This window comes from Marinobacter sp. C1S70 (assembly GCF_000475355.1).
GTDB lineage: Bacteria > Pseudomonadota > Gammaproteobacteria > Pseudomonadales > Oleiphilaceae > Marinobacter > Marinobacter nauticus.
Window position 1 is genome coordinate 1 of record NZ_AXBW01000084.1, and the last position, 115,343, is coordinate 115,343.

A 115,343-nucleotide genomic window follows, 5' to 3' on the forward strand; every position below is an offset into this window, starting at 1 on the left:
AATTATCCTGACAGAGGGGGCAGGAGGGGCGAAGATACCGGTGGCGCATTACAGTTGCCTCAGCACGGCACCGAGCAACTCCACATTGCCGGCGTGCAGGCCGGTGATCGAGACGCCACCGGGCAACGACACCGTTAATCCTTCCGACGAGTTCGGGCCAGGTACCGCCGCCACTTTGGCAAAGCCAGGTGACGCCGCCGGGCGCTCCGGAACCACTACCTCTGACTCAGCCAGCTTTTTACGCCAGTAAACAAAGCGGCAATAAGTCAGCGATTGCTGTTGGCAGTAGGCCATGCCGGACAAACCGGATGCCTGCCAGTCGTCGATATGTTGCTGCCAGAGACGTTTGCGTTCGGCGTGTGTCATGATGATTCCTCCTGGTGTTTACGAGGAAATCAGTGTGGGCAATCTTGGTAACCGAATGTAGGTGCGGGTTTATTGGCGCTTACAATGAACTTCACCAGCAGGGCCAGAATGGCCCAGCTGTGGCGGCTGTCGCTTCGGTTGCTGGTGCGCAGGTAGCTCACCAGCAGATGGCGACCGCAGAACACGTACAGCGGGAAGTAACAATGGTGATCGTAGTAGGCGTTAAAGAACTTGCCGGGCTGGTCGCCATGCACCGGAACGTCGGTGCCATCAAAATCCAGCACAATTTCCTTGGGTGGAGTCTCGTGCTGTTCAATGAAGTGATGCCACAGCAGTTCGTGGGCTTTGACCACCGCCTGCCGGTCCACGCGCTGTTCCATCCGGCACAAGGTCGATTTGCCCGCCAGAATGGCATCTTCACCGGTCGCGGTCTGAAGTGCCTGATCAGCGCGTAGCGCCTCATGATCGTTCAGGTCTTCGTACCCGGCGGCCACGCCAAAGACCCGCTGCCGGATCATGGCCTGAAGCTTGTGGCGAACCAGTACCGGATTACGGGCATCGTCCAGAACCGTAGCCAGGCGCTGAGTGAGCTGGTGTTGTTTGTCGACTTCGCGAAGCAGGAGCAATCCGGCATCGGAGGTGATATGACCACCGGAAAAATCGGCTTCAATTTGGCGGCGAGAGAGTGGCGAGAAGGTCAGTTTTTCAGGTACCATTTTGGATAGCGGCTGTTGGTTCAGTGGTGATGGTGTAAGGTCCTGAAACCATAGCACTTTCAGCCGCTCCCTTCCTCCTTACGCTACCTTCTCATGAGAAATCCGGGCTAGCAGCGCAACATCGTCTGAACTCAAAATACCAGCCTCTGACGTAGTGAGGCTGTGATCAAACCCTTCTCCAACGGACTCTGCAGATGAGCCAGGCTCGACCCATTTGCCGTTGGCAAGAACCTTTACTCCGGATTGAGCTGTTAGCCAATTTTGAAACTGGTCAAATTGATCAGTTACAAACTGATCTACATCCTCAAACTCAAGTTCTTGAAAGTACATTTCTCGATTTTCGAGCACAAAATCCTGAAGAAAGTCTAACCCCTTGACCTTTTTATCTCTTTTTAATTCTCCAAGTAAACTTTCAAGGGCAGGTGAATACCATTCCTTCATTGCTGACCGCCCTCTTTCTCTAGCAGCTCTTCTAGCCTAGCCTTTAGCTCCTCAAACAATTCCAGCTCAGCACGCGAAATATCAGAAGTCTTTTTCACATGAGTAATAAATGACTTTATTTTATTAATTCGCTTTTCAGCATCGTAATCATAATCAATATCACGCAAAAGAGTCCCCGACTCCAACTGAACTCTTACTTCCTTTATCAGGACATTTTTAGAAAATTTTCTTAGGTCGGAAGGGTTTTTTACTTCAAGTTCGTTATCAGCTCTAGGTGTTATCGCATCATAAATTCTATATAGATTTTCTTTATTCTCGAACAAACCTTTCTCAGAATTCCATCCGAGCCATTCATTTTTGAAATATTTGTTACCACCTACCATTTCAGCGAAAAGCGAGAACAACTTAGAATCGGCACGTTCCGCGTATTCAGGATCGTTCTTCATCTGCATAAATGCTTGAAAACCCTGGTGACGCCTTTGCACCTCGGCCGGCCTCATTCCTAGCAAGGTGCTTATCTTTTTATAGTCCTGGCCTGATCTCACCATGTCGGTTATTAACTTGGCACTCTGATAGCCGCCCCACTGACGAGGGCCAGAAACATGCCGAATCCCCATCAGTCTGTAAGAGTAATCTTTAATCTCTTCTTCGGACCCTTCAACTAAAATAACATTTATTCTTTTATATTTTTCCTTCAACTGTTCAGGAAAGTCATCGAAGAACTTCTCCTCTCTATGATCATAATATTCCGATATAAGAGACTTGAAGGCAGCCACCCTTCTATTTCCTTCGATTACCAAAAACCTCTTCTCTTTCTTTTCACCTAAGTCATCATCCAATTCTTTTACAACGATCTTATCCACTTCCAAAAATCCATTTCTAAGAATGGAAGTTTCGAGATCAGAAATATTCTCTTTGATTAGCCTTTGCTGAGTTTCGACTTGTCTATGAACAATTTCCTTAGTCGTTAAATCAATATGATCAGCGCCATCATTAAGACGATAGTTATTAGGATCCAGCATCAGCTGACCCAACCCAACGGTTATCTCTTTAGTCTTAATGGTCATCAGCGAGTCTCACAAACTCGTTCCGGGCACAAAGCTCCCAGAACGCCAGATCTTTGATTTTACGAACTTTCTTCTTTCCATCGACACATAGGCTATAGTGTTTATCGAGCTTTCTGATTTGCCCCATAAAATATTCTTCGTCTTGCTTGCCCTGCGTGTTCAAGATGGCCTTAATTTCCTGCGACTTAATATTGGCGACCTGGTGGATCACCCAGGAGAGGATGAGCGTCGAATAGTCATTGTCTCCGGTTTTAAAGTGCGTCAGTTCCTGGGTCGAGAGGATGGTACCAACTCCAAATTCCCGTCCTTCTTTCAAAATTTTCTTCAAGCTCTCGAAGTCCTGGGACATAAAATTGTCAGCTTCGTCGACCAGAATCATTTTGGAGATCTGACGAAAATTACCATCAAGCTTCGAGCTACCCTGCTGATGCATCTGTGTGTAGAAAAGGTCTAGCGTCAACGCGACGACAAGGTTCTGGATGGTACGGTCGTATCCTGAGAGATTAATGACTGTAACACCATCAATTAGGTCATAAAGTGATTGAGTTTTACTCGTATCCGGTTCAAAAATTTCATAGGCAGATAGCACTTCGAGCGCCGCGTATAAAGAGTCGTGGTCGATCTTCTCCTGCTCCTGAAACGTTGCCCAGACATCCTCCAGAGTTGGAGCGGGCCTACTCCAAGTGCTTTCATCATTTGAGTAAATGCCGGCAGCTTCATAGGCGTCCCGGATCACCGTGCGCAATTTGCTTTGCTGCTTTACGCCAAGGTTATAAGACTTTGTCATCGACGAAATGAACTGACCAGCAACATGCACCGGTAGCTTCTTCTTGTCTCCAAACAAGGCAAATGGGTTGAAAGGCAAGCAGTCAAGTTCGAAAACCTTGGCATTAGTCGCCTGTACAAAATCGTCTTTAACGTAGTCAGCCTTGTAGTCGAAGATCAGCATCCCTATTGGGGCTCCGTCAACGTTATGATTTTGATTTCGAACAAGCTGAGTAATCAGTGACTTAGTGAATTGGGTCTTCCCTGTGCCCATCGTGCCAATAATTCCGGTATTCGTATTGAAGAGCTTTTCGGTATTCGTAGGCTCCCAATAGACTACCTCACCGCTTTGAACATCCTTGCCAAACTCTACCCTGAGCGGCTCGGCAGGTGCCACAGGTTCGGAATCGCCCACCTTTTCTTCAGAAGTATCATCAGCCGCAGCGGGGAAGACACCGCTATCATGTTTTGAAAATGGGTACACGACCGTTTCCGCCTTAGTGGGGGCAGGCTTCGTCGCTTCATCCTCTTTTGTGCCTGCAAGTTGTTGCTCAGTGAAAGGCTGCAGAAAATACTCTTTGGGCACATGAAGGAGTGACGAGTTGTCGATTTTCGCTCTAAGGTCTTGGTAAGGGGTCCTTACTAGCTCATCCAGTAACCCCATCGGTATTTCAGCCTGAAGAACTTCTTCAGCTATTTCATACTTCTCTTCAAAACAGGACTCATTGTTGATGTGAGCTACTACCATTGCACCGGGATAATTCGGGAGCTGACCGATCCCATACAGGCCTTCTAACCACTCTTCGCGATGGTTTAAGAAATCCTCGAAATGGTTATCCTCGAAAACTCGATACAGCTGATACTTCTCGATTTGCAGAAGCACTTGGCGAATGAATAGCCCGCGATAGAGACGCGACGCAAGCGTGTCCGGTCCCAAGAGATCTTCTTCCATGTATCGCTTCAACTCAACCGCCTGCTCTCTCGCCTTGGAGAAATCAGGGCGGCCCCCAGCTTTTACCTCCACAGGTAGGAGGTAGAGTTGTCCTTCCTTAAAACCTGCGAACAGGATATCGTCAGAGATTGCACCTTTTTTGATCTTGCGATTGTGGCGCGAGAAATCACTATCGGTCATCGCAAGTCCAATATTGCCGGCCACTCTGATCATTTCGGCGACAGAGATAGGAATCCAGGTGATATCTGACTGGGCCAAAAGGGTACTAACGATTTTATAGGCACCGATAATGCCTTCTTTCGCAATCTTTTCTTTCGAGTGGTCGGTAATCAGTCTGAGCAGCCATTCACCATTGAACGCATTGAACTCTCGAATCAATTCATTGCCAGCATTGCCCAAGACGTTCTTATAAAGGTCAACTTGCTTGGTGACGGTGATCGCGTCATAACCCGACGAGCTTGTGTATTGATCGGAGTAGTGAATCAGAATCACGCCTTCGGTGGCTTCAAAGAACTTCAGCGTGACCTTTGGATCTATGATGGTCGTCCAGACTGAACTATCGTATGAGCGCTCCAGCAAGGACATAAACTCCTGACTCACTGCGAGGCTCGTGGCCGAATGATCATGATAGACATCGTTCTTGGACTGAGAGGGGCGCCAAAGCGTTCCTATTAACTTAGCCAGCTTCAAGTGCGGTGAAGAGCCGTAATCGACACCTTTCAGGCCAAACGCCGTGAAGTATCGGTCGCCCTCGCTCCTCGAAGACTCACCTGACAACAGTCCAGCGCAGGCAACACCCGAAACGTGCTCATCAATGTTGTTGTCCACAGCCTCCACTTTCTGATCATTCTTGAAGAATGTCAGGTGAGCATAAGCTTGCTGTTCCACCTGGTTGTGCTGAAACTTGCTGAACGTTAGCCTGGTTCGCAGTAGATCGATTACCGCGTCGGCATTACGACGTGCAGCTCCCTTATCGAGCCCGTACCGTTCTTTGATTTCGTCATACATCCCCATCTCAGCGAAAATATCAAACTCCGTCTCGACCAACTTCTCGTCGTAGAGATTGACGTGTATGTGACGACCGCCGAGCAAGTTCGCCTGATAGTAGGACACCAGCCCTCTGAATAACTCTGAGTTTTCTGCGTTGTTGACAGAGTTTATTAACAGAGGGGCGTCATCGACCTGGCGGAATAGCTGCTCAAATGTAGACGTGAACTCCTCGATTTTGTGCTTTACAAGATTTATCACAAAATCAAAGCTTGTATCCTGATGTGGCACTATCTCCAACCAGAGGGGGTTCTCTGGCACAGCCTGTGTATAGCTGTAACGATTGTCTCTGTCGAAAAGGTGAGGGAGTAATCCCCGTGCGTTTAATCGTCCTTTCGTAACCTCTGGTAATTCGCGAAAGCTACGCGCTTCACCATCTTCAACGATTTCTTCGACCAAACTCAGATAGTAGGCCATGACCAGCGGATGGAACGGAGTAAAAAATCGACGCTCCTCCACTGTTGCCAGCCCAATGCGAATCACCAGCCTTTCAGAGCTATCGAGCGGCTTCCCCTTCTTAATTTTGTCCAAGTACTCAACGGAAGCCAGAACATACTCTTTACCTAGGGCAACAAGTTCAGGCCCCCAGCTAGCCAGCGAGGGCAACGTCTTACGCTCTTGAAAGTAAGAAACAAGGGCGGCATAGGCTTGATATATTCTGTCGTCGGCGAGCGAAAGGTTTGAAAGTGGAATTCCTTTGCGTCGATCATTGTCCCATTCGATGCACTCTTCGTTAACGAAGGCAGACTCTGCCTGGAGCAAGGATTTTCGGAAGAATACTGGCTCCGATTCTTGGCTATCGAAGACGACGGTCTCTTTCCCTGGCCGATACACACCATTGAAGTTATCGTCTTTAAAAAGCCTGGCAAACCGACTTGGATCAAAAATCACTGGTAGCCGCAGTGCTTCTTTGCTCGGTTCTCCTTCAACGAGTACAAAGAGAGACCTGTCCCCATTCCTCAGGGTGAAATTAACTTCGTCAGACTCATCGTAGAGCTGCTCGAAATCGATCTTTCCCACTGAATTTACGTCAATTGTTTCACCGCTGTCGGATAACACGGCCTCAGGGGTGACGTCAGGATTAACGTCAAGGCAATGTTGGTCTGCCTGGAGTACGAGTGCTCTTCTCTTTCTATCGATGAGAAAGCGATTCTCAAAGTCCGAAAGATAAAAGACCCCCTGTTGCACTACTAGGCAATGAAAGCTGTATTTTTCGTTCGAAGAATCTCGATTGAGTCTCAGACTAAAAAACTCTGGTTCACCACTACATGGTCCGGAGATAGTGAAGGTCGACTTGTCGCCTCTAAAAGAGAAATCAATGTCAATGACGTCAGACATAGCTCTTGGCGTAACCAAAAGCTCCTTTTTTTCTAATCGCTGACCAACGAACTTGATCTTGAAGCTGAACACGTCCTGACCACTCGGAACCTCAATAATCAGATGCTTATCTCGCCTACCCGCCGAGGTGTCTTTCTTATCTCTTACGTCGATTTCGCAGCCATTGACCTCGATTCCTTCATAGTCGAGAGTCAGCTTTTTCTGGAGTTCCTCTTCGTCTCGAAACTCTTGGTAGTTGAGCTCGGTCCAGGGAACCTCGGCTCCTTCTCCAAAATGTTCTTGTATGAATTTTGATCCGAACTTGGTCAGCTTGTCTTCCAAGTCATTCGGGAAATGCTCAACAGCAAACTCTATCTCTTCCCTTAGCTGTCGATTCGACTCCAGTCGGCGCGCTACCTGCTTTTCGTTCGAATTGCTTAACACCTGAGGGTCGTTGAACAGCCCTAGCTCCTGGAAACGCAAGTCTCCGTCTAGCAATGCATCATGGAGGTGTCGAAATCCGAATACACTGGAGCCTTCTTCTGTGATTATCCGGGCTTGGTGCTCTAAGAGGCATCGGGAAGCGACTTGATTCTGAAGCCCACCAGATATCATGAGATCCAGCTCATTTTTTGTTTGATTAGGCGACCAAACAGCGTCGCCCTGGGCCAGGTCGAACGCACTATTAATCAAAGTATCAAGAAGGCTGTTATGTACGATTAGCAAAGCGCACCCCTCGAAAGGGGGCATTTCAGCTGCCACAGTATCCCGAAGGTTTGATATGTAGTTTTCTGTGTAGCAACCATTCTGAATATCAGGCTGCTCCAAATGCCCGGTCACCAACAAACGCACATCATTAATCCGGAGATATGATAGTTCGTGCTCGCCATAACGTAGTCGACCATCACACTGTTCTAACAACTCCGAAACAAGACGTACCGTATTTTCCGGGTCTGGTGATTTGAACTGATACCGGGCGCCCGCCTCTATCCGGGACTGAAGCCAACCACGTAGATTACTTACCAAGAAGGCTTCAAAGTGTTTTTCGGACATAAACCGCATCTCCGCTATCGCTCATTCGCTCGACGTTACCAATTCGCTCCAAAAACCTGATGATCGCTTGCTCTGACTGTCTGTCGAACCAGACCCCACGTTTTCTAAACTCCTGAAGCAGCTCTTGGAACTGAATCTGCTTTCTGCTGCCGATAGCCAGGTTTGTGAGAAGGAGTAGATAATCTTGAGAAATTGTCAGCACTCTTCCTGAGCGCCCCCTCACCTGGACAAAGTGTGGTGCAATTTCATTCTCAAATGCGTTCACAAACTTATTGTTTACAGCGTGTTGGTTCGTACCTTTTGTCCCAAAAATTTCCTTGGCAGTTCTACTGAGGATCTCAATCAGTTCTTTCGTTGATTGAGGATATTCTTCAAGAGATGGAAATTTTCTTTTTTCTCGATACTTTTCGCAGAACCTTATCAGCGAGCTATTAATGCTGTTACGCTGTAACGTATCCATATCGTTTATATCTAAAAAAATCTTCCAAAGAGGAAATTTTATCGCTTTCTTATTCTTCGGTTGATTCAGATATTCAAGCATAGAAAGAACCGGGAATAGATCGAAAGTTTTCGTCCTCAGGTGACGAAAAGCTTCTCTAACCTGATTCCGCTCTAAGCTAGCCTTCTCGGTATCAAGAATGAAAAAAAGTGGTTTACTAGCAGGCTGGTCCGTCCAACCATTGATATTCAATGCCAACTGGGAGCTATATAAGAAGGTATAAATGCTAAAAAATGCTCTAAGGTTGTCTAAGAAATATCCGGGGTGCTCCAAAAGAAAGCCAAGATCCTGGGAAAAGAGCTCTGACATAAATGGCAAATAAGGACTCTCAACGGGATCCTCATTACAATCAGTCAATTGCTGTTGGAACGCTTCAACAAGCTCTTGCTCTAGGAAATTCACTTCACTGCTGAGTTTCGGAAATCTTCGATTCGAGTCACGAATGAAGCCAATAAAAACTTGCGCAACATGTTTATTAGTAGATGCCTCAGCCTGAGCGGCTTTGGCAATTAGAAATTCCGGAGAAACTTTAAACAAGCCTGCCGCTTCATTATCGAAATACATCTTTTCAATAAGAGGGAAAATTTCTTGGTCCGTTAGCTTATACTGTAAGCGACCATAAACTGAGGACTTAAAACTCTCTAACGTTGCGCCCTTCTCAAGCCGCTTTTGAAAAGCCACCGTCAAAATGCTTCCAGCTATTGCTTCGAAATCAAGACCAGACGACTGAGACCGAAATGGCAGAAAATGGTTAACGAAGTTTTTGTTCTGAATTTCTTGTTCATCCAGCGCAAACAAGTTATCGGGAATACTCACTCGACACCTCCGACAACGATCTCACTATCTTCAATTTCATTCGTAAGATAAACGTGTTGTCTACCATCCGAAAGCATCAGCTTGTTTGAACGAATGACGAGTTTTATTACGTCGTCGACGATCTCCTCCAAAATCACAATCGTATTCTTATCGTGCTTATTCGGCCTGTACCCATCGTTTATTTTAGAAACCAGCTCAAGAAAACTAAGGTTTACATTAAACGTTTGAAGTGGTTCATCACCAACCTTAAGGCAAACCGGAAACTCGTGGATATTTGCCATCTCTTCATTTTCAATTCTTTTGAGGTCAGGCTTAATATCGGCAACTGCCGAAATAAAGACGCCGTTTCTGGAGCACAAAAATAAATGCTGTTTTGCAGTTAATGACGGATCCAACCTGTTTCCAAATCGAACCAATGCATATACAAGCTCATCCTTGTAGAAACTTCTCAGCTTTTGACGCTCCTCAGCACTTCCATCATAGCTTTTATGTAAACGCCAAATCTCAATGTATCTGTCGTAAAGCGGCTGTTCAAAATCCTTTTTGAAACGTTGATGAAAGTTATTCCCAATGGCGATATCCTGAAACAGATAGAAAAATCGCAACCAACCAGCCGACTCAATGTCGACTATGCCAAGGGCTTCCTGCACTGAATTCTGGAACTCATCGAAAGCCTCTTCTCTGATACCTAGAGGATGCTGAATGAGGAACTGATCAATACTCCGAGACCTAATCGTGCATGGGTCAAAATGGCTGATAACATCACTCAAGTCATTGTGACCAGCCACAAATAGATTGTTGAAAAGCAAGCTGGGGCCGCAAATCAAATGGTGAACGAAATCGAGCAGAGCCCGCGCAGAAAGAAATTGATCAAATTTCAATCTAGCAGAGAGAAGCAAGTGGACTATCCGATCACGCACCTGCTCGTGTTTGAGTAACTCATAGTTCAGAGTCAGTGTGCTGGGATTCGTTCGCACCGCATCCAGATACGCCAGATGTAGCGGATTACTTTCAGTGGAGGCAACTACGCGCGAAAACAGTTCACTGATAAAGCTCGATCCGGTCTTTCCGTCCTCAATACTGAATTTCGGATACTGTTCAAAGTTAAGGAACTTGTATGAGACTGAAATTTCGTCCCCACTTTGGAGGTAGGATTCAATGGCACTCCTGATGTTTTCGTGGCGGGGATGTCCTTGAGATGCAAAGTTAAATAGCATCCCGACATTTATTCCAATGACCAGCGGCTTGTCCGACTCACGGTGCTCGTCAAAGAGCTGGTCTAACGCTTCAATTGCATCTTGGTCGGGTTTAAACGCATGAGTAGCATCTAGGTGAAACCTGATTCTGTCCGAGTAGGTCTCGTAATAGCGTTTTAGAATTTCAGACTTTCCGTCACCGGAAGAGCCACACAAGAAGATGACACTTTCTGACGAAAGGTTCGAATTCAGAAGATCTCTGAAGTCTTTCTCAATCCTCGTTTCGACGTAGAGGTAGTCTTTTAGCTCGTCTTGCTCTTTTTGTCCCGCCCCCAGCGTTGTAACCGCTTGAGCTGACGACCGAGCCAGGGTGTCAAGCAACCGTTTGAACTGCACGCTATGTCCTTAACCGTCCGGTGGTACCGCGAGTGATTATAATTTTTAGAAAAACGACCAAAGGTCATTGAGGCTACCATAGCGAGATTTCACGAGGGAAGCTAGAACCTCACCCCCTGGAGGGGAGGTATAGAAAGGTGGGAAAAGTTAATAAACTCAACAATTAAACGTTCGTTCCGATGTACCCGCAGCGTTGGCTGGCGTCGAACATCCAGCTCTTGGTGACTCTTGCACCAATGGTGAAATTTACGAGATTTCCTTCCGATGGTTCTCAATCACCATCTTCTGGCTCTTCAACGTGCTGTGCCACTTCCTGCAGCTCCACTCCAAAGTAGATGCAAAGCTTGTCCAGGATTTCTGTCGTCGTGTTGTAGCCACGCTGGTTCGCTATTTTGGACAGGGTCGTCCTATGAATCCCAGTCTCTTTCGAAACCTCATCCAGTGTAACCCTACGATTTTCTTGGAATCCTTTCTCGGCGATCAGCTCTTTTAGGCGGAATCTAATCATTGGGGCATCCTCAGCTAAGACCTCAATTCTACCGAATCAGCAGCCCACTTTCATCCAACGTTGAGCACGATCTACAAAAGATGCTTGACAGCGTCGATCATTCGCATATTATGTAGCTTGTACGCATCATAAAGCGCAAAGGAGCTACATATGAAAAGTACAGAATACCTTACAACCGAAGAGCTTGCGGAACGCATTCGTTACGACGCTCGGACCATCCGGGAGCGTCTGAAAGATGCGGTCTTGCTTGAGGGTGTGCACTACATCAGGCCGTTCGGCGGCCGGAAGATTTTGTATCTGTGGGAGCCGATTGAGAGGGACATGTTCGAACACTCTGGCCACCACTCCCTTGCAATTCCTATGGCTAACGGAGGGCGCATGAATGGGTAGCGTTCGAGTGCGTGAATCCACGCAAAAGTTGTTTTTCGATTTCAAGTACCGCGGAAAGCGTTGCCGAGAGCAGACCGCCCTCGACAACACACCTGCTAACCGGAAGAAGCTTCAAGCGATTCTGAAACGCATCGAAGCGGAAATCACTTTGGGAACTTTCGAGTACCACAAGTATTTCCCCGACAGCCCCAGGGCGCAGGAATTTACCCGGCAAGCTGAGTTGCAGCGCGCTCGGGCAGCTCATGACACGCCGCTGTTCAGTGAATTTTCACAAACATGGCTGGATGAAATGAGGATTCAGTGGCGCCGTTCCTACATCGCAACGATTGAGGGAACGCTGGAGAACTATCTGATTCCGGAATTTGGAGAGTCGGAGGTTGGCCACATCACCAGGCAGGAAATTCTTTCGTTCCGGGCGTCACTCGCCAAAGTAGAAACCCGGAGCAAAAAGCCACTTTCCGCCAGCCGTATCAACCGCATCATGACGCCATTGCGCATGATTCTGGGAGAGGCAGCCAACCGATATGAGTTTACCTCACCCTATCAGGGGATCAAATCACTGAAGGTGCCCCGCTCGGATGTGGAACCGTTCTCTCTGGAAGAAGTTCGGCTGATTCTGGACACGGTTCGAGAAGATTTCAGGAATTACTACACCGTTCGGTTCTTTACCGGTCTTCGGACCGGCGAGATCGATGGTTTGCCCTGGGATTGTGTCGATTTCAAGCGCCGGCAGATTCTGGTTCGCCAGGCCCTGGTGAAAGGCGAAATCGAACAGACAAAAACCGATGGTAGCTACCGTCACGTTGAAATGTCTCAACTGGTAGTCGAAGCGCTTGAGGACCAGAAAAAGGCAACTGGCGGAAATGAATTCGTCTTTTGTACGAGAACAGGTGGACCGCTTAACCATAACAACATCACGAAAAGGGTTTGGTACCCGCTGCTCCGCCATCTTGAGTTGCGTAAACGCCGGCCTTATCAGACCCGCCACACCGCAGCGACCCTATGGCTAGCCGCCGGTGAGAACCCGGAATGGATCGCAAGGCAAATGGGCCATACCACAACGGAAATGCTTTTTCGCGTCTATAGCCGCTACGTGCCAAATCTGACCCGCCGCGATGGCAGTGCGTTCGAGCGCCTGCTCATTAACGAATTCAACGCCAAAACTGATCTCAAGAAGGAAGGTGACTCATGAACCATTCTCAACTGTTTTCTATCAGCCGAAAGTCTTTCGCAAGTCGTTTGGCCAGTGCGCTCGCATTTTCGATGCAAATTCCTGACGGAACTCACCTCGTCGCCGTGCTTGGCGAAGGGGACGAAAGCTCGAATCTCGCTGCGCTCACTCACTGGGTGGAAAATGAGATGTGGCTGATGGACGACGAGGCCCTTCAGGACCCTCTGCCCCAACTGCTCAACAACCTGGAACGTCTTCTGCATTCTGCACAGGAGGACTTCGCATGAGCATTGTCGTCAACACCACCTGGAAGGCCGAGCCAGAAATCTTCATCGGGACCATTACCCACCTGACGGAAATCCCGAACGGGGAGGACCTGCCGGTGTTGGAACTGACCATCGAAAACTCTTTCGAGCAGTATCAGGTCGTGATGTTCCAACCTCACCGGGATCTCCAGCTCACACAAATCCCAGACTGTGCTGCTCAGATGGTGCTCTGGGAGGGTGAGCGGGGGAACGCCGTGTCGCGCTCAGACACTGTCATTCTGCTGGACACACCTGACACACTACTGCATCTGCCTGAGTCGAAACTGGTCGACCCAGATCTGGTGGTCGACATTGAACTGTTCATCGACGCGTGCCCGGTGCAACCGTTAGCTGATTTTGTTCGACGAGTACTGGGTCGACCATCAGTTGGGCTGCGCTTCTTGAATGGCGCGATGCAAGAAGCCGGCCTACAACAGCCAGGCAGCCTGGCAAGACACGGCCTTGATGTAGCCATACGATCATTCGATGCATGCCGCGGTTATAACGAAGCGGAACGCTGGCTGGCGGCTATTGCGGGACTTCTACATGGGGTAGGCCGGATTGAGTTATCTGACGCTAAACCAGTCGATTACCTAAAGGTTGTTTTGAAGAGCTTGGGCTTGCTGGCGGAAGACCTAAAACGACTAGAGCAAAAACTTCCTGAGTCGGCGCGAACCATTCAATTTATTATCGCCTCGATGTACCGCATCGGAAGCCCTACACAGCCAGATCCACAGGCTATGGTTGTGCAGTCATCCCACCTGCTTGCCGCGCAACTCCAGTCAGAACTGATGCACACAGCATCAACGCATCTGGTGAGCGCTTCTACCCGCCTCATTTCACCTTAAAAAAGGGCTATATTCAGCGGCCATGGATGGCCCTCTCCTTTTGAATTTCATCATCAACATACACTCGCCCGGTGAATCCAATCAGAGCTACGAATGCCACAAATCGAACCGCTGTCATACCATGCTGCAGAGAGCGCCTACCAAAACCTTTAGTGGGCTGATCGACCACTATTTGAGCGACACCCATTGCATTTCTAGGGCCTGCAGGGTCATCCCAACGCACCCGAATACGAGATTTGGGCAAAGACAGCTCCTGGCTCCAAAACTCCGTCATTTGCTTTCTATCAGGACCATTTTCAGGTGCACGCACATCCACCCAAGCAAAGCTCAAAAAACCTATAACATCCAGAAACTTGAGGTATAAAACTTTCTTTTCGGTCGACGGAAATTTCAGCTGCGTGTGGCTCCTCTGCACCGCATCGAGAACGTTCTCTACAAGCACTACGAAGCGTTCAGCGTCTGAGTTAGCAAGGTTAACCAGGCGTTTATACATGTTCTCGACGGCCGGATACGATGCAGTTGGTTTGGGGGGCGCCGGACACGTGCGCTGGACAGGATTGACCACTCCACCCACTCCAACTCGGTGAGCAATGCTGTGGACATTCGGTCTCTTGCCCAACGTAAATGCGTTGCGTTGACCCGGGTGGTCCTCTTTGAAATGCCGTGCATATTGGTCCATCAACCACTCGCCACGCCTATGGCACCGAGCCAAACAAGACTCGGACAAATCAAACACGTCTGCGGTCCCAGCAATCGCATTTTCCAATTTTGCACCGTTCTTTACGAGCTGAGCCATGTGATCAAGCGCACGATAAACCAACAACGCCGATTCCGGCATATCCTGTGTCTCAGGCTTGAGCCCTAATGCTGATGAGACCAACGGCTGATATTCAGCGAATGACTTGTCTACGGCTACCTCCCCCCGATTTTTAAAATGGCCCAACACCAGGGCCAGTTGAGGAAGGGTAGAACCCTTTTTAAGACCTCGACGTTTACGCAGCTGATCAAAATTATCCCGGGTAAAACCCAGGAGCTCCGCCTGACGATCGTTTGAAAAAGGACTCATCGGTACTGCCCAACGCATCAGGCCAACCGTGACGTCCAGAAGATGTGTGTATACTCGGGTGGTTTGCCCCGGAGTCGCGTGGCCCATCAAAAAACTTAGGTACTGAATCTTATCGATAGCAGGCACATACTGCTCTTCCCCACACAAAACCGCATACCAGTTCTCTCCCCAGTGAGGCATGACGATCTCACCGTCATCACTGCAGGCCCATTCAACGGGGAAAAGCTCTCCTGGATAGGATTCCATCAATCGCACAGCGTTAAACGTGGCACAGGAATGTCGCAGATTATGGAAACTCAGACCCGGCGTTCCCGAGGCGATTCGCATCGCATCCTGAACTGGTTCGATCAATGCCTTAGGCGGCATCAAAAAATTTGGCTGATGCAACTCACACAGGAGCAATTGGTTACGTTTCTTCGATGTTTGCTCCAAGACCCGCCGGCGACACCAACGCCGGACCAAATCCAATTCAGCGTCAGTTAGAAGAGCCCATAGTGGCAACACCCGGTTGGCGTTGGCCGTCTTGGTGGAGCCAAACCTATTCCCCCGAACAATTAAAGTCGGATATGCCAAGGCGGGTTCATACAATCCCTGCAAATCCCGAAGCAGCAATCGCCGGATTTCCCCTCGCCGCAAACCGCACCGATAGCCGAATATGAGTGCAATCTGTCTTGCTTCAGCTAGCCGTCGGTCTGGCTCATCATCGAGTATAGACATAGCCCTCACATATTCTGCGGGCGTTAATATCTCAGCATCCACCTGACCGTTACTGCTCACTCCCTCAATGTATGTGTCTGGCAAACCGTACTGTGTGACCAGGTCACGATGAAATCGTCTGAGAACGCCAGAGCGGTAGGCTCGCTGTTGGATTGATGAGCTGGCCTGTAGCAGCTGCGCGTACAGCCCTTCCCAATCATCTTCGTCCAGATCATTGAGGTCCTCTTCATCAATCAACTCTGCGACAAGTGGTTCAGCAAACTCTGATAGATACCGTTGAAGAGAACTATCTGTCACAGAGAATCTTAAACATGCGCACCACGAAGCTAGAACCCTGACGATGGGGGAAAAGGAATTCGCACTGGCAATTTCCATGAGCGCTTTGTAGCTCCGGCTTTTTTTGGAAAGCCGGTTCACAGTCTTATCGAGCGCCAACGCCTGAGCGATCGCTTCCATTGCCTCGTTGGAATTTTCACCTTTTAATCCATAAAGCGGACAAGGTGATTCCCTCTTAATCAACTCCGAGGTGGGTTTTGACGATTTGCTGTGCCGGATTTTTGGAACACGACCGGTAATCAATCTAATCCAGGCGTCGGGATGCATAGAGGCGGAGACGCCGGTAGCGTTTTGTACGAAACCGGCAATTCCCATGATGTCGAGCGATGCTACTGTCGAAGCCGCATCCATCAAATTACGGAGAAACCTATCGTGTTTGTCCTCGGAGACAACATTCTTTGTGGATGTGATCCGTTTAACAAACGTTGCCAATAGAAAATCAGTTGGAGCGCTCGGAAACGCTTTCAAACCATGCTCACGATTAAAGCGATGCAGGAGACACAGCGTGACTGGGTCAGGAAACCAACGGGTGCATGCCGCCCCTTCATCACATTCCACCCAATAGAACTTCCTTGCCCCAAGTTGTTTTTTTGCAGTTTGTACACCGTGGCAAATGACTTCGCAGATGGCATTGAGCCGCTTCTGGGCGCATAGCCCGCCAAACCAAATCATGGAATATATCAATCGGCCAGCATCATGCATCAGGCGTTCGTTCCCAGCCAAATCCCCACTGTCCAAGCTGTTCCAGAAATCTACCTCAATCTCCTGATAAGCCGATTTATGCTCAAAGGACCGCGGCGTCATCGGTGGCGTATCCATTCGAACGACTGTCATAAAATCTCGGTTTGGGATTTCGAGGCTATGCTTCTTGGCGATCTCATCGAGACGCCTCACCAAGTGATTGTGACGGATGCGCAGTGCATGTCCTGTCACATCAGCGCAGACAGTATCGAAAATACGCGCGATCATTCCCTCATCGATTGGGTTAGGCCAAACACCGGCAACCAAACCTGAAAAGGACTCGGCAAGAATTCGGTCCACAGCATCACGTTCGGCCTGCACGAGCTTTGCCCGCTCGTGCTCGCGCCGCTCATCACCGTGCAGCGTTTTATTTTTGGCTCTTGTATCACCCATCAGCCCATCCCTCTCAGCGGTGTCCAACCGAGTTCCGTTTGGATCTCCTCTAGCACTGGCACCAGAACTCTCTTGTACTCAATCGGCGACAGCGTAGAGAATCTCCCCATGGGCTCTCGACCCGCCACCCAGTGCCCCATAAAGGCATCCACTAATGCCACAGGGACTCTGCGATGTATCAGCTCGCTACGCAGAAGATGCCGCCCAATGTTTAGTGGCAAGCTCGAAAATGACGACAGGTGCTCATCGATCTGATCAGGGGTCACAGCGATCGGCTTCGCCATTCGCCTATTCGGCGTTGAAAGAAAGAAGAAGCTATGGTCCGGAACCGGCTCGCCCAGATACGTCTCGACCAGCCGCATCACATGGCGCCGATGGCTCAAATAGTAGTCCCAGTGACTCAAGAAATTTTCGGTCAATGGCACAATACGCGAATGGCTCCAATGGTCGCTCTCCTTGTCCGCGATCACCGCATACCTGCGATTGAGATCTACATCGGTCAACCGGGATAGGGGCGCCTGAACGCTTCGGTACCCAGTGCACAAGAAAAGCAGAAGGACCGTGTATAACGTATATGCATTATGAATATCGGGAAGCGTCGATTTCCCGATTGGCTGGCGCAAAGTTTCCTGGAAATGCGTTTTCAAATCCGTCGCCAGCTGCCTCAGCACGGGGGGCTTAGGGCAATAAGGGGAACCGATACGCCGATCAGACTGCACCAATGCTACCGGATGCAACGTGTTACGAGATTCGGGCACTAGCTGTGAGATAGCCTGCAAGTAACGTTCTTGCAGATCTGATTCATAAGCACAGTAGTAATGGATTCCAGCATGTCTGCTGATGTCATCGTGGTCACCGGCAATGAGAATTGACGTAACCATGTCACCGCCACCGTCAGACAAACGGTGGAAAAGCGCGCGTTGAACTCGCCTGAGCGTCAGCCTGACGTCGCTCTTCTTTTTAATTCGATCAAACAAGTCAGCCGCTCGTTCTGCAACACTCTCTTTTTCGTGGTTCTTGAAAAGCGCGCCACGCCAGTCACGAGGATCAGAGCCAACATGACGTTCCAGCAGACCCCAAAGAGGACCTACAATCGGCATCCGCACCGACGGCACGGTCTGGACCAATTGGTGCCGCAGTTCGGCTTCAAGCTGCGTCTTCCTTACTGGTTGCGGGGCGGCGCTTTGCCAAACTGCAGACTCATAGCAAATGTATATTCGCCCGTTTTCCCTACGTTCCGGCAAATCACCCAACCGGGATTTCAGTTGCGTCTCCAGAATCAGATCTAGCTCTCGCGATGTCAAAAGGACCAAAAGGAGGGCCAAAGCAGCTGAAAGATCGGCATTAACGGGCTCAGTGACCGCGTACCAGTATACGTAGAGTTCGTACTCCGTCGGCCGCTCCCAGCGGTTTGTCAGCGTTTGATTAGAACGTCGAAGCTGATCGGATTTTGCTCGGTCTCTAGCAACCCCATTTTTCCCACCCCAAGGCTTGCGATGCTTTGAGGAGCCTTGGCTCGTCGCTACTATGGGCCGGTGAACAAGGTCATCTGATGGGAGAGCATTGCGCTCTGCTGTTTGGAATAGTTTGTCCTGGTCAACACTGGTCTTAGCAGGGAAAGAGAGCGCCTCAATCAACGCAGCGGAATCGATCTCATCATTCTCTTCAGTATCGAGCTGAATTCGCTCCATCTCAAAGTCGCTGTCGGGCGAAGTCTCATGCTCATCTGTTTCGTCTGAGTCCTCAGTCGCATCTCCCGCTCCCCGATCAAGGAGTGACTCTTCTTGCAATGACAGTCCCAGCAGTCGTCTGGTATGTGATAAATGATCGGCTCGTAGATCCCTAAGATATTTTAAACGACGCTCTAAACGTACCAAAGACTTGTAGCATTTATCAGGCTCCGAGGTATCAACGCTCTCAAGCCCCTCCCTCCAGAGATGAGCACGGCGAAATTCAAGAAATACTTTTTGCAGGTTCGAGATCGGCACTTTGCCTTCGGGCGCCTCTGGAACTCCAACCCAAATTGAGAAAAACACATGGGCCAGAATAGACATTTGTTCCCTGTGTAAAGCCCCCTGCTCCCCTATCTTTAGCAACCCAGCATAGACCGGATACGGTGTAAGATTCGGCCGTTCCTCGGAGGTCGGATGCCAGTGATGGTCGGTTTCGGCACCATCGATAATGTTTTCACACAACAAAACTATGCCCGGCAATAGCTGGCGAAGGTCATCAAGAGTGTCGCTATTCACCTTTTCAAGAATTGAGGACATCCGACTTGCGATTGGCAAGAATGTCTCAGCGACTTCTTTGATTCGAGCACGGGTTTTGGGTGGTTGAATCAGCCGTTCAAGTGCAACACTCGGGGACATCATTTACTCCCTAACTTTTGATAAATAATCGGAGGTTCCTGGCTCAAATCTCTCTGCGATTCACGCCAGAGATCTGGGATAAGCGACTCTTTGTAGGGAAGATCGAACTAGCAGAGCCATACCTCTTCATGAAGACAAATAAACAAGAGATAGCTTTGGCATAGCCCCCTGTTTGCATTGCCATCAGGGACAAATTCAAAAGCTCTCGCTCGATCACTTCGGTGAGCAAAATGTCGGTGGGGATTGGAGGGCTTTCAACCAAAACAGGAATTGGGGTCTCAGGGTTCAAACAAGAGACCAAGACCGCAGATCGCAGATTTCCCGTTACAATGTAAATAAGGTCGCTCTCGGTTTTGTTCTCCTTCTCCCTTTCGTTCTTTTTCTTCTTTTTCTTCCTCTCTTCGACCACTATCGGATGGCGGTGCAGGTAATCCAAGATTGCTGGCTCAGGCAACTCATCCAGAGCGCTTGCCCGGAAGGGTAGCGCTGCGAATTGTTCAAGAAAGTGGGTAGCCCTCAATACAGGGGATTCCTCAACATCCTTGGGCGAGATCGTTTTCAGTGTATAGGTGTGGTCAGCCATGCTGCTCTCCTCAAAGTGATGAGAGTCATTGTGACGACCTGTAGGCGATCATTTTCTTGGCTAATTTCCGTAAAAATGTAATTTGGCTCAGATCACAATTACAAATATGTAATTTAAGCCTGAAAATGCCTTGCTTCGATCGAAAAGTGTGGAATGCTGGGATGGCGTTTCTAACAAGTGAGCTGACGGAGTACCGGACCAATGACCGAAACAAGAGCCACAGAAGAGCTGCGGGAGTGGGCTATACAAGAGGCTATAGCGTTATTTGAAGGTGATGAGATGGCAGCTATGAAATGGATGAGAACCGCCCAACGAGGGCTTGGCAACCGACCTCCACAGGGACTCATGAGTACACCGAAAGGTATTGAAAAGGTCCGAACGTTAATCGGCCGGTTGGAGCATGGAGTAATTACATAGGTGTGATCGCAGGCATCCCTGCGATCACACCTGAGCGACTACCACGCAACAAGAGTCCCCCAATAGCTTTTCCGTCAGGCGAAGCCCTCATGTTGCGGCAGCATTTCTCCTGGAGAGCGTTATAAGAGGACGGTGGGTAAACATCGTCGCCAAAATTCCTGCATCCAGAAGCCTTGGGTCTCGATACAGTGATTCCGCGAAATCGCAATCAACAGAAGGAGACCCGTATGTCAAAGTCAAAATCCGCTCAACGCTCCACCCAAGACGTCAATCATCATGCAAACCAGCTGAACCCAAACTATGGCACCAATGGAACAAATTCTGCGAATGGCCATGTGCATGGCAACCGGAGCAAGCAAATAAGCCAACGTAAAAAGTGATTCGCAACAGCCCCCACTCCCTGTGGGGGCAATCTTTCAAAGAGATCCTATGTCAGAGAATCCATGCTTTCCGACCCAGGGCGAGCTCGTTCAGTTCACGTTCGATGCCTTCGGGCTGCTGCCACGAAAATCTGACTCCGGCGACGAGTTCGATGAGACGTCAAAGAAAAGCTTTCAACGGTTACTGCAGCGCCTTGGCGATGAAGAGGGCTTACTGCTTGGTAATTTCGAGAAAGCTCTAGACACATTTCACCACTTACTGGCATCACAAATAGCCGACCAAGAGGTTTGCGACGTGGTCACGGGCACGCTCCGTGATCTCTATCGTTCCTATAACGACATGATTACTGAGGAAGGGACGTTTTTAGCAAAGCATCTGAGCGTTCTGTACTTCGGTTTCAGTCGAGCGATGGTGACGCTAATTGAGTCAGCATATTTTCATTCATTACAACACCGGCTTTTCTGTCGCTATGGACTGGTGCCGATAGAGCCGGATTGGTTCCTACCAGAAATTCAGTGCGTATTCCGGCGAACGTGAACACCCATACCGGTTGAACGTGAACACCTGATTTCTTAACGCATCACCCACCGGAGTTTGTACTCCGGGTGTTCACGTTCAGTCAATTTCCTGAAGTCGTTTTCTCATCGATTCTCCTTTCAGAGCCCAGCGATGGGCGTTGTGCATGAGCCGGTCCAGGATGGCGTCAGCCAGGGTGTTATCGCCGATGGTGGCATACCACTGATCGGTAGGCAGTTGGCTGATGATCATGGTTGAGTGCATGCCGTGACGGTCATCCATGATCTCCATCAGATCGTTCCGGTGTGCCGGTTTCAGGGCTTCGAGTCCCCAGTCATCCAAGATCAGCAACTTCACTTTGGCCAGTTGGTTCAGCGTCTTCTGGTAGGTGCCGTCAGCCTTGGCCTGAGTTAGTTCCAGCAGTAACCGGGAGATCCGGTAATACCGGGTACTGAGGCCGTTCAGGCAGGCCTGATGCCCCAGTGCACAGCCCAAGTAGGTTTTACCGCTGCCGCAGGGGCCGGTGATCAGCAGGTTCTGACCACGCTCCAGCCAGTCGATCTGAGCCAGTTGGGCCACTTGAGCTTTCTTCAGATTGCGTGGGTGCTGGTAGTCGATGTCCTGGATCGAAGCACGGAGCTTGAAGCGGGCCTGGCGTACCAGGCGGTCCTGTTTCCGGTGCTCTCGGGTCTGGAACTCCCGATCCAGCAGCAGTTCCAGGCGCTCGGCGAACGGCAGTTCGTCGTAGGTGCCCGGCTGGTTTTGCTGGTGTTCCAGGGCGGCAGCCATGCCACCCAGTTTCAGGTCTTTCAGTCTTGCCAGGGTTTGTGTCGTGCTCATGGGTGATGTCCTAGTGGAAGCTCTTCGGGCCACGGATGTTCTCGTGGTGTTGAGGGAGTTCGGCGTTCAGGGGCAGTTGTTCCGGCAGCTTGTCCCGGTTGCTCCGGAGGATGGCTTTGATGTGTTTGAGCCGGTTCAGAGCTTCCCGATTGGCGATGCGGCAGCCGGCATTCAGGCGTTGGCTGGGGTACTCCCGAGTCAGGTTGAGTAGCCCGAGACAGACCCGGTAGGCCTGCTCCGGATGTTCCCGCTCAGCCAGTCGATCACTGACCCAGGTCAGCGTGTCTGGCCCGATGTCCCGGGCCCAGTTCTTGAGACGGCCAGGGGTCCATTGCTGATGTTTGCGGTGCCGGGTCGGCATGTGACCCGCTTCGGTGGTGGTACCCGGCCTGTGACGCCGAGGATGACTCGCCACCTGGCGTTGCCGGAAGTAGATCTGCACCAGGTGATCGCTGGCCTGGACTTCCACCTGCTCGCCCACGTACTGGTGAGGGACTGAGTAATGGTGCTGCTCGAACTCGATGTGGTAATCGATATTGACCCGGCAACGCCGGATCTCGACGTACTCATAGGGCTGTTTCGGCAAGGGGCGCAGAGCTGGTTGATCCAGTGTCTCGAAGGCTGTCAGCCGGTTGCCCGGCAGCCGCCGGAACGGTCGGCTGTTCAGCTCTCCAAGCAGCGATCGGATGCACTGGTTAGCTTCTGCGAGAGTGAAGAAGGTGTGGTGACGCAACCGGGCCAGGATCCAGCGCTCCACAATTTGCACGCCGACTTCCGCCTTGGATTTGTCCTTGGGCTTGTAGGGTCTGGCTGGGAGGATGGCCACCTGATAGTGCTCGGCCAGTTGCTGGTAACTGGGGTTCAGCTCCGGATCGTACCGACAGGCCTTGCTGACACCGCTGCGCAGATTGTCCGGCACGACCATCTCCGGAAGGCCACCGAAGTACTCGAAGGTGCGCACATGACTGGACAACCAGTCTCGTAACCCCTGGCTCCAGGTGGCTTCCGCGTAGGTGTAGTTGGAGGCACCCAACACCGCCACGAACACCTGAGCGGTGCGCACTTCACCGGTCTGCGGGTTGATGATCGGCACGGTCGGGCCGCAGTAATCCACGAAGCACTTCTCACCGGCCTTATGGGTCTGGCGCATGGAGCGCTTCTGCTGCTTCAGCCAGTGCCGGTAACGGTCACAGTACTGGGAGTAGCTGTAGCAGCGATTGGGATACTGAGCTGTGTATTCCTCCCACAACAGCTGCTTGGTCATCCCTTTACGCTTGAGTTCCTGATGAACGGTGGCCCAGTCAGGCACCTGGTAGCGAGTCGATGTGGTGGGATCGGCACCGGGATAGAACAGGGCCGCAAGGCGGCCATCGTCCAAATCCTCGGGCAACGGCCAGTTGAGGTTCAGGGCATCGGCCCGGGCTAACAGCTTCTGGATGGCCCCGACACTGGTCTTGGTGCTGGCACTGATCTGCCGGATCGAGAGCCCGGCTTCCAGCCTTAGGCGAAGCACCTCTCTGATTTTACGCATTGGAATTCTCTTTGCTGGCACAACTCCGCTCCCCAAAAAAAGGGGTCAGAGTAGCAAACGGTTGAATAAACAATGCGTTAAGAAGGATTCCGGTTGAACGTGAACACCGTTTCCGGGAATGTGAACGCTGATTCCGGCATCGTGAACACCGATTCCGGAAAATCCGGAAAAGCGTTCACCTTCAATCGGAATGGCTGTTCACGTTGAACCAGAATCGGTGTTCACGTTCGTCCGGAATAGGTGTTCATGATGGGCCGGAATATGCAAATTCAGGATAGCTCCGAAATCACCTGGCCATTGGCCCGGGTAATGAGGTGGATCTACCAGCAAGCAGACTCAAGCCAAACGCAATTTCATTACCCAGGTAAAACACCCCAATCTGACAACTTCATCTATGAACGAAATTTGGAGAATGCGAGGAATTGGGTGCGCGGTGAGAGCATGCCCTCCCTCCCGGGACTGCTTTCAAATTTCTCGCAATCAATTCGCGGACGAGAAGTCGGAATAAGAGACGATCCTGACCTGGTGAAATCAACCCCTCTGCTTCTGTTGGTGGCCCGAGTCTCGACTGCTATCTGCCGGGAGATCCACGAAACCTATGGCCTTGAGATACTCACCCAGCTAACGAACGACTGTAGTGACCTTGCCCGAAGCCTGAAACCAGAGATAACGGAGTTCAAATCGGAAATAATGAATGCGAAGGGGACGGAAGATCTTTCCGAGATCGATGCCCACACTTGGGATAACGCCTACGCCCAGTACATGAGGTTTTTCTACTTCAAAAAACACGAAGCAAGTGAAACTCTCAAAAGGCTGCGTGCCGCATCACCCGCCAACCCTTTTAAGCCCCCGGTCATTCATGCCCTGACGGAAAAGCTGGGACGTTACCCTGTCATATCCGAACTGTATCCGATCGCTCAGGCAAAGCGATGGCATGTAACCGAGGATTTCAAACAGTTGCTACTCAGAGGGCTAGATATCAAGAACAATCCGGCTACAAACACATCTGATTCGGAGGAACTCAAACAAGACCTGCACAGCCACGATCTCGAAGACCAACTCTCCTGGTTAGCCTCTTGGATTGATGCAGCGATAGCTTACAGATCCGAGGATTACTCAGCCGCAATGGATCTATTCGAACAGGCTTTCGAGCAGGCAAAGTATCGTGCAGGTCGAGCGCAGTACAAACTGGTGAATCAATACCTCGAAGCTTGCGCAAAGAACAATCAAAAGCGACGATTTAAGAAAGGAGTGGAATGGGCCAGGTACCTGGGGATATCAATCCGTTGGTTGCGGGATAAAGAACCAACTGAAGAAAACCTCGACTTTGTTTTCATGATGCTCTCCAGAGCAACGTATCCTCAGCTATGACTGGCTATCCAGCTTGTGACCTGACTTTATGCTTGCAGCAAGGGCAGATCATGCAAAACTGGTTTGGAAATCAGAGGGGGCATTTGATTTGACTGAAGAGTACACAGTTGCTGAACTCCGGGATCTCGTTTATCGGGAAATCCTGGAGCTATTCGAGGGAGATAGGACTGCTGCTGAGAAGTGGCTATCGTCACCGCTTAAAATTCTCGGCGATCGCAGCCCGGCATCCCTCCTGGAAACTAAAGCCGGTGTGCAAAAGATCCGGAACCTCTTGCGCAAGTGGGGCGAGGGGGCAGTTTCTTAGCGGTTCTTAGTGGGACCTCATACTAATGGGCAGGAATGACTCTGACCCAAAGGACAAATGAAAAGAGACGTTTACACAGGTTGCCATATTACTCAGGTGGTTAGATGAACGATAAATACACGATCGCGTTGCCAGTTTTTGATGAGCGGTTAAATTCTGTAGTCGCCCCTTCAGGGCCCGCCTTGAGAGATCTTGAGCTGAGAGCGGTTTCGCCTGAGAGCCGTCTTTCAGAAAGACAAGCATTGGAGCGATTCGCTCGCTACTTCAAAAGCGAAATGCACTATGACAACGTTCAATATTATGCAAATGAGCATGACAGCAATTGTGCCGGCTTCCTGTTTACATCCAGCGCCTTAGACATGTGTACGGATGGACAAAAAAGTATGCCAACCAGATGTATGGGAGGTTGCTGTTTCCGAAAAATTAAAGATACCTGGGTACTATGCTGGGTTTGGATCCATCCATTTGCTCGAAATCAAGGGTTGCTACAAAAATACTGGAAGTACTATTTTCTAGAAACATTTGGTGATTTTGCAGTTGAAGCACCGCTTTCACCCTCAATGGAGTCTTTTCTCAAGAAGCAACAGAGCGAACACCAGTTAGTTAAGATAGGTTACGCGTAGCAGTCTTGGCCTAAAGACTGCGGGCATCAATTCTATACCGATAGAAAAAGCCTCTTGAGCCTAAACCCAATCAACTTTCCGACGCATCAACTAGCAACCGGGAAATGACCTCAAAGACGTAGGGGTAGATGCCAGCGCATTGCGAAGACCTCGGACCTGCAACATTTAACGTCCCTACCTCGTTCTCGATGCAAAATTCCCGGACCTTCTCAACGGCCAGGGCCGGCTCTACTACGGAAATATCAATCAACTTCAGTGGCTTCTGTTCTTTCAGAGCGATAGAAACAGTCAACGCTGTGCCGCCCTTGAGTTCGTCACGATAGAAAACAAGCGTACCGTCGCCTGTCTGAACATTTTTTCGAGTTCGAGCTCGATAGCCACCAGTGATTTCCGTAAGTGCATAGCGCTCCGGTATCGCCCCATCCTCTGCTAGGCGACCTTTCGGGCACGAGCCCGCGATCGGGTAATTCCGGTCTATCGCCGCATCAAGTGCCGCACGGTCGGCACCAGTCTGACCACCGCTAATGATTTTTATTGGATACTGCTTCATATCAGTCGTTATCAATCTCTAAGCCTCCCCACGGCGATCAGATCTGTCGCCAGATCCAACGACGTCACTCACCCAGTCGAACTGGTCATTGAGTCTGACGGTTAGAGGCAAAGCAGGCCATAGCCACCAATCAGACATTCATCAATGCTGTCATCGATCAATTCAGACAACGTCACCTGGAGTATCACAGGTTCGTTTGATGCGGAACAAATCGAAACCTCCGTAACTGTTGAGAGAAAGCCCATGTTTTACACCGTCGATGAAGTCAGTAGCCGTTACAAAGTCTCAACTAAAACTATATGGCGCTGGGTCAGAGAGGGGAGATTTCCCCGAACGGTCAAGATCGGCCCAGGGACAACTCGTTGGAGGGAAGAAGACCTGCAAGCTTTTGAAGATGGCTTACAGTGAGTCGTCACCACTGTATGTCGCAATAAAAACGACCTCTCCTGATCAAGAAACCACGCAGAGATGGCATTTCTCCAAGCGAATCGTGCTTGATAGATTTGATCGTAGCATGATGGCAGGAATGCTATTGTTTATTTAATTCAACGATCTAGCTTTCTCCGGCCCCTAAAGCGTGTCCGATTTCCGGACACTGAAATCCTGACAATTCTGCACTCCCCGACCCGACAAAATCGAATCCAAATATCCATTTAGAGTGCCTGGAGGGCACCGATCAAATGTCCTGTTTCCGGACATCGGTTACCTGACAAAGGTGTGCCACACTTCGGTGTTAAATGGCTTAAAATGCTGATATATCGGGGTTTTGGAGACTGACGTTTTTTGTTTTAGGTATTTGATCTTTGAGACTTTTCACCGATTTAGACCGGTTGTTGCCTACCTTCGAGGGTGCACTCCGGAGGCAAAGGTCATAGGTTCGAATCCTATCGGGCGCGCCATTATTTTCGAAGGCTTGCGTGAGAACGCAGGCCTTTTTTGTTTGTCTTTGCCCAAAGTGTTTCGAGCGTTTTCAAAAGCGGCGAGTCTGGCTTATTTGAACCGCACCACCAGCTCATGCAACTCAGCCGCAATTTTCTCCATCTTCTCGACACTGGCGGCCGACTGCGCCCCTTTCTCAAAATTCACCGACGCGAGCGAGGAAATGCTCTCGACCTGCTCGTTAATCTGGTCGGAGACCTGCGCCTGTTCCTCCACAGCGGTGGCCATCTGAATCGCCATTTCTGCAATGGTATTCACTGAGTCTGCAATCTGGTTCAGGGTCTTTTCCGCATCCAGCATACGGTCCAGCCCACTGTCTGAAGCCAGATTACCCTGTTCGGCGACCCTCACCGATTCGGACGACCTTGAGAGCAGCTTGTCGATGATCCCGTGAATCTCCCGGGTGGAATTCTGGGTCCGTTGGGCCAAGTTCCGGACCTCATCAGCCACCACCGCGAAGCCACGCCCGTGTTCCCCGGCTCTGGCAGCTTCAATCGCCGCGTTCAGAGCCAGCAGATTGGTCTGCTCGGCGATGTCTTCAATGATCTTCGCCACGTCTGCAATCTTTTCACTCTCCGTCGCCAACTCACCGACGGAGCGACTGATGCCATGAACGGTGGTTTTCAGTTCTTCAATAGACTGCCTGGTCGAGGCGATAACCTGGCTGCCCTGTTCCGCCAATACCCTGGCCCCATCGGCTTTGTCGGCGGTTCGCTGCACGTTTTCGGAGACTTCGCCGATGGTCTGCGACATTTCATGAACTGCCGCAGCCACCTGCTCGGTCTCGGCCTGCTGTTTCCGCATGGTGTCCTGGGCCTGAGAGGAGTATTCCAGACCTCTGACTGCGGCAGTCTTTACACCGGCGGCAGAATCTTCAATCCGGGTCAATACGGCGTCAAGGTGGGCTTGTTGCGCTCTGACCGCCACCTTGATGCGCCCTAACTGCAGGTCATCATCGGTGTAGCTTCGCGCTGCCAGGTTGTCTGTAAAGGTATTACCCATCATATCGGTAACCGACTGAATCAACCGGTGCCTCGCTATATTCATCCAGATCGCATAGACGAGCACACCCACCGACAGCAAAAGCTCTGACAACACTTGTTGGCCCGAGAGGAATAATCCCCCGGCTGCCATCAACAATCCCAAAAGGCACCAGGTGCTTGGCGCCACCCGATGCCAGAACGGGATCCCGGTTTTCCCTTCCCGAATCGACTTGTAGAGCCTCTCAGCCCTGGCCACATCCTCCCGGCCCGGACAAGAGCGAACGGATTCATAACCGACAACCTCGCCATTTGCGGTCACCGGTGTGACGTAAGCGCTGACCCAATAGAAGTCGCCGTTCTTGCAGCGGTTTTTCACCAGGCCCATCCACGGTCGGCCGGCCTTAAGGTGAGACCACATGTTCTCATAGGCTTTCGGAGGCATATCCGGATGACGAACGATATTGTGCGGTTGCCCGATCAACTCATCCCGGGAAAAACCGCTGACCGCCACGAAAGCGTCGTTACAGTGCAAGATCTTTCCCCGCAGATCCGTTGAGGAAATCAGTTTTTGCGATTCCGGAAACGTTCTTTCGATCCCGGTTATGGGTAGATTCTGTCGCACGAGGTTCGTCCTTTTCAGCCTGGCCGGTTGTTGTCGGTGGGGCGGCGATTATCGCTGTCCCGTTGCCCAGTTCCAGTTTGTTTTGTAACGAACAGCCACAAGTTCCATAGGCCTCTCTCTCAGGCGCTCCATACCTTTTGATCGGGGTGTGGTTTCAATGAAAAGGATATTCAGGGAGGTGGCAATATCAGGCAGCCTGCGAGAACAATCCCTTTCCTCACAGGTTAAAGAATAGACGATTTCGGAATTTCTGCGCGACAGCAGCAAAAAATATGTAGCCACTCGCACCAAAAAAGCAGTTTGGCCGCAGAGCGTCGCAGTTCGACCTTAAAATCAGGCTACGCGGAAACCCTTGGCCACCAGATACACCTCCCGGGATCTGGCCCGGGACGAATCCGGCTTGCGAATCACCACCTTATCGAAGGACTCGCGCACGGTTTTCACATACTCATCATAGCCTTCACCATGGAACACCTTGGCAACAAAACTGCCTTTGGGTTTGAGCACCTGGCAGGCCATATCCAGGGCCAGTTCCACCAGATACATGGAGGCTGCCTGGTCTGCGGCGTTTACGCCACTGATGTTGGGGGCCATATCCGAGATCACGACGTCGGCACGGGCCCCGTCCAGTATCGCCATGATCTGGTCGAAGACCTCCTGTTCGGTGAAGTCGCCCTGGATGAATTCAACGCCGGCAATCGGATCCATCGGCAAAATGTCAGACGCCACCACACGGCCCTTGTGGCCCACCAGTTTCGCCGCCACCTGGGACCAGCCGCCCGGGGCCGAGCCCAGGTCGACGACCAGGTCCGTGGGCTTGATCAGCCGATCCTTGTTATTGATTTCCAGCAGTTTGTAACTGGCACGGGAACGATAGCCATCCTGTTGCGCCTGTTTTACAAAGGGGTCGTTTACGTGCTCTTCGAGCCACCGGTTACTGCTTTTCGAGCGTGCCATCGCCTGCCTTCTGTTCACTGCGGGAAAACCGGCATTGTACGCCGGCGTCAGTGACGCCGCAAAAACCAGCCACTTCCTGACAAGCCAGCCAAGCCCCCGTACAATAGCGCCTGATCACATGCCTCATTAAAACCATCATCGCCCGGCCCCGGCCGTGCCAGGCACCATGGAAAGCAGACCGTGAAACTGGACGACATCAAAAAGCTGCATCAAAAGAAATACCGCCAGTCGTTCGGACAGTTTCTGGTGGAAGGCGAGCATCTGGTACTGGAGCTGGAAAAAGCGGCGAAGCAGGTGCCCCACTGGCGCAACGCCCAACTGTATGTGACCGGCGCCTACGAGCACTGGCCCAGCCTCTGGCCCAAGCACGTCATCAGTGACCGGCAGATGGCCCAGCTTTCCGATACCAGAACGCCTCAGGGCATCCTGGCGTTGGTGCCACTGCCACCGGCTGCCCGCGGAGAAAACGCCTCCCGGGAAAAAGCGCTTTACCTTCACGAGGTGCAGGATCCCGGCAATCTGGGCACCATCCTGCGCACGCTGGCCTGGTTCGGTGGCTTCCGGTGCCTCCTTAGCCCCGGCAGCGTGGATCCGTTCAATCCGAAAGTGGTGCGCGCCAGCATGGGCGCCATATTCCATGTACCGCTGGAGACCGAGGTTGCCCTGGACACGCTGGGGCAGCGATACGCCCGCATCGCCTGCCTGGACATCGGCGGCGATTCTATCACCAAGCCCGAATTCCAGGCCCAGGACTGCTACCTGTTTGGCAATGAGGCCCGCGGCGTGCCAAAGCAAGCCCTGACTGAACTTAGTGCCCACGCCTACACCATCCCCGGTGCGGCCGCTATCGAGTCGCTGAACCTGGCCTCCGCGGTCAATATGGCGGTTTATGAGCTGAACCGCGCCTGAGTCCCCCGGATTAATTCCGGCCTTTACTTGCCAGTCGCTGAACCGGTTACCTATGGTTGAACGTAATCCTGTAGGACATCATTCACTGGAAGGATCGGTTCAGCCATGGAGTTCTCCAACCCGACTGCAATTCTCGAACGCCAACATGCCATCGGTTTAACCCGCACGCCCAATCTGGCCGAGGGAACCCCGGACACCAAGCGCCAGGAAATCGCGCGCTATTTCACAGACACCTTCGACACCTACACGCGCCTGTTCGATTGCCTGGCTGATGACTCCGGCTATTACCAGAAATCTATCCCGCTCCGGCATCCGCTCATTTTCTACCTTGGCCACACCGCCACCTTCTTTGTGAACAAACTGGTACTGGCCAAGATCCTGAAAGAACGCATCAACCCCAACATGGAATCCATCTTCGCGGTGGGTGTGGATGAAATGAGCTGGGACGACCTGAACGACGATCACTACGACTGGCCCGCTGTCCAGGAAGTACTGGACTACCGGGCACAGGTGCGCCAGACCGTGCTGGAGTTGATCGAAACCATGCCGCTGTCGCTGCCGATTGACTGGGACAGTGACTGGTGGCCCATCGTGATGGGCATCGAACATGAGCGAATTCACCTTGAGACGTCCTCGGTGCTCATCCGCCAGCACGCGTTGGAACGCGTTCAACCGCAACCGGAATGGGCGCCCATCCGGGAAACCGGCGAGGCACCGGAAAACGAGTTGCTCACCGTTCCCGCTGGCAAAGTACACATCGGTAAGCCCTACGACGATGCCTTTTACGGCTGGGACAATGAGTACGGCGAGCACCAGGCCGACGTCGCCGAGTTCAAGGCCAGCCAGTACCTGGTAAGCAATCAGGAGTTCCTGGAATTTGTCGAGGCCGGCGGCTATCAGCAGGACGAATACTGGAGCGAGGAGGGCCTGGCCTGGCGAACCTTTGCCGAAGCCAAACACCCCACGTTCTGGCGCTGGCAAAATGGCTGGCAGCTGCGCCTGATGACTGAAGAGGTGGAGATGCCCTGGGACTGGCCGGTCGAGGTCAACTATCACGAGGCCAAGGCGTTCTGTGAGTGGAAACGTGAGCAAACCGGCAAACCCATCCGCCTGCCCACGGAAGACGAGTGGTATCGCCTCTGTGACGAATCCGGCGTCCGAGAAGTGGGAGAATCCCCGGCCAACGCCAACCTCCACCTGGACCATGGTGCCTCGTCGTGTCCGGTAACGCGCTTTCGCCACGGCCAGTGGTTCGATGTGGTTGGCAACGTCTGGCAGTGGACCGAAACCCCCACCTATCCGTTCGACAACTTCAAGGTGCATCCACTGTACGACGACTTCACCACACCCACGTTCGACGGCCAGCACAATCTGATCAAAGGCGGCTCCTGGATTTCCTGCGGCAACGAGGCAAGGCTGGCCTCACGTTATGCCTTCCGTCGGCATTTCTTCCAGCATGCAGGCTTCCGCTACATCACCTCCGAGGCCGAGGCGGTTCAACCCAACGCCTATTACGAGAGCGACCGGCTACTCACTGAATATGCCGAGTTCCATTACGGCGACAGCTGGTTTGGTGTCGCCAATTTCCCGAAAACCATGGCCGAACTGGCCCTGGAGGCTATGGCCGGCAAAAAGACCGGGAAAGCGCTGGATCTGGGCTGTGCCTGTGGCCGGGCAAGTTTTGAGCTGGCGCGCCAGTTTGACGAGGTTGAAGGTGTCGATTTCTCTGCCAACTTCATACGTCTGGGGGTGGAGATGGCCGAGCAGGGCGCCATCCGTTATTCACTGACCGAAGAAGGCGAACTGGTCAGCTACCACACCCGCACCCTGAAAGAACTGGATCTCGAAGATACCGCCGCCAAGGTGGCGTTCTATCAGGGCGATGCCTGCAACCTGAAGCCCCAGTATTCCGGTTATGACCTGGTATTGGCCGCCAATCTGATCGACCGCCTGTACCGGCCACGTCGTTTCCTGGAGTGCATCCACGATCGCATTAACGAAGGCGGGCTGCTGATTATTGCCTCCCCGTATACCTGGCTTGAAGAACACACCCCGAAAGAGGAATGGCTCGGCGGTTTCAAGAAGGATGGCGAAAATCACCGAACCCTGGACGGCCTGAAAGAGTGCCTTGGCGAGCACTTCCGGATGGTGGTAGAACCCCGCAAGGTGCCCTTTGTGATCCGCGAGACCGAGCACAAGTTCCAGCACACACTGTCTGAAGTGACCGTGTGGGAACGCAAACCCGTCAGGAGTTGAGTGCGATGCCGGCGTTACCAGCTTCTGATCACGAGGCTGGTAGCGCCGCCAAGGCCGACAGGCCACGCTCGCAACCATCCAGATACCCACCACCGAACAGGTTGTAGTGGTTAAGGTAGTGGTACAGGTTATAGATTTCTCGCTTGGTGGCGTAGACCTCAGTGCGCGGGTATACGCGATCGTAGGCACGATAGAACGCCGCGCCGAAACCGCCAAACATCTCGGTCATGGCAAGGTCCGCCTCCCGGTCGCCCTGGTACACCGCCGGATCAATCAGCCAGGGGCCCTGGCGGTCAAACATCACATTTCCGTTCCACAGGTCGCCGTGCAGCAGGCTCGGATGTTCGCAATGCTGATCCAGCCAGCAGGCCAATCGGGCACCACAGGTTTCCAGGGCGCTCTCGAACCTGGCTCGCACCCCGGCATCAGAGATCCGGCTGACCTGATACTTCAGCCGGTGTTCGAGGAAAAACTGGCCCCAGGAATCCATCAGCACATTGGGTTGAGGAGCCAGGCCGATGTAGTTGTCGCGGCTCCAGCCGTATTGATCCCGAGTCAGCAAATGCAATCGAGCCAGCCCCTCCCCCAACGCAGTCAGGCACTTGTCGTCGGGCGGTGCTGAGTCAATCCGCCTGAGGGTAAGCCGGTGCTGACTCACCTCCACAACCTCCGGAATACGGAGTGCTTCAACTCCTGCCTGCTGCAACCCGTCCCGAAGAGATTCCAGACCCTCAGCTTCGCAGATCAGCGCATCGGCATAGCCCGTGGTATTGGTTTTAACGTGCATATTGACTCCTGATTAGCGCGGGTATGGATCTGTTTGCGCTATAAAACCGTAGCAGGGTTCTGCTAAGATACTTTGCATCCTACCCTTACGGAGTCCATTCCCAGTGCCCATCCGAGCTCTTTTTGCCCGCATTAGCCTCTTACTCGTGCTAGCACCCGCTTCCGCCAATGCGGAACAGTTCAACCTTGCCTGGGACAACGATCTATTCACTGGCAGCGACCGGGGCTACACCAATGGCGTGCGCCTGTCTTACCTTACCAATACAGCCGAAGACTCCGGCGGAGGCTCAGCCCGACTTGCAAGGGCGGGCAGAGATGGTCTGTCATTTCTGCCCGGCGTCGGCGACGCCGACAACAACCATGCAATGAGTGTCAGTCTGCGTCAACTCATGGTGACACCGGCAGACATTAGCCAGGAAGAGCCTCAATTCAATGATATCCCCTACGCCGGCCATCTCTCCCTGAGCAGCACCCTCTGGAGCTGGAGCGCCGACAGTATTACGGGGTACGGCGCTCACATTGGCGTGGTTGGTCCTGAAAGCGGCGCCGAAGCCAGCCAGAAATGGGTACACAAAATCACCGGGAGCGAACGCCCCAAAGGATGGGACAACCAGCTAGGGACCGACGTGGTTGGCGGATTTCAGGCGGCCCACGGGCGCAAACTGTTGCAAGCGGGGCAACGCGGCGACCTTGAACAACAGTTTTCAGCGGTGGGCTCCGGCCTGCTGTCCAGTTTTCGAACCTCCGCGACCGTTGGCGTGATCTGGCGGATGGGCAGAAACCTTCCGGCCAATTTTATACCGGATTACGCCGGCAGCTCCTCGGCCATCGCGCTACCCGGATCTTTCAGTGGCGCGAAAAGCGCCTGGTCAGTATTCATAGGCCTGGGGGCGGAATACATTGCCTATTCCTATCTGGAGGACAATTCCGGGCCCTACCGGTTCAGTGAAGGCCCCCTGCTCGGCCAGCTAGGCCTGGGCGGCACCTGGCAGTGGGACAACCTGCAAGCGGCGCTGATTTTGCGGGCCACGACGGGGGAAGAACAGCGTAACCAGGATAACTTCAGCTTTGGCACGCTGTCTTTTAGCTGGGTGTTATGAGGAAGCGCCCCTGTCGGGGCGCTTTTGTCAGTACCAGAAATCAGATTCTGGTCAGGCGCAGGTAAGGACGCAATTCGTTCCAGCCCTGCGGGAACATGTCCTTGGCCTTCTCGTTGGAGATGGACGGCGGAATGATCACCTCGCCACCTTTTTTCCAGTCCGCCGGCAATGCACAGCTATTGGCATCGGCCGTCTGCAGCGCATCGATGGCACGCAGGATCTCGTCGAAGTTACGGCCCACCGCCATCGGGTAGGTCATGGTCAGACGTACTTTCTTGTCCGGATCGATAATGAACACACTGCGCACAGCGGCGGTTTCGCTCTCACCCGGATGGATCATTTCATACAGCTCAGCGATCTTGTGGTCCTCATCGGCAACGATCGGGAACTGCAGATCACAGCTCTGAGTGTCGTTTACATCATCAATCCACTTCAGATGTTCTTCGACTGAGTCAGTCGACAAACCGAGAGGCTTCACATTGCGGGCAGCAAACTCCTGCGCCAGCTGTGCCGTGCGGCCCATTTCTGTGGTGCATACCGGGGTGAAGTCAGCCGGATGGCTGAAGAAGAACACCCAGGAATCGCCGGCCCACTCGTGAAAGCTCATGGGGCCTTTGGTGGTGTCTACGTTGAAATCAGGGGCAATTTGTCCAAGACGAATCGTCATTTCATTTCTCCTGTCGGGGTTTCCACGTTTGTGGCATTGGTTAACAAAGCTTCAATGGGTTGGGTTTCATGGCCTGCGTCATGGGCCGCTTTGAGTAACATCGGGATATTGCATTGCGGGTTCCGGGCCCGGGACTGGGCCCACATGTGCACCGCCCGCCGGCCTGTGCGGCAGAATCCGAGAATGGGCGCAGGGGCCGCATCAAGTGCCTGTGCAAAGGCATCCACATCCTGTTCGGTGTATTCACCGGAGGCGACCGGCACGCAGAACCACTGCAGGCCCTGGCTGGCGGCTGCTTCCCGGAAGGCTTCTTCGCCCTCGTAGCCGTCCTCGCCCGCGCGGCGATTACAGATCACGGTTCGGAAGCCCTGGCGGCGAATGTCCTCAAAGTCCTCAGGCGCGACCGCATCTGCCACGGCGAATCCTGGTTCCAGAAAATGAATCTTCATCGTTAATCTCCAGCTCAGAAGCCGTTTACCGGGACTTTCAGGTAAACCTGTCCGTTGTCTTCCGCCGGCGGCATGGCCCCGGCACGCATGTTCACCTGCACCGACGGTACAATCAGCCTCGGCATGGCGAGCGTGGCATCGCGCTCGGTTCGCATCCGCACAAACTCGGATTCGTTCATGCCCTCGCGAACATGGATGTTACGTTCGCGCTGTTCGGCTACCGTGGTTTCATGCTGGTATTCATCCCGCCCCGGCGCCTTGTAGTCATGGCACAGGAAGATCCGCGTCTCGCCGGGCAGAGCCAGTACCTTCTGCACAGACTGGTACAGGGTCTGGGCGTCACCGCCGGGGAAATCGCAGCGGGCGGTACCGGAATCCGGCGCGAACAGGGTGTCGCCAACAAAGGCCGCATCGCCGATAATGTAGGTCAGGCATGCCGGCGTGTGACCAGGCGTGTGAAGGACCTGTCCCTCCAGGTTGCCAACCCGGAAGGTATCGCCCTCCGCAAACAACTGGTCAAACTGGCTACCGTCCCGGGCAAATTCGGTGCCGGCGTTGAAGGCTTTTCCGAAGATTTCCTGAACATCCACAATCTTCGCGCCTATGCCGGTCTTGCCACCCAGGTGGTCGTGCAGGTAGGGCGCAGCGGAGAGGTGGTCGGCATGTACGTGGGTTTCAAGAATCCACTCCACCTGAAGATTGTTGTCCCGAATAAACGAGATGATCTGATCGGCTGAACGCACGTCGATCCTGCCGGCGGCGTAATCAAAATCCAGTACCGAGTCGATGATGGCACAGGCCTGGCTGTCGGGATCCTGAACGACGTAGCTGAAGGTGTTGGTCGCTTCGTCGAAGAAGTGAGTGACTGATGGCGTTTGCATCGTCGTGTCCTCCTCGGGCATGGGTATCGTTAACTCACACCGTCAGTAGACCATACTTTTAGATATAACCATATACCCATAACGCATATTAAATTTGATATAGGCGATAGCTCCTGTAAATCACATATCAAAAGCTTTAATTAATTCGCTATGGATGAAGGGCGGAGGACTGAATCGCAGGAGGGGGCGCCCTGTCCGGGCGCCGTTTTTCTGAACATTGTTTCAGTGATGCTCGCGGACGGCAGGGCTGGCCAGCCACTCCCGACCTTTGAGCATACCGTGCCAGTACAAGGTAGGCAGCTGCTTGGCCTTGAGCCACCAGGCAGCGCGGGTGGCTTTGGTGCCATCGTTCACCCACTGCGGGAAACTGGGCTGAAGCACACCGTTATAGCCAAACTCGGCCAGCACGATGCGGCCGTTCTCTACCGTCAACGGGCAGGAGCCGTATCCGAGGTAAGCCGCAGGCAGGGGCTGATTCCGTAAACTTGCAATGAGGTTTTCCGCCACGACCGGCGCCTGCTTTCGAACGGCAGCGGCAGTTTTGGCATTACCGGTGCCGCTCACGTCGCCAAGTCCGAATATATTGGCAAAGGTTTTGTGTTGGAGCGTATCGTCCGCCAGATTCAACCAGCCACCGTCATTGGCCAGAACGGACTCGCGGATGAAACCGGGCGCCCGCTGGGGCGGCACCGCGTGCAACATATCGAAATCCAGTTCCCGATCCTGGCTGTTACCTTCAGCGTCCGTAAGCCGGAACGTGGCTTTCCGGGCGGGGCCGTTAACCGCTACCAGATTGCTCTGAAAGTTGACTTGAATACCGTATTTATCGATGTATTCCTGAAGTGCCGGGACATAAGCCGGCACACCGAACAGAACCGCTCCGGCATTATGAAACTGAATATCGAGTTGGCCCAGAACTCCGTTTCTGCGCCAATGGTCGGAAGACAGATACATCGCTTTCTGCGGCGCCCCGGCACATTTGATAGGCATGGGTGGCTGGCTGAACAGGGCCCTTCCCTTTTTCAGGGCCTGTACCGTTTGCCAGGTGTATTGCGCCATGCCTTGACGGTAGTTGGACGTCACACCATTGGACCCAAGCGCCGATTCCAGGCCATCAATGGCAGACCAGTTCAGCTCCAGCCCCGGCGCCAGCACCAGTGCCTGATAGGAAATACTCGAACCGTCCGCCAGTCTTACCTGATTCTGCTCCGGCATTACGCCCGAAACCGCCTGCTGATGCCAGGAGACAAAACCCGGCATCACCTGTGACATGGGCCGGGAGGTAACCTCCGGCTGAAAAACGCCGCCACCGACCATGGTCCAGCCTGGTTGATAGTGATGGGTCGCGGATGGTTCCAGGATCGCGATATCCAGACGGCGGTCCCGTTTGTGCAGGCTGGACGCCACCGAGATACCGGCAGCGCCGCCACCGACGATAACAATGGTGTGGTGCCGGTCTGCCCCCGCCGGTTCTGTTCTGCTGTTCATGCCTCTACCCTCTTGTGTTTGTTCGCACGGCATTTCTTCTTGATGTATATCAAATCCTAGCACCATTGAAAGAATAACGTTATATCGATATGGAATATATCGGTGCACAAGGTCCTTCGCGGCTCATAGCGCACAAGGTGGGATATAGAGCGGTGGGAGTGGCCCTTACACGGCCGGGATAGCTGCTCGGGCAGGGAGCGGTCAGGCAAACGAAAGGCGTTTACCTGACCGCGCCTCAGTGACTGTCCAGATCCTCATAACCGGTAATCATCGGTTTGATATGACTGGTCAGGGTTTTACCCATGGTGGTCATATAAACGTGGGCGATCACAAATACCAACATGGCAAAAGCGGCACCGGTATGAACCAGAGCGACGGTCTCCAGCTGCAGCGCGCCGGCCAGCGTCGCGGGCCAATTGTTATAGAACAGGTACAACAGGCCAGAGGCCCAGATAATCGGTGAAATTATCAGTTTGAAGAACAGGTAGGCCAGCCGCTGCAGCGGGTTGTGTTTTGCTCGTGTGGTTTTTTTGTAGGGATGGGCGGCGCCGGTAAACGTACCCACCAGATAATAATGAATAACCGCAAACAGGCCATCCCGGGTGGGAATATACTGGCGCCACTCGCCGGTGGTGAAATGCCAGAAAATGGCAAATATCCACAGCACAATCAGTGCCCAGGCCGCCAGGGTGTGTACCTGCACGGCGGTACTGAAGCGCATGACGTCGTAGCTGCCGTGAATGGCGAAACCGGTGAACAGCAAGATAAAAATCAGCAGCGCCTGAGTCCAGTGCCAGAAGCGCTCAAAACGTTTGAACATCAGTACCCGGCTCATTGGTCTTTCCTCCCACTGAACACGATCCTTGCCATGGCATGCACCAGAACACCAAACAGGGTGGCTGCCACCAGCAACCAGCCAATCCGGTCAAGCCAGACATTACCGTTGTGGCCTGGCATATAGATGCCACCCAGCCCAGCCAGCCGGCTTTCAGCCTTGTGGCAACTGCCGCACTTCACCGCCTGTTCAGCGGGTGCCACCATGTGGGTGATCGGCCAGTGCATGGTGGTTTCGATAAAGCTGAACTCACCACTGTAGGGCATGCCAGACAGATCACTGGCGGCTTGCAGCGCTTTCTCCCAGCTGAAATTGCTCCACAGAGAAGTGTCATCGGCACCGAACACATGGGTGGCCAGCAAGGTCTGTCTCTCGGTATCAAACGGCTGCTTTCCACGCATCACCTTGAACGGCCAGATGCGCGATTCACCATCATCAGGGCTGCCTTCCACCCGGTTAATGGCCACCGGCGGATTCTCGATATCCAGCGGATCCCCGGCCAGGGTATATTTCACCGTGCCATCAAACCAGGCGTACTCCGGCACCACATTCTCACCATGGCGGAAATTCCCTTTTTCACTGAGATAGCTCGGGTGGCCGTGGTCGTCCAGCTGTTTTATTGGCTGTCCGTTTTCATCCAGTCGGCCGGCGGTGGACCAGTCCCACCAGGTCTTGGTGGGCACCCCGCCCCGGGCAAAGGCCGGGATGTGGCAGGTCTGGCAGGCAAGTTTGTCTACATGGTCGTTCAGTTTTGGTTTGTCGTGGGGCGCAAGGCCATGGCAGGACTCGCAACTGGCCCGGGAGAAATCCGTATGGCCCGGCACATCAATACCCAGAGTGTCGCGGGCATTGGCCTGGTACCGGCTTCCCGATACCGCATGGCCCATGGTGGTGTGGCAATCTGAACAGCCGAAATTCAGGCCGTCCGGCGACATGTGCACATCCAGCGATTTCGGTGGATTGACCAGGGAGGTATCCAGATCGCCGTGCTTCACACCGTCGGCGCCGCCTCCATGGAAATGGCAGCTACCGCAATTGGCCCGGCCACTGGCGCCCACGTTCTTGGCAATGCGCTCCAGATCCGGCGGCTGTACCAGTTTGCCACTGCCCTTGGGCCATTCGCGGGGTATATAGGTGGGGTGGCCCGCCAGCGTCGGAAACTTCCAATACTCGCCTGTGGTGTCGTGGCACACCAGGCAATCCACCGCATTCTCGGCCTGCGGCGGTGGTTCACGCATATCGTTCCAACCGTAACCCACATGGCACGACGTACACCGGGGCTCGTTGGTAATGGTCATCCCGCAAAAGCTGTTGATGACCTTGCTTTTGCCCAGGGTCTGCCCGGTTTCCTCATGCTCGTAGAGCCAGGTCCAGTGAGTGGTCTGGCGAATCTGTTCACCGGCCTCGGTATGGCAGGTCAGGCAGGCCGCCGTCACCTCTTCCGCCCGTTCAAAGGGGCCCTGTAATGCCTTGAACTTGCTATGATCTGCCGTCGTGGTCGATTTCCCGTTTACAGCCGCTATCGCGGCGGCGCCATTCGCGGCAAACACCAGGCTGGCAACGACCACCAACCACCTGAGCGAAAAAATGATTCGCAGAGCTCTTTTATTGTTCATATCCACACCGTCCACTCAGATGAGCATCTACCTTTAGTCTAGTCGCGCCGTGCTGGTTTTCCCGGCAGCGTGTACAAAGATTGAGCAGGATCAATCTATCGCCCGGCGGCGGACAGATCAGTGACATTGTCACTGAAGCTTCGATAGTTATGCCCCTAGGATTGGCATGTGAACCAACAACACTCAGGAGTTACCCCATGATGAATACAATCAAGACTTTTGTACTGGCACTGCTATTCTCGGCCCCGCTGACAGCCATGGCCGATAACCACAAGGCAAACAACGGCAATAAAGGAAACACCGTGGGCGAGGTTCTGGTGATTCTCTCCAGCGACTCTCTGCAAACCCAGGGTATGGCGATGGTGCTGTCCAACACCATGGCCAAGAAAGGTGCCAGCGTTAATGTACTGCTTTGCGACGAAGCCGGCGACCTGGCCCTGAAAGCTTATGAGGCCGAACCCCTGGCACCGAAAAACGTCACCCCGGGCCAGATGTTGCGTGGCCTGATGAAAGCCGGTGGCACAGTGAATGTGTGTGCGCTGTACCTGCCCAACAGCGAGTACAGCAAAGACGACCTGCTGGACGGTGTCGGCGTTGCAACCCCGCCGGCCATGGCCGCCCAGATGCTGGATCGCAAGATGCGCACCTTCACTTTCTGAGGCCTGACATAGTTCCGGTGTTTTTCATGCGCCAGCCTCTATCAGGCTGGCGCTTTTGGTTACAAGCAAACAACGAGGTACCCGATGGCGCACAGCGACGCTTCACGGCTACAGACCTTTCCGGTTTCCTGGTTTTCCACCGTGATGGGGCTTGCCGGTTTGACCATTGCCCTGCACCGGGCAGAGGCGATACTTGGATGGAGCATTCACCCAAGCCCTGTTCTTCTGGCATTGACCGTGGCCGTGTTCGCCACGCTGGCCGGCCTCTACCTGTTAAAACTGGCCAGACACCCCGCCAGTGTCAAAGCTGAACTGAGCCATCCGGTCAAACTCAACTTTTTTCCGACCATTTCGATTGGCCTGATACTGATCAGCATTGCCCTTCTGCCTCATTATCCGGGCTTGTCACAGATTGTCTGGACCGCCGGCACTGTGCTGCATTTCGGCTTCACGCTGTATGTGCTGTCGATCTGGATCCATCACACCCATTTCGAGATTAACCATATGAACCCGGCCTGGTTCATCCCGATTGTGGGCAACATCCTGGTACCCGTCGCCGGAGTGCATCACGCGTCGGTGGAAATTTCCTGGTTCTTTTTCAGCATCGGGCTGCTGTTCTGGCTGGTGCTGCTGACCATTATTTTTAATCGAATGTTCTTCCATCAACCGCTACCGGGAAAGCTGCTGCCTACACTGTTTATCCTGATAGCACCACCCGGCGTCGGAATGGTGTCCTGGTTACAGCTGAACGGAGAAGAAGTGGACGCCTTCGCCCGGATTCTCTACTACAGCGCACTGTTCCTTACCCTGATGCTGTTTACCCAGACATCCCGATTCATCAAAGTCCCGTTCGCCCTGTCTTGGTGGGCCTATTCATTCCCCATGGCAGCAATCACCATTGCCACACTGTTGATGCATCAAAGCCTGGGGCTGGTCTTCCTGAAATGGTTGGGGCTGATCTTGCTGATAGTGCTTTGCCTGCTGATTACCGGGCTGGTGATCAGAACCGCAGTTGCGGTGCGGCGGCGGGAAATCTGCGTGGAGGAGTGAAACCGGGCAGTGACGCCCGCCCAATGCAGGCGGGCGTCGTCGCTATCACGGACGATAGATTTTCTCGGGGTTGGCCTTGGTCGACCAGGGCAGGCCGGAATTCTGCCAGCCGTTCTGCACACGGAATCCCTTCTTTTCGCCTTCCTTCACGGTACTGCCCTGGAAGCCGTTGTCGATGTACTTCACGTTGGTAAAGCCCCGCTCCAGCAGATAATCAGCACTGGGCTTGCCGCGGGCGGAACCGGAGCGGCACATGGTGATGATCAGGGAATCCCGCGTCAGTCCCTTTTCCTTCAGCGCGGCATCAACCTGGGCAACAAAATCCTCGTTGATGTCCATGGCGAAGACACCTTTCTCATCGTTCCAGCGCGTACGATCCACCAGCTGGAACGGAATGTTTCGGTCCACAGCATCGGTAAAGCCGATGAACATGATTTCCACCGGATCCCGGACATCAATGAACAGCAGATTGTCACCTTGCTCCTGAACCGTGTCCCAGGTCTGCTCCGGAGTCACAGACAGTGCCTCTTCCGCTTGGGCTGACATCGCAACCGTCAAAAAGAAAAGCACAGACACAACAATCGGTTTCATAACGCGTACTCCTGCCTACTTTTAAATTTCTTCTGAGCATAACTTTATAACCTAAATAAAAGCGGGAGAGCACGGCTTTTCTGCGCGACGAAATGCCGCAGAAAGATCCACAAATTGCAGACCGGAACCAAACTTGATGAACATCAAGTTCAGAACCAACTCTCGCGTTTTTGCGATGAACCACGCTGCCACTCTGTTACGTTGGAACCAGATGGATACCGAGTTGTTCTCAAAGGAGAAAGCGACATGATCAAGCATCCACTGGCAAAAGCACTCACCCTGAGCCTGGGCGTGGCAGCAGGTTCCGCCATGGCGGACAACCTGATGGAACGGGCCAACAGCATGTTCGAGCCCATTCCAAAATACCCACCGGTGATTGATGGCAATGAACTCACCCAGGCCAAGGTTGAACTGGGCAAGATGCTGTTCTTTGAACCGCGCCTGTCTTCCAGCCACCTGATCAGCTGCAACACCTGCCACAACGTGGGACTGGGTGGCGATGACGAGCTGCCTACCTCTATCGGCCATGGCTGGCAGAAGGGTCCCCGGAACTCGCCGACGGTGTTCAACGCCGTGTTTAACGCAGCCCAGTTCTGGGATGGCCGTGCCGCCGACCTGGCCGAACAGGCCAAAGGGCCGGTACAGGCGGGTGTCGAGATGAGCAGTACGCCGGACCGGGTGGTGGCTACCCTGAAGAGTATGCCGGAGTATATCGAGCGCTTTGAGGACGCATTCCCGGGCCAGGAAAATCCGGTCACCTTCGACAATATGGCTGTTGCCATTGAAGCCTATGAAGCAACACTGATCACCCCGGAAGCACCTTTCGACAAATATCTGCGCGGAGACACCTCAGCGCTGAACGAGAGTGAGAAAGAAGGTCTGGCGCTGTTCATGGACCGCGGCTGTACCGCCTGCCACAGTGGTGTGAACCTCGGCGGTCAGAGCTACCATCCATTCGGGCTGGTTGCCAAGCCGGGTGCCGAGATCCTGCCAGAGGGCGATAAAGGCCGCTTCTCTGTCACCGAAACCGCGTCTGACGAGTATGTGTTCCGCGCCTCTCCGCTGCGTAACATCGAGCTGACCGCGCCCTATTTCCACTCTGGCGCCGTCTGGAGCCTGGAAGAAGCCGTTGCGGTGATGGGTACGGCCCAGCTGGGTACCGAGTTGAACGACGATGAAGTGAAATCCATCGTCGCGTTCCTCAAGACGCTTACCGGCAATGTTCCGGAAGTAACTTATCCGGTACTGCCACCAAGCACCGCCAATACGCCCAAGCCGGTGGACATGATCCCGTAAGTCACGGGCTCTGCATTCACCCTCGAAGGCGCGCTTTCCCGGCGCGCCTTTTTTGTTGAGGTTGGTCATACTATCCGGACAACTACCCACCTTTGTCCGCTTGTGCGGTTGCTGATGAGCAAGCTATCGTCTGTTTTCTTTCTTAAAGACAGGCTAGAGGCTATGAATCCGACCATTGAACTTCTGAAATCCCACCGCTCTATCCGCAAGTTCAAGGACCAGCAGATCCCACGGGAGTTGTTCGAAGAGCTGATTCGTGCCGGCCAGAGTGCCGCCACCTCCAATCACGTTCAGGCCTACTCCATCATCCATGTGGTCAACCCGGAGAACCGCCGTAAGATCGCCGAACTGGCCGGCGGCCAACCCTATGTCGCCAACAGTTCCGACTTCCTGGTGTTCTGTGCCGATATGAAACGGGCGATGGAAGCCGCAGAGCGGGCCGGTGCCGAGGTGACACGAGGTATGACCGAGCAACTGCTGGTTGCCACCATCGACACCGCCCTGATGGCACAGAATGTCGCCATTGCCTCGGAATCCGAGGGTCTGGGACTGTGTTACATCGGCGGTATTCGTAACAACCCGCAGGACGTGAGCGAGATTCTGAAACTGCCGGAACATGTCTACCCGGTATTTGGCATGTGCCTCGGCTACCCCGATCAGAACCCGGAAGTTAAGCCCCGGCTGCCACTTTCCGCGATTCTGAAAGAAGACGCCTACACCGATGCCGATGACACCGCACTGGTGACCCGTTTCGACCAGACCATGAATCAGTATTACCAGGCCAGAAGCAGCAGCAACAAGGACACCACCTGGTCCGAACAGCTGAAGCCGCTGTTTACCTCAAAACTGCGCCCGCACATAAAAGCTTTCCTCAACGGTCGCGGCTTCGGCACCAAATAGATCGATTTTTTCGATGCATTTGCCTCAGTAAATACGATTCTTGCGGCAACCGCCTTAGACTAAAGTATGCCCCCTTTGTTCGTTTGCTACTGAAAGGGGCATACTCATGGCGGGCTTTAATACCGATATTCTTCTGATTGGCGGCGGCGTTATGAGCGTCACGCTGGCCTCTCTGATTCAGCAACTGGACAGCTCCCGGTCGATCACCCTGGTCGAACAGGGGCAACAGCTGGCCGGCGAAAGCTCGGACGCCTGGAACAATGCCGGCACCGGTCACGCCGGTTATTGCGAACTCAACTACACCCCCGCCAACCCCGACGGCAGCGTTTCCGTAGAGCGGGCGCTCGCCATCAACGAGCGCTTCGAGCTCTCACTTCAGTACTGGAGCAGCCTGGTTGAGAAGGGGCTCTTGCCCGCACCGGCCAACTTCATTCGCCGGGTGCCACATCTGAGCTGGGTTCAGGGCGCCAAGGCCTGTGATTTTCTGAAAACCCGCCACAGAGCCCTCGAGGGCCAACCGCTGTTTCAGGAGATGAAGTTCAGCGATCAGCCAGACACCCTCGCTCGCTGGCTCCCGCTTATCCACGGTACCCGGCAAGCCTTTGAACCGGTCGCAGCTACCCGCGTCGCCCACGGCAGTGACGTCAATTTTGGCGCACTTACGCGCCTGCTGGGGCGCTCCCTGGCCCAGCACAACGCCTGTGATATTCAGCTCCAGTGCCAGGTAACCGATATCAAGCGCGAAGCCGGCGGCTGGCGCGTGCACCTGCATCATCTGAACAGCGGCGAGAAACGCAGCATTACCAGCCGTTTTCTGTTCATTGGCGCGGGCGGAGCCGCCCTGTCTCTGTTGCAGAAGACCGGTATTCCGGAAATTCGCGGCTACGGGGGATTCCCGGTGTCCGGCCTGTGGCTGGCCTGCAATAACGAAGACATGGCCCTGTCACACAACGCCAAGGTCTATAGCCAGGCACCGGTGGGCGCGCCACCCATGTCGGTACCGCACCTGGACACCCGCTTTATCAATGGCAAGGCGGCCCTGCTCTTTGGTCCCTTCGCCGGCTTTACCACCCGCTTCCTTAAAAGCGGCGATCGCCTGGATCTGATCCGCTCGGTTCGTAGCCACAATCTGCGGCCGCTGATCGACGTTGGCGTGCACAACTGGCCGCTGACCCGATACCTGATCAAAGAAGCCCTCAGCCCCAAATCGGCCCGCGTCGGCGAACTGGCGCGCTTTATTGCGGATCCGGACCCAGCTCAGTGGCAACTGGTGCGGGCCGGGCAGCGTGTTCAGGTTATCAAGCCAACGGCCTCGGGCCGGGGCAGTCTGGAATTCGGCACCGAGGTTTTGAGCACTGAGGACCGATCCCTGGCAGCCCTGCTGGGCGCTTCACCGGGCGCCTCCACCTGCGTCTCCGCAATGCTGGAGGTTATAGAACGTTGTTTCCCGGAACTGATTCAGGGCCAACCGCTGCAAACCCTGCAATCGCTGATTCCGAGCTACGGTCAATCGCTTCAGGCCAACCGCCAACTGCTGGCCGATGTCCGCCGCTACACCCTTAACACCCTGGGACTGAACACCGGGGCAGAACAAACTCAAACTGAACGGAGCCTGTACGCATGATGATAGGGATTCCCAGAGAACGACAAGACGGTGAAAACCGTGTGGCCATTATCCCATCCGGAGTTTCCACCCTGCTGGAGGCCGGCTACGAGGTGGTGGTCGAGAGTGGCGCTGGCAGTGCCGCCCATTTCACCGATGACGACTATCGCCACGCCGGGGCCATCATCGCCGACAATGCCGACGCTCTGTATCGTCAGGCCACAGTCATCCTCAAGGTTCGGGCGCCCTCATCAGAGGAAGCGCGACTGATTCAGCAAGACGCCACCCTGATCTGCCTGCTCGATCCCTGGTTCAACCAGCCGCTGCTGGAACAGCTGGCCGGGCAAAACGTGCAGGCATTTGCCCTGGACCTGGTGCCCAGAACCACCCGGGCCCAGTCCATGGACGTGTTGAGTGCCATGGCGGGCATCAGCGGGTACCGCGCCGTCCTCAGCGGCGCCATGGCCCTGCCCCGTTACTTCCCCATGCTGATGACCGCCGCCGGCACCATTCATCCGGCCCGGGTACTGGTTATTGGCGCCGGTGTTGCAGGTCTGATGGCCATTGCCACCGCCCGCCGTCTGGGCGCAGTGGTCGAGGCCTACGACCTTCGCCCTGAGGTGAAAGAGCAGGTGGAGAGCCTGGGCGCCGATTTCATTGAAATCGAAGTGCCTGCATCCGATACCACCGGCGACAGCGGTTATGCCAAAGCGCAGAGCGAAGCGTTCTACACCGCCCAAAGACAGCAACTGGCAGACTGCGTCGCCCGCGCCGACCTGGTAATCACCACGGCGGCGGTACCCGGAAAACCGGCTCCCAAACTGATTGACCAGGAAATGATCCACCGCATGAAGAGCGGCTCGGTGATCGTGGATCTGGCGGCGGACAAAGGCGGCAACGTGGACGGCACCGTTCTGAACCAGAAGGTGGATGTGGATGGCGTTACCCTGGTGGGCCATGCCAACCACCCCTCCCGCGTACCGGTGCACGCCTCCCAGCTGCTCACCCGCAACATTACCGCCTTTTTGCTCAACATGACCGAAGACGGTCGTGTGGTACCCAAGCTGGACGACGAGATTGTTGCGGCAACCCTGGTGGTCCAGCACGGCAGTGTCCGGCACAACACCGAGACACGAGAAAACCCGGAAACCTCAACCCAGAAGGACACGGACTGATGGAACTGTTTGCACTCAGCTTCACCATTTTCATTCTGGCGCTGTTCGTCGGGGTGGAACTGATCAACAAGGTTCCGCCCACGCTTCATACCCCGTTGATGAGCGGCACCAATGCCATCTCCGGCATCGTGATTGTCGGCGCCATCATCAGCGCGGGTAGCACAGAGCTGTCGCCTAATGTCGCCGGCGTGCTGGGCTTTATCGCTGTCACCCTGGCCAGCATCAATATCGTGGCCGGTTTTCTGGTGACGGATCGCATGCTGAATATGTTCAAGCGGAAGGGATAACCATGTTTGCATTGATCAATCTGTCTTACCTTGCAGCTGCCGTCTGCTTCATTCTCGGCATCAAGGGCATGACCCGCCCGAAAACGGCCGTACGTGGCAACCAGCTGGCCGCCATCGGGATGCTGATTGCGGTCGTCGCCGCCCTGTTGCACCAGGAAATCATCAGCTACGCGGCCATCATCGCCGGCATGCTGCTGGGCGGCGCGATCGGCGTCTGGCTCGCAAAACGGACCGCAACGACGGAAATGCCGGAACTGGTGGCGAGCCTGAACGGCATCGGCGGGGGCGCCTCCGTTGCGGTGGCCGCCAGCACCTGGATGCACGCGGTAAATGCCACCGGTGCCGGCAGTGCCGGCTGGGCCGCCGCGATTCTGGCCTCCATCGTCATCGGCTCGGTCACCCTGACCGGGTCGGTGGTAGCCGTTCTGAAACTCAAGGGGAATATTGGCGACAGCCGGAACAATCGCCTGTGGCACAGTGTCACGCTGGTTACTCTGATTGCCGCCGTGGCCGGGGCCGTTCTGTTTGCCACCAGCGGCAGCACCAGCCCGCTGGCCCTCGCGGCCCTCGTAGGGCTCTGCCTGCTGCTTGGCATTGGTCTGGTCCAGCCTATCGGTGGTGCCGACATGCCGGTCGTCGTCGCCCTGCTTAACGCCTATTCCGGCCTGGCGGGCGCGGCCACCGGATTCGTGCTGGGCAACCAGGGGTTGATCATTACCGGTTCCCTGGTGGGTGCTTCCGGGCTGATTCTGACCGCCATCATGTGCAAGGCCATGAACCGGTCACTGCCTAACGTTCTGTTTGGCGGCGTACTGGGCGGCTCGGATAGTCAGGCGAGCCAGCAGGATGAAGGGGAGTTTTACGATGGCAAGGTGAAATACGCCACCCCTGACGACCTGGCTCTGCTGCTCGATGGTGCCCGTAAAGTGGTCATGGTGCCCGGATACGGCCTGGCGGTGGCTCAGGCACAGCATGCGGTGAAAGAACTCGCCAACCAGCTTGAGGGCCGTGGTGCCAAGGTCAGTTACGCGATTCACCCGGTGGCAGGCCGGATGCCAGGGCACATGAACGTGCTGCTGGCCGAAGCTGAAATCCCTTATGACCAGTTGAAAGACATGGACGCCATCAACCCGGAACTGCCGCAGGCGGATGTGGCCATCGTGCTCGGCGCCAATGACGTGGTGAACCCGGCCGCCGCCGAAGACCCGAACTCGCCCATCTTCGGCATGCCCATACTGGACGTGCACAAGGCGAAAACGGTGGTGGTGGTCAAGCGCAGCCTGTCCGCTGGCTTCGCCGGCATTCCCAACGGTCTGTTCATTCGCGACAACAGCCTGATGGTGAAGGGCGACGCCAAGGAAGTCCTGCAAGCCACCACCAGCGCGATCAAGGAACTCTGATCAGCCGTCCTCAAGGATGAGGACCACCAGCTCCTTGGGGCCATGGGCCCCATAGGCAAGCACCTGCTCGATGTCCGCCGTCTTGGACGGACCAGAGACCAGCAACAGGTTCGTGGGCAGACCCGCGGACCAGTTGTGCTTCTGCATCATCCCATACAGGTTGTCTTCCACCTCACTCGCCTTGAGCAACGCGATATGCAACGGCGGCAGAAGACTCATTAGCCGCGGTTCGTGACGATCCGGCCACAGTACCAGTGAACCGGTGGCAGCAATCCCGCCCACTGTGCCCGTCACGCTGGCATCCACCTGCCAGAACAGTTCCTCTTTCCATTCCTCAATGGGGCGGTCATAGACCAACAGCTCCGGTCTGGGCTCCGCACGCTGCCAGTGCTCCGCCAGCTGCTTGCCGTGCTCGGTACCCGGGGCATAAAGCACATTCTTCAGGCCGCGGCTCTCCAGCAATTCCTGAACCTTTGAGGGCCATTGCTCGGTCGTCAACTGGTGGATTTCGGTGTGCACCGCTTCCATCAGGGAGCGCAGTCGGGTAATCCGGTCCTCCGGCGCATACTGCCAGGGGCGGGTCACCAGAGCCTCATCGAAATCGTCCGGCCGGGGCGTAGTGCCGGCCAGACCGGCACGGAGCTTGTTGAGAATATTGCTGCGGGCACTCATCACCGGTCTCCCTGATTCAAATGGGCTTTGGCCAGATCATGCAAAGACCGCCGGGCCGGTACCGGCGCCGAGTGGTTCTCGGTCCAGGGACCGACGTTTTTCGGTGCCAGTTTGCCAAAACGGGTCGCGCCCCACAGGAACAGGCGGTAAAACAACGGCGACGTATTCAGGCTGGCCCAGAAGCGCCAGATTGCCCGCTCCTTGCGGGAATACTTGGCGCCGCCATCTTTAACTTTCGGCTGTTCGGCGGGGCTTTTCACGTTTTCCTGACGCAAGCGCTGCAGCATTTCCGGGATCGGAATCTTCACCGGACACACTTCTCCACAGGCGCCACACAATGAGGACGCGCTGGGATGATCCGGTACCTTGTGCAGGCCAACCATATGCGGCGTAATAATCTTGCCGATCGGCCCCGGATACACTTCACCATAGGTGTGGCCACCCACACGGGTATAGACCGGGCAGTGGTTCATGCACGCACCGCAGCGGATACAGTTCAACGTCTGGCGCAGTTGGGCATCGGCGAAAGCACCGCTGCGGCCATTGTCCAGCAGCACCAGATGCACTTCTTCCGGACCATCCAGCTCATCCGCCTTGCGCGGGCCGGAAATCATGTTCACGTAAGTGGTGATCGGCTGGCCCAATGCGGAGCGGGTGAGCAGCGACAACAGAGGCACCACGTCCCTCAGGTTCTCCACCACTTTTTCAATACCGGTAACAGCAATGTGCACCGGTGGCGCCGTGGTACTCATGCGGCCATTGCCTTCGTTTTCCACCAGCAGCAAGGTACCGGTTTCGGCAATGGCGAAGTTCACGCCGGAGACCCCGACATCCGCTTCAAGGAATTTCTGGCGCAGGGTGCGGCGACCAATCTGGATCAGTTCGTTCACATCCTCGGTCTCATCCACGCCCAGTTTGTCGTGGAACAGTCTGGAGACCTGAAAGCGGTTCTTGTGAATCGCGGGCATGATAATGTGGGAGGGCTTTTCACCATCCAGTTGGACGATATACTCGCCCATGTCCGACTCCAGGCACTCGATGTGGCGTTCGGCCAGGTAGTCGTTCATTTCCATTTCTTCGCTGACCATGGATTTACCCTTCACCACCTGAGAACCCTGCTTCGCCTCAATGATGGAGTGCACAATCCGGTTGGCCTCTTCGGTAGTCTCCGCCCAGTGGACCTTGACACCGTTTGCGGTCAGCCTGGTTTCCAGTTGTTCAAGCAAATCCGGCAACCGGGACAGCGCCCGGGCCTTGATGTGGTTGCCGAGTTCCCGCAGGCCCTCACGCTCTTCCTCGTCCGGAAAGGCATCGGCCCGCTTCTTCATCAGCGAATCCATGGCGACGCGGAAGTTGGTGCGCAGCTGGTCGTCGGCCAGGGCGCCCACCGCGCGGCCACGGAAGCTGTCGGTGAGTTCTTTTACCGGTATACGCTGGCTCATGATTTCACCTCTCCACTCACCCGCTCCCAAAGAAAGCTGGCCAGATGCCGGCCCCGGAACGTCTGTTTCTGTTTTTCCAGGGAGCCGTTGATGTTGAGCAGGCAGCCGCCATCAGCGGTTACCATTTCCGCTGCACCGGATTCCCGCAACGAACGGGTTTTGTCGAGCACCATGGCCCCGGACACTTCGGGCATGCGCACAGAGAAGGTGCCACCAAAGCCGCAGCATTCGCTTTCATGATCGTGGTCCAGCCGCTCGACATTCGCCAGCTTGCCCAGCAACTCCCGCGAGTGCAGGTGGGTGTTCATTTCCCTGCGGGCGGAACAGGAGGTGTGCAAGGCAATCTGTGTGGGCTGGCCGAGATCCTGCCAGTCCACCTTGCATACATGCAGCAGAAACTCGGTCAGCTCGAACGTTCGTTCAGCCAGATCTTCCACACGTTTAAGGGTATCTGGTTCTTCTGCAAAGACTTCCCGGTAATGCTGTCGGAACATACCGGCACAGGATCCGGACGGCACCACCACCGGCAAGCCGTTGTCGAGTAAATTGAGCTGTGCCCGCGCCACCTCCCGGGCCTCGTTCACGTAGCCGGAGGTCCAGGCCGGCTGACCGCAGCAGGATTGTTCGTCTGGAAAATGCACGCGAATGCCTTCCCGTTCCAGCAGGCGGATAGCATCCAGCCCGGCCTCGGGAAAGAACAAATCCACCACGCAGGTGCCGAACAAAGTGACCTCGGCCGGCTTGGCCGGATACGTTCGTGGCCTGGGGCGCTCAGGAGCCACGCGGGTGGCATTGGGGGCGGCGTCGTAAAACAGCTCACTCATCAGTCATTGCCTCCGGGCGGTCCGGCCGGCAGCCGGCCACCCGTTGTGGTTATCCCAGTGTTTTCAGTTCAGTAACGGGTCCGTCAGCCCCAGGCCGTAGGCGGCCAGCAGCGCAATCGAACCGGTCATCACCAGGTAGTATAGGGTCGGCCACACCGTCTTGCGCAGTGTCTGACCTTCACGGCCCAGCAACCCGACCGTAGCAGATGCTGCCACCACGTTATGGATGGCCACCATATTGCCTGCCGCAGCACCCACGGCCTGCACCGCCACCATCAGTGCGGTGGACAAACCAAGGCTCTCGGCAACGCCAAACTGGAACTGGCTGAACATCATGTTGGAGACCGTGTTGGAACCGGCCAGGAACGCACCGAGCGCACCCACCGTGGGGGCCAGCAACGGGTAAATGCCGCCAACCGCATCGGCAGCCCAGCTGGCCATGGCCAGCGGCATGCTCGGCAGGTCCGACAGGTTAACGCCGGAGTTGATCAGTATCCGCACCATAGGCACGGTGAACAGCAGCACGAAACCGGCACTCAGCAGCACGCCACCGGATTCTTTCACCGCCGAATTCAGCGCTTTCAGGTTCATCCGGTGGATGAAGAAAGTTGCCAGCACTACCATCACCAGAATACCGCCCGGCAGGTAAAGTGGCTGGATCCCGGCATTAATACCTGCTTCTCCCAGGATGTTGGAGAACGACACGCCAACGCTGGTGAAAGCTTGCTTGATCGGTTCAACGGTGCGGCTGAGCACCAGTACCACGCCGACCAGCACGTAAGGTACCCACGCCCGGAAACCGCTCATCGGTTTGGCGGCGATGTCTTCCAGTTTCATCTCAATGCTGCCCAGCCACTCACTGGGCCAGTCTTTGCTGTCGGCAAAATCCCAGGTCCGCTTCGGAATCAGGAAGCCTTTTTTGGCGGCAGTGGTCACAATCGCCAGACCAATCAGGCCACCCAGCAGAGACGGGAACTCGGGCCCCAGAATCACCCCGGTCAGGGCGTAGGGCACGACAAACGCGATGCCGGCAAACAACGCAAACGGCAGGACCTCCAGCCCCTCTTTCCAGCTTTTGTTCTTGCCGAAGAAGCGGGTCATCATCGTCACCATCAGTACCGGCATAACGACACCGACAATGCCGTGGGTGATGGCCACTTCCGAGGTGATCAGCTGCAGGTAGGTATCCCAGTTGGAGCCCAGGGCTTCCAGTCGCTCGGTAATGCTGGCCCGATCCAGACCCGTTGTCACTCCCACCACAATCGGTGTACCTACAGCACCAAAGGATACCGGCGTGCTCTGTACCATCATGCCCAGCATGACGGCAGCCATGGCCGGAAAACCGACCGCAACCAGCAGGGGCGCGGCGATGGCGGCCGGTGTACCAAAGCCAGAGGCACCTTCGATAAAGCTGCCGAACAGCCAGACAATGATGATGGCCTGAATGCGGCGATCCGGGGTGATGTTGGTAAAGCCGGCCCGAATCGTGGTGATGGCTCCGGAGTGCTTCAGCGTGTTCAGCAGCAATATCGCGCCAAAGATAATCCACAGCAGGCCGATGGTGATTACCAGCCCTTGCAAGGTTGAGGCGAGGATACGGTTCAGGGTCATATCCCAGGCGCTATAGCCAATCAGCGCGGTAACCAGAAATACCACGGGCATGGCACGGCGGGCGGGCCAACGCATGCCAATCAGCAGCACTCCGGCAAGAAGAATGGGCGTAAACGCCAACAGGGCGAGCAATCCGGACGACATCATGTTCTCCAGGGTCTTGTTGTTGGATTCTATTCTTGGATAATTGGTATTACCAATTTACAAACCTGTGCCGAGTACGTTATTTGAGCTGGCCTTATGGTGTCAAAACCGCCCACTCATACATTGGTCGTATTGCGTTGAAGTTTTGTTGTAAAAACAAGCATGGACAGGGGTAAGATTTATTGGTAAGACCAATTTTTAGACATACAAGCGAGACACCATGCCCATCAATCAGATTGCTCCCAGGCGGCTGGCCGACACCATTGTCGAGCAACTGGAGACCATGATTCTGGAAGGAACCCTGGAACCGGGGCAGCGCCTGCCGCCGGAACGGGTGCTGGCGGAGCAATTCGGCGTATCCCGCCCGTCCCTCAGAGAGGCGGTGCAACGCCTGGCGGCCAAAGGCCTGCTGAAAAGCCGCCAGGGCGGCGGCAATTATGTGGCGGAGAATCTGGGAAGCAGCTTCAGCGACCCACTCATCCCGCTGCTGGAAAAGCACCCGGAAGCACACCGGGATTTGCTCGAGTTCCGTCGCACACTGGAGGGCGACTGTGCCTATTACGCGGCCCTGCGCGCCACGGAAGTGGATCTGACACGGCTGGGCAAAGCCTGGGAAGAGCTCCACGCCTGCTACCAGAATTCCACTGCCCACAATCTGGAAGAAGAAGGGGCTGCCGATGCCCGCTTCCACATGGCTATTGCTGAAGCCAGCCACAACGTGGTGCTGCTGCACACCATGCGCAACCTGTTCAGCATGCTCAAGAACAACATTGTCACCAACATCGGTGGCATGTACTCCCGCGAAGTTCAGACCCGCCAGGGCCTGATGGACCAGCACCAGAAGCTGTATAACGCCATCGTTGAAGGCCGGGAAGAAGACGCCAGGGCCATCGCAGGGGAGCACATACAGTTTGTGCAGCAAACCATATCGGAACGCAGCGAAACCGCGCGACGGCGTGAACGGGCGTTGAGAAGGGAAGGGAGCGGCGAACACCGGGCTCCATAAAAAAGCCGGGGCAAGCCCCGGCATAAGCAATCACACGATGCATCAACACAATGCATGTCGTCCTGATGAGCCTTCACACTAACCGGAAGAGATGACGCTTGTGTGACAGGGCACGCTAATCCGGCAACTTCTCCCAGATTGTGAGCTCCGAAAAACTGTGCTGAAACTTGTTGCGGGTCTCCCGGATCACGAAGGGCAGGCTCCGGGGCTCTGCCAGCAAGCGGAAACGGGGGGACAACGCCGCCTTGAGACCATCCAGGGTGGTGAATGGCTCACCGTCTTTCAGGAAACCACCGAGCCAGTCCTGCCTGGGTGTGTACTCCTCCAGCCAGGTATAGGGTGAAGCAATCACCAGCAGCCCCAGCGCATTGATACGCTCATGGATCTGTTCCAGAAACAGGGATGGGTTGTAGAGACGGTCAATCAGGTTGCCGGCCAGCACCAGATCGTAGTCCCGGTAATCAGCGCCGAGCTTGCAGGCATCGCCCTGATGGAACGCCACGCGGCGGGCAGCCTCGGTCAGACCCAGGGCTGCCAGTGACCGCTCCTGGTAGCTGACCAGCTCGCCCTCTTCGGGCCGCGCATACCGCGCAACCCCCTCCCGCACCACCTCACGGCATTTGCCGATAAAGGTTTCCGAATAATCGACCCCATCGACATGATCAAACTGGCGGGCCAGCTCCAGCGAGGTACGTCCTACCGCACAACCGATATCCAACGCCCGGCAGCTGGCGCGGCCATCCAGCGCTCCAAGCGCGGCATCGGCCAGTTCTTTCGGAAAATTGGCTTCACCATGCCAGCTTTCACCGAAGTGAAACTCCAGATACTGGGCCAGGGTGGTGTTGCTCTCGTAGTAGCCGGACGGCTCATTCATGATTGTCTCCTGGCGACGACAGGCCTTTCCCTTGTTCCGTCGGCCTTGGGTAAAACGGTTGCACCAACGGGGCAAGCCCTTTGGCATCATCTATGAACAGTTGCAGGTGCGGGAAAGGTATTTCAATGCCCGCGTCGTCCAGGGCTTCCTTAATCTTCTCAAGCACATCAGCCATAATTCTGGGCTGAACCTCCAGATTGTCCGGCGTAATCCAGATCTTGACCTCCAGATCGACTGAAGAGTTGCCCAGAGTCTTGACCACCACTCGCGGCTCCATACCCGGCCCCTGCAAGACTTCAGAGTGCGCCAGCAGAACCGGCATAATCACGTCCCGGGCGGCCTTGGCAGACTCCTTATAGGCAATGCCAACCGGAATGTTCAGGCGCGTCGCCCCTTCGGCGCTGTAATTGATGATCTCCGAGGACGCCACGTTATCGTTCGGGATCATGGTAAAGATATTGTCCCGGGTACGCAGCCAGGTGGTCCGCAGGGCGATCTTCACCACCTTACCATCCTGGCCGTTGATGGTGACCCAATCGCCAATCCGGAAGGGGCGCTCAATCAGCAACGTAATACCCGCAATAAAGTTCGACAGCGTGGACTGGGCCGCAAACCCGACGGCAATCCCCACGATCCCCAGACCCGCGACGATGGAGACCACATCGAAACCGAACTGGGACAGCACCGTAACGGCCGCGAAGGTAACGGTGAGCACCGAGAACAGATTCTCGACCAATTGGCGGATGGAGGGTTCCAGACGGTAGCGATTCATCGTCTCCCGCAGCAGACGACCAATCGCCAGCCAGCCCACAAAAAAGCCCAACGCCATCAGGCCCGCCCTGGCCATGCCCTTCAACAGCTCAGGCGAGGCCTCGAATTGCGCCATAATCACCAGCAATCCGCCCAGCCCGAACAGATAACGGATGCCAGTGCGCAACTGACCAAACCAGGGCTTCGAGCTGCGTCGACTGCCAACGACAAGGCGTATCAGGCTAATCAGAATGCCATAGACCAGCAACAGAATGCCGAGGTAGATCACCGAAATCAGCAGTTGACTGAGAACATGTCCGGCCAGGGCCACCCAATCGGTCTGTCCGCCAGCGAGAGCGTCCAGGGTAGCCGAGAGATTCTGTGCTATCTGGCTTCGTACGGGTTCAAACAGGGCTTCTGCCATAGGGCATCCTTTTCCAAACACTGCATACTACACCCGGAGCGGTGAACAACCTTTGCCTTCAGAATAGACTGCTATCCGCAAACCGGCCGGGGATTACAGAACCGATTCCAGGGCCTGAATCAACCGGGCATCCTCGGGGCGCACCTGGCTCGGGAAACGGGCCGTCACCTTACCGTCACCATCGATCACATACTTGGTGAAGTTCCAGCGTGGCGGCTGGCTCTGGCGATTGATTTCCTGAAACACCGGATTGGCCTGCTCACCGGTCACTGCGCTCGGCGCGATCATGGTAAAACTCACGCCAAAGTTCACAAAACAGACCTTCGCGGCCTCTTCTTCGGAATCCGCCTCTTGCCGGAAGTCATCACTGGCAAATCCCACGACCATCAGCCCCCGATCCTTGTACCGCTGGTGCAGGGCCTCCAGGCCTTCAAACTGACCGGTATAACCACAACGGCTGGCTGTGTTCACCACCAGCATCGGCTTGCCAGCAGCCACCTCGCACAGATTCACCGAATCCCGGGAGTGCAGCTTGCGCTGCTCGTGGTCCAGGAAATCCGGGCAATCCCGGGCAATCCCGGGCAACGGCAGGCACCGTCAACCCTAACAGTAAAAGCACACTCACACACTTCAAGACTGTCCAACGCATCATCGGCCCTCCTGTCGATACATCCCCTGTATACGCACTGGATTACCAAACTGCTCAGGAGCGTTGTCCACATTGACACAAACCGGCAAAGCATCCTTCACAAAACTCTCATGTCATCGTCACACAGCACGGTCAGATTGTGGTGTCAAAACACACAACATAACCGAAACAAGGACAGTACCATGACGATGAAACCAACGCTGCTGGCAGCCGCCATCGGCGGCCTTCTGGCATCGACAACACAGGCATCGCTGGTCATCAGCGAGTATGTCGAAGGCTCCAGCAACAACAAAGCCATTGAACTGCTCAACACCGGCGACGCCGTGGTGGATCTTGCCCCCTGGGAGCTGCAGGTTTTCTTCAACGGCAGCGCCACCCCCGGGCAAACCTTCAACCTGGAAGGTTCGATTGCTCCGGGCAGCAACTTCGTTTTCGCGCATAGCGCTGCTGACCCGGCCATTCTCGCTGTGGCGGATCAAACCACCGGAGCCGGGCTGTTCAACGGTGATGACGCTGTCCTGCTCCTGAACGGCGGCACGGTTGCCGACAGTATCGGCCAGGTCGGTACAGACCCCGGCAGCTACTGGGGGTCCGGGGATACCCGCACCCAGGATCGCACTCTGCGCCGCCGTGCAGGCACCCTGGCCGATACCGATGCCTACGACGATTTCGACCCGGCCACGGTCTTTGACGGCTTTCCCCAGAACAGCTTCGACGATCTCGGCGTCGCCGGCAACGATGACGATAACCCGGACCAGCCACCGACTGCGCCGGATCTGACCTGTGGCGCTCCCGCCACCCGCATTTCGGACATTCAGGGCGAAGGCGATATCAGCCCGGTTGCCGGCCAGCACGTGGTGATCGAGGCCGTGGTTACGGCCGCCTTCAACACCAACGATGGCCTTGGCGGCATCTTTGTGGAGGAAGAAGCCTCAGACCGCGACGACAACCTCGCCACCTCCGAAGGCCTGTTTGTCTATGCGTCAACTCTGAACGCCGAGCCCGGCCAGCGCCTGCGGCTTGCCGGTGAAGTGACCGAATACGACGGCCTGACCGAATTGACCAATCTGGGCGGTACCGAAAACTGTGGCACCTCGGAGCTTCCACCACCGACGAATATTTCACTGCCCTGGGCCGATGCAACAGCTCCGGAAGCCTTTGAATCCATGCGAGTAAAATTCAGCGCGCCTCTTGTGGTGAACGACAACTACGACCTGGGCCGTTACGGCAGCCTGACCCTCGGGAGCGGTCGCCACTTTATCCCCACCAGTATCGCTGAGCCCGGAGCGGATGCCGCACTGGTGGCTGATCTGAATGCGCTGGACCGGATTATCCTGGACGACGCCAGTAACCGCCAGAACCCGGCCATCGTGCCCTACCCGACACCGCAACTGAGCGCCAGCCAGACCGTGCGCGCTGGCGACACCGTTCAGGATCTTGCCGGCGTTCTCGACTACCGTTTTTCGGAATGGCGTCTGCAGCCGACCGCGAGCCCGTCCTTCAGCCAGGCAAATGCACGTGTAACCGAGCCCGGCCTTGAGGATCGCGGTAACCTGGTGGTGGCTTCTTTCAACGTGCTGAACTTCTTCAACGGTGACGGCATGGGCGGCGGATTCCCGACGGCGCGGGGCGCAGACAACCCGGAAGAACTGGCCCGCCAGACCGAGAAGCTGGTCAGTGCCCTGGTCGCCCTTGATGCCGACATCATCGGCCTGATGGAAATCGAGAATGACGGCTACGGCCAGACCAGTGCCATTGCCGAACTTGCCAGGGCCCTGGGTTCCGAATGGCAGTGGGTCGATCCCGGCCTGGCACAACTGGGCAATGATGACATTGCCGTTGGCCTGCTGTACCGCTCCGACCGTGTCGAGATCGTTGGCACCGCCGCCACTCTGAGCGCGGCTCCTTTTGACCAGTTGAACCGCCAGCCCCTGGCACAAACCTTTCGGCTGAAGGATTCAGACGATGGCGTCACCATTGCCGTCAACCACTTCAAGTCCAAAGGCTGCGGCAGTGCCGAAGGCAGCAACGCTGACCAGAACGATGGTCAGGGCTGCTGGAATCCAGTACGGACCCAGGCCGCCCAGGCGCTGGCATCCTGGCTGGCAGACGATGCCACCGGAACCGGCGAACCGGATGTGTTAATCATCGGCGACCTCAACGCCTACGCGAAAGAAGACCCCATTCGCGCCCTGGCCAGTGCCGGCTATACCGATCTGCTGGCGACCTACGTTGGCGAGCAGGCGTATTCCTACGTGTTCTATGGCCAGGCCGGCTATCTGGACCACGCTCTGGCCAATACCGCCCTGGCCGGCAAAATTGCCGACACCACCGTCTGGCCGATCAATGCCGACGAGCCCAGAGCCCTGGACTACAACACCGAGTTCAAGACCCCGGAGCAGCAGGCCAGCTTCTACGCACCGGACGCTTACCGGGCCTCTGACCATGACCCTGTGATCGTTGCCCTGAATCTCGATACCAGAACCCCGGTAAACCGCGCCGACCTGAACGGCGATGGCCGCGTTAACGGCCGGGACCTGTCGCGCCTGGTGCTGGCGATACTGTTCGGCAAAGCCACGGCTCCGGCTTACGACATTGACGGTGACGGGCGCATTAGCCATCGCGACCTGATCGCCCTGATTCGCGTGCTGACCAGCCGCTAACCCCCACAACGGAGATAGAGTAATGATTCGACAAGGACTCTGGCTGGCAATCCCGCTGATTGCCCTGACCGGCTGTAACAGTGATAACGACGACGCGCCCGCACCGGAAACCGAGCGCCTTACCGTTAACATTCTGCATATCAACGACCACCACTCCCACCTTGAGGCGGGCTCACAATCGCTGGACGTTGCCGGTGAAGAAACCGAATTCAGCGCTGGCGGCTTCCCCCGGGTGATCGCCAAGATCAACGAACGAACCGCCGAACTGGACAACGTGCTGAAACTGCATGCCGGAGATGCCATGACCGGCACCCTGTACTTCACCTCCTTCGAGGGTGAGGCCGATGCCGAGCTGATGAACCTGGTGTGTTTTGATGCCTTTGCCCTGGGCAATCACGAGTTTGATCGCGGTGACGAAGGGCTGGTGAAGTTCCTCGACTACCTGGCGGCAGGCAGCTGTAACACGGCGGTTCTCGCGGCCAACGTCAAACCGGCCATCGGCACCCCATTGGCCCCGGTGGCCCAGGACGATTACATCCAGCCATACACCATCAAGAACATTGATGGCCAGCAGGTGGCCATCATCGGCATCGACATCGCCACCAAAACCCGCAACAGCTCAAGCCCGCTGGCAAGCACTGAGTTTCTGGACGAAACCGAAACCGCCCAGGCCATGATTGATGAGTTGAACGACCAAGGCATCGACAAGATCATCCTGCTGACCCACTACCAGTATGCCAACGATCTGGCACTGGCCGAGCGCCTGTCCGGAGTGGATGTCATTATCGGCGGAGATTCCCACACCCTGCTGGGTGACTTTGACGCCTACGGCCTGAGTGCCTCCGGCCCCTACCCCACCGAAGTGACCAATGCCGACGGTGACAAAGTGTGCGTGGCCCAGGCCTGGCAGTACTCACGTGTGTTGGGTGAACTGAGCGTGACCTGGGACGAAAATGGCACGGTTTCATCCTGCTCCGGCACCCCGCACCTGCTGCTGGGTACCCCCATCATTCGTGATGACGGTACCGAGGATGGCTACCAACCGGAAGGCGAGGAACTGGCAGCCATTCAGGCAGCCATCGAGGAGGACCCTCAGCTCAGCCTTGTCGTGGACGACCCAACCGGCGCTCAAACCCTGGCCACGTACACCAACCAGCTGGACAGCTTCCGCAATCAGGTCATCGGTACCGCATCCGAAGACCTGTGCCTGGCGCGTATCCCCGGCCGGCCTTACGGTGATAACACCTGCGCCAATGAAGACCCGAACCGGGGTGGTGACATTCCGAACCTGGTGGCTCAGGCCTTCCTGTTCCAGAGCAAGAATGCGGATGTGTCGATCCAGAACGCCGGCGGCGTTCGCACTGACATTCTGGCCGGCGATATCACCATTGGTGATGCCTACAACCTGCTGCCGTTTGCCAATACCCTCACCGATCTGACCATGACTGGTGAGGAAATCCGACAGGTGCTGAACGAAGCCGTAGACTATGCCCATGTTGAAGGCGGTTCCACGGGTGCCTATCCTTATGCGGCCGGTCTGCGCTGGACCGTCGACATGGCCAGGCCTGCTGGCGAACGCCTCTACGACATCGAAGTTCGCCCGCGGGGTGAAACCACCTGGCGCGCTCTGACCGACGCCGAAACCCTCAACGTCGTCACCAACAGCTTCACCGCGGCTGGCCGTGACGGGTACCTCACCTTCGGAACCGTCAGCGAGGATGGCCGTGCCAGGGATACCTTCCTGGACTATGCTCAATCCTTCGTCGATTACGTCAAGGAAGAGGTCACCCTCAGCAAACCTGCCCAAGGCGAGTACTCCACTCAGATGTACACGCCCGCGCCGTAATGAGCGGTGGCAGGAGCATCCGGCACCAGCGGATGCTCCTGCCCCTCCCGTCATAACCCTTGAAGAAACCGTCCGCTGGCGTCATTGTGAAACGCTGAATACCGTTGTTTCTTCACAGGTACGGGAACCCCATGTCCAGAACACCCGATTACTCCCTGCTCGAACTGGCCTCCGTGCGCGAGGGCGACTCCGTGGCGACCACACTGGCTAACAGCGTGCGCTACGCCCAGCATGCGGAGTCTCTTGGCTTCAAACGTTTCTGGCTGGCCGAGCACCACAACATGGAAGGGATTTCCAGTTCCGCCACCTCGGTATTGGTGGGGCACATCGCTGGTAAAACCGGGAGGATCCGGGTGGGCTCCGGCGGTGTCATGTTGCCGAACCATCCACCGCTGGTGATTGCCGAGCAATTCGGTACCCTGGAATGTCTCTATCCGGGCCGAATCGATCTCGGCCTTGGCCGCGCGCCGGGTACCGATCCGGTCACTGCCCGGGCACTGCGACGGGATGGCCTGGGCGCCGAGCAATTCCCGGAAGACGTAGCCCGTCTGCAGAACCTGCTGGGGCCGCTGCAACCGGGTCAGCCGGTGAAAGCCATTCCCGGTGCTGGCACCAATGTTCCTATCTGGCTGCTGGGCTCAAGCCTGTACAGCGCACAACTGGCGGCGATGCGGGGCCTCCCTTATGCCTTCGCCGGCCACTTCGCACCGCGGCTCTACCGGGAAGCCCTGAAGGTCTATCGAGAGAACTTCGAGCCCTCAGAGCAGCTGCGACAGCCCTACGCCATGCTGGCGATTCCCGCTATCCCCGCGACCTCAAAGGACGAAGCGCGGCATCTGGCCACCACCAGCTACCAGCGCATTCTGGCCCTGTTCCGCGGACAGCCGCTGTGGATGCGACCGCCGGTCGAATCCATGGACGGACTCTGGAATCCGGCCGAGGAGGCCGGCGTGCGGGACTTCCTGAAACTGCAGATCATGGGTAACAGTGAAGACCTGCGCCGGCAACTCGACGACCTGCTGACCGACATTCAGGTGGACGAACTGATGTTCACCATTGATATCCACGACCCGGACAAACGCCGGCAGGCCCTGGATATCCTGGCCGAAACCCGTTCCCCGCAAACCGACTCCGACGCAACCATCAACTAGGCAGAACCTGATCATGGCTCAACCGGCATTCCATGTTTTTCTCTCCCACGGTCTGGAAAGTGGCCCCGGCAGTACCAAGATCCAGGCCCTGAAAACGGTGGCTGAAACGTTTTCAGGCGTTTATGCCGAGGCGGTGGATCATCGCAGCACTAAAGACCCTGCCGAACGCCTGGAGCAGATGCGCCACGCCATGGCAGCTGCCGGTGCAAGGCCCGAACAGACCATCCTGGCAGGCTCGAGCATGGGCGGCTGGGTCTGCGCCCGGACCAGCGAACAGGCTCCGGTCAGGGGCTGTTTTATGCTGGCACCGGCACTGGCGCTACCGGATTATCCGGAGTCCAACCCGGTGATCGGCGCCCGCCACGCTCGCATTATCCACGGCTGGAACGACGATGTGGTACCGGTAATGCCGGTTCTGGAGCTGGCCCGGAGGCAGCAGATTGAAGCCCTGGTCCTACCCGACGGACATCGGCTCGAAAACAGTGTCCAGCGGGTGGCAGAGGAGTTCAGAAGGTTCCTGTTCCTGTGTGTTGAAAACCCGAATCCATCCTGAATTCATGCACTTGCAATTTGGCTTAATCGGCTATTTGCGTGCAGCTTATTTCCCCCGTTTCCTTGCGAAAACCGCTTTGATTTGCCAGTCTTTAATAATGTAACAATGGATTAACGTAAAATAACGAGCGGAGACAACCCGATGAGCAGCACAAGTAAATTCAGGAAACTGGCTGGTATTTCAGCGCTGGCATTTGCCGGCCTGACCGCGGCAAATGCCGTGAATGCCGCCAATTGGCGCTACGCCCATGAAGAATACGAAGGCGACGTTCAGGACGTATTCGCGTACAAGTTCAAGGAATACATTGAAGAGAATTCCGACCACACCCTGCAGATTTACCGTTTCGGTGAGCTGGGTGAGTCTGACGACATCATGGAACAAACCCAGGCCGGTATCCTGAACTTTGTAAACCAGTCTCCTGGCTTTACCGGCTCTCTGATCCCGGAAGCGCAGATCTTCTTTATCCCGTACCTCATGCCCACCGAAATGGATACCGTGATCGAGTTCTTCCGCGAGAGTGAGGCCATCAATGAGGACTTCCCGGAGCTGTATTCTGAAAAAGGTCTTGAGCTGCTGAAGATGTACCCGGAAGGGGAAATGGTAGTGACCGTTGATGAGCCGGTGACCTCTCCGGAAGACTTCAACAACAAGAAGATCCGGGTAATGACCAACCCGCTTCTGTCCGAGACCTACTCTGCGTTTGGTGCTACCCCAACCCCGCTGCCATGGGGTGAAGTATACGGTGCGTTGCAGACCAACATGATCCAGGGTCAGGAGAACCCGATTTTCTGGATTGAGTCAGGTGGTCTGTATGAGGTTTCCCCGAACCTGGTATTCACCGGCCACGGCTGGTTCACCACCGCCATGATGGCGAACCAGAACTTCTACGAAGGCCTGTCTGATGAGGACAAGAAGCTGGTTCAGGATGCCGCCGATTACGCCTTCGAGGAAATCATCGTGCACATTGATGGTCTGGCGGACGAGGCCCTGGAAAAGATCCAGTCCAACAGCGACGAAGTTACCGTGACCCGTCTGACTGACGAACAGATCGAAGCCTTCAAGGCCCGCGCACCACAGGTGGAAGAGAAGTTCATCGAAATGACCGGTGAGCGTGGTAAAGAGCTGCTGGAGCAGTTCAAGGAAGATCTGAAAGAAGTTCAGAGCGACTGAACCTCGCCAAACGGTTGCCCCCGCTCCGGCGGGTGGCAACCCAGCTTTAACCCCGCCCCGCCGGGGATTCTTCCCGCCGGGAGCGACATGTTCTGGAGCAGAATCCATGTCCGAGAATTCCCCGGAGATCGAAGACGATACCGGTCACTATGAGTCCGGCTTGCCCGGCTTTCTGGGCACGATTGACGTCTGGATTTCAAAAATTGAAGCCGTCATGCTCGCCGCTGGCGTGATTCTGATGGCGGTAAACACCTGCGCCAATGTTATTGCCCGTTTCGTGTTCAGCGAGGGCCTGTTTTTCTCCGGTGAAATCAACCGGATTCTGATCATTCTGATTACCTTTGCGGGCATTGGCTACGCCGCCCGGCACGGCCGCCACATCCGCATGTCCGCCATGTACGATGCCTTCCCGACCAAGGGCCGCAAGGTACTGATGATCATCATCGCCCTGTTTACCTCCGTGGTCATGTTTTTCCTGTGCTATCACTCCTTCGAGTATATCCAGACCCTGTACAGCCGAGGTCGGATTTTGCCAGCGCTTGGTTTTGAGATCTGGTGGATTTACATCTGGGCCCCTGTCGGTTTCGCCATTACCGGCATCCAGTACCTGCTGACCGCCATCAAGAACTTCACCACCAAAGACGTGTACCTGTCGACGGGTGTGGTGGATGGCTACGCCGATACTGAAACCGAAGTCTGAAGCAGCGTGAACCCATAGGTTAAGGAAAGACACACCATGGCAACTATTATGATGATCGTCATGATCGGGCTGCTGCTTCTGGGCTTCCCGATGATGATTCCGCTAACCACTGCTGCCGTCATCGGCTTCGTTATGATGTTCGATGGCTTCGGGCAGATGGGCACATTCATCCAGCAGATGATGGGTGGCATCCGGCCAGCGTCGTTGATTGCGGTACCCATGTTCATTCTGGCGGCCGATATCATGACCCGGGGCCAGTCTGCGGACCGCCTGATCAATATGGTCATGGCCTTTATCGGCCACATCAAAGGTGGCCTCGCCATCAGTACCGCCACCTCGTGCACCCTGTTCGGGGCGGTGTCTGGCTCAACCCAGGCCACCGTGGTTGCCGTAGGCTCACCGCTGCGCCCGAAAATGCTCAAAGCTGGCTACTCCGATCCGTTCACGCTGGCTCTGATTATCAACGCCAGTGATATCGCCTTCCTGATCCCTCCCAGCATCGGCATGATCATCTACGGGGTCATCTCGGAAACCTCCATTGCCGAGCTGTTCATTGCGGGTATCGGCCCGGGCATCCTGATTTTGTTCATGTTCTCGATCTACTGCCTGATCTACGCCTACAAGAACGATGTTCCGACGGAAGCCAAGGCCAGCTGGAAAGAACGGGCGATGTCAGTCAGGGATGCCTCCTGGCCCCTGATGTTCCCGGTGATCATTGTCGGCGGTATCTACGGCGGCATTTTCAGCCCCACAGAAGCAGCAGCAGTCTGCGTGCTCTACGCCTTCCTGCTGGAGTTTGTGGTCTTCCGGTCACTGAAACTGAACGACATTTACAAGATTGCCAAATCCACCGGGCTGATCACGGCTGTGGTGTTCATTCTGGTGGCCGTGGGTAATGGCTTCTCCTGGATCATTTCCTTTGCCCAGATTCCCCAGGCCATCCTGGAAGCGGTGGGCGTCAACGAGGCCGGGCCTGTGGGCGTGCTGATTGCCATCTGTGTGGCTTTCTTCATCGCCTGTATGTTCGTCGATCCCATCGTGGTTATCCTGGTGCTGACACCGATCTTTGCGCCGGCCATTCAGGCCACCGGGCTGGATCCGGTGCTTGTCGGTGTGCTGATTACCCTGCAGGTGGCCATCGGTTCTGCCACGCCACCCTTTGGCTGCGACATTTTCACCGCCATTGCCATCTTCAAACGGCCCTACATGGAAGTTATCCGGGGTACGCCTCCGTTCATTTTCATGCTGGTGGCGGCTGCCGGCCTGATCATCGCCTTCCCGGATATTGCCCTGTTCCTGCGTGACATCGCGTTCAGGGACTAGATCCACAGCCACTGATGAAAGGAGAACAACATGTTTAAACGGATTCTGGCCGCTGTGGATGGTTCCAAAACCTCACTCAAGGCTCTGGATAAAGCCATTGAACTGCAGAAACTGATCCCGGACGCCGAGATCTACATCCTCTGTGTTTACAAGCATCACAGCCTGTTTGAGGCGTCGTTGTCTATCGGACGGCCCGACGACATGGACATCCCGGACAAGGTGCTGTCTGAGTATGCCAAAGGCGTAGTGAATCACGCCAAGGAGCTGGCCAAGGAGCATGGCGCCACCAAGGTACGCGGTTTCGTCAAGGCCGGCCGGCCCTCGAAGGTGATTGTGAAATTTGCCCAGGACAAGGAAGCCGACCTGATTGTAGTGGGCACCAAGGGCACCAACAGCGACAAGGACGGCACCTTTCTGGGCAGCGTCTCGCACCGGGTTGCCTCCCAGGCCAAGTGCCCGGTGCTGGTGGTCTGAACCGGCGAACCCCTCCACGCAGTGCCGCCGGACAGCATATTCCTTGCTGTCCGGCAATCACGGATTTCCGCAGTCTGCTTGATTTTTCACCGTGCTAGACTGCCTCGCCTCGGATTACTTCTCATTCACAAATCACAAGGCGTCTAGCCATGACTGCAATTGTTGATTTTCTCAACTCGATCCTCTGGGGCTATGTCCTCGTCTATGGCCTGCTTGCCGTAGGTGTCTTCTTTACCATCCGTCTGGGCTTCCTTCAGTTCGTCAATTTCGGCGAAATGGTCCGCGCCATCCGTGGTTCCCGGGAAAGCGACGTACACGGGATTTCTCCGTTCCAGGCCCTGTGCACCAGCCTGGCTTCCCGGGTGGGTACCGGTAACCTTGCCGGGGTTGCGGTTGCCCTGTACCTGGGCGGTGCCGGTGCCATTTTCTGGATGTGGATGGTAGCCCTCGTCGGTATGGCCACCGGTTACGCTGAAAGCACTCTGGCCCAGCTGTACAAGGTTCGCGACGGCAAGGGCCAGTACCGGGGAGGCCCGGCGGTGTACATTGCCAAAGGCCTGAAAGCGCCCTGGGCTGCGGCCATTTTCGCGGTCTGCCTGATTATCTCCTTCGGCCTGGTTTTCAACGCCGTACAGGCCAACTCCATTGCCGATGCCATGCAGGGCGCCTTTGGTGTGCCCAAGCTGGGTGTCGGCGTGGTCATCGCGGCTTTTGCCGGCATTGTCATCTTTGGCGGTCTGCGCAAGATCGTTCGCTTCGCTGAGTTTGTCGTGCCGTTCATGGCCGGCGCCTACGTACTCCTGGCGCTGGGCGTGATGGCCATGAACATTACCGAAGTCCCGGGCATTCTGGCGCTGATCGTAAAAAGTGCCTTTGGCCTGGAAGAGGCCGCCGGCGGCGCGGCAGGCTCCATTACCGCTGCCATGCTGAATGGCATCAAACGCGGCCTGTTCTCCAACGAAGCCGGTATGGGCTCGGCACCCAACATTGCCGCGACCGCAACCCCGGCTCCGCATCATCCCTCTTCACAGGGTCTGGTTCAGGCATTCGGTGTCTTTATCGATACCATCATTGTCTGTACGGCGACGGCCGTGATGATCCTGTTGGCTGGCGTTCTGGAGCCGGGTTCCGGCGTGACCGGCACCCAGTTGACCCAACAGGCCATGGAAGTACACCTGGGTGAGTTCGGGGGCTACTTTATCGCCATCGCGATTCTGTTCTTCGCCTTCACCTCCATTGTCGCCAATTACACCTACGCCGAGAACGCTTTGATCTACCTGCGCGGCGGCAACACTCTGGGCTTGACCCTGTTGCGGCTCGCTGCGCTGGGCATGGTGATCTGGGGTGGCTACGAAGCGGTGGTCACGGTATTCAATGCGGCGGACGCATCCATGGGGCTGATGGCCACCATCAACCTGATTGCTATCGTTCTGTTGTCCGGCACGGTTGTGAAGCTGACCAAAGATTACCTGGCTCAGCGCAAGGAAGGCCTGGTGCCGCACTTCAAGTCCAAGGACTATCCTGAGCTGCACGAAAAAATCGACAGCAATATCTGGCATTGATGTCAGAGCGAGGCCGCAACTACTCGGTTGCGGCCCGTTTCCTTGGCCTGGTACAGAGCCTGGTCGGCGGCCCGGAACAGCTCGTCGAACTCCGGACAATTCTCCCGCCAGCAAGCAATGCCTGCTGAAATGGTCAGGCTCCCCAGGTTTTCACCCCGATGTTCCACTGGCTCGGCTGAGATGGCCGCCCGCAGTTGCTCGGCCCTTTGCCGGGCCTCATCAAGGGACGCCCCGGGCATCAGCACCGAAAACTCCTCACCACCATAACGGCAAACGGTATCACTGCCGCGAAAACAGGTAGCGAGCACGTCACCGACCATTCTCAGCGCCTGATCACCGGCCTCGTGGCCATGACAGTCGTTGAAAAGTTTGAAGTGATCAATATCGAAAATCAGCAGGCATAGCGGCCGATCAGAACGAGCCGAGACTTCCCGCTCATGGCGAAAGAGCTCATCAAAGTAGCGACGATTTTTCAGTCCGGTCAGGCTGTCCTCATAGGAGAATCGTTGCAATTCAGCCCTCAAGGCCAGCCCAGACAGGGTAATGCCAATTTTCTCAACCGACTGGTATACCCAGGAAATCACCCTTGCGATGCCATAGTCTTTCACCACTGGCGGCAGGTCCGGGCGCTCCAGCATCAACACCCCTTCAGGCCGATTGCCGGAGCGGGCAGACTCTATCCGCAGGAAAAAGCACATCTGAGCCGGTAAATCGTAACTGCGTACCGGGAGTACGGTTTCGGTCAGGACGGACAGGTTCGCCCCCAGTGACGCCGGGAACACATCCTCCGGGGTACCGCCCCAGTGAACCACTCGGTCGTACTGCCCATCGATGCCTCTTCGATAGAAACAACCGGTCATGGGCAGGTAGAGCTCCGGCATGGCTCTTAACAGGGGCTCGAACGCTTCCTCAATGCCGGCGCAATCCTGCAGAGCCGCAATCACATCCGCCAGTTTCTGGCTTTTCTTGCTTTCCAGTGCCAACAAGCGGGCCCTGGCGACTTCTCTTTCTGCCAGCGACTCAGCGCGGGCGGTGCGCTCCCGAACCTTCTGTTCCAGCCGGACGTTCAGTTGCTGGAGCTCTTTCTGGGTCTTGCCGTAGTGCCAGACCGAAATACTGACCACCGCCAGCGAGAAACCCAGCGCTCCCCAGCTCACCGGCACCCGGCCCCAGGGCAGGAACCCGTGAGCAACGGCCATATCAACAATCAGCAGCACCGCCAGCCCACCACAAGCCACCACCAGCACCTGCTGCTCCCCGAACAGCACACGAAAGCGTGGCAACACAGCGCCAGCCATCACCACCAGCGAGACCAGAAGCAACACATCAAACACCGGGAAGGTCGAAGAAAGGTCGACCGCGCCGACCAACGCCAGGGCCAGGGCGCTCACCGCCAATCCAAGATGAATCCACACCAGCCAGCTGATCAGCACCGGACGTGCAGCGCCTAGCCATTGCCGCAACAACAAGGCCAACGCCATAGGAATCAGGTAGTAAGAGCCGGCCGCGAGGTAGTCCCACAACAAAGGTTTGTAAGCAATCAACAAGCTCGCCTGGCTCTCAGCCAACAGCATCACCGAGGTCAGGAATGAAAACAGAGCAATGCTGGCGAAACTGCGCTGGCCCCTTTGGATTACGGCGAACACCAGAGCCAGAAAAGCTATCAGAGCCGACAATGCCGAGACTACCAGTTCCTCAGCAGCTCCCCCGAGGAGGTATACCGTCAGATCGGCATGATCGGTAATCCCGACCTCCCCCCATAACCCTATGTCGGTGTAATTCGAGAATATCCGGAAATAGAGCGTCTCTCCCTGATAATCCTCGGGTAGCCGTATTTCATGCCAGGGCCATCCCTCAAAACGGCCCCTTCCCTCTTGGTCAAAGGTGCCATATTGATAGAGCAATTCACCCCGAAACCAGGCCTGCACAATGATGTCGACGCTATAAACATAAAGGACAGGCTGGTACCAGCTACCTTCCGGCAATTGCACCCTGAACCAGGCATGCTCACGACCATCGCGGCCAGGAGGGTTCGATGGAAAACCAATGTCGTGCCAGTGTTGTGGAGAGTCTTCAAGGATCCACAATGGCGTGCCATCAGTCAAAAACGGGGAATCACCCCAGCGATACTGCCATCCCTCATCCACCGGCTGGATAGCGGCAAATCCAGGCTGGGACAGACAGACCCCGAGGGCGATGATCACCAGCAGAAATCTGATGCGACAAGTGGACGCGTGCAAAGCAGAACCCGCTTTCAGGAGTGATCGTTCCAGTATAAACCGTAAACGCCAGATACAGAACTTTCTCAACTTTTTTGTCGGAGGGTAAACAGCGCAAGCAACGCAGACACCAGCATCAGAAACAGCGCCACCGCGTTCAACACCGGCGTTGAGCCTTCCCGCAGACGATTGAACAGGGCCACGGTGAGCGGGGTATCACTACCGGTGAGCATGACCGTGGTATTGAAGTTCTCGAAGGACATCAAAAACGCCATCGCCGCGGCCCCGAGGATGGAGGGAAGCAGCCACGGCAGAGTAACCGTGAACCACGCCACAAGCGGCGTGGCCCCCAGATTCAGGGCGGCCTCTTCCAGCTGTCGGTCAAATTTGCGCAGCCGGGCGGCAATCACCAGAGTAGCCAGAGTGGTAATGAAGGTAACCTGCCCCATCACCACCAGTGTCAGCCCCGGCCGGAACAGGTCCAGCTCGATACCCCACAAGCGGGAGACATCGTTGGCCATGCCACTGTAGAACACCAGAATGGATACCCCGAGAATCACGCCCGGAATCACCAGCGGCAGCAGCATCAACAGGTACAGCAGCTCCTTGCCGCGAAACTCCACCCGCTCGAACAATACTGCATTCACGCAGCCAAGCCCCACACTGACCAGCGTCACCCAGAACGCAATTTTGGTACTGACCCAGAGCGCACTGAGCAATCCGTCGTCGTGAAACAGCCCGGTACGCCCGTCGGTGCCGTCGGCCAGATACCAGTCCAGGGTAAAACCCTGCCACGGTAATGACGGGAACGGCGAGTCGTTGAATGCGAACACGGCCGTCACCAGCAAAGGCAACGCAAGATACAGGAAAAAGGCCAACAGATAGCTCAGGTAAAGGGCATCAAACAACCGGGACCGAGGTACAGAACGGATCATGACATCACCCCATAACCTTGCGCAGGGATTGCCCGGTCAGCTTCAGGCCCAGCCAGACCAGCAGCGACGACAATACCAGTAGCAAGACCCCCAAAGCCGCCCCCTGCTCCCAGTTAAACCGGGTGATGAACTGGGTGAAAATCTGCTGAGTAAACCAGGCACTGTCTTTGCCCCCCATCAGAATCGGCGTGAGGTAACTGCCCAGGGTGAGCATGAACACCACAATACAGCCGGAGACAATGCCCGGCATGGCCCAGGGAATCACTACCTCCCGCAGCACGGTACCGTGGCCGCCACCCAGATCGTAGCCGGCCTCGACCAGGTTCTCGTCCATGCCGTCGAGCGTGGTCACCAGCGGCACCACCATAAACAGCAGGCCGTTGTAGACCAGGCCGATGATCACCGCGACATCGTTGTAGAGCATCTCCACCGGGCCATCCACCCAGCCCAGCGCCTGCAGCCAGGAACTGAACAGGCCGCTCTCCCGCAACAGGATCATCCAGCCGTAGGTACGCACCAACTCGCTGGCCCAGAACGGGATCAGGCAAGCCAGGAACAGAATACCCTTGCTCCTCCCACGGGCCAGGCGGGCAATGTACCAGGCAATGGGAAAGGCAATCAGCAGGGTGAGGAAGGTGGTGAACAGGGACATGAGCCCGGTACGCACGAAGGTACGCCAGTAGTAGGATTCACTGAAGAAATTCTGGTACTGCTCCAGCCCCCAGGCCAGGGTATCCCAGCTTTCCCGTACCTGGAACGACACCCGCAACATCTGTAGATGGGGCACCAGCACCAATAGCACTATCCAGAGCAGGAAAGGCGCCAATAACAGCCACAGCGAGAAACGGCTAACCGAGCTATTCACTGGTGCGCAGCTCCAAATACCCGGGCCAGGTCCGGATCCCACGACAGCTCAAGGTGGCCGTCCTGCGTCAGCGCCGGCGCCGAGCCGTCCTGGGGGAGTCGTGCAAATAGTGCCTGGCCATTGCTTTCGACTTCAACCCGGCTGTTGGCGCCATCAAACAGCGTGGTCCGGACTCGGGTCTGCAGTGAGGAGGAACCCGCGACCGCAGCCGTTTGCGAAAACGACAATGATTCCGGCCGAATGTACAATTCTGCCTGGGCACCAGGTGCCAGGCCCGCCGATGCAGACCGACCGCGTACCACCGCACCATCGCTCAGACGAACAGCCGCCACATCATCGGCCACGGACACCACCGTCCCCGCCAGGCGATTGTTGTCGCCGACAAACCCCGCGACAAACGGCGTTGCCGGATGCCGGTAAAGCTCCTCCGGCGGCGCCACCTGCTCGAAGCGGCCATTTTTCATCACCGCCACCTGATCCGACATCACCATGGCTTCGGACTGGTCATGGGTGATGTACACAAAGGTGGTGCCAAATTGCTTTTGCAGGTGTTTGAGCTCGACCTTCATCTGCTCCCGAAGTTTCAGATCCAGGGCACCGAGAGGCTCATCCAGCAACAACAAGGTGGGTTCGAGCACCAGGCAGCGGGCCAGGGCCACGCGCTGGCGCTGGCCACCCGACAATTCCTGGGGATTGCGATTCTCCAGTTCCGGCAGCCCCACCTGTTCCAGCACCCGTGCAATCCGCTTGCGGCGCTCGGCCGCGGGCACCTTCTTGCGTTTCAGGCCATAGCCAATGTTGTCACCGACGGACATGGTGGGGAACAGCGCCAGGTGCTGGAACACCATGTTCACCGGGCGCTTGTTAGGCGGCACCTCATTCATGCGCTGGCCGCGAATGAAGATATCTCCTTCATCCGGCTTGTCGAAGCCTGCCAGCAGCCGCAGCAGGGTGGTCTTGCCACACCCCGACGGCCCCAGAATGGAAAAAAAGGTGCCCGCAGGAACATCCAGCGACACATGGTCCACCGCCGCGTTATTACCAAAGCGGCGGACCAGTCCGCTGCAGGACAGGTCAGACTCTGTTGCCATAAGGATCAGTTCGCCGCCTGGACGCGATCCAGCACCTGCCCTTCCATGGCTTCCAGCCCCGGTGGTACCGGCGGATACCATTTGATGTTGTTGATGGCTTCTTCATCGAAGCTCAGGCGATAGGCGTCCCGCAGCTCAGCGTTCACAAACTCATCGGCCCCTTTGGAGGCCGTGAAGTTGCCGGAGGCATTGGTGATTTTGGCCGCAATTTCCGGCTGCATCACAAAGTTGATCCACTTGTAGGCGGCCTCTTCGTTCTCGCTGCGGCGCGGGATAGCAAAGGTATCAATCCAGCCCAGGGCTCCGGATTCCGGCGCCACAAAGCGGATGTCCGGGTTCTCCGCATTCAGCTTCCAGCCGCCGGCATCCCAGGCCATGGCAGCGGTCACTTCTCCGGTACGAAGCAGCGACAGCAGTTGGTCGCCACCGGTCCAGTAGGTTTTCACGTTGTCTTTGCAGTCGATCAGTTTGTCTTCCACTTTCGCCAGGATGGACTGGTACTCGTCCCGGTCTTCATAGGCCGCAAATGGATCCATGCCCATGGCGAAGGCAAAGCCGATCAGCGTCGGCCGCTTCAGGCGGTAACTCACTTTGCCAGCCACTGCCGGGTCACACAGGTCGGTGTAATCGGTAACGGTGTCCGCGACGGAACTGTGCACAATCAGGCCACTGGTACCCCAGACCGAGGGCACACCGTAAGATTGACCATCCAGAGCCGTCGACTCCTGAGCCGCCTTCACCATCGACGCCTGCAACTGGCCGGTATTGATGCGGCTGTAATCAATGGGCTTGTAGATGTTGAACTGGCGCTGTACACCCACGATGCGATCCTGGCTCGGCTGGGCCAGATCAAAACCGGCGCCACCGGTGGCCCGAAGCTTGGAGATCATGTCCTCGTTGTTGGACAAGGTGATCTTTACATCAATTCCGGTTTCTTCCTCGAACTGGGCGACCACCTCATCCGGGGCGTAGCCACCCCAGGTAATCAGGCGAAGTTCTTCCGCCAGCAGGTTGCCGGAAGCTGTGGTTGCGGCCAGCAGGGTGGCCAGTGCTGATATCCGTGTCTTGCGCAGTGCCATGGTCGTTCATTCCCCTGAAACGGTGTTATGCGAACTCGCTAAGGTTTTGTTATCAGGAAGTTATAGACCATGTATTTCAGTTTTGTGAAACCTGGACAATAAAAAACGGAGGCCGAAGCCTCCGTTTTTCAGGTTCATGATGCTCTTCCGGTTACTGACCGGACTTCAACATTTCCCAGTATTTGGCATACACCTGCAGCGCCTCGTCGCCAATGTCGGTCTGGAACTCGGCATTGATCATGTCGGTGGCGTTGGGGTAGCTGGCCCGGTCGTTCGCAACGGCGTCATCCAGCAGATCCCGGGCCGCCAGGTTGGGCGTGGCGTAGCCGATCTCTTCGCTGATCAGGGCCGAGATTTCCGGCTGCAGCACAAAGCTGATGAACTGGTGAGCGGCTTCCGGGTTCTTGGCGTTCTTGGGAATCACGAAGCTGTCCAGCCAGGCGATGATGCCTTCTTCCGGATACACGTATTCCAGGGAATCCAGAGTATCGCGGCCCATGACGGCTTCGCCGTTCCAGATCATACCCACGTCGGTTTCACCTTCCAGGTACGGCATGCGAGGGGCATCCGAGTTAAAGGTACGCACCGACGGCATCAGCTCGGTCAGCTTCTCGTAGGCTTCCTCGATTTCCTGAGGGTCAGTACTGTTACCGGAATAACCCAGTACCCGCAGGCCCACATGGAAGACTTCACGCATGTCGTTGGTCAGCATGACCCGGCCTTCGAAACGCTCATCCCACAGATCGGCCCAGGCGGTAACCTCGCCTTCCACATCCGCGGTATCCACGGCCAGGCCGGTGGTGCCCCACAGGTAGGGCACGCTGTACTGGTTTTCCGGATCGATATCCAGGTTCACCAGTTCCGGATCCAGGTTGTCGAAACCTTCAATCTTGCTGCGATCGATGGGCATTAGCAGGTCTTCCTGCCGCATCTTGCTCACGTAGTAGGTGGAGGGCACGGCCAGGTCGTAGGCGGCGCTCTCATCCAGCAGTTTCAGCCGGGCATACATGGCTTCGTTGCTGTCGTAGGTGGTGTAGACCACCTGGATACCGGTTTCCTCAGTAAAGCGATCCAGAACTTCCTGGGGCATGTACTCAGACCAGTTGTACAGGTTCAGAACCTTGGGCTCCTCAGAACCACTGCAGCCAGTCAGGCCCACCGCCAGCAGGCCGGCCAGTGCCAGTTTCTTCATCGTTTGCTCCTTAACAGTATCCATTGAGACAAGATCAACATGACCAGTGAGAATACCAGTAGCAGGGTGCCAAGGGCATTCACTTCGGGCTTCAGGCCCACCCGCACCATCGAATAGATGCGCAATGGCAGAATTTCATAACTCGGGCCACTGACAAACGTACTGACCACCACGTCGTCCAGTGACAGTGTAAACCCCAGCAGCCAGCCCGCCAGCAGGGCCGGCATGATCACCGGAATCAGTACCGTGCGGGTCATGGTGAAATCGTTGGCGCCCAGATCCCGGGCCGCCTCCGGCAGGCGTTCGTCAAACCCGCTGAGCCGGGCCATCACGGTGATGACCACAAACGGCAGGCAGAAGGTAACGTGGGCCAGCAACAGGGATACATACCCCAGCTGCAGCCCCACCAGCAGAAACAGCGCCAGCAGCGAAATCGCCAGGACAATTTCCGGCGACATCATCACCACAAACAGCATGCCATTGAGTACTTTCTTGCCCCGGAACCGGTATCGGTGCAGTGCCAGTGCGGTGAGCGCGCCGATCAACGTCGACACAGTGGCCGCGGAGAGCGCCAGCCAGAGGGAATTCCACATGGCCTGCACCATGGCCCGGTTGTTCAACAGGGCTTCGTACCAGCGCAGGCTCAGGCCACCCCATTCGTAACCGGTGCGGGAATCGTTGAAGGAGAACACCACGAGTACCACGATAGGCACGTACAGCAGCAGATACACCAGCGTCAGGTAGGTGCGGGGCAGCCAGCGATTCATACACCGTCCTCCCCGATCCGCCGTTTACTCAGGCGGTGGGCGAACATCAGGAACGCCATGGCCAGGGTCAGCAGGATGCTGGCAGCGGCACCAAAGGGCCAGTTGCGGGCATCCAGAAACTGGTTCTTGATGACGTTACCCACCAGCAGGTTGCGGGAACCGCCCAGAATATCAGGCACAAAGAACAACCCCATGGCCGGCAACAGCACCAGCATGATGCCCGCCAGCACCCCCGGCAGGGTCAGCGGCACGATCACATGGATAAACGTGGACAGGCGCCCCGCGCCCAGATCGTGCGACGCCCTCAGGTAGTCTTCCCGCAGGTCTTCAAACACGGAGTAGAGCGGCAGGATCATGAACGGCAACAACAGATACACCAGCCCGATAATCACCGCCCCCTCGGTATACAGCAGTTGCATGGGCTCATCGATCACACCAAGCGACATCAAACCATTGTTGAGCAGGCCGTTGGTGGCCAGGATCAACTTCAGGGCGTAGGTTCGAACCAGGGAATTGGTCCAGAACGGCACGATAAGCAGGAAGATCAGCAGCACCTGATTGCGTTTGCCGACCTTGGACAACGCCCACGCAAACGGGTAGCCGATCAACAGACACACCAGCGTCGTCATGGCTGCCATGTACAGGGAGTGCAGGAACACTTCCAGGTACAGCGGATCGAGCAGTTGCCGATAGGCATCCAGGGTCAGCGGCAGCGAAATAAAGGAGCCCGGGTCCCGGGTCATTACACTGGCACCGACCACCAACAGGTTGGGGGTCAGCACCAGAAACAGCAACCAGCCCCAGACCAGCACCAGCACCGCCGCACGGAACGGCTGCTGTGTCAGGCTACGCATCGGTGCCTTCTTCCTCTGGCAGAGCTTCCGGCTCAGTGGGTAACAGCCATTCCCAGCCATCAACCCAGCTCACTTTGACCGGCTCGCCAAGGCGATAGTCGAAGGTAGGGTCGTCTTCGTCGAAGAATTCCGACGCCAGCACCTCGGTGCCATCCTCAAGATGAATCACCGAATCCAGGGTACTGCCCTTGTAGTTACGTTCAACGATCTTGCCAGCCACACCATCCTCATCGTCCGGCGCCAGTACACGGATATCCTCGGGGCGCAACAGCACATGCAGGGACTGGCCACCGGAGACCGGGAAATCCGGCTTGCGGAAGGTACGCTTCAGGCCGAACACATCCACGGTGATAGTGTCGTCGCCGTTGGCTTTGTCCACCCGGCCCGGGAAGAAATTGGTTTCACCGACAAAGCGGGCGGTAAACAGGTTAGCCGGGCGCTCGTAGACTTCCCGCGGCGTCCCCAGTTGCTGGATCAGGCCGTCTTTCAACACCACCACCCGGTCGGACATGGACAGGGCTTCTTCCTGATCATGGGTGACAAACACAAAGGTGATACCCAGCTCCCGCTGCAGGCGTTTCAGTTCCACCTGCATGGTGCGCCGCAGTTTGTAATCCAGGGCGGACAACGGCTCATCCAGCAACAGCACCTTCGGGCGCTTGACCACTGCACGGGCAATGGCCACCCGTTGCTGCTGGCCGCCGGACAACTGATGCGGCTTGCGCCGGGCGAAGTCCTCGAGCTGGACCATGGCCAGGGCATCCTCGACCCGCTCCCGGATTTCCTGCTTCGGCCGCTTTTCCATTTTCAGGCCATAGGCCACGTTGTCGAAGACCGACATATGAGGAAACAGCGCGTAGTTCTGGAATACCGTGTTCAGCGGGCGGTGCTCCGGCGGGGTGTGAGTCAGGTCCTGATCGCCCAGCGCGATGGTGCCGTCATCCGGATGCTCGAAACCCGCCATCATCCGCAACAAGGTGGTCTTGCCGCAACCGGAGGGCCCCAGGAGGGTAATGAACTCGCCGTCAAAAATGTCCAGATCCAGTGAATCCAGCACTTTTTTGCCGTCGAACTGTTTGGTGAGATTGCTCAGAGATAGCAGTGTCTGTTTCATCGGCCCTGCCCAAAGTTTGAGCGGCGTATTTTTCCAGAAACAGACGCAAACAAAAAGGGGCGTGCGGATATTCCCTGACCACGCCCCTCCTGTTTTCCAGCCCTGTCAGGCCCGATTGTCACGCAGCGGTTTTACTGCTCCGCGACACTGTTCAGATACGCCTTGTCCGAAATGTTAGTCCAGGGGCGCACCTGCTTGAGGTATTCACGCTGTGAGGTGATGATTTCGTTCGCCAGTTCGTCTTTCTCGGCAAATTCATCCAACAGGCGATTGGTGGTTTCTCGAAGGGCGGTAATAACCTCCGGTGGAAACACCTTGTGAGTCACATCCGGGTATTCCTGCTTCATCTTCTCCCAGGCCACACCGCTTTCGTGGGTGCTCTGGATATACATGTCATACGCTGCAGTACGCATGGAGACCCGCAGGATAGCCTGCAGATCAGCCGGCAGCTTGTCCCAGGTTTTCTTGTTGATCAGGAACTGCACTTCGGCATTGGGCTCCTGCCAGCCGGAGTAGTAATACTTGGCAATCTGGTGAAAGCCCATCTGCAGATCCAGCGCCGGGCCAACCCATTCAACGGCATCGATGGTGTTGCGCTCAAGCGCGGTATACAGCTCGCCCGGCGGCAGGTTGGTGACCGCCACGCCCACTTCCGACATAACCTCGCCGGCAAAGCCGGGGGTGCGCATTTTCAGGCCTTTCAGGTCCTCCAGAGACTTGATCTCTTTCCGGAACCAGCCACCCATCTGATTGGCCGTGTTGCCACCCGGGAAGGACAGCAGCCCGAAGGGTTCATATACCTTCTGCATCAACTCCATGCCGTCGTCGTGGTAGAACCAGGCATACATCTCCGGCGCAATCATGCCGAAGGGTATGGTGGTGAAGTACATGGCGTTGGGAATGGTGCCCTTGTAGTAATAAGAGGCGGTGTGGCCCATGTCGTACTGGCCGTTACGGACCAGATCGAAAATACCGAAAGGGGCCTTGTGCTTGTTGGAGGAATCAATCCGGATCTTCAGCCGACCGCCGGACATTTCCTCAGCCATGGCCGCCATGTTTCGGGGCGCATCCCCCAGCAGGCCGGAATTTGGCCCCCAGGTTTCCGCGAGACGCAGGGTAAAGGTTTCTTCAGAGACCGCGAAAGGGCTGGCCAGCAGGCCAAGAGTGCTGACCGCCGCCAGCAGGGTTTTACGCAGGGACATAGTGTTGGCTTCCATTGTTATCAGTTTTTGATTCAAATATGCCTGAATGATCCATCATAACGACGAAAGCCGACCGCGCCAATGTGGCGGGCCGGCTTTCTTATGAGGGTAATCAGACCTTGAACTGGCCAACCAGCTCGCGCAGATTCTCTCCCAACCGGGCCAGTTCGTGGCTGGCCTCATTGGTCTGGGTCACGCCGGTGTCGCTGCGCTGGGCCGCGTCGACAATCCGCACCACGTTCTGGTTGATCTCTTCCGCCACCTGGCTCTGCTGTTCAGCGGCGGTCGCAATCTGAGTCACCTGATCGTGGATCTGGGTCACTGACGTCACGATGGTGTTCAGTGCACTGGTGGCATGATTGATGCGTTCAACCGTCGCCTCCGAGCTCTTGCGGGAGTTGTTCATACGTTCCACCGAAGCCTTGGACTCCGCCACAAAGCCATCAATCATTTCCCGGATCTGATCAGCCGATTCCGCTGACCGCTTGGCCAGCTGGCGCACTTCGTCGGCAACCACCGAGAAACCGCGACCGTGCTCGCCGGCCCGGGCTGCCTCAATGGCAGCGTTCAGGGCCAGCAGGTTGGTCTGCTCAGTAACCGCGTGAATCACATCCAGCACCTGCTGAATATCGTTCGACTTCTCGGCCAGGGCATTGATGCTGCGAGCGGTGTCTTCCATTTCCTGGGACAGCTGATTGACCGCCCCCTGAGCGCTATTAATGGTCTCGCCACCCTCTTTGGCCATGCGGTCCGCATCGGAAGCTGCGCCTTCCACCTCATTTGCATTGCCGGAGATTTGCTGAATCGTTGCCGCCATTTCGTTGATGGCCGAAGCAATCTGGTCGGTTTCCGAACCCTGCTCCTGAACCGACTGGCGGGTTTCATTCGCCACCCGGCTGAGTTCTTCAGCCGCCGAAGCCACCTGGTCGGTGGTAGAGCCGACCTCACGGATGGTGTCCTGAATCTTGATGACGAAGTGGTTGAAGCGGCGGCCCAGAACGGCCAGCTCATCTTTACCATCTTCCGGCAGGCGCTGGCGCAGGTCGCCCTCACCGTCGGCAATCTCCCGCATCATGTCGCTGACCTTGTTCAGCGGCGCAGTCACGGTGCGGCCAATGACCAACCCGATTACCAACGAAATCACCACCACCACAATGGTCAGCAGTAAAATGAAGCCCATAGCAGACGTCATGGTTGCATCGATTTCTTGCCGGGCAGCGGCCACCGCTCTCTGAACATCGGTTACATACACGCCGGAACCTATCATCCAGTCCCAGCCCGGAATGATAGTGGAGTAGGAGACTTTCGGTTCCACCTGGCCGGTAGCAGGGTTGGTCCACTCATAAGGCATGAAGCCATCGTCACCTGTCGCGTCAAACAACCCGCGAACCAGCTTTTGGGTGTTCGGATTGGTAGTCGGGCCTTCCTTGGAGGGGTCCGGTGCATAGGCGAGATTGAACAGACTGCGATCGTAGGCGAAGACATAGTTGTTCTGACCGAACTTGATTGACCGCAACCGCTCTCGCGCCTCTTCCTGCGCCTCCTGCTCCGAAAAACCGGGAGTGGACTTGGCCTCAAGCACCACGGATTTCGCGGTTTCAACCAGATTTTTCAAACCTTCCTTGCGCGCTTCCAACAGTTCCTGCTCGAGGCGTTGCAACTCTGCCTCTCCATTGGCCCGGATCTGGTTCGCCGTAATCCATGCAACTGTTCCAGCCGTAATCAGTACAGGCACCAATACACCAATCAGAAGCCGTGTTCTGATGGTCAGGTTGCTCATGAAGGTCATGGTCTTCGCTCCGGGGTCATTTCTTGTAATCCTTTGATTATGCACAAACGCAACCCGCACTCCGTTGCAGTTTGTTAAAAGCTGTATACCAAACGCAGGTCAGGAACAGGTTTTTATGTAAACAAGCCCGTCATATCAGTGTCATACGTCTAAATACGTATCGGCCGTCATGTAAACGACTTGAGGCTGTGTCAGACTAAGGTCTGAACATTCAGCTCATGAGCAAGCATGCATGAAACGGCTTTTTCTTATCCGCCACGCCAAATCGAGCTGGAACGACGACAGCCTCTGCGACCAGGAACGCCCACTGAATGACAGAGGCCAAAGCCAGCTTGCGCCGCTCGCGCGGGCAATGAAATGCCTGGGCGCGCTGTCCGGTGCCATTTATGCAAGCCCCGCTGTGCGAGCCCAGCAAACGCTGGCAGGTGCACTCAGCGTCAACGACCAGCCGGCCCATGTCCGCACCGAAAACGAGCTTTACACCTTCGACTTCCGGCGTCTATTACGCTGGCTGCAGAATCTGGATAACGCTCAGAACCGCATCACCCTCATCGGCCACAACCCGGCATTACTCGAACTGGCCGCCTTTCTGGTACCCCAGGCTCCGTTCGAATTGCCAACCGCCAGTATCCTGGAGATCCGGCTGCCGGTAAGGCACTGGAAGAAAGTGGACAAAAACAAGGGTGCACTGGAAACCTTCCTGACGCCTCGTGATTTCAGTTACAACGAATTCCGGCGCAAGAACCGAAAAGCCAGTCCCGACGCCACTGATCTGGACCAGAACACGCTCCCGGAGGTTTTACAGCAGCTGAACAACCAGTTGGAACTTCTGACCCCTGGGGTGATGCTGGGGCTGGATGACGAATTCCTGCACCAATACCGCATTGCCCTTCGCCGCAGTCGGGCCATTGCCGAACCCCTGGCCGAGATTACCGGCGATCGCCAACTACAGGAGCATATCCGAGAACTGAAGCGACATGCCCGGGCCACCAGCGCCCTGCGGGATCTGCACGTATTTCTTCAGGATATCCCCGAGCTGTGCCACGACAACCCACAACTCTGCACCACGCTGACCGACTGGGCGCGGCTCAGGGCATCTAAAGCACAGCGCAAACTGGCCAAACGCCTTGGCCAGAAACGCTACCAGCAAAGCCTGTCGCGCTGGCAAGACTATATTGAGTCCAAATCTTTTCATAAGCTGGCTGCAAACCTGCGGAAAAAAGACATCCAGGCCGCGACAAACCGCCGCCTGAAGCAGTTCAACCGAAAAACCGCAGAACTGCTGCACACCGCTCCGGATGAAGCCCTGCACCAGCTGCGCAAGAACCTCAAGCGTATCCGCTATCTTCTGGAACTGGATGCCCGGTACAGCAAGCCATTCCGGAAAGAGCTACGCCAGCGACAGGATCTGTACGGCCGTTTCCAGGATCTGCATGTCCAGATCGAGCTGACCCGACGATTCCTCGCCGACCATCCGGAGTGCGACGGGGTGTCACTGACTGGCAAACTTGAGCAAGAGAAAGCCAATACCCGCAGGCAAATACTGGCTATGGGTGGACTGAACGTCTGAGGCCTCAAGAAGAAGGTTCGGGCCGAGCTTGGCCACCCGGACCTGTTCCGGATTCAGGCCCAGGTCTTCCAGGGTCTCATGGATGTCGTCCAGTGCATCGTCTTTCGGTGCCGCCAGCAACAGCTCCCGAACTGACTCCAGAACCATCTTCACCGGCACCGTCATAAAGTAGACCGAAATCACCAGCATCATTACCGGGTCGGCATACACGGCCAGCTCCGCCCAATGACTGCGTTCCAGCAGCCAGGCCGCGCCAAAACCAATCATTACGGCAGCGCTTAGGGCACTGTCCATCAGCCACTGGCGCTGTTCCGCCTGCACCAGCCCCGAACCATTGCGCAGACTTGACCACCGTAGATACGCCCAGACCGCCAGACACCCCACCACGTTCACCGCACCAAAGATCATTGCCATGTCCGCCGCCACGGCACGGCCGCCCTGAAGCAGCGACACCACCGCCGATACCAGCGACAAGATACACACCACTGCAATCACCAGACCTTTCACGGCGATCACTAGCGGCTCCACGGCCCCCATCCCGAATGGGTAATCGTCATTGGCCGGCCGGCGAACCAGGCGGGCGGCATAGAGTGACAGGAGCGACAACCCGAGGCTGATCAGGGAATAGGCACCATCGAAGATAATAACCAGGGAATCGACCCAAAGACCCCAGGTAATACCGGCGAGCGCAAACAGGCCCGCGCCCACCGCTGATAATGTCAGCGCCAGGTTTTCCCGCGCCAGAGAAGTAAACATTTTGACCTCCTGAGAATTGCTGCCATATTAGCGGCATCATTCAACAGGTGTGAGTCGCTGAGCGACGGAAAATCCGTCGCAAAGAGCAAACCATGAAAACGTCACAGATCAAGACCTTCCTCTCGGTTGTGCGCAACGGCAGCGTGGCCGCGGCGGCCCGGGAACTGAACCGCAGCCGCACCACCGTCAGTACCGTGCTGGCGTCCCTGGAGGATGAACTGGGGGTGGAGCTGTTTGAACGCAGCGGCAATCAACTGCACCTGACGGCCATCGGCCAGTCCATCCTGACCGACTGCCGGCGATTCGACCAGGTTGCCAGCCAGATCAGGGCTCGCTGCCAGCACCACCTGAGTGGTGCCGAATCGGTCCTGCGCATTGCCCGGGACGATGCCATTCCGGAAGATATCTGGCGGGACATTCTGCGCCGGCTGAAACAACGCTTCCCCCAGACCAGCCTGTCGGTTTACCTTGCCTCGCCCCGGGAACTGGCGCCGCTGGTTCGCAACCAGTCCGTGGATGTGGCCTATGGCCTGATGCCGGAATTGCTGAACGAAGGTTATCAATGGTTTCGGGAACTGGCTGATGTGCGCATGCTCACCGTGGCAGCTCCGGACCACCCCCTGAGCCAACTGAAACGGGTCACTCAGGACGACCTGGTCAGCCACACGGAAATCACCCTGGCCTACATGCTCGATGCCCAACTGGTGGCCGAATCCCCGGAAACCGCCAACTACCTCGCCTTTACCCAATACGAACTGATGCGTGATGCGGTGATTGATGGCGCCGGCTGGGCGGATTTACCCTTACCCCTGATTGCTGAGGCATTGCGCAAGGAACAGCTGAAAACCATCCACCACCGCAGCGCCCGCTGGTGGAAAGTGTTCAGTGCGCTGGAGTCGGAGCAGGCGCAAGGGGGCGCCGTGGTGGGCTGGCTCGCCAACGAACTGGAAGCCTATCTGGAAACCCTGGCCTAATCGGGAGACTGAGGTCCTTCCGGACTCTCCGGACGGACATCCGCAGGCGCATCGTCATCACATTTCCGGCAATCCAGCTTAACCCCCAACATGGATTGCCGACCTTCCACCGTGACAACCCAGGGCCGGTTTACCCAGGGCGAATCATGTCGCACGTGCTGGTTATGGCCACACGCCAGCTGCGCTACCCAGTGGTTTTCCCCGTCTTTGTGATAGCCGCTGATGGGTTGTTTCATGCCGAAACCTCTCTGTTCGATCGGCCCACCCAGGCCGACCACGAGTATATTGCCAACGCCCCCCAGATCATCACAAAGCTCACCAGTTTGGCGGTGCTAAGCGGCTCATGGAAGATATAAAGCGCGATCAGAAACTGGATCGTGGGGTTGATGTACATAAGAAAGCCCACGGTAGACAGCTTCAAACGGCGCGCAGCCCCGGCAAAAGCCAGCAGCGGGATGGCGGTCACCGCGCCACTGGAGGCCAGTAACAATGCGCTGTAGGTGCTGTCCGAAAAGTGCGACAGCCCCTGCGATGACAGCCAGGCCAGGGTCAGCAAGCCCAACGGCAGCAATAACAGCGTTTCAACAAACAGACCGGAAAGGCCATCAAGTTCGACTTTCTTGCGCATCAGGCCATAGGTGCCGAAGCTGAACGCCAGTACCAGCGTAATCCACGGCAGCTCGCCCAGCAGAAACAGCTGATAGAGAATCGCAACCGCCGCCAGACCCACCGCCGCGGCCTGCAGCCGGGAAATACGCTCACCCAGGATCAGCAGCCCCATGGCCACATTTACCAACGGCGTCAGGAAATAGCCCAGACTGGCCTGCAACACATGGCGGGTTTCCACGGCATAAATATAGATACCCCAGTTCAGGGCAATAAACACGGCACAACCCAGCACATACCCCAGCCGGCGCGGCTTTCGCAGTGCCGCCACCACCGGCGGCCAGCGCTTGAGTATCGAGATGACCACGGCCAGAAACAGGCAGGACCAGATCACCCGATGGATCAGCACCTCCCAGGAAGGGATCCCCTTGAACAGGGCAAAATACAGGGGAAAGCTTCCCCAAAGGGTGTAGGCGCCTAACCCGTAAACCACGCCTTTGGTGGTGTCATTCAGCGGTTTCATAGCTTCCTCATTGTCAGGCCCGTCAATCTAGCACAAACCCGCTGGGCAAAGGCTCATGCCTTAGTCACAGACAACCTATAGGTGACTCGCCCGTGGTAAATGCCGTAACCTGAAAAGACACACCCACGCTCAAAGGGAACTGCCATGAAGACTGCCCACGACCTTGTTGCCGAAGCCAAAAAAGAGATTCAGGAGGTGCCGCTGGCCAACGCCGAGGCGGCCATTAAAAATGCCGATTTGCTGCTGGATGTGCGGGACGCCGATGAATACCGCTCCAGCCATATTCCGGGCGCCGTGAATATTTCCCGGGGCATGCTCGAATTCAAGTTCACCAACGACCCCGCGCTGGAGAACCGGCAGATGAAAATTGTGCTCTACTGCAAAACCTCCGGCCGTGCAGCACTCAGCGCCAAAGCGCTGAAAGAGATGGGCTATATGAACGTACAATCCATTGAAGGCGGCTTTGACGCCTGGCTGGAAGCGGGTAAAGAGGTCGCTCAGCCGGATCTGCCGAAATTCGAATAGAACGTTTAAAGACAACAGGCCTTGAACTTGCGACCACTGCCACAGGGGCAGGGGTCGTTTCGACCGGGCTTCAGCATTCCCTCGCGGGTTTCGCCCTCCCGGTAGAACCAGCGGCCATTCTCTTTGCTGAAGTCTGATCGCTCTTCCAGATAACCCCAACCACCACCGGCACGATAGACCGCCCGGAAGTGAACCCGGCCCGTGTCGACACCGGCACTGGAGGAGAGTATCTGCAGCGAAACCCATTCCGGTGAGCCGGAAAGGTCCAGTTCCGCCGGCCGGGTCTCCGGATGCCAGGTCTCGAGCAGATAATCGGCATCCTTCACCACAAAGGCACTGAACCGGGAACGCATCAACGCCTCCGGTGTGGTGGCAGGCGCGCCTGCATGGCAGGGCTGACAACACAGCAGGTAGGCTTTCCCGCTACCGCAGGGGCAGTTTTCCCCGGACACCTTCATCCCTTTCCAAACCCTCATGAAGCCAGAATTTCGTTGGCCCGGCTGTCCGGCCAACGTAGGTAATGTCCGCAAACCTTACACGCTTTTGCAGACAGCGTCGTATGACAAAAGCCATACTGGAAATTAAACTGAATAAAAAACAGACAGCGCACACCCCATGAAATCCGGCATTCCGTCACTGAATCTGCCCGTTCACCGGGATCAGACACCGCCAGCCACCGAGGAAACACCCCCGGAAGGTCTTCAGGCCGTACTCGATAATCTGGATGCCCTGGTGTACGTCTCCGATTTTACAACACACGATCTGCTGTACATGAACGCTTACGGCCGGCAGATCTGGGGTGACGTTGGCAACCGAAAATGCTGGCAGGTGCTTCAGAACGGTGACGGCCCATGCAGCTTCTGCACCAATCACCTGCTGATCAATGATCAGGGCGAGCCCAACAAACCCCATGTCTGGGAGTTCCAGAATCAACTGGACCAACGATGGTACCAGTGCCGTGACCAGGCGATCCGCTGGACCGATGGCCGCCTGGTAAGGTTGGAGATTGCCACTGATATTACCGAACGTAAACAGATGGAGCTGGAGCTGCGGGCAGCCCACGAAAAAGCCAGGGCAGCAGCGCTGGAGGATGAACTTACCGGGCTGCATAACCGACGCGCGTTCTTCGAGTTCGGAGAGCAACTGCTGAACCAGTCTGCCAGGCATCAGACACCACTGACTCTGGTCATGATGGATCTGGATCACTTCAAGATCATCAACGATACCTACGGTCACCAGGCGGGCGATGAAGTGTTGAAGCAGGTCAGCGGGCTACTGAAAGCCCGGATTCGGGATTGCGATATTGTGGCCAGAATGGGCGGAGAGGAATTCGCCATTCTGCTACCGGACACCGACATGACGATGGCACACGTGTTGGCGAGCCGCTTGCTGGCCTTGCTTTGTAATCTGGTGGTGTCGTACGAGAAAAGCAGAATCTCGCCGTCGGCAAGTATCGGAATCAGTAGCCTGGGAAACGGCGACCGCAGACTGGAAGATCTGATGTGTCGCGCAGACGAGGCCATGTACCAGTCCAAGGCCAAAGGAAGAAGCAGAGTGACACTGGCCACCTAAACCCAAGAAGGCCTCGCTAACGGCCCTCCTCGGTATACCGGATGAGATACTCTTCAATCAACTCTTCCAGCCTGCCCTGCTCCGTCAACTCCAGCAACCTGGCTGCAAAAGCCTCTCGCAAGGCTTTGCTATTGCAGCGGGAAAGTTTCGGAAACGCGAAGAACAGGCCTTCTCTACTCACAGGGGGCTCCAGCGCCACAAAGTCATTCGACATGCCATACCGGGCCAGCTTCGCCCGCCCCTGCAACAACTCGTACAGTACATAATCGATACGACCGATATCGGCCATCAGGTAGGACTGGTGAATGGAGCGGACGCCGAGGATATCCAGGTGATCGGCGGCAAAGCTGTCGAACCGCTCACCGAAACTGTTGTCGATCAGGGTGCTGCCTTGTTTCCCCTCCAGGTCCGGCCAGTGCCGATACTCAAACATCCTTCGCCGCGGCACCCAGACATTGGTATCGAGGTGCATCATGGGCGGCAGAATATAATCCAGGTAGCCCAATCTTTCTGCCGTGATAAAGGCCCCGGCCACCAGATCGATCTCCCCCAACTCTGCCAACCGCTGCACCCGCGCCCAGGACCCAATGTTGCGGACACTGACCTTGATACCCAGGGGCTCAGCCAATTCCCGCAGGAACTGAGGAACCGCGCCATCTAAAAGATCCGGCGACGCCACGCTCGGCCATAGGAGAGGCGGATACTCCGGATTACCACTCACTCTCAGCGTTGAGCACTCAGACAAAGGGGCAGCTCGCAGACCAAAGGATGCGCATAGCAAAAAGAGCAACGCATACCAGGACTTGTGCGCTTTCGAAGACACCCTGTTACAACGAATTTTCAGCACAGTGAAACCTTCCCGTGAGGAATAACCTCATGGCATTTAGTTAACATCCTCAACTATTTTAAGTATAGCAGGGCGACAGTCCCGGCAAACGATTTTCTTTTGATATTAATCAAGGATGGCGAGCTTATTTCGCAAATCGACGCGCAAGGTCGGAATCAGGGAGCCATCGCTCCCTGTTTTCTTACGAGCGGCGGGTTACCGCCATGGTCAACCTGGAAATGCAGGTCACCTTGCCTTGATCGTTTTCCAGGCGGATTTCCCATACTTGCGTTGCACTGCCGATGTGTATGGCCTTCGCCGTGCCATAGACCCATCCCCCGGTAACAGGCCGAATATGATTGGCATTAATATCCAGCCCCACAGCGACCGTATTTTTATCTTTCAGGCAACAGTTGGCAGCCATGCTGCCCAGCGTTTCCGCCAACACAACGGAGGAACCACCATGCAGGATCCCGAATGGCTGGACGGTGCGCTCATCCACCGGCATCCGGCCTTTCACATAATCGTCACCGATTTCGAGGTATTCAATGCCCATATGACTGACCGCGGTGTTTTTGCTGGCCTCTGTCATTTGCTCAAGATTAGGGGTAACCGTCCAGATCGACATCGTGCAACTCCTCAGATTGAACTTTCGTTTCTTATAGCTGTCAGGAATGAGTCTATACAGGTAGCATGCTTATAACCACGCCTTTATAGAGCATTTTTGCATTATCACCAATCACACCAAGAGAGGGACCTGGAATGAATAAACGTTTTGTTTCCGTTGCGGTGCTTGCGGCCGCGATCTCAACCCCGACCGTGGCCCAGATGAGCGTGGAAGACCAGATCGAAACCCGCCAGGCCGCCTACCAGTTTGCGTCCTGGAACATGGGCAAAATCAAGGCCCAGACCGTGGATGGCTCCGTAGCGTTTGACCAGAACCAGGTTGCCGCAGCCGCCAAAGCCATTGCAGCCGTGGCCAACTCCGGCATGAGCGTGCTTTACAGCCGTGACAGCGCCAATGACCGGGCCGAGAACACCCGCCTCAAGCCCAACTTCTTTGAGGAGCCGATGAAGGTTCAGGAAATTGCGGTCAGCTTCGTCCGTGAAGCCAACGCACTGCAGGAACTGGCTTCAGCCGGCGACCAGGCCGCGATTGCACGCCAGTTCGCCAAAGTCGGTGAAACCTGCAAGGCTTGCCACGACAACTTCCGCGCCAAGTAGGCCAAGGGGCTTACCAACCCAGATTCTGGGGCGGTGGCGGCGGTGGCGGAATCAGTCCGCCACTCGCCGCCCAGACCACAGCAACGGCAATCGCCAGTGCAATGATCATTGCCAGCCAGCCACCGCCGCTGGCGTCTTTCAGCTCTGAGCTCTTAACCTGCTTTCGGCCAGTCACCATCGGCTTTATCAGATTATCCTTACGCACGTGGGTGTAAAACAGCACCGCCAGGACATGAAGGGCAACCACGGCGTACAGCCCCCATTCCATGAGACGGTGCCAGCTGCTCAGGGTATCGCTCCAGCCCGACGACACCAGCCGATAGAGTGGGCCGTTAAAGGCAATTTCATCATTGGCAAATAAACCGGTAACCGCCTGAAAACCGAACAGTCCCAGTAACAACAGCACCGACCAGGCACCAAGGGGATTGTGGCCTGCGCCCTGCCACTGACCCCTAAGATAACGGATCATCGCCCCTGGCCCCGATATAAACTGACTAAAGCGCGCGTATGTGGAGCCCACCAGCCCCCAGACCACCCGGAACGCCAGCAAGCCTACAACCGCCAGTCCAAAACGCTCATGCCAGGCCATCCAGCCAGCGCCCAGTTTGACCGTCGCCACTGCCCCAACCACAGCAATTACCAGTAACCAGTGGAACAGCCGGGTGGGGAGATCCCACAATCGAATGGTCTTCATACCAGTCCCTTTGCCAAAACTTGTCAAACGATCACAGACAAAGGTAAGCACCCTAAGTTCCTTTTAGCAGGCGCGTATCGGTATAGAACATGGAAATCGATCAATAGGCTTTTTGTTCCTGGTACTTAAGCACCAGGTCTTCTCGAATCCCCTCGCGTTCAATCAATTTCAGGGCTGCCCTTATATCTTCTGCATACCGGCGGGCAGGAGACTGGTTCGAAACCGCAATCCAGGAGCGGTCACCCGGCACGAATAACGGTGAAATGTTCGCGTCTATCCCCTGGGCTCTCAGCGTATACAAACCAACCAGCTCGGGGGCCACCACGACATCAACCCGCCCTCTTTGAAGCATCATCATCAGGTTTTCGTAGTGGGCCGCAGACTCTTTATGCAGAGCCTGATCGTTGTCAAACCGGGTAAAGTAACGGGCGCCCTCCAGAATACCGATGACTTTTCCCGGCAGATCGCTGTATCGCTCAATACGGTTACTCTCGCTCACGTAGAAAAACAGACGCCGCTCCGGCGGAAAAGCCGGAGCCACGAAGGTCATGAATTCTTCCCGTTCTTCGGTACGCAGCGGCCCCAGCATGACATCCACCTCACCCCTGCGCATCAGCAGCAGGATGCGCCGGAATGGCGCCTCCCGGTACTGCACACGCCAGCCTAGCCGGTCGGCAATTTCCTCGAATAGCTCAAGATAAAGACCGGATTTTTGCGACGGCTCGAGAATACGGTAGGGCGGCGAGTGGTCAACGCCAACGGTCACCGTCAGTGGCTCTACTGTTTCAGTGCCCTGTTGTGAAAGAACACCAGGCGCCCAAAGCAGCATCAGAATGCCGGCAAGCACGCCTTTCAAGGCAATCCACCTCATATAAATCCGTCCTGGTCCATGACGTTACATGTGCGATAACTACCCTCGCAGTATAGCCGTTAATGAGCATCCAATATGCCAGTGCTAACGTACTGACGGTTGAAAACCGAGCGATCATCACAATTTGATGTAGTGAGACGAACGAAATACACCCGGACTCCCGACAGGAGGGTCGACTGGCATGAAGATTCTGATGGTACTAACCTCCCACGACCAGATGGGCGACACCGGCCACAAAACCGGTTTCTGGCTGGAAGAATTCACTGCGCCGTTCTACGTATTCAAAGACGCAGGCGCCGACATCACCCTCGCATCCCCTAAAGGCGGCCAGCCACCGGTTGACCCGAACAGCGAGGCTGAAGATGCACTGACCGAGTCCACCCGGCGGTTCAGTGAAGACACCCATGCCCGGGAAATGCTGGCCAGCACCAGAAAACTGGCCGACGTGGACATGAATCAGTACGACGCCATCTTCTACCCCGGTGGCCATGGCCCGCTGTGGGATCTGGCCGAGGACGACAAGTCGATAGCCCTGATCAAAACCGCTTACGAGCAAGACAAGGTGATCGGCGCCGTATGCCATGCTCCTGCCGTGTTCAAGAATGTGTTCATAAAACCGGACCAGAACATCGTGGGCGGCCGTGAAGTCACCGGTTTCAGCAATACCGAAGAAGACGCTGTGCAGCTCACCAATATTGTGCCCTTCCTGCTGGAAGACATGCTCAAGCAGAACAACGCCCGTTACAGCCGGGGCGATGACTGGGCACCGCACATTGTGGTGGACGGCAAGCTGATTACCGGCCAGAACCCGGCGTCTTCCGAAGGCGCTGCCAAGGCTGTGCTGCAGGCGCTGCAGGAAGGCTGACCGTCACATTCTGTCTGTTTCCCTCAAGGTCACAGCAGAGCTCATCCATGCAATTCTGGTTTCCAGGCCCACCTCTGCGCTTTCAGGCGCGAGCGGCCTGGCGAATCTTCTCCGCAACGTTCTGAAGGCGTGACAGGTAGATGTTCATCAGGGTATTGATATCCACCCGTGCGGCGTTGGTACTGACGTTCAGCGCACCGGTGGCCGCTATGCCCTTTGCACCATGTGTGTAGGCGTCGGCCAAGGTATTGCTACCCTCATCGAAAGGGTCTGACCAGAAGTGACCCGGAGTTCACTTCTGGTCAGCAGTGGTCAGAAGTGAATCACAGTCCGGATGCTCTTACCCTCGTGCATCAGGTCAAACGCCTTGTTGATGTCTTCCAGCTTCATCTCGTGGGTGATGAACACATCCAGCGGGATCTCACCTTTCTCGGCTTTTTCCACGTAAGACGGCAGCTCGGTGCGGCCTTTCACGCCACCGAAGGCGGAACCGCGCCAGACCCGGCCGGTCACCAACTGGAACGGGCGGGCACTGATTTCTTCACCGGCACCGGCCACACCGATGATGGTGCTTTCACCCCATCCCTTGTGACAGGCTTCCAGCGCCGCACGCATCAGCTTCACGCTGCCCACACACTCGAAGGTATAGTCGGCGCCACCATCGGTCATCTCGATGATGACTTCCTGGAGCGGCTTGTCGTAGTCGTTGGGGTTGACCACATCGGTGGCGCCCAACTGCTTGGCGATGTCGAACTTGCCAGGGTTGATATCAATCGCAATGATGCGCCCGGCCTTGGCCATAGTCGCGCCGATGATGGCTGCCAGGCCGATGCCGCCCAGGCCAAAGATGGCGACCGTGGCGCCTTCTTCAACCTTGGCAGTGTTAAGCACCGCGCCAATCCCGGTGGTTACACCACAGCCCAGCAGGCACACCTTGTCGAGCGGGGCTTCCTTAGGGATTTTGGCCAGGGAGATTTCCGGCAGTACGGTGTACTCTGAAAACGTGGAACAGCCCATGTAGTGATACAGCGGCTGGCCCTTGTAGGAGAACCGGGAGGTGCCGTCTGGCATCACACCCTTGCCCTGGGTTTCGCGCACCGCGCCACACAGGTTGGTCTTGCCGGAGGTGCAGAACTTGCATTTACCGCATTCGGCGGTGTACAGCGGGATCACGTGGTCACCCACTTCCAGGCCGGTCACACCCGGCCCTACAGCTTCAACAATGCCGCCGCCCTCGTGGCCGAGAATGGTCGGAAACAGGCCTTCGGGGTCGGCGCCGGACAGAGTGTAGGCATCGGTATGGCACACGCCTGTGGCCACGATCTTCACCAGTACTTCGCCTTCTTTGGGCGGCGCCACATCCACTTCCACAATTTCCAGCGGTTTGTTGGCCTCAAACGCCACAGCTGCGCGGGATTTGATCACGTTCAGTCTCCTGTTGTCCGGTTCGGTCGGCCAGCGCCGACATTGATACAGTTCACAACTCTAGCACGCCCCGGTCTTCCGGGCCTTACCGTCCGATGTCATCAATGGCGGCCAGCACCGCCCTGGCGCCATCGCGGATTTCGGCGATCACCGCCTCGGCATCCTCGGATTGCCGGCGCCCTTCGACCGCCACAGCCAGAACCTCGGCAATCTGGGTTTCCACGCCACCAGACAGCTCCAGAATGGTGTGAATCACATCAGCGATTTCATCGGTGGCTGTGCCGGTTCTGGCCGCCAGCTTGCGTACTTCGTCGGCCACCACGGCAAAGCCCCGGCCATGTTCTCCGGCGCGGGCGGCCTCGATGGCCGCATTCAACGCCAGCAGGTTGGTCTGATCCGCGACGCCGGCAATGGTATCGACCATTTTCTCGATGCTTTGCGACCGTTCGTTCAGATCAGCAATCAGAGCCCGGGCTTTGTCGACGCCCGCTTCAATGCGTTCGGCAGTGGTTTTGGACTGGCGCAGGGCCTCATCCGCCTTGCCGATAATATTCGCGGTCTGGGTGGCGGTGGATGATGCAATCGCTGCCGCATCCTGGGTCTGCAGTGATTTTTCCACCCGTTCGGTAATGTCACTGGCAAACTTGATCACTTTAGTGACACGGCCACGCTCGTCCAGTATCGGGTTATAGCTGGCTTCGAGCCACAGGTCGCTGCCGTCTGAGCGCAGGCGATGAAAACGGCCACTGCGGAACTGGCCACTGGCAAGACCCTTCCAGAAATCGGGATTATCCCGGTAAAAGCCCGGATCACAGAACATCCGGTGGTGTTTGCCCTCAACCTGGCTCAACCGGTAACCAGTCGCGGCAAGGAAATTGGCATTGGCGGTAATGATGGTGCCGTCCGGCTCGAACTCGATGATTGCCATGGAGCGGTCAACGGACTCAAAGACCGCTTGCTGGTCCCGCAGGCGCTCCTGTTTCGCGGTGACATCCGAGGCAATTTTCATCACTCGCTGCACCCGGCCATCGTTCCCATAAACCGGGAAGTAGGTTGCCTCCAGCCAGAGTTTGCCGCCATCCTTGCGCCGGCGCGGGAAGGTATCGGTCTGTGCCTGGCCAGCCCGGATTGCATCCCAGAACCTCCGGTAATCGGCCGAGTTTGCCACTTCACGATCACAGAACAGGCTGTGGTGCTTCCCCACCACCTCATCCCGGTGGTAGCCCACCACGTCAAGGAACAGATCGTTTACATCCACGATCAGCCCGTCCGTGGTAAATTCAATCGTCGCCACCGCGTGGCGGATAGCACTGTACACAGCCTGGCATTGGCTGGCACGGGCCTGGCAATCGGCCATGTCTTGCTTTTGCTTTCGGGTCAGAAACATCGTCGTTTTACTCTTACATTGATCGGTAACCACTGACATCCTGTTCCGTGGGTAGCGTTATATCGGCGCCCCGAGGTATTCCTTCATCGTGTTTTCAGATCCTTTTCGAATCAGCAGGCGTACCACTAAACGGTTTACTATCTAACGAAGAGGTGTATACGTTGCATACCCTTTACTGGTTTACCCGCGACCTTCGTTTGCACGACAACCCGGCCTTGCTGGCCGCGGCCCGTTCAGACATGCTGTTGTGTGTCTTTGTCGTAGACCCGCGCTGGTTTACCGGTGACCGGTTTCAGTGCCGTGCACTGGGTGATCATCGTTGGCGCTTCCTGTGGCAAAGTCTGATGGCACTGGAACGGAGCCTGCGGCCCCTGGGGCAACGACTTCATATCGCCTGGGGCGAACCGGAAATCGTTCTGCCAGAGCTGGCCCGTGAGCACGGCGTGCAGCGTTTGATCCGCTCACGCCTACCCGGCACCGAAGAAGCCGCGCAGTGGCAGGCCCTCAAAACCCGCCTGCCGGAAGTGACGTTTCAGCAGTTCGAAACCCTGGGCATGTTTGCGGAAGGCCAGCTTCCCATGGAACTGGCAGAGCTGCCCGATACCTTCTCGCAATTCCGCAAGCAGGTGGAGAAAGCTGAGCAACCGGACCACACCCTCAGGATTCGAACCGTCAGCGCACTGCCACCACCCCCGGGATTCCCCGAAGACAACCGGGGCCTGTGCCCGCCGATACCGGAACCGATACATCGGTCACCATTCACCGGCGGTGAGGAAGCCGGCCTGGCACAGCTGCAAGCCTTCGTATTCGGACAACATCGCATTGCCAACTACAAGGAAACCCGCAATGCGCTGGACGACTGGGGCTCATCCTCCAAGTTCTCCCCCTGGCTGGCGAACGGCTGCCTGTCAGTGCGGGAGGTGGTTGCCGCCATCGAACAATACGAACGTCAGCACACCCGTAACGATTCGACCTACTGGCTCTGGTTTGAGCTGCTCTGGCGCGAGTATTTCTTCTGGTATGCCCTTAAACACGGGGGGCGGTTGTTTAGCCGCGATGGCGTGCAACGTAAACGCCGCCCGGTGACCTTCTATGGCCATCGATTCAAGGCCTGGTGCGAGGGCAATACCCAGTATTCGATAGTCAACGCGGCCATGAATCAGTTACGGGAAACCGGCTACATCAGTAATCGCGCACGCCAACTGGTGGCCAGCTGCCTGATCAATGAACTGGAACTGGACTGGCGTTACGGTGCTGCCTGGTTCGAACAGCAACTGGTGGATTACGACGTGGCCAGTAACTACGGAAACTGGCAGTATCTGGCCGGCGTCGGCGCCGATCCCCGCGGGCTTCGGCAGTTCAATCTGGACAAGCAGGCGCAACAGTACGATCCTGAGGGAGCCTTCGTACATCGTTGGCAGGGAGAGGCTCAACAACCAGTGGGCCTGCATACCGTAGACGCAGCAGACTGGCCAATATCATGACAATACCTGTTAGCCAACCAGAGAGAGTACTGGCCCGGATTCTGGATACCAGCCAGCCAGACACCCTTCTGTATTGCGGCGACACCGCCAGCCGGGTCAGCGAGGTGTGGCACGGGCAACGGGAAGCCGTTCGCTTGCTGGCGCTGGACACCGCGGACCCGAACGCCCGACTGCCACTGGATTCCGTGCCCGACCTGGCCATCATCACAGACACCCTTGAACACCTCCCCTACGAAGAAGGGGCGCTTTTACTGGGCCAGTTACGCAACTATGGCACCCACCAGATTGCGGTACTGGTGCCCCAAACCACAGACTGGGGTTTTACCGACTTCATCGCCCTGGGCTTTCAGCGTCACGCCGATATCGAAAGCGAGAACGGCGCACTCACGCTCTATACCTACAATCTGGATACTTACAATCATAAACGGGCCTGGAACAATCCCGATAACTGGGCCAATCCGGAAATGTGGGGAAAAGCGTGGTGGTAGATACAAATTCGAAATCCTTGAAGCCCAGTACAATCCGAATCGGTACCCGTTACCGCGCGAGCCGGCTCGATGGGCCCTATGATGCGGTAGTGATCGGCTCCGGTATCGGCGGTCTGACCACTGCCGCCTGCCTGTCCAAAGCCGGCTACAAAGTACTGGTGTTGGAACAGCATTACACCGCCGGTGGCTACACCCACAGCTACGCCCGTAATGGCTACGAGTGGGATGTGGGCGTGCACTACATAGGCGACATGGGCGCGCGCCACACCCTCGGCCGCCGGCTGTTCGATTACATCACCGACGGCAAGCTCGAATGGGCTCCGATGGATGAGAACTACGACCGGTTCTTTCTGGGCGACAAAGTGGTCAACCTCAGGGCCGGCAAGGAAGGCCTGAGGCACTCGCTACTGGCGTCCTTCCCGGACGAAGAAGAGGCCATCGACCGTTACCTGGCTCTGCTCGGCAAAGTGGCCGATGGCATGCAATGGTATACCCTGTCCAAACTCTCGCCCGCGCTGGCTGCGCCACTGGTTTCCAGAGGGTTGAAAACGGTACTGCCGGACTGTTTCAACCGCACCACCTATGACGTATTGCGGGAACTCACCGCCAACGAAGAGCTGATTGGCGCCATTACCGGTCAGTGGGGCGATTGCGGGGTAACCCCGAAACAGTCGAGCTTCATGGTGCACGCGCTCATTGCCAAGCATTACCTGTACGGTGGTTTCTACCCGGTAGGCGGTGCCTCGGAAATTGCCAAAACCATCATCCCGGTGATTCAGTCCGGCGGTGGTGACGTGCTCACCTACGCCGACGTGAGAGAGATCCTGGTCGAAAAGGGCAAAGCCGTGGGTGTGCGCATGGCCGATGGCCATGATATCCGGTCACCGCTGGTGATCAGCAACGCCGGTGTGATCAATACTTTCGAACGGCTTTTACCCGAGTCTGCCGCAGACAGCATTGGCTATCCTGGCAGCCGGGAACACATCAAACCCTCGATGCCCCATATCGGCCTGTATATAGGCCTGAAAGGCACGCCCGACCAGCTCGGCTTGCCGCGCACCAACTTCTGGATTTATCCGAGCGCCGACCACGATGGCAACGTGGAGCAATTCCTGAAAGATCCCCGGAACACATCTTTCCCGGTAGTCTACATCTCGTTCCCGGCAGCCAAAGACCCGGACTACCAGAACCGCTGGCCCGGAACCTCCACCATCGAGATTGTGGCGCCCACCACCTGGGAAATGTTCGAGCCGTGGCAGGGCTCCACCTGGGGCAAACGGGGCGAGGATTATGAGGCTCTGAAGGCTCGGATCACCGAGCAGCTTCTGGAAGTCATGTACGAAAAACTGCCCCAGCTTCGAGGCAAAGTAGACTATGTGGAAACCTCCACACCACTGTCGACCGCCTGGTTCTGCCGCTATGAGCAGGGTGAGCTGTACGGCCTGGACCACACGCCAGAACGTTTCGAGCAACGCTGGCTGAGGCCGAAAACCGACATCCCCGGACTGTACCTGACCGGTCAGGATATTCTTACCTGTGGCGTAGTCGGGGCAATGATCGGCGGGCTGGTCACAACCCTGGCCGTTCGCGGCCTGAAAGGCGCGGGGTTGGCCAAGCGCATTTTCGTGGGTTAAGCGTGGCCAGAGCACTGTGTACCCGCTGTGGCTTGCACCCGAACACCTGCGTATGCGAGGTTTGCGAGCAGGTCGACAACCGCCATCGCGTCATCATTTTGCAACACCCGTCAGAAGTCGGTCACAGCAAGGGTACGGTGCGAGTACTTCAGCAGTGCCTGACCCGGGTGGAAGTACTGGTTGGCGAGAGCCCTGCCTCCTTTTCCCAACAAGGCTTGGAGCGCCTGTTAACCGGAACCCGCACCGGACTGTTGTTTCCATGTGCTGACAGTCAGCCCGTGGAGAGCAACGCGGCAGGCCAGATCGACCAGTGGCTGGTTCTGGATGGCACCTGGCGTAAAGCCGCGAAAATCCTGCACCTGAACCCGCAGCTCCGGCAGTTGCCCTGCTTTCATTTCGCTGATCCACCAGCTTCACATTACCGTATCCGAAAGGCCCCAAAGGCCGGGCAACTCTCAACCGCAGAGGCCGTCGCCTACCTTTTTACATTGACCGAACCGGCCACAGATACCGAGCCATTACTCAGAGCTCAGGACGTACTGATTCGAAAACGGCTGGCCTTCGTTCCGGACCACCACAAAACCAAAGACCATGAAGCGCCCGATCCTGAACTCCCAGGAAGTCTCACGAATTATTGAAATGCCCTGGGAAGGTGACGAACCTGCACGATTTCGTTATGTTGAGGCAATCGCTGAGCAAAGTGGTGACAATTTATGGCATGGATCTCAGATAAAACAGCGGCAAACGAGTTGAGAGAGCAAAGTGCCAAGGTTCACAGAGGCGACCTTGAGGCCCTGCTTGAACGACAAAAAGCCGTTGAAGAGAAAGTCAAAAACAGCGGCAGGCTGAATCGTTTCTCTACCGATATCAAGCTGATGTTCTCGCTGATTCGCGATTACTGGTACGGCCACTACCGGGCCATACCCTGGAAGTCCGTCGCTGCGGTAGCCGGAGCGTTGCTGTACGTGCTGAATCCGCTGGACCTGATTCCGGATCTGATCTTCGGCTTCGGCCTGGTTGATGATGCCGGTGTGGTTGCCTTGTGCCTTAAACTGGTCGAATCCGATCTGCACCGCTACGCTGCATGGAAGGAGCTTCACTCATCATAGGATGAGGGACCAACCGGGCATTGATTAATAATCAACCAGGGAGTATTCTCCCGCCCCCTTAATCGTCACCTGCACAGTTCTGGAGTTACTGTGGATTTCGCCACCCTTATCGGCCTCGTCGGCGCCATTCTTCTGATTTCTTCGGCCATTATCCTGGGCGCATCGCCAGGCATGTTCATCAATCCGCCATCCCTGCTGATTGTGATCGGCGGTACCTTGCTGGTGGTTCTGGCCAAATTCAGTCTTGCCCAGTTTTTTGATGCCTTCAAGGTGGCAGCCCGAGCGTTCAAATTCAAACTGCCCGAAACTCAGGCCAGCATCGAAGAACTGGTGGAGATTGCCAGCATCGCTCGAAAAGAGGGCGTTCTTGGTATCGAAGGGAGGGAGGTCAGCAGCCCTTTCCTGGGCCAGGGTATTCAGATGCTGGTGGACGGACAGGACGGCAACACCATCAAGCAGCTCCTCAACAAGGAACGCCTGATGACACTGGAACACAACCGGTCGGGCGCGAAAGTGTTCACCGCCATGGCAGATGTGGCTCCGGCCATGGGTATGATTGGCACGCTGATTGGCCTGGTGCAGATGCTGTCCAACATGGAAGATCCCAAGTCTATCGGGCCGGCCATGGCCGTAGCCCTGCTGACCACGCTCTACGGCGCCATGATCGCCACAATGATCGCTACCCCCATTGCCGACAAGCTGTCCCTGCGCATGACGGAGGAGGCCCGCATGCAATCGCTCTATATTGATGCCCTCGTCGCCATCCAGGAAGGCACCAACCCGCGCATTATCGAGCAGATGCTGTCCAGCTATCTTTCGCCCAAAGAGCGGGCCAGAAACGGCGATGCGGAAACGGCAGGCGGTTAAACATGGATGATTTGCCAGAAGAGGAAAAGCCCGGGATTCCTGCGTGGGTTGTCACATTTGCCGACCTGATGTCGCTGCTGATGTGCTTTTTCGTATTGCTCCTGTCGTTTTCGGAAATCGACGCCCAGAAGTTCAAACAGATCGCCGGTGAACTCTCCAAGGCCTTCGGGGTGCAGCGGGAAGTGCCTGCGCTTGAGATCCCTCAGGGCACCAGCCCGATCTTCGACAAGTTTTCGCCGGCGCCGCCAGAGCCCACTGTGGTCAATGAAGTCAAACAGACCACCACCGACGTACAGCCCGAAATCCAGACTCTGAAAAGCCCCGAAGAGAAAGCCATTGAGGAATCCATCCAGGAACAGATGGACGCCAACATGGCCCGGATTCTTGAAGTGCTGGAACCGGCTATTATGGATGGCCGGATCAACGTCTCGGAAGATCAGCGCCGCATCATCATTCGCATTGAGGAGAAGGGCTCGTTTGCCTCAGGTTCAGCCCAACTGACCTGGGAATTCGAAGGCCTGCTTCTGGATATGGCGGAGGTTCTGGCCGACATGCCCGGCGACCTCGCCATTGAAGGCCATACCGATAACGTGCCCATCCGCACCGAACGTTTCTACAGTAACTGGGACCTGTCCGCAGCCCGTGCCGCCGCGGTGGCTAATGTTCTGCTGGCTCGGGAGCAGGTGACTCCGGACCGCATCCGGGTGACCGGTCTGGCCGACACCGAACCACGGGTACCCAACACCTCGCCGGAAAACCGAGCCAAGAACCGGCGGGTTGAAATCGTTATCGATCTGTCAGAGCCCATGGAAGAGCAGGAACTGCGCCTTCGCGAGCTGATTCGTTCCGAAAGCGAGTCGCAGGAAGCCATTATTGGCATTGAGCCCGGTCGGGATACGCCCAGCGAGATTACCTGGTAGTAAAACCTTGCCTCGCGCCCTATCCAGATTGGTGCACAAGCCCTTGATGCGCACGCCTCTGGTGCACTTTGACGCAGATAAATACCTCCCTCGGCGCCCTCAGGTTCTCCAACCCCCCTGCAGTACTTGATATGCATTGTTTTGGAACAGCACTTGCTTAAGTCGCACCCCAACAATGCACAACGGCTCATCAGAAGCCGCGTAATCAAAACACTCAGGAGAAAAACCCGTGGATATCACGAGTGCCGTACACACCCTGACCGAGAGCGCCAACACGCTCTTCATTCTGATTGGCGCCATTATGGTGCTGGCCATGCACGCCGGCTTTGCGTTCCTGGAAGTGGGCACTGTTCGCCATAAAAATCAGGTCAATGCCCTGGTTAAAATCATGACCGACTTCGGCATATCCGCAGTCGCCTATTTTTTCATCGGCTACTACATCGCCTATGGCGGGCACTTTCTCAATGGCGCCGCCGAACTCACCTCCGCCAACGGCTATGAACTGGTCAAATTTTTCTTCCTGATGACCTTCGCCGCGGCCATTCCGGCGATCGTTTCCGGCGGTATCGCAGAGCGTGCCCGCTTCTACCCCATGCTGATTGCCTCGGGCCTGATCGTGGCCTTCGTCTATCCTTTCTTTGAGGGCCTGATCTGGAACGGGAACTTTGGTTTCCAGGCCTGGCTGGAGAACCAGTTTGGTGCGTCCTTCCATGATTTCGCCGGCTCCGTTGTGGTGCATGCTGTCGGTGGCTGGATTGCTCTCGCTGCGGTGCTGCTGCTCGGCGCCCGCACCGGTCGCTATCGCAACGGTCGGGTCGTGGCCTTTGCCCCTTCCAACATTCCGTTTCTCGCCCTCGGCGCCTGGATTCTGACCGTGGGCTGGTTCGGCTTTAACGTCATGTCGGCCCAGACTCTGGACGGCATCAGTGGCCTGGTCGCGGTCAACAGCCTGATGGCCATGGTGGGGGGTATTCTGGTTTCCATGCTGCTCGGCCGCAAAGACCCTGGCTTCATTCACAACGGTCCGCTGGCCGGACTGGTGGCGGTGTGCGCCGGCTCAGACCTGATGCACCCCGTTGGCGCCCTGATTACCGGGGGCGTGGCCGGCGCCATCTTTGTCTACCTGTTCGAGTGGGCACAGGCGAAAATCGAGCGGCTGGATGATGTTCTGGGTGTTTGGCCCTTGCATGGCGTATGCGGTGTCTGGGGCGCCATTGCCTGCGGTATCTTCGGCCAGGAAGCGCTCGGGGGCCTGGGTGGCGTCAGCCTGATGTCGCAGATTATTGGCTCGGTGGCCGGTGTGATCGTGGCCTTTGCCGGCGGGCTCATCGTTTACGGTGCCATCAAAACCATTAGCGGCCTGAGACTGACAGAGGAAGAAGAGTTCAACGGTGCCGACCTCAGCATTCACCGTATCGGTGCCAATGCCGTTGAGTGAGTTTCCGGGCCTTATTGTGCCTGGTAACCGGTAAGCTCCATGTAACCCACGCCGGAATGGCTTCCGGTGACGGAAACCGGGCTCTCCCAATACGGATAGAGCCCGGAATTCCGGTAATCCCCTGCCGGCGCGGAGACCTCAAGGTTCACGTCGAAAGCCGGAAGGGTTATCTGCCAACGGCGCGGATAACCGGCTGGCTGGCCCACAGAGGTCAGCCCGATCTGTTCCGGCCCCAGCGCCACCGGCTCGCCCGTGGCTGGAATCCAGGTACCCGAGCGGAATGCCTGTTGTGTTTCCCGCAACTGGAACAGCATCAGCTTGTCCCCCGAATCCAGATGCAGGGCAAACCAGTCCCAGCCCTGCTGTCCGGCTTTGAGAAACTGGCTGCTCCACTCCCGGTCGAACCACCCAGTGCCCGCCACCCTCAACGTGTCACCCTCAAGGGTAACCGTTCCCTCAATTTTCAGATCTACCAGGCTGAAGTACATGGAGCCTTCGCCACTGGCGGATTTGGCGCTGAAACCGTCGTCACCATGAGCCACAGGATCACCTTGCGGCTGCAACAACAGATCGTAGGACCAGTGTTCTGTAGCGACCGACAGCCGCCAGCCAACGTGTCCGCTCGCTGGCCTCAGGCGCCAGTGATCCAGCCAGACTGAAAAGGGTTGGGCGGTGGCCCCGGCATGCCCGACGTCACCCCTGGCCAGCTTTTCGGCAAAGCGGTGCTGACCGCTGTAGCTCACCGCTGCGTGAGCCATCCAGGCAGCCTCCAGAGGCCAAAGTGCCGGCTTCGGCGGTTCGGATTCAACGGACCTCGGGGTCAAGGCCTGCCGGAACTGCGTCCATTGCAGACCCAGCGGCCCGCCGTTTTCGGTTTCCAGATTCGCGGTGAGATACCACCATTCAATGCGGTGCTGGGGATGAGGGCCGAAATCGGCGGGGAAGGACAGCCGGTCTCCGGGCCCGGGCTGCAGGAACTGAATCTCATGCTCAGATTCCGCCACACCGGCAAGGCCTGCGAATCCGCTCGGCTCTTCTGCTCGATCACAGGCGGTGAGTAGCAGCGCCAGAAGTACGATAACGAAACGATTCATCGTTCCCCTCCCTGCAGCCCGTGTGCGGACTCCGGCGCCGAGGCCGGGCGACGCAGCTGCAGGCGCATCAGCAAGGCAATGCTGAGGCCGATGATCAGAGCCAACACGGCCAGCTCGATCCAGAACCCCGGGTACACCGCCATCGGCAGTGACCAGCCAAAAGCCAGCGGATTGATGCGCTGGACCAGAATCCAGGTGAGCCACACGCCAAGTGGCAGTGCACAAACCAATACCGCAAAAATCAGAGCCAGGGAGACCCGGGTGAGCTGAGTCGCGGCCTGGCGTTGGGGCATACCCCAGACGATCAGCAGGCGAAAATACCAGGCGCGGGTAGAGAGAAAGACCCACACCATCAGCAACAACGCGGCGGCGGCCAGAATCAGCGTGAGGGTAGTCATGGCCCGGGTCAGCAAGAAGGTCTGATCAAAAACATCAGTGGCCAGGGTCCGGATGGCCTGGTTATCCCTCACGGTCAGCTGAGGGGTATGCCAAAGCCGGGCCAGTTGCGCCTCAACCACTTTGATCTCTTCGATGCCCGCGCTTATCGACAGGCTTCGAAAGCGGGCTTCAAAGTCCTCGGGCAAGAGACTCGCCGGCACCAGCACCTCACCGGAGGGCCGCCCGTAATCCGGATAAACGGCCAGCACCGGAGCCTGTAACCGACGGGCGCCAAGCCTGACAATGAGACGGTCGCCTACTGCAAGCTGTTGCCTTCTGGCCAACTGCTCATTGACCATTAGCCCCTCACCCCGCGCCAACGCCTGCCAGGGCGTTTCTGTTTGCGCCAGCAGGCGCCAGTTTTGCACCAGGTGACTGACCGGCCCGAGCGCAAACACATCGACAGGCACCGGCTCCCTGCCTGATGCTGCCTGCACGCTGGCCCGCCCACGAATCACCTGATGCCACAATTCCGGGCTCACCAGCTCCGGCTTTGCCGCCAGCCAGCTTACGGCAGCGGTGATATCCGCCCCTTGCGGTACTTCAATGTAGTAATCCGCTTCCAGCCGTTGCCCCAGCCACTGATCAAAGGTGTCCTCGAACGTGGTTACCAGGGCATGAACCGCCAGCACCAGTGCCAAGGCAAACTGCAGGGCCACCAGCGGTAACGCCAGCCGACGCACCAGGACTGCGACTTCCTGTAGACGCCAGCGAATCAGCGGATCCCCGGTGTTACGGGCCAGCCAGCGGACAACCCCGGCAATCGCCAGCGGGGCCAGCCAACCGGCAGCGAGAAAAACCAGTGCCACCGCCAGGAACAGCCAGATCAGAGTTGGTGCCCACAGAGATACTGCCAGCCCCAGGGCCAGTAGCACCGCAAAAAATGCCGGTTGCACCCGAGTCAGGAGCGGCCCCGACGAGTCCCGAACGCCCGCCAGGCAAGCGGCCACGATCACCGCCACCATGGTCAGGGTTGGCAGCCACCAGTCCTCCCCTCCACCGGCATAGAGCGGACGGTCGAACAGGCCTTCCAGGGCCTGCCCAAAGCCATCTGCCAAAACCAGTGACAGCGCCCGCCCCAACCAAACCCCGGGCAGTATGCACACCAACGCCAGCAGCAGGTTTTCCACCAGCAACAGTCGGCTGAGCTGGCTCCTGTTCACGCCATAGCGATACAGCAAAGCCAGGCTTTCCCGGCGTTGAGCCAGACCCAGAAGGAACACACTGCGCAACAACAACGAGGTAATCAGCAGGACCAGCACTCCGAGCGCATCCAGGTTGAGCAGAAAACTGTCACCCAGCTCTGCCGTGTCAGGCGCAACGGCGAATGCCTGATAGCGGTAGCCCGCCGGTGGTGGCGACTGACCGTCGGCTTGCGACACCAGCAGAACCAGGGCCGATGCTTCGGCTGAGGCCTGGGCGGCGGCTTCGCTGATATCGACGAAGGGCTTGCCATCGAGTTCGCCCTGCCAGGGTGCTGGCGTGTGTCCCGGCTCGGCAAAGCAATGGGCCGCCAGCGGATCAATGCCCACCAGCCGACCGCGCCCCGGTACCGGCACTTCCAGCCAAGGCATCACGCACAGGCCCTGGCGCCGAAGGTTAACAAAGTCCTGTACCGAAACCGGATTACCGTCCTCTCGCACCAATTGCTGTCGCTCGGCGACAGCACGCTCGCTCTGTTCAAGGCTGGTCCTGGCCTGGCTGGTGAGGTGATGTATCCCGGTCCAGAGCGCGCTGGCAAGCAGGATCATGGCAGCCAGCGCGGCCAGCTGCAGGGGGTGACGACGATAATGACTGAACAATGCGATGCGGGGAGACATAGGTCTTCAGGGCCCGCCCTGGTGCCCGAGGTCCAGTTGATGCAGGCAACGGGCTGCCAGGTCCGCATCGTGGGTCGCCAGCACCAGCCCACAGCCATGGCGGGCCTGGAGTTCGAACAACTCATCGGCGACAGTCTCAGCCGTCCTCCGGTCCAGGCTACCGGTCGGCTCATCCGCCAGAATCAGTGCCGGCCGGGTAACAAATACCATGGCCAGCGCAGCCCGCTGGCGTTGGCCACCGGAAACCTGATCCGGATAACGCTGGCCCAGCTCACCAATGCCCAACCTCTGGAGCCAGTCGCCAGCGCTGGTGTCGTCCCGGCCAGCCAGGCGCGCTCGCAACCGGATATTATCCAGCAGGGACAGGGTCGGCATCAGGTTGGCATCCTGAAAGACCACGCCGAGTCGGCTCTGCCTCAATTCGCACCAGGTCCGCTCCAGGGCCTTGCCCGTTGGCGCGCCATCCCCGGCCAAAGGCTGTCCCAACATCGCCAGCCGACCGGAACCGGGAGACTCCAGACCACAAAGAACATTCAGCAGCGTGCTTTTCCCGGAACCGGACGGGCCGGTGAGCGCCAGCGACTCGCCTCGCCCCAGATGCACACTCAGTTCCCGCAACACGGTCACATGCTGGTCGCCGCTCTCGAACTGTTTACTCAGACCGGTGACACTGATCAGGTTATCGGCCATGTTTTCTCCCGGTATTCAGTCGGCAGCCCCCAGAGGTTCTGCCGCACCGTTCCTGCGTTGGGCACGCCATTCCCGGAATTGCTCGACCCAGGACAACAGCGCTGGAATCACCAGCAGCACCAGGAAGGTGGACAGTCCCAAGCCAAAGGCAATCGACGTTGCCATGGGAATCAGGAACTGGGCCTGCAACGACGTTTCGAACAGCAGCGGTGTCAGCCCCCCGATGGTCGTCAAGGACGTCAGCAGCACCGCGCGAACCCGCTGCACGGCGGCCTCATTCAGGGCATCCGTGATGTCCAGCCCCTTCTGCCGTTGCTGATTGTAGAAAGCCACCAGAATAATGGCGTTATTCACCACGATACCGGACAGGCCGAACAACCCAAACAGCGACAGTATGGTGAGCTGCAGCCCCATGATCCAGTGGCCCAGGAGGGCACCGACCAGGGCAAAGGGAATAATCGCCATGACGATCAGGGGCAGACTCCAGGATGCAAACACCCAGGCCAGCACCACATACATCAGGGCCAGGCCGATAAGCAGCCCCGTTTGCATGTCCGCCATGGTTTCGCGTTGATCGGCCGAGCGGCCCTCAAAGCTGTAGCGCACACCGTGGCGACTGGCGATCTCCGGCAAAGGCCCGGACTGCAGGCTTTCAAGAATCTGGTCGGTGGTGGCAACCCGGGTATTCAGCGCCGAGGTGACCTCCACCGCAAGCTTGCCATCGGCATGGCGCAGGGCCTGGAATCCCTGGCGGTGATCCAGGTTCATCACCTGGGTCAGCGGTACAAAACGGCCATCGGGGATGCGGATGGTCATGCGCTCCAGGGTGGAATATTGTTCCCGTTGCGCCCTCGGCAACTGCACCCGGACTTCCACCTCATCGCGACCATCCTGGTAGATCTGGGCGATCCGGCCATCAAATGCCGCCCGCAACTGTCGGCCCAGATCCACAGTGGTCAGCCCTAGAGCCTCACCATAAGGGCTGACCTGATAGAGCAACTGTTCCCGGCCCCAGGGCATATCGTCTTCCACATCCAGCACGCCCGGCAGGGTATCCAGTGCCTGGGCCACTTCATCCGCTGCCCGCTTCAGGGCCTCTGCGTCATCACCGGTCAGTCGCACATTGACATCTCGCCCGGGCGGGCCGGCCTGGCGCTCATTGATGTTCAGGGCATCGAGTCCGGCCGGCAGCGTCATACGGCTGCGCCATTCCCGAATGAACTCGGCATTGCGCACAGAACGGCTGTCCGAAGGCACCAGCTCCACCAGCATGGAGCCAAGCTCGTCATCGTTCCGGGAACTGCCCTCAGCCCCTTGAGTAGCGCCGTAGGTGGTCACGGCATGGAGTACGAGATCGCCACCCAGGGCCTCCTCCGTTTCAGTGAGTGAGCGCTGCATTTCCCGGATGAAGCGCGCCACCGTGTCCTTGTCCGTGCCCGCCACAAAGCTGGCATTGGCGTAGAACACCGATGGTTCCGGCGTCGGGAAGAAATTGAACCCAAGCCGTCCACCGGCCAGCAGGCCGACGGTGACAATGGCCAACGCCAGTGCCGAGGCTACGGTCATGCCCCGGTGCTTCAGGCTGTAGCGGGAGAACCGGCGGAAAGGGCCGTCGCGGAAGGTATCGAACCGTTGCTCAAATCCCCGGCGCAAACGGGCCACGGCGTGAGGGCGTCGCTCTGGCTGATTCTCGGAAACCTTGCGGACAAAGGCATGGCGAAGATGGGCTGGCAAGACCACAAAACACTCCAGCAGAGAGGCAATCAACACGCAGATCATCACCACCGGAATATCGCCCAGGATATTGCCTATTACACCTCCCACCACCAGCAGTGGCATGAACGCCGCCACCGTGGTCAGGGACGAAGCCAGTACTGGCCAGACCATACGCTTGGCAGCGCCTTCGGCGGCATAGATGGACTGCTCTCCCATACGGGCATGGGCGTCCGCGTCCTCCCCCACCACGATGGCATCGTCAACGATCACCCCCAGGGCCATGATCAGGGCAAACAGGGAAATCATGTTGATGGAGCCGCCGATCAGCCATAGCACCCCCAGGGCGGCGAGAAAGGCGGTGGGAATACCCACCGCCACCCAGGCGGCGACCCGCCCGGGAAGAAACAGGTAGAGCAGCCCCACCACCAGCACCAGACCACCCAGGCCGTTATTCACCAGCAGGGAAATCCGGTCTTCAATCAGCTGCCAGGTTTCGTCGTACACCTTGATATTTACGGTGGCCGGCAAGGTCGGGCGGGTATCCGTCAGCCAGGACTCAAACACCCGCGCGGCGGTCAGGGAGTTGCCGTTTTCCGCCCGCTGAAGCTGCAGCTCTACGGCGGGCATGCCGTTGTTTTCCATGACCGTCTGGTTGTCCCGGGCTTCCTGGCGGATGATGGCTATGTCACCCAGTTGCATGCGGATGCGATCACCGCTGAGTACCGGAATGGTCTCGAAGGCCTGGGGGCTGCGTCGCTGTTCCACCGCCCGCAGCTCTCGGGTGGCATCCTGCTGAGCCATCATCCCCGCCGGCAGGTCACGGGACAGCGACGCCACCCGATCGGCAATCTGTTCCAGCGACAGGCCCAGGGATTCCAGCCGCTCCACCGGCACATCAATACTGATCTGCTGCTCCGGCAGGCCCCGGAGCGTGACCCGGTCGATGCCCCGGTCCAGCAATTCATCTTCAAACCGGTACACCAGCTGGCGCAACTCGGCCCGGTCGACATCACCGTAAACCAGCAGCCGGGCCACCGGTTCGTACCGTTCAACCCTGGCCACCTGCGGTTCTTCGGCATCCGCCGGCAAGTTATTGAACTCGTCGACCTGCTGGCGCACGTCATCCACTGCCTGTATCGGGTCGGTGCCTTCATGGAATTCCAGGGTAATGGACGACACCCCCTGCGCCGACGTGGAGGTCATCTTCTTGAGGCCGTCGACGCTGCGCAGACGCTGCTCCAGCGGATCGGTAATACCGCGCTCCACATCCTCGGCCGACGCACCACTCCACACCACCCGCACGCTGACCACATCCAGGGCGAAAGTAGGGAAGAACTGGATATTCATACGAGTCAGGGCCATTACGCCACCGAGCAACATCACCAGCATCACCAGATTGCCGGCCAACCGGTGATGGACAAAAAAGCCGATCACACCCTTTTTGCGACTCATGAGGCCGGTGCTCCCTTGCTATCCGCCAGCTTTACTTTCAGGCCGGTGATCGCATTGGGCAGGTGGGTGGTGATCAGGCGCATGCCCGGTTTCAGGTGTTCACTGGCGATCAACAACCGGCGCTCGCCATTCTCACTGAGTGCCTCGCCAACCCGTTGCACCGTCACCCGCTGCATACGGTTATCATCAGTCATGATGTAAACACTGTCGGCCCCGTACAGTGCACTGAAGGGTATGGTAATCAGGTTGTCCCTTGCTGGCCGCTGCAGCAGCAGTGGCTGCAAGGCCCCGGGCCGCAAGGCTCCCGATTCCCCGTTCAGCTCCAGCACCGCCTCGGTACCGGCCGGATCAGACAGGCCAGCAAACCGGACCAGCTCAAAGCGCTGGCCGGAATCCTCGGTGGTAGCGGTTAGTGTTGCCCCCTTGGCCAGGGCATCCACCAACTCGCCGAGATACATCTGCGGCACCCGCGCCCGGACTTCCAGCCCCTGTATCGGATAGATGCTCAACAACGCCTGATTGCGGGATACCTGATCGCCAGCCGCCACTTGCAGGTTGGTGACCATACCGTCAAAAGGCGCTGTTGATACCGCCCGCTCACCGTCAAGTTCTGCCGAACTCAGACTGGCCCGGGCGTGCGACAACCGGGCTTCCAGGCTTTGCAGCCGGGCCGGATGCTCGGCTATGGCCCGCTCCCGGATACGAAGGGTCAACTCCGCCCTCGCCAGCGCATCGGTGGCAGCCTCAAGGCTTTCGCGGGAGGCCAGGTTACGCTCAACCAGCGACTGAATACGCTCAAACTGGCGACGGGCGTTGTCCAGAATGGCCTTTTCACTTTCCAGGGATCGCTGATCGTTGCGGTATCGCACCTGTTCGGACCGCACCTGCGCCTCCAGGTCGGCGACCTGGGCCCGGGCCTGGGCAAGTACCGGCTCGATATCGGCGGAATCCAGCGCGATCAGCAAGTCACCTTCGCTCACCTGCTTCCCTTCCCGTACCGGTAACCGGTCAATACGCCCGGCCAGAGTCGCGGTGATGGTCTGCAGATCCGGCGCTACTACCTCACCATACAGAGGCAACACCGGGGTCGCTTGAGTGGGATTGATCTCCTGCACCTGCACCAGCCAGCTGCGCTCAGTGGCGGATACTTCCGCCGGTTCCGGCCGGGTTGCCTTCAAAAGCAGGAAGCCGGCAATACCCAGGGCGATCATCAACAGGGGAAGCAGTTTTCTGGACATGGACAGTCAATACTCTGATTAAATGAAAGTGCGCGAAGGCAACGAATTTACTATACAATTTTCAACAGGTTCCGGATTACTCCGGCAGGTTTCCCGGCTTCAGGACCGACTCCGTTGGACGCCACTCACGATACTCTGATCAACGTCACCCTGCTGAACATCCTTCTGGTGTGTGCCGTTGTAGTGATACATAACGAAGTCCTGATCCGTTTGAGTAGCCTCTTGGGACGAATGCGGCAAAGCCACCACTTCCGCTTGATCGTCGCAGTGCTCGGCTGCCTTACCGCCCATGCTCTTCAGGTCTGGATATTTGCCACGGCCTTTTATTTCATGCACCATGCCGAGGGCTGGGGCCAGCTAACAGGCAACTTCAGCGGCACCATGCTGGACTGTGCCTATTTTTCTTTCACCACCTTCACCACCCTGGGCTATGGCGATATCGAGGCGATTGGCCAACTCCGGTACCTTACTGGCATTGAAGCGCTTACTGGTTTTCTGTTGATTACCTGGAGCGCGTCCTTCCTGTTCCTGGAAATGCAGCGCTACTGGCCAACCCGGTAGCAAATGACCCGGCGTCAAATCCACCGGCAACGCGCAAGTGTGTAGTACAGAAGCGGAACCACCAGAACCGTCAGCAAAGTGGACATGGCCAGGCCAAAGACCAGCGATATCGCCAGGCCGTTAAAAATCGGATCGTTCAGAATAAAGTAAGCACCCACCATCGCCGAGATCGCCGTCAACGCGATGGGTTTGATGCGCACCGCGCCCGCCAGGACCACCGCTTCGTCCAGCTCTACGCCTTCGTCGATCAGCTGCCGGATAAACACCACCAGCAGGATCGAGTTGCGCACGATGATCCCGGCCAGGGCAATCATGCCAATCATGCTGGTGGCGGTGAACTCGCGCCCCAGCAGCGCATGGCCGGGCATGATGCCGATCAGGGTCAGCGGTATGGGCGCCATGATCACCAGCGGCAGAATATAGGAACGGAACTGCGCCACCAGCAGAACGAAGATCATAAACACACCCACGCTGTAAGCCGCGCCCATGTCCCGGAAGGTTTCGTAGGTGATCTGCCATTCGCCGTCCCATTTCAGGGTGCCCTTCTCCGGCAATGGGGGCTGGTCGATGAAATACTGCTCCGGGGCCCCCGCTTGCTGGTTCAGACGCTCGACCATGGCAAACATGCCATACAGCGGCGAATCTATCTCCCCCGCCATGTCCGCCGTCACATAGGTCACCGGCAGCAGATCCTTGTGGTAGATCGCGCCCATCCAGTCGGCTTCGCGAACGTCGGCAATGCTTGCCAGGGGGACCAGTGCGCCGCTGCGGCTCCGCACCTTCAGCGATAACAGCACCGATGGCTGGGCCTTGTCGCCTTCACCCAGAATCACCCGTATCGGAACAGGGTATTTGGCATGATCATCATGCAGGAAGCTGACCCCGGTTCCCCCCAGGGCGGTCTGCAGGGCACCGACCACCTGGGCCTGGGAAACACCAAGGCGTGCCGCACGGTCCCGATCCACCACCACTTCCCACTGCCGTGTGGGTGCCTCCAGGGTGGTGTCGATATCCACCAAGCCATCGACGCTGGTCATGCCTTCGGCCACTTGCCGGGCCAGCTCTGCCCGGCGGGTTTCATCCACCGCATAGATCTCGGCCACCACGGGTGAGAGTACCGGCGGCCCGGGTGGCACTTCGACAATCTTCACACTGGCTCCGTACCGGTCACCGATTTCGGTCAGTGGGTCCCGGAGGGATTGTGCAATCGTATGGGACGACCGGTCCCGACTCTCTTCATCCATGAGATTGATCTGTATATCCCCGTGGTAGGGATCGCCACGCAGGTAATACTGCCGCACCAGGCCATTGAAATTGATGGGTGAGGCGGTGCCGGCGTAGGTTTGCCAGTTGGCCACTTCGTCCACCGTTTCCAGGTAGCTGCCCATATCCAGCAACACCCGCTGGGTCTGCTCCATGGGCGTGCGCTCGGGCATGTCGACCACAACCTGAAGTTCCGACTTGTTGTCGAACGGCAGCATCTTCAGGATCACCGCCTGGAACACCGGCAATGACGAAGCCACGAGGGTAAGACCCACCACCCCCAGTGCCAGCAAACGGCGCCGCCAGGGATGATCCCCCAGGAATGGCC

103 protein-coding genes and 4 pseudogenes (1 of these 107 running past the window's edge) are annotated in these 115,343 nt (G+C 56.6%); 47 read left to right on the forward strand and 60 right to left on the reverse strand.

From position 1 onward, the window contains the following. Window positions 1-48 precede the first annotated feature (48 nt). From tnpA to Q669_RS17730, 8 genes and pseudogenes are all read right to left on the reverse strand, one after another. The gene (tnpA, locus tag Q669_RS17695) at window positions 49-366 is read right to left on the reverse strand and encodes an IS66 family insertion sequence element accessory protein TnpA (RefSeq protein WP_022993297.1); all 318 of its coding nucleotides are present in this window, start codon (window positions 364-366) and stop codon (window positions 49-51) included. Between the two features lie 83 nt (window positions 367-449). After that, window positions 450-1,082, reverse strand: a pseudogene (locus tag Q669_RS17700) (IS1380 family transposase); the annotation flags it as partial. A 78-nt stretch (window positions 1,083-1,160) separates the two neighbouring features. Further along, the gene (locus Q669_RS17705; RefSeq protein ID WP_022993299.1) at window positions 1,161-1,523 is read right to left on the reverse strand and encodes a hypothetical protein; all 363 of its coding nucleotides are present in this window, start codon (window positions 1,521-1,523) and stop codon (window positions 1,161-1,163) included. Further along, window positions 1,520-2,590, reverse strand: a complete 1,071-nt coding sequence (locus tag Q669_RS17710; RefSeq protein ID WP_022993300.1) for a ParB N-terminal domain-containing protein — start codon at window positions 2,588-2,590, stop codon at window positions 1,520-1,522. The genes Q669_RS17705 and Q669_RS17710 overlap by 4 nt, the downstream gene beginning before the upstream one ends. Then, window positions 2,580-7,724 carry a DNA phosphorothioation-dependent restriction protein DptH gene (gene dptH, locus Q669_RS17715; RefSeq protein WP_022993301.1) on the reverse strand — a complete coding sequence of 1,715 codons (5,145 nt, stop codon included), beginning with the start codon at window positions 7,722-7,724 and terminating at the stop codon, window positions 2,580-2,582. Before dptH ends, Q669_RS17710 begins: the two co-directional genes overlap by 11 nt. Continuing rightward, window positions 7,705-9,039, reverse strand: a complete 1,335-nt coding sequence (gene dptG, locus Q669_RS17720) for a DNA phosphorothioation-dependent restriction protein DptG (RefSeq protein ID WP_022993302.1) — start codon at window positions 9,037-9,039, stop codon at window positions 7,705-7,707. The genes dptH and dptG overlap by 20 nt, the downstream gene beginning before the upstream one ends. Then, a complete protein-coding gene (dptF, locus tag Q669_RS17725) occupies window positions 9,036-10,631 on the reverse strand; it encodes a DNA phosphorothioation-dependent restriction protein DptF (protein WP_022993303.1) in 1,596 nt (531 codons plus the stop codon). The genes dptG and dptF overlap by 4 nt, the downstream gene beginning before the upstream one ends. Before the next feature lie 271 nt (window positions 10,632-10,902). Continuing rightward, complete coding sequence (locus tag Q669_RS17730; RefSeq protein WP_022993304.1) at window positions 10,903-11,139, reverse strand: helix-turn-helix domain-containing protein; 237 nt, start codon at window positions 11,137-11,139, stop codon at window positions 10,903-10,905. A 150-nt stretch (window positions 11,140-11,289) separates the two neighbouring features. On the opposite strand from Q669_RS17730, the gene Q669_RS17735 reads away from it, so the two are divergent. From Q669_RS17735 to Q669_RS17750, 4 genes are read left to right on the forward strand one after another with little or no spacing between them, the layout of a single operon-like run. Then, the gene (locus tag Q669_RS17735) at window positions 11,290-11,529 is read left to right on the forward strand and encodes a hypothetical protein (RefSeq protein WP_022993305.1); all 240 of its coding nucleotides are present in this window, start codon (window positions 11,290-11,292) and stop codon (window positions 11,527-11,529) included. Further along, window positions 11,522-12,721, forward strand: a complete 1,200-nt coding sequence (locus tag Q669_RS17740) for an Arm DNA-binding domain-containing protein (protein ID WP_022993306.1) — start codon at window positions 11,522-11,524, stop codon at window positions 12,719-12,721. The genes Q669_RS17735 and Q669_RS17740 overlap by 8 nt, the downstream gene beginning before the upstream one ends. Next, a complete protein-coding gene (locus Q669_RS17745) occupies window positions 12,718-12,987 on the forward strand; it encodes a hypothetical protein (RefSeq protein ID WP_022993307.1) in 270 nt (89 codons plus the stop codon). Before Q669_RS17740 ends, Q669_RS17745 begins: the two co-directional genes overlap by 4 nt. Continuing rightward, window positions 12,984-13,853 (forward strand): hypothetical protein, encoded by an 870-nt coding sequence (locus Q669_RS17750; protein ID WP_022993308.1) that lies wholly within the window; start codon window positions 12,984-12,986, stop codon window positions 13,851-13,853. The genes Q669_RS17745 and Q669_RS17750 overlap by 4 nt, the downstream gene beginning before the upstream one ends. A gap of 13 nt (window positions 13,854-13,866) precedes the next feature. On the opposite strand, the gene Q669_RS17755 is transcribed toward Q669_RS17750, so the two are convergent. The 3 genes from Q669_RS17755 to Q669_RS17765 all read right to left on the reverse strand — a co-directional run bounded on the left by Q669_RS17755 (window position 13,867) and on the right by Q669_RS17765 (window position 20,058). Next, window positions 13,867-17,106 carry a site-specific integrase gene (locus Q669_RS17755; protein WP_152525072.1) on the reverse strand — a complete coding sequence of 1,080 codons (3,240 nt, stop codon included), beginning with the start codon at window positions 17,104-17,106 and terminating at the stop codon, window positions 13,867-13,869. Continuing rightward, window positions 17,106-19,376, reverse strand: coding sequence for a hypothetical protein (locus Q669_RS17760; RefSeq protein ID WP_160170571.1), 2,271 nt, complete (start codon window positions 19,374-19,376; stop codon window positions 17,106-17,108). Before Q669_RS17760 ends, Q669_RS17755 begins: the two co-directional genes overlap by 1 nt. 142 nt (window positions 19,377-19,518) lie before the next feature. Beyond that, a complete protein-coding gene (locus Q669_RS17765) occupies window positions 19,519-20,058 on the reverse strand; it encodes a hypothetical protein (RefSeq protein ID WP_022993311.1) in 540 nt (179 codons plus the stop codon). 201 nt (window positions 20,059-20,259) lie between these two features. Here Q669_RS17765 and Q669_RS17770 point away from each other — a divergent pair, with 201 nt between their 5' ends. From Q669_RS17770 to Q669_RS17775, 3 genes are all read left to right on the forward strand, one after another. Continuing rightward, the gene (locus tag Q669_RS17770) at window positions 20,260-20,475 is read left to right on the forward strand and encodes an MbcA/ParS/Xre antitoxin family protein (protein WP_022993312.1); all 216 of its coding nucleotides are present in this window, start codon (window positions 20,260-20,262) and stop codon (window positions 20,473-20,475) included. Window positions 20,476-20,702: 227 nt separating this feature from the next. Next, the gene (locus tag Q669_RS19775; protein ID WP_200861813.1) at window positions 20,703-20,855 is read left to right on the forward strand and encodes a hypothetical protein; all 153 of its coding nucleotides are present in this window, start codon (window positions 20,703-20,705) and stop codon (window positions 20,853-20,855) included. Between the two features lie 49 nt (window positions 20,856-20,904). Next, on the forward strand, window positions 20,905-21,393 hold the full coding sequence (locus Q669_RS17775; RefSeq protein WP_022993313.1) for a hypothetical protein: 489 nt from the start codon (window positions 20,905-20,907) through the stop codon (window positions 21,391-21,393). 78 nt (window positions 21,394-21,471) lie between these two features. Here Q669_RS17775 and istB read toward each other — a convergent pair whose 3' ends face one another. Then, the gene (gene istB / locus Q669_RS17780; protein WP_022993314.1) at window positions 21,472-22,212 is read right to left on the reverse strand and encodes an IS21-like element helper ATPase IstB; all 741 of its coding nucleotides are present in this window, start codon (window positions 22,210-22,212) and stop codon (window positions 21,472-21,474) included. 10 nt (window positions 22,213-22,222) lie between these two features. Next, complete coding sequence (gene istA / locus Q669_RS17785; RefSeq protein ID WP_036149966.1) at window positions 22,223-23,764, reverse strand: IS21 family transposase; 1,542 nt, start codon at window positions 23,762-23,764, stop codon at window positions 22,223-22,225. Window positions 23,765-23,989: 225 nt separating this feature from the next. On the opposite strand from istA, the gene Q669_RS17790 reads away from it, so the two are divergent. The 3 genes from Q669_RS17790 (at window position 23,990) to Q669_RS17800 (ending at window position 26,041) form a co-directional block, all read left to right on the forward strand. After that, entirely contained in the window at window positions 23,990-25,114 is a 1,125-nt protein-coding gene (locus Q669_RS17790; protein WP_022993317.1) for a hypothetical protein, read from the forward strand. A 28-nt stretch (window positions 25,115-25,142) separates the two neighbouring features. Beyond that, a complete protein-coding gene (locus tag Q669_RS17795) occupies window positions 25,143-25,418 on the forward strand; it encodes an antitoxin Xre/MbcA/ParS toxin-binding domain-containing protein (RefSeq protein ID WP_022993318.1) in 276 nt (91 codons plus the stop codon). A gap of 104 nt (window positions 25,419-25,522) precedes the next feature. After that, window positions 25,523-26,041, forward strand: a complete 519-nt coding sequence (locus Q669_RS17800) for a hypothetical protein (protein WP_022993319.1) — start codon at window positions 25,523-25,525, stop codon at window positions 26,039-26,041. A gap of 70 nt (window positions 26,042-26,111) precedes the next feature. Here Q669_RS17800 and Q669_RS17805 read toward each other — a convergent pair whose 3' ends face one another. Then, entirely contained in the window at window positions 26,112-26,606 is a 495-nt protein-coding gene (locus tag Q669_RS17805) for a putative molybdenum carrier protein (RefSeq protein ID WP_227501144.1), read from the reverse strand. 228 nt (window positions 26,607-26,834) lie between these two features. Here Q669_RS17805 and Q669_RS19450 point away from each other — a divergent pair, with 228 nt between their 5' ends. Next, window positions 26,835-26,999 carry a helix-turn-helix transcriptional regulator gene (locus Q669_RS19450; protein ID WP_081699758.1) on the forward strand — a complete coding sequence of 55 codons (165 nt, stop codon included), beginning with the start codon at window positions 26,835-26,837 and terminating at the stop codon, window positions 26,997-26,999. 582 nt (window positions 27,000-27,581) lie between these two features. Here Q669_RS19450 and Q669_RS17810 read toward each other — a convergent pair. Together Q669_RS17810 and rlmE are read right to left on the reverse strand one after the other, a co-directional pair. Beyond that, a complete protein-coding gene (locus Q669_RS17810; RefSeq protein ID WP_022993321.1) occupies window positions 27,582-29,135 on the reverse strand; it encodes a methyl-accepting chemotaxis protein in 1,554 nt (517 codons plus the stop codon). 333 nt (window positions 29,136-29,468) lie between these two features. Then, the gene (gene rlmE / locus Q669_RS17815; RefSeq protein WP_011783941.1) at window positions 29,469-30,092 is read right to left on the reverse strand and encodes a 23S rRNA (uridine(2552)-2'-O)-methyltransferase RlmE; all 624 of its coding nucleotides are present in this window, start codon (window positions 30,090-30,092) and stop codon (window positions 29,469-29,471) included. A gap of 180 nt (window positions 30,093-30,272) precedes the next feature. On the opposite strand from rlmE, the gene Q669_RS17820 reads away from it, so the two are divergent. Together Q669_RS17820 and ovoA are read left to right on the forward strand one after the other, a co-directional pair. After that, window positions 30,273-31,001, forward strand: coding sequence for a TrmH family RNA methyltransferase (locus tag Q669_RS17820; protein ID WP_022993322.1), 729 nt, complete (start codon window positions 30,273-30,275; stop codon window positions 30,999-31,001). 105 nt (window positions 31,002-31,106) lie between these two features. Next, window positions 31,107-33,257: a 5-histidylcysteine sulfoxide synthase gene (gene ovoA / locus Q669_RS17825; protein WP_022993323.1), complete on the forward strand. Its 2,151-nt coding sequence runs from the start codon at window positions 31,107-31,109 to the stop codon at window positions 33,255-33,257. Between the two features lie 28 nt (window positions 33,258-33,285). Here ovoA and Q669_RS17830 read toward each other — a convergent pair whose 3' ends face one another. Then, entirely contained in the window at window positions 33,286-34,044 is a 759-nt protein-coding gene (locus Q669_RS17830) for a fructosamine kinase family protein (protein ID WP_022993324.1), read from the reverse strand. A 103-nt stretch (window positions 34,045-34,147) separates the two neighbouring features. Between Q669_RS17830 and Q669_RS17835 the strand changes: the two genes are divergently transcribed. Next, the gene (locus Q669_RS17835) at window positions 34,148-35,143 is read left to right on the forward strand and encodes a lipid A deacylase LpxR family protein (protein WP_022993325.1); all 996 of its coding nucleotides are present in this window, start codon (window positions 34,148-34,150) and stop codon (window positions 35,141-35,143) included. Between the two features lie 40 nt (window positions 35,144-35,183). On the opposite strand, the gene Q669_RS17840 is transcribed toward Q669_RS17835, so the two are convergent. The 6 genes from Q669_RS17840 to Q669_RS17865 all read right to left on the reverse strand — a co-directional run bounded on the left by Q669_RS17840 (window position 35,184) and on the right by Q669_RS17865 (window position 41,079). Further along, a complete protein-coding gene (locus Q669_RS17840) occupies window positions 35,184-35,810 on the reverse strand; it encodes a peroxiredoxin (RefSeq protein WP_011783934.1) in 627 nt (208 codons plus the stop codon). Next, the gene (locus tag Q669_RS17845; RefSeq protein WP_022993326.1) at window positions 35,807-36,259 is read right to left on the reverse strand and encodes a TIGR01244 family sulfur transferase; all 453 of its coding nucleotides are present in this window, start codon (window positions 36,257-36,259) and stop codon (window positions 35,807-35,809) included. Before Q669_RS17845 ends, Q669_RS17840 begins: the two co-directional genes overlap by 4 nt. A 14-nt stretch (window positions 36,260-36,273) precedes the next feature. Beyond that, complete coding sequence (locus tag Q669_RS17850; RefSeq protein WP_022993327.1) at window positions 36,274-37,140, reverse strand: MBL fold metallo-hydrolase; 867 nt, start codon at window positions 37,138-37,140, stop codon at window positions 36,274-36,276. A gap of 222 nt (window positions 37,141-37,362) precedes the next feature. Further along, window positions 37,363-38,628: an FAD/NAD(P)-binding oxidoreductase gene (locus Q669_RS17855; protein WP_022993328.1), complete on the reverse strand. Its 1,266-nt coding sequence runs from the start codon at window positions 38,626-38,628 to the stop codon at window positions 37,363-37,365. A 235-nt stretch (window positions 38,629-38,863) separates the two neighbouring features. Further along, window positions 38,864-39,463: a cytochrome b/b6 domain-containing protein gene (locus Q669_RS17860; protein ID WP_022993329.1), complete on the reverse strand. Its 600-nt coding sequence runs from the start codon at window positions 39,461-39,463 to the stop codon at window positions 38,864-38,866. Beyond that, a complete protein-coding gene (locus tag Q669_RS17865) occupies window positions 39,460-41,079 on the reverse strand; it encodes a tetrathionate reductase family octaheme c-type cytochrome (RefSeq protein WP_022993330.1) in 1,620 nt (539 codons plus the stop codon). The genes Q669_RS17860 and Q669_RS17865 overlap by 4 nt, the downstream gene beginning before the upstream one ends. A 197-nt stretch (window positions 41,080-41,276) precedes the next feature. Here Q669_RS17865 and Q669_RS17870 point away from each other — a divergent pair, with 197 nt between their 5' ends. Continuing rightward, window positions 41,277-41,738, forward strand: coding sequence for a DsrE family protein (locus Q669_RS17870; RefSeq protein ID WP_022993331.1), 462 nt, complete (start codon window positions 41,277-41,279; stop codon window positions 41,736-41,738). Between the two features lie 84 nt (window positions 41,739-41,822). Then, window positions 41,823-42,788, forward strand: a complete 966-nt coding sequence (locus Q669_RS17875) for an SLAC1 anion channel family protein (RefSeq protein ID WP_022993332.1) — start codon at window positions 41,823-41,825, stop codon at window positions 42,786-42,788. A 45-nt stretch (window positions 42,789-42,833) separates the two neighbouring features. Here the strand turns inward: Q669_RS17875 and Q669_RS17880 are convergent, their stop codons facing one another. Then, window positions 42,834-43,379: a rhodanese-like domain-containing protein gene (locus Q669_RS17880; RefSeq protein WP_011783926.1), complete on the reverse strand. Its 546-nt coding sequence runs from the start codon at window positions 43,377-43,379 to the stop codon at window positions 42,834-42,836. Window positions 43,380-43,625: 246 nt separating this feature from the next. Between Q669_RS17880 and Q669_RS17885 the strand changes: the two genes are divergently transcribed. From Q669_RS17885 to Q669_RS17910, 6 genes are all read left to right on the forward strand, one after another. Beyond that, window positions 43,626-44,675, forward strand: a complete 1,050-nt coding sequence (locus Q669_RS17885) for a cytochrome-c peroxidase (protein WP_011783925.1) — start codon at window positions 43,626-43,628, stop codon at window positions 44,673-44,675. 162 nt (window positions 44,676-44,837) lie between these two features. Next, window positions 44,838-45,575, forward strand: coding sequence for an oxygen-insensitive NADPH nitroreductase (gene nfsA / locus Q669_RS17890; RefSeq protein ID WP_022993334.1), 738 nt, complete (start codon window positions 44,838-44,840; stop codon window positions 45,573-45,575). A gap of 106 nt (window positions 45,576-45,681) precedes the next feature. Further along, a complete protein-coding gene (gene mqo / locus Q669_RS17895; protein ID WP_022993335.1) occupies window positions 45,682-47,199 on the forward strand; it encodes a malate dehydrogenase (quinone) in 1,518 nt (505 codons plus the stop codon). After that, entirely contained in the window at window positions 47,196-48,353 is a 1,158-nt protein-coding gene (locus Q669_RS17900; RefSeq protein WP_022993336.1) for a Re/Si-specific NAD(P)(+) transhydrogenase subunit alpha, read from the forward strand. The genes mqo and Q669_RS17900 overlap by 4 nt, the downstream gene beginning before the upstream one ends. Continuing rightward, window positions 48,353-48,640, forward strand: a complete 288-nt coding sequence (locus tag Q669_RS17905; protein WP_011783921.1) for an NAD(P) transhydrogenase subunit alpha — start codon at window positions 48,353-48,355, stop codon at window positions 48,638-48,640. Before Q669_RS17900 ends, Q669_RS17905 begins: the two co-directional genes overlap by 1 nt. Window positions 48,641-48,642: 2 nt before the next feature. Then, window positions 48,643-50,040 carry an NAD(P)(+) transhydrogenase (Re/Si-specific) subunit beta gene (locus tag Q669_RS17910; protein ID WP_022993337.1) on the forward strand — a complete coding sequence of 466 codons (1,398 nt, stop codon included), beginning with the start codon at window positions 48,643-48,645 and terminating at the stop codon, window positions 50,038-50,040. On the opposite strand, the gene Q669_RS17915 is transcribed toward Q669_RS17910, so the two are convergent. The 4 genes from Q669_RS17915 to Q669_RS17930 form a co-directional block, all read right to left on the reverse strand. Next, window positions 50,041-50,712: a LutC/YkgG family protein gene (locus tag Q669_RS17915; protein WP_022993338.1), complete on the reverse strand. Its 672-nt coding sequence runs from the start codon at window positions 50,710-50,712 to the stop codon at window positions 50,041-50,043. Then, a complete protein-coding gene (locus tag Q669_RS17920; protein WP_022993339.1) occupies window positions 50,712-52,154 on the reverse strand; it encodes a LutB/LldF family L-lactate oxidation iron-sulfur protein in 1,443 nt (480 codons plus the stop codon). The genes Q669_RS17915 and Q669_RS17920 overlap by 1 nt, the downstream gene beginning before the upstream one ends. Next, window positions 52,151-52,978, reverse strand: coding sequence for a (Fe-S)-binding protein (locus Q669_RS17925; protein WP_022993340.1), 828 nt, complete (start codon window positions 52,976-52,978; stop codon window positions 52,151-52,153). The genes Q669_RS17920 and Q669_RS17925 overlap by 4 nt, the downstream gene beginning before the upstream one ends. A gap of 63 nt (window positions 52,979-53,041) precedes the next feature. Beyond that, window positions 53,042-54,733, reverse strand: coding sequence for an L-lactate permease (locus tag Q669_RS17930; RefSeq protein WP_022993341.1), 1,692 nt, complete (start codon window positions 54,731-54,733; stop codon window positions 53,042-53,044). Window positions 54,734-54,953: 220 nt separating this feature from the next. Between Q669_RS17930 and Q669_RS17935 the strand changes: the two genes are divergently transcribed. Continuing rightward, window positions 54,954-55,739, forward strand: coding sequence for an FCD domain-containing protein (locus tag Q669_RS17935; protein WP_022993342.1), 786 nt, complete (start codon window positions 54,954-54,956; stop codon window positions 55,737-55,739). Between the two features lie 115 nt (window positions 55,740-55,854). Here the strand turns inward: Q669_RS17935 and Q669_RS17940 are convergent, their stop codons facing one another. From Q669_RS17940 to Q669_RS17950, 3 genes and pseudogenes are all read right to left on the reverse strand, one after another. Then, entirely contained in the window at window positions 55,855-56,613 is a 759-nt protein-coding gene (locus Q669_RS17940) for a putative 4-mercaptohistidine N1-methyltransferase (protein ID WP_022993343.1), read from the reverse strand. Beyond that, a complete protein-coding gene (locus Q669_RS17945) occupies window positions 56,606-57,787 on the reverse strand; it encodes a mechanosensitive ion channel family protein (protein ID WP_022993344.1) in 1,182 nt (393 codons plus the stop codon). Before Q669_RS17945 ends, Q669_RS17940 begins: the two co-directional genes overlap by 8 nt. A 93-nt stretch (window positions 57,788-57,880) precedes the next feature. Beyond that, window positions 57,881-58,439: pseudogene (locus Q669_RS17950) on the reverse strand (glutathione peroxidase). 185 nt (window positions 58,440-58,624) lie between these two features. Between Q669_RS17950 and Q669_RS17955 the strand changes: the two are divergent. From Q669_RS17955 to Q669_RS17995, 9 genes are all read left to right on the forward strand, one after another. After that, a complete protein-coding gene (locus Q669_RS17955; RefSeq protein ID WP_264650075.1) occupies window positions 58,625-61,099 on the forward strand; it encodes an ExeM/NucH family extracellular endonuclease in 2,475 nt (824 codons plus the stop codon). A gap of 22 nt (window positions 61,100-61,121) precedes the next feature. Then, window positions 61,122-62,945 carry an NAD nucleotidase gene (nadN, locus tag Q669_RS17960; protein WP_022993347.1) on the forward strand — a complete coding sequence of 608 codons (1,824 nt, stop codon included), beginning with the start codon at window positions 61,122-61,124 and terminating at the stop codon, window positions 62,943-62,945. A 131-nt stretch (window positions 62,946-63,076) separates the two neighbouring features. Beyond that, complete coding sequence (locus Q669_RS17965) at window positions 63,077-64,096, forward strand: LLM class flavin-dependent oxidoreductase (RefSeq protein WP_022993348.1); 1,020 nt, start codon at window positions 63,077-63,079, stop codon at window positions 64,094-64,096. A 13-nt stretch (window positions 64,097-64,109) separates the two neighbouring features. Then, complete coding sequence (locus Q669_RS17970) at window positions 64,110-64,649, forward strand: YqiA/YcfP family alpha/beta fold hydrolase (RefSeq protein ID WP_011783908.1); 540 nt, start codon at window positions 64,110-64,112, stop codon at window positions 64,647-64,649. Between the two features lie 141 nt (window positions 64,650-64,790). Then, the gene (dctP, locus tag Q669_RS17975; RefSeq protein WP_011783907.1) at window positions 64,791-65,819 is read left to right on the forward strand and encodes a TRAP transporter substrate-binding protein DctP; all 1,029 of its coding nucleotides are present in this window, start codon (window positions 64,791-64,793) and stop codon (window positions 65,817-65,819) included. A gap of 106 nt (window positions 65,820-65,925) precedes the next feature. Then, entirely contained in the window at window positions 65,926-66,519 is a 594-nt protein-coding gene (locus Q669_RS17980) for a TRAP transporter small permease (RefSeq protein ID WP_011783906.1), read from the forward strand. A gap of 36 nt (window positions 66,520-66,555) precedes the next feature. Further along, window positions 66,556-67,842, forward strand: a complete 1,287-nt coding sequence (locus Q669_RS17985; protein ID WP_011783905.1) for a TRAP transporter large permease — start codon at window positions 66,556-66,558, stop codon at window positions 67,840-67,842. A gap of 30 nt (window positions 67,843-67,872) precedes the next feature. Beyond that, complete coding sequence (locus tag Q669_RS17990; protein ID WP_011783904.1) at window positions 67,873-68,316, forward strand: universal stress protein; 444 nt, start codon at window positions 67,873-67,875, stop codon at window positions 68,314-68,316. A 149-nt stretch (window positions 68,317-68,465) separates the two neighbouring features. After that, complete coding sequence (locus tag Q669_RS17995) at window positions 68,466-69,878, forward strand: alanine/glycine:cation symporter family protein (RefSeq protein WP_011783903.1); 1,413 nt, start codon at window positions 68,466-68,468, stop codon at window positions 69,876-69,878. Window positions 69,879-69,880: 2 nt separating this feature from the next. On the opposite strand, the gene Q669_RS18000 is transcribed toward Q669_RS17995, so the two are convergent. From Q669_RS18000 to Q669_RS18050, 11 genes are all read right to left on the reverse strand, one after another. Further along, complete coding sequence (locus Q669_RS18000) at window positions 69,881-72,118, reverse strand: sensor domain-containing diguanylate cyclase (RefSeq protein ID WP_036149967.1); 2,238 nt, start codon at window positions 72,116-72,118, stop codon at window positions 69,881-69,883. 65 nt (window positions 72,119-72,183) lie between these two features. Beyond that, window positions 72,184-73,032, reverse strand: coding sequence for an ABC transporter permease (locus Q669_RS18005; protein ID WP_011783901.1), 849 nt, complete (start codon window positions 73,030-73,032; stop codon window positions 72,184-72,186). A 4-nt stretch (window positions 73,033-73,036) separates the two neighbouring features. Next, window positions 73,037-73,897 carry an ABC transporter permease gene (locus Q669_RS18010; protein WP_011783900.1) on the reverse strand — a complete coding sequence of 287 codons (861 nt, stop codon included), beginning with the start codon at window positions 73,895-73,897 and terminating at the stop codon, window positions 73,037-73,039. Then, window positions 73,894-74,988, reverse strand: a complete 1,095-nt coding sequence (locus tag Q669_RS18015; RefSeq protein WP_011783899.1) for an ABC transporter ATP-binding protein — start codon at window positions 74,986-74,988, stop codon at window positions 73,894-73,896. Before Q669_RS18015 ends, Q669_RS18010 begins: the two co-directional genes overlap by 4 nt. 5 nt (window positions 74,989-74,993) lie before the next feature. Beyond that, window positions 74,994-76,067 (reverse strand): extracellular solute-binding protein, encoded by a 1,074-nt coding sequence (locus Q669_RS18020; RefSeq protein ID WP_011783898.1) that lies wholly within the window; start codon window positions 76,065-76,067, stop codon window positions 74,994-74,996. 151 nt (window positions 76,068-76,218) lie between these two features. After that, window positions 76,219-77,259, reverse strand: a complete 1,041-nt coding sequence (locus Q669_RS18025; RefSeq protein ID WP_011783897.1) for an extracellular solute-binding protein — start codon at window positions 77,257-77,259, stop codon at window positions 76,219-76,221. Further along, window positions 77,256-78,026, reverse strand: coding sequence for a spermidine/putrescine ABC transporter permease PotC (potC, locus tag Q669_RS18030; RefSeq protein ID WP_011783896.1), 771 nt, complete (start codon window positions 78,024-78,026; stop codon window positions 77,256-77,258). Before potC ends, Q669_RS18025 begins: the two co-directional genes overlap by 4 nt. Then, window positions 78,023-78,880, reverse strand: coding sequence for a spermidine/putrescine ABC transporter permease PotB (potB, locus tag Q669_RS18035; protein WP_011783895.1), 858 nt, complete (start codon window positions 78,878-78,880; stop codon window positions 78,023-78,025). Before potB ends, potC begins: the two co-directional genes overlap by 4 nt. Next, window positions 78,873-79,994 (reverse strand): spermidine/putrescine ABC transporter ATP-binding protein PotA, encoded by a 1,122-nt coding sequence (gene potA / locus Q669_RS18040; RefSeq protein WP_011783894.1) that lies wholly within the window; start codon window positions 79,992-79,994, stop codon window positions 78,873-78,875. The genes potB and potA overlap by 8 nt, the downstream gene beginning before the upstream one ends. Window positions 79,995-80,125: 131 nt before the next feature. Then, window positions 80,126-81,196 carry a TRAP transporter substrate-binding protein gene (locus tag Q669_RS18045; RefSeq protein ID WP_189383320.1) on the reverse strand — a complete coding sequence of 357 codons (1,071 nt, stop codon included), beginning with the start codon at window positions 81,194-81,196 and terminating at the stop codon, window positions 80,126-80,128. A 112-nt stretch (window positions 81,197-81,308) separates the two neighbouring features. Beyond that, entirely contained in the window at window positions 81,309-82,985 is a 1,677-nt protein-coding gene (locus Q669_RS18050; protein ID WP_022993351.1) for a methyl-accepting chemotaxis protein, read from the reverse strand. A gap of 232 nt (window positions 82,986-83,217) precedes the next feature. Here Q669_RS18050 and Q669_RS18055 point away from each other — a divergent pair, with 232 nt between their 5' ends. Beyond that, window positions 83,218-84,555, forward strand: a complete 1,338-nt coding sequence (locus Q669_RS18055; protein ID WP_022993352.1) for a CHAD domain-containing protein — start codon at window positions 83,218-83,220, stop codon at window positions 84,553-84,555. Here Q669_RS18055 and Q669_RS18060 read toward each other — a convergent pair. Continuing rightward, a complete protein-coding gene (locus Q669_RS18060) occupies window positions 84,478-85,311 on the reverse strand; it encodes a cation diffusion facilitator family transporter (RefSeq protein ID WP_022993353.1) in 834 nt (277 codons plus the stop codon). The two genes, Q669_RS18055 and Q669_RS18060, sit on opposite strands and share 78 nt — an antisense overlap. Window positions 85,312-85,403: 92 nt before the next feature. Here Q669_RS18060 and Q669_RS18065 point away from each other — a divergent pair, with 92 nt between their 5' ends. After that, window positions 85,404-86,285 carry a LysR family transcriptional regulator gene (locus Q669_RS18065; RefSeq protein ID WP_022993354.1) on the forward strand — a complete coding sequence of 294 codons (882 nt, stop codon included), beginning with the start codon at window positions 85,404-85,406 and terminating at the stop codon, window positions 86,283-86,285. Here the strand turns inward: Q669_RS18065 and Q669_RS18070 are convergent. After that, window positions 86,282-86,521 carry a DUF3565 domain-containing protein gene (locus Q669_RS18070; RefSeq protein ID WP_022993355.1) on the reverse strand — a complete coding sequence of 80 codons (240 nt, stop codon included), beginning with the start codon at window positions 86,519-86,521 and terminating at the stop codon, window positions 86,282-86,284. The two genes, Q669_RS18065 and Q669_RS18070, sit on opposite strands and share 4 nt — an antisense overlap. Continuing rightward, entirely contained in the window at window positions 86,518-87,414 is an 897-nt protein-coding gene (rarD, locus tag Q669_RS18075) for an EamA family transporter RarD (protein ID WP_022993356.1), read from the reverse strand. Before rarD ends, Q669_RS18070 begins: the two co-directional genes overlap by 4 nt. A 144-nt stretch (window positions 87,415-87,558) precedes the next feature. Between rarD and Q669_RS18080 the strand changes: the two genes are divergently transcribed. Beyond that, window positions 87,559-87,939 carry a rhodanese-like domain-containing protein gene (locus tag Q669_RS18080; RefSeq protein WP_014420261.1) on the forward strand — a complete coding sequence of 127 codons (381 nt, stop codon included), beginning with the start codon at window positions 87,559-87,561 and terminating at the stop codon, window positions 87,937-87,939. A 5-nt stretch (window positions 87,940-87,944) separates the two neighbouring features. Here the strand turns inward: Q669_RS18080 and Q669_RS18085 are convergent, their stop codons facing one another. Beyond that, window positions 87,945-88,415: a YchJ family protein gene (locus Q669_RS18085; protein WP_223268749.1), complete on the reverse strand. Its 471-nt coding sequence runs from the start codon at window positions 88,413-88,415 to the stop codon at window positions 87,945-87,947. Window positions 88,416-88,554: 139 nt separating this feature from the next. Here Q669_RS18085 and Q669_RS18090 point away from each other — a divergent pair, with 139 nt between their 5' ends. Then, a complete protein-coding gene (locus tag Q669_RS18090; protein WP_022993358.1) occupies window positions 88,555-89,511 on the forward strand; it encodes a GGDEF domain-containing protein in 957 nt (318 codons plus the stop codon). A 16-nt stretch (window positions 89,512-89,527) separates the two neighbouring features. Here Q669_RS18090 and Q669_RS18095 read toward each other — a convergent pair whose 3' ends face one another. Both Q669_RS18095 and Q669_RS18100 read right to left on the reverse strand, forming a co-directional pair. Beyond that, window positions 89,528-90,256 carry a substrate-binding periplasmic protein gene (locus tag Q669_RS18095; protein WP_223268748.1) on the reverse strand — a complete coding sequence of 243 codons (729 nt, stop codon included), beginning with the start codon at window positions 90,254-90,256 and terminating at the stop codon, window positions 89,528-89,530. 283 nt (window positions 90,257-90,539) lie between these two features. Next, entirely contained in the window at window positions 90,540-90,965 is a 426-nt protein-coding gene (locus tag Q669_RS18100; protein ID WP_014420257.1) for a hotdog fold thioesterase, read from the reverse strand. A gap of 134 nt (window positions 90,966-91,099) precedes the next feature. Here Q669_RS18100 and Q669_RS18105 point away from each other — a divergent pair, with 134 nt between their 5' ends. Continuing rightward, window positions 91,100-91,561: a c-type cytochrome gene (locus tag Q669_RS18105; RefSeq protein WP_022993360.1), complete on the forward strand. Its 462-nt coding sequence runs from the start codon at window positions 91,100-91,102 to the stop codon at window positions 91,559-91,561. Between the two features lie 10 nt (window positions 91,562-91,571). On the opposite strand, the gene Q669_RS18110 is transcribed toward Q669_RS18105, so the two are convergent. Then, window positions 91,572-92,255 carry a cytochrome b/b6 domain-containing protein gene (locus Q669_RS18110; RefSeq protein WP_022993361.1) on the reverse strand — a complete coding sequence of 228 codons (684 nt, stop codon included), beginning with the start codon at window positions 92,253-92,255 and terminating at the stop codon, window positions 91,572-91,574. A gap of 100 nt (window positions 92,256-92,355) precedes the next feature. Next, window positions 92,356-93,126 carry a substrate-binding periplasmic protein gene (locus Q669_RS18115; protein ID WP_022993362.1) on the reverse strand — a complete coding sequence of 257 codons (771 nt, stop codon included), beginning with the start codon at window positions 93,124-93,126 and terminating at the stop codon, window positions 92,356-92,358. Window positions 93,127-93,307: 181 nt separating this feature from the next. On the opposite strand from Q669_RS18115, the gene Q669_RS18120 reads away from it, so the two are divergent. Beyond that, the gene (locus Q669_RS18120; protein ID WP_022993363.1) at window positions 93,308-93,991 is read left to right on the forward strand and encodes a type 1 glutamine amidotransferase domain-containing protein; all 684 of its coding nucleotides are present in this window, start codon (window positions 93,308-93,310) and stop codon (window positions 93,989-93,991) included. A gap of 82 nt (window positions 93,992-94,073) precedes the next feature. Here Q669_RS18120 and Q669_RS20065 read toward each other — a convergent pair whose 3' ends face one another. From Q669_RS20065 to Q669_RS20175, 4 genes and pseudogenes are all read right to left on the reverse strand, one after another. Beyond that, a complete protein-coding gene (locus Q669_RS20065; RefSeq protein WP_022993364.1) occupies window positions 94,074-94,235 on the reverse strand; it encodes a hypothetical protein in 162 nt (53 codons plus the stop codon). Window positions 94,236-94,303: 68 nt separating this feature from the next. Then, window positions 94,304-95,416: an S-(hydroxymethyl)glutathione dehydrogenase/class III alcohol dehydrogenase gene (locus Q669_RS18125; RefSeq protein WP_022993365.1), complete on the reverse strand. Its 1,113-nt coding sequence runs from the start codon at window positions 95,414-95,416 to the stop codon at window positions 94,304-94,306. 85 nt (window positions 95,417-95,501) lie between these two features. Beyond that, window positions 95,502-96,068: a methyl-accepting chemotaxis protein gene (locus tag Q669_RS20170; RefSeq protein WP_264673070.1), complete on the reverse strand. Its 567-nt coding sequence runs from the start codon at window positions 96,066-96,068 to the stop codon at window positions 95,502-95,504. Beyond that, a pseudogene (locus Q669_RS20175) lies at window positions 96,042-96,842 on the reverse strand (PAS domain-containing protein); the annotation flags it as partial. The gene Q669_RS20170 and the pseudogene Q669_RS20175, both read right to left, overlap by 27 nt. 122 nt (window positions 96,843-96,964) lie before the next feature. Between Q669_RS20175 and Q669_RS18135 the strand changes: the two are divergent. The 8 genes from Q669_RS18135 (at window position 96,965) to Q669_RS18170 (ending at window position 104,743) form a co-directional block, all read left to right on the forward strand. Continuing rightward, window positions 96,965-98,287, forward strand: coding sequence for a DASH family cryptochrome (locus tag Q669_RS18135; RefSeq protein WP_036149996.1), 1,323 nt, complete (start codon window positions 96,965-96,967; stop codon window positions 98,285-98,287). Continuing rightward, the gene (locus tag Q669_RS18140) at window positions 98,284-98,775 is read left to right on the forward strand and encodes a DUF6231 family protein (RefSeq protein WP_011783872.1); all 492 of its coding nucleotides are present in this window, start codon (window positions 98,284-98,286) and stop codon (window positions 98,773-98,775) included. The genes Q669_RS18135 and Q669_RS18140 overlap by 4 nt, the downstream gene beginning before the upstream one ends. Continuing rightward, entirely contained in the window at window positions 98,766-100,409 is a 1,644-nt protein-coding gene (locus Q669_RS18145; RefSeq protein ID WP_022993368.1) for a phytoene desaturase family protein, read from the forward strand. Before Q669_RS18140 ends, Q669_RS18145 begins: the two co-directional genes overlap by 10 nt. A gap of 2 nt (window positions 100,410-100,411) precedes the next feature. Then, window positions 100,412-101,047 (forward strand): tRNA-uridine aminocarboxypropyltransferase, encoded by a 636-nt coding sequence (locus Q669_RS18150; protein WP_036149968.1) that lies wholly within the window; start codon window positions 100,412-100,414, stop codon window positions 101,045-101,047. A 75-nt stretch (window positions 101,048-101,122) separates the two neighbouring features. Continuing rightward, on the forward strand, window positions 101,123-101,518 hold the full coding sequence (locus Q669_RS18155; RefSeq protein ID WP_022993370.1) for a YkvA family protein: 396 nt from the start codon (window positions 101,123-101,125) through the stop codon (window positions 101,516-101,518). A gap of 90 nt (window positions 101,519-101,608) precedes the next feature. Further along, window positions 101,609-102,385, forward strand: coding sequence for a flagellar motor protein PomA (pomA, locus tag Q669_RS18160; protein WP_014420230.1), 777 nt, complete (start codon window positions 101,609-101,611; stop codon window positions 102,383-102,385). Between the two features lie 2 nt (window positions 102,386-102,387). Beyond that, window positions 102,388-103,305 carry a flagellar motor protein MotB gene (locus Q669_RS18165; protein WP_022993371.1) on the forward strand — a complete coding sequence of 306 codons (918 nt, stop codon included), beginning with the start codon at window positions 102,388-102,390 and terminating at the stop codon, window positions 103,303-103,305. A gap of 229 nt (window positions 103,306-103,534) precedes the next feature. Next, window positions 103,535-104,743, forward strand: a complete 1,209-nt coding sequence (locus Q669_RS18170; RefSeq protein ID WP_011783865.1) for an ammonium transporter — start codon at window positions 103,535-103,537, stop codon at window positions 104,741-104,743. 11 nt (window positions 104,744-104,754) lie between these two features. On the opposite strand, the gene Q669_RS18175 is transcribed toward Q669_RS18170, so the two are convergent. From Q669_RS18175 to Q669_RS18195, 5 genes are read right to left on the reverse strand one after another with little or no spacing between them, the layout of a single operon-like run. Further along, window positions 104,755-105,837: a lipocalin-like domain-containing protein gene (locus Q669_RS18175; protein ID WP_022993372.1), complete on the reverse strand. Its 1,083-nt coding sequence runs from the start codon at window positions 105,835-105,837 to the stop codon at window positions 104,755-104,757. Next, window positions 105,834-108,095 (reverse strand): FtsX-like permease family protein, encoded by a 2,262-nt coding sequence (locus Q669_RS18180; protein ID WP_022993373.1) that lies wholly within the window; start codon window positions 108,093-108,095, stop codon window positions 105,834-105,836. Before Q669_RS18180 ends, Q669_RS18175 begins: the two co-directional genes overlap by 4 nt. 6 nt (window positions 108,096-108,101) lie before the next feature. Then, entirely contained in the window at window positions 108,102-108,785 is a 684-nt protein-coding gene (locus tag Q669_RS18185; protein ID WP_022993374.1) for an ABC transporter ATP-binding protein, read from the reverse strand. Between the two features lie 15 nt (window positions 108,786-108,800). Then, window positions 108,801-111,953: an efflux RND transporter permease subunit gene (locus tag Q669_RS18190; protein WP_011783861.1), complete on the reverse strand. Its 3,153-nt coding sequence runs from the start codon at window positions 111,951-111,953 to the stop codon at window positions 108,801-108,803. Next, complete coding sequence (locus Q669_RS18195) at window positions 111,950-113,191, reverse strand: efflux RND transporter periplasmic adaptor subunit (protein ID WP_022993375.1); 1,242 nt, start codon at window positions 113,189-113,191, stop codon at window positions 111,950-111,952. The genes Q669_RS18190 and Q669_RS18195 overlap by 4 nt, the downstream gene beginning before the upstream one ends. A gap of 114 nt (window positions 113,192-113,305) precedes the next feature. Between Q669_RS18195 and Q669_RS18200 the strand changes: the two genes are divergently transcribed. Further along, window positions 113,306-113,752: a potassium channel family protein gene (locus Q669_RS18200; RefSeq protein ID WP_022993376.1), complete on the forward strand. Its 447-nt coding sequence runs from the start codon at window positions 113,306-113,308 to the stop codon at window positions 113,750-113,752. Between the two features lie 14 nt (window positions 113,753-113,766). Here Q669_RS18200 and Q669_RS20040 read toward each other — a convergent pair. After that, window positions 113,767-115,343: pseudogene (locus Q669_RS20040) on the reverse strand (efflux RND transporter permease subunit) (it continues 1,654 nt past the right edge of the window).

Excerpts from the sequence above, each read along its gene's own strand:
- tnpA (WP_022993297.1), bottom strand. The coding sequence starts at position 366 with ATGACACACGCCGAACGCAAACGTCTCTGGCAGCAACATATCGACGAC.
- Q669_RS17705 (WP_022993299.1), bottom strand. The coding sequence starts at position 1,523 with ATGAAGGAATGGTATTCACCTGCCCTTGAAAGTTTACTTGGAGAATTA.
- Q669_RS17710 (WP_022993300.1), bottom strand. The coding sequence starts at position 2,590 with ATGACCATTAAGACTAAAGAGATAACCGTTGGGTTGGGTCAGCTGATG.
- dptH (WP_022993301.1), bottom strand. The coding sequence starts at position 7,724 with ATGTCCGAAAAACACTTTGAAGCCTTCTTGGTAAGTAATCTACGTGGT.
- Q669_RS17730 (WP_022993304.1), bottom strand. The coding sequence starts at position 11,139 with ATGATTAGATTCCGCCTAAAAGAGCTGATCGCCGAGAAAGGATTCCAA.
- Q669_RS17735 (WP_022993305.1), top strand. The coding sequence starts at position 11,290 with ATGAAAAGTACAGAATACCTTACAACCGAAGAGCTTGCGGAACGCATT.
- Q669_RS17740 (WP_022993306.1), top strand. The coding sequence starts at position 11,522 with ATGGGTAGCGTTCGAGTGCGTGAATCCACGCAAAAGTTGTTTTTCGAT.
- Q669_RS17745 (WP_022993307.1), top strand. The coding sequence starts at position 12,718 with ATGAACCATTCTCAACTGTTTTCTATCAGCCGAAAGTCTTTCGCAAGT.
- Q669_RS17750 (WP_022993308.1), top strand. The coding sequence starts at position 12,984 with ATGAGCATTGTCGTCAACACCACCTGGAAGGCCGAGCCAGAAATCTTC.
- Q669_RS17755 (WP_152525072.1), bottom strand. The coding sequence starts at position 17,106 with ATGGGTGATACAAGAGCCAAAAATAAAACGCTGCACGGTGATGAGCGG.
- Q669_RS17760 (WP_160170571.1), bottom strand. The coding sequence starts at position 19,376 with ATGTCCTCAATTCTTGAAAAGGTGAATAGCGACACTCTTGATGACCTT.
- Q669_RS17765 (WP_022993311.1), bottom strand. The coding sequence starts at position 20,058 with ATGGCTGACCACACCTATACACTGAAAACGATCTCGCCCAAGGATGTT.
- Q669_RS17770 (WP_022993312.1), top strand. The coding sequence starts at position 20,260 with ATGACCGAAACAAGAGCCACAGAAGAGCTGCGGGAGTGGGCTATACAA.
- Q669_RS19775 (WP_200861813.1), top strand. The coding sequence starts at position 20,703 with ATGTCAAAGTCAAAATCCGCTCAACGCTCCACCCAAGACGTCAATCAT.
- Q669_RS17775 (WP_022993313.1), top strand. The coding sequence starts at position 20,905 with ATGTCAGAGAATCCATGCTTTCCGACCCAGGGCGAGCTCGTTCAGTTC.
- istB (WP_022993314.1), bottom strand. The coding sequence starts at position 22,212 with ATGAGCACGACACAAACCCTGGCAAGACTGAAAGACCTGAAACTGGGT.
- Q669_RS17790 (WP_022993317.1), top strand. The coding sequence starts at position 23,990 with ATGATGGGCCGGAATATGCAAATTCAGGATAGCTCCGAAATCACCTGG.
- Q669_RS17795 (WP_022993318.1), top strand. The coding sequence starts at position 25,143 with ATGCTTGCAGCAAGGGCAGATCATGCAAAACTGGTTTGGAAATCAGAG.
- Q669_RS17800 (WP_022993319.1), top strand. The coding sequence starts at position 25,523 with ATGAACGATAAATACACGATCGCGTTGCCAGTTTTTGATGAGCGGTTA.
- Q669_RS19450 (WP_081699758.1), top strand. The coding sequence starts at position 26,835 with ATGTTTTACACCGTCGATGAAGTCAGTAGCCGTTACAAAGTCTCAACT.
- rlmE (WP_011783941.1), bottom strand. The coding sequence starts at position 30,092 with ATGGCACGCTCGAAAAGCAGTAACCGGTGGCTCGAAGAGCACGTAAAC.
- ovoA (WP_022993323.1), top strand. The coding sequence starts at position 31,107 with ATGGAGTTCTCCAACCCGACTGCAATTCTCGAACGCCAACATGCCATC.
- Q669_RS17830 (WP_022993324.1), bottom strand. The coding sequence starts at position 34,044 with ATGCACGTTAAAACCAATACCACGGGCTATGCCGATGCGCTGATCTGC.
- Q669_RS17840 (WP_011783934.1), bottom strand. The coding sequence starts at position 35,810 with ATGACGATTCGTCTTGGACAAATTGCCCCTGATTTCAACGTAGACACC.
- Q669_RS17845 (WP_022993326.1), bottom strand. The coding sequence starts at position 36,259 with ATGAAGATTCATTTTCTGGAACCAGGATTCGCCGTGGCAGATGCGGTC.
- Q669_RS17850 (WP_022993327.1), bottom strand. The coding sequence starts at position 37,140 with ATGCAAACGCCATCAGTCACTCACTTCTTCGACGAAGCGACCAACACC.
- Q669_RS17855 (WP_022993328.1), bottom strand. The coding sequence starts at position 38,628 with ATGAACAGCAGAACAGAACCGGCGGGGGCAGACCGGCACCACACCATT.
- Q669_RS17860 (WP_022993329.1), bottom strand. The coding sequence starts at position 39,463 with ATGAGCCGGGTACTGATGTTCAAACGTTTTGAGCGCTTCTGGCACTGG.
- Q669_RS17865 (WP_022993330.1), bottom strand. The coding sequence starts at position 41,079 with ATGAACAATAAAAGAGCTCTGCGAATCATTTTTTCGCTCAGGTGGTTG.
- Q669_RS17870 (WP_022993331.1), top strand. The coding sequence starts at position 41,277 with ATGATGAATACAATCAAGACTTTTGTACTGGCACTGCTATTCTCGGCC.
- Q669_RS17875 (WP_022993332.1), top strand. The coding sequence starts at position 41,823 with ATGGCGCACAGCGACGCTTCACGGCTACAGACCTTTCCGGTTTCCTGG.
- Q669_RS17880 (WP_011783926.1), bottom strand. The coding sequence starts at position 43,379 with ATGAAACCGATTGTTGTGTCTGTGCTTTTCTTTTTGACGGTTGCGATG.
- Q669_RS17885 (WP_011783925.1), top strand. The coding sequence starts at position 43,626 with ATGATCAAGCATCCACTGGCAAAAGCACTCACCCTGAGCCTGGGCGTG.
- nfsA (WP_022993334.1), top strand. The coding sequence starts at position 44,838 with ATGAATCCGACCATTGAACTTCTGAAATCCCACCGCTCTATCCGCAAG.
- mqo (WP_022993335.1), top strand. The coding sequence starts at position 45,682 with ATGGCGGGCTTTAATACCGATATTCTTCTGATTGGCGGCGGCGTTATG.
- Q669_RS17900 (WP_022993336.1), top strand. The coding sequence starts at position 47,196 with ATGATGATAGGGATTCCCAGAGAACGACAAGACGGTGAAAACCGTGTG.
- Q669_RS17905 (WP_011783921.1), top strand. The coding sequence starts at position 48,353 with ATGGAACTGTTTGCACTCAGCTTCACCATTTTCATTCTGGCGCTGTTC.
- Q669_RS17910 (WP_022993337.1), top strand. The coding sequence starts at position 48,643 with ATGTTTGCATTGATCAATCTGTCTTACCTTGCAGCTGCCGTCTGCTTC.
- Q669_RS17915 (WP_022993338.1), bottom strand. The coding sequence starts at position 50,712 with ATGAGTGCCCGCAGCAATATTCTCAACAAGCTCCGTGCCGGTCTGGCC.
- Q669_RS17920 (WP_022993339.1), bottom strand. The coding sequence starts at position 52,154 with ATGAGCCAGCGTATACCGGTAAAAGAACTCACCGACAGCTTCCGTGGC.
- Q669_RS17925 (WP_022993340.1), bottom strand. The coding sequence starts at position 52,978 with ATGAGTGAGCTGTTTTACGACGCCGCCCCCAATGCCACCCGCGTGGCT.
- Q669_RS17930 (WP_022993341.1), bottom strand. The coding sequence starts at position 54,733 with ATGTCGTCCGGATTGCTCGCCCTGTTGGCGTTTACGCCCATTCTTCTT.
- Q669_RS17935 (WP_022993342.1), top strand. The coding sequence starts at position 54,954 with ATGCCCATCAATCAGATTGCTCCCAGGCGGCTGGCCGACACCATTGTC.
- Q669_RS17940 (WP_022993343.1), bottom strand. The coding sequence starts at position 56,613 with ATGAATGAGCCGTCCGGCTACTACGAGAGCAACACCACCCTGGCCCAG.
- Q669_RS17945 (WP_022993344.1), bottom strand. The coding sequence starts at position 57,787 with ATGGCAGAAGCCCTGTTTGAACCCGTACGAAGCCAGATAGCACAGAAT.
- Q669_RS17955 (WP_264650075.1), top strand. The coding sequence starts at position 58,625 with ATGAAACCAACGCTGCTGGCAGCCGCCATCGGCGGCCTTCTGGCATCG.
- nadN (WP_022993347.1), top strand. The coding sequence starts at position 61,122 with ATGATTCGACAAGGACTCTGGCTGGCAATCCCGCTGATTGCCCTGACC.
- Q669_RS17965 (WP_022993348.1), top strand. The coding sequence starts at position 63,077 with ATGTCCAGAACACCCGATTACTCCCTGCTCGAACTGGCCTCCGTGCGC.
- Q669_RS17970 (WP_011783908.1), top strand. The coding sequence starts at position 64,110 with ATGGCTCAACCGGCATTCCATGTTTTTCTCTCCCACGGTCTGGAAAGT.
- dctP (WP_011783907.1), top strand. The coding sequence starts at position 64,791 with ATGAGCAGCACAAGTAAATTCAGGAAACTGGCTGGTATTTCAGCGCTG.
- Q669_RS17980 (WP_011783906.1), top strand. The coding sequence starts at position 65,926 with ATGTCCGAGAATTCCCCGGAGATCGAAGACGATACCGGTCACTATGAG.
- Q669_RS17985 (WP_011783905.1), top strand. The coding sequence starts at position 66,556 with ATGGCAACTATTATGATGATCGTCATGATCGGGCTGCTGCTTCTGGGC.
- Q669_RS17990 (WP_011783904.1), top strand. The coding sequence starts at position 67,873 with ATGTTTAAACGGATTCTGGCCGCTGTGGATGGTTCCAAAACCTCACTC.
- Q669_RS17995 (WP_011783903.1), top strand. The coding sequence starts at position 68,466 with ATGACTGCAATTGTTGATTTTCTCAACTCGATCCTCTGGGGCTATGTC.
- Q669_RS18005 (WP_011783901.1), bottom strand. The coding sequence starts at position 73,032 with ATGATCCGTTCTGTACCTCGGTCCCGGTTGTTTGATGCCCTTTACCTG.
- Q669_RS18015 (WP_011783899.1), bottom strand. The coding sequence starts at position 74,988 with ATGGCAACAGAGTCTGACCTGTCCTGCAGCGGACTGGTCCGCCGCTTT.
- Q669_RS18020 (WP_011783898.1), bottom strand. The coding sequence starts at position 76,067 with ATGGCACTGCGCAAGACACGGATATCAGCACTGGCCACCCTGCTGGCC.
- Q669_RS18025 (WP_011783897.1), bottom strand. The coding sequence starts at position 77,259 with ATGAAGAAACTGGCACTGGCCGGCCTGCTGGCGGTGGGCCTGACTGGC.
- potC (WP_011783896.1), bottom strand. The coding sequence starts at position 78,026 with ATGAATCGCTGGCTGCCCCGCACCTACCTGACGCTGGTGTATCTGCTG.
- potB (WP_011783895.1), bottom strand. The coding sequence starts at position 78,880 with ATGCGTAGCCTGACACAGCAGCCGTTCCGTGCGGCGGTGCTGGTGCTG.
- potA (WP_011783894.1), bottom strand. The coding sequence starts at position 79,994 with ATGAAACAGACACTGCTATCTCTGAGCAATCTCACCAAACAGTTCGAC.
- Q669_RS18045 (WP_189383320.1), bottom strand. The coding sequence starts at position 81,196 with ATGTCCCTGCGTAAAACCCTGCTGGCGGCGGTCAGCACTCTTGGCCTG.
- Q669_RS18050 (WP_022993351.1), bottom strand. The coding sequence starts at position 82,985 with ATGACCTTCATGAGCAACCTGACCATCAGAACACGGCTTCTGATTGGT.
- Q669_RS18055 (WP_022993352.1), top strand. The coding sequence starts at position 83,218 with ATGAAACGGCTTTTTCTTATCCGCCACGCCAAATCGAGCTGGAACGAC.
- Q669_RS18060 (WP_022993353.1), bottom strand. The coding sequence starts at position 85,311 with ATGTTTACTTCTCTGGCGCGGGAAAACCTGGCGCTGACATTATCAGCG.
- Q669_RS18065 (WP_022993354.1), top strand. The coding sequence starts at position 85,404 with ATGAAAACGTCACAGATCAAGACCTTCCTCTCGGTTGTGCGCAACGGC.
- Q669_RS18070 (WP_022993355.1), bottom strand. The coding sequence starts at position 86,521 with ATGAAACAACCCATCAGCGGCTATCACAAAGACGGGGAAAACCACTGG.
- rarD (WP_022993356.1), bottom strand. The coding sequence starts at position 87,414 with ATGAAACCGCTGAATGACACCACCAAAGGCGTGGTTTACGGGTTAGGC.
- Q669_RS18080 (WP_014420261.1), top strand. The coding sequence starts at position 87,559 with ATGAAGACTGCCCACGACCTTGTTGCCGAAGCCAAAAAAGAGATTCAG.
- Q669_RS18085 (WP_223268749.1), bottom strand. The coding sequence starts at position 88,415 with ATGAGGGTTTGGAAAGGGATGAAGGTGTCCGGGGAAAACTGCCCCTGC.
- Q669_RS18090 (WP_022993358.1), top strand. The coding sequence starts at position 88,555 with ATGAAATCCGGCATTCCGTCACTGAATCTGCCCGTTCACCGGGATCAG.
- Q669_RS18100 (WP_014420257.1), bottom strand. The coding sequence starts at position 90,965 with ATGTCGATCTGGACGGTTACCCCTAATCTTGAGCAAATGACAGAGGCC.
- Q669_RS18105 (WP_022993360.1), top strand. The coding sequence starts at position 91,100 with ATGAATAAACGTTTTGTTTCCGTTGCGGTGCTTGCGGCCGCGATCTCA.
- Q669_RS18110 (WP_022993361.1), bottom strand. The coding sequence starts at position 92,255 with ATGAAGACCATTCGATTGTGGGATCTCCCCACCCGGCTGTTCCACTGG.
- Q669_RS18115 (WP_022993362.1), bottom strand. The coding sequence starts at position 93,126 with ATGAGGTGGATTGCCTTGAAAGGCGTGCTTGCCGGCATTCTGATGCTG.
- Q669_RS18120 (WP_022993363.1), top strand. The coding sequence starts at position 93,308 with ATGAAGATTCTGATGGTACTAACCTCCCACGACCAGATGGGCGACACC.
- Q669_RS18140 (WP_011783872.1), top strand. The coding sequence starts at position 98,284 with ATGACAATACCTGTTAGCCAACCAGAGAGAGTACTGGCCCGGATTCTG.
- Q669_RS18155 (WP_022993370.1), top strand. The coding sequence starts at position 101,123 with ATGGCATGGATCTCAGATAAAACAGCGGCAAACGAGTTGAGAGAGCAA.
- Q669_RS18165 (WP_022993371.1), top strand. The coding sequence starts at position 102,388 with ATGGATGATTTGCCAGAAGAGGAAAAGCCCGGGATTCCTGCGTGGGTT.
- Q669_RS18175 (WP_022993372.1), bottom strand. The coding sequence starts at position 105,837 with ATGAATCGTTTCGTTATCGTACTTCTGGCGCTGCTACTCACCGCCTGT.
- Q669_RS18180 (WP_022993373.1), bottom strand. The coding sequence starts at position 108,095 with ATGTCTCCCCGCATCGCATTGTTCAGTCATTATCGTCGTCACCCCCTG.
- Q669_RS18185 (WP_022993374.1), bottom strand. The coding sequence starts at position 108,785 with ATGGCCGATAACCTGATCAGTGTCACCGGTCTGAGTAAACAGTTCGAG.
- Q669_RS18190 (WP_011783861.1), bottom strand. The coding sequence starts at position 111,953 with ATGAGTCGCAAAAAGGGTGTGATCGGCTTTTTTGTCCATCACCGGTTG.
- Q669_RS18195 (WP_022993375.1), bottom strand. The coding sequence starts at position 113,191 with ATGTCCAGAAAACTGCTTCCCCTGTTGATGATCGCCCTGGGTATTGCC.